This is a genomic window from Rhizobium sullae (genome assembly GCF_025200715.1).
Taxonomy (GTDB): domain Bacteria; phylum Pseudomonadota; class Alphaproteobacteria; order Rhizobiales; family Rhizobiaceae; genus Rhizobium; species Rhizobium sullae.
Genome location: NZ_CP104143.1, coordinates 2,763,504 through 2,876,462, shown reverse-complemented (window position 1 = coordinate 2,876,462; position 112,959 = coordinate 2,763,504). Strand labels below are relative to the sequence as shown.

The 112,959-nt window shown below is 60.5% G+C and carries 114 protein-coding genes, 1 tRNA gene and 1 other RNA gene (2 of these 116 running past the window's edge); 50 read left to right on the top strand and 66 right to left on the bottom strand.

All coding sequences use genetic code 11. The features are described 5' to 3' along the window. From ggt to N2599_RS14580, 7 genes are all read right to left on the bottom strand, one after another. On the bottom strand, window positions 1–1,367 hold the 5' portion of the coding sequence (ggt, locus tag N2599_RS14610; protein ID WP_027508063.1) for a gamma-glutamyltransferase. Its footprint begins 379 nt before the window's first position; 1,367 of the gene's 1,746 nt are visible here — the first part of the coding sequence; the start codon lies at window positions 1,365–1,367; its stop codon lies beyond the left edge, outside the window. A gap of 67 nt (window positions 1,368–1,434) precedes the next feature. Then, a complete protein-coding gene (locus N2599_RS14605; protein ID WP_051336434.1) occupies window positions 1,435–2,445 on the bottom strand; it encodes an alpha/beta hydrolase in 1,011 nt (336 codons plus the stop codon). 65 nt (window positions 2,446–2,510) lie between these two features. Beyond that, a complete protein-coding gene (locus tag N2599_RS14600; protein ID WP_027508064.1) occupies window positions 2,511–3,125 on the bottom strand; it encodes a tetratricopeptide repeat protein in 615 nt (204 codons plus the stop codon). Window positions 3,126–3,236: 111 nt separating this feature from the next. Next, window positions 3,237–3,362 carry a type B 50S ribosomal protein L36 gene (gene ykgO / locus N2599_RS14595; RefSeq protein ID WP_003542835.1) on the bottom strand — a complete coding sequence of 42 codons (126 nt, stop codon included), beginning with the start codon at window positions 3,360–3,362 and terminating at the stop codon, window positions 3,237–3,239. A 157-nt stretch (window positions 3,363–3,519) separates the two neighbouring features. Next, complete coding sequence (locus tag N2599_RS14590) at window positions 3,520–4,584, bottom strand: 5-(carboxyamino)imidazole ribonucleotide synthase (protein WP_027508065.1); 1,065 nt, start codon at window positions 4,582–4,584, stop codon at window positions 3,520–3,522. Beyond that, window positions 4,581–5,075 carry a 5-(carboxyamino)imidazole ribonucleotide mutase gene (gene purE, locus N2599_RS14585; protein ID WP_027508066.1) on the bottom strand — a complete coding sequence of 165 codons (495 nt, stop codon included), beginning with the start codon at window positions 5,073–5,075 and terminating at the stop codon, window positions 4,581–4,583. Before purE ends, N2599_RS14590 begins: the two co-directional genes overlap by 4 nt. Window positions 5,076–5,094: 19 nt before the next feature. Beyond that, complete coding sequence (locus N2599_RS14580; RefSeq protein ID WP_027508067.1) at window positions 5,095–5,298, bottom strand: YdcH family protein; 204 nt, start codon at window positions 5,296–5,298, stop codon at window positions 5,095–5,097. Window positions 5,299–5,526: 228 nt separating this feature from the next. On the opposite strand from N2599_RS14580, the gene N2599_RS14575 reads away from it, so the two are divergent. Continuing rightward, window positions 5,527–5,700, top strand: coding sequence for a YdcH family protein (locus N2599_RS14575; protein ID WP_037140868.1), 174 nt, complete (start codon window positions 5,527–5,529; stop codon window positions 5,698–5,700). A 158-nt stretch (window positions 5,701–5,858) separates the two neighbouring features. Here the strand turns inward: N2599_RS14575 and N2599_RS14570 are convergent, their stop codons facing one another. Both N2599_RS14570 and N2599_RS14565 read right to left on the bottom strand, forming a co-directional pair. Next, window positions 5,859–6,119 (bottom strand): ArsR/SmtB family transcription factor, encoded by a 261-nt coding sequence (locus N2599_RS14570; RefSeq protein WP_027508068.1) that lies wholly within the window; start codon window positions 6,117–6,119, stop codon window positions 5,859–5,861. 83 nt (window positions 6,120–6,202) lie between these two features. Further along, complete coding sequence (locus N2599_RS14565; RefSeq protein ID WP_027508069.1) at window positions 6,203–6,967, bottom strand: sulfite exporter TauE/SafE family protein; 765 nt, start codon at window positions 6,965–6,967, stop codon at window positions 6,203–6,205. Between the two features lie 106 nt (window positions 6,968–7,073). Between N2599_RS14565 and N2599_RS14560 the strand changes: the two genes are divergently transcribed. The 5 genes from N2599_RS14560 to N2599_RS14540 all read left to right on the top strand — a co-directional run bounded on the left by N2599_RS14560 (window position 7,074) and on the right by N2599_RS14540 (window position 12,057). Next, on the top strand, window positions 7,074–7,727 hold the full coding sequence (locus N2599_RS14560) for a thiamine phosphate synthase (RefSeq protein ID WP_027508070.1): 654 nt from the start codon (window positions 7,074–7,076) through the stop codon (window positions 7,725–7,727). 10 nt (window positions 7,728–7,737) lie between these two features. Further along, window positions 7,738–8,817, top strand: a complete 1,080-nt coding sequence (locus N2599_RS14555) for a tetratricopeptide repeat protein (RefSeq protein WP_027508071.1) — start codon at window positions 7,738–7,740, stop codon at window positions 8,815–8,817. Between the two features lie 195 nt (window positions 8,818–9,012). Beyond that, window positions 9,013–9,813 (top strand): inositol monophosphatase family protein, encoded by an 801-nt coding sequence (locus tag N2599_RS14550; RefSeq protein WP_027508073.1) that lies wholly within the window; start codon window positions 9,013–9,015, stop codon window positions 9,811–9,813. Between the two features lie 114 nt (window positions 9,814–9,927). Then, window positions 9,928–11,022 (top strand): hypothetical protein, encoded by a 1,095-nt coding sequence (locus tag N2599_RS14545; RefSeq protein ID WP_027508074.1) that lies wholly within the window; start codon window positions 9,928–9,930, stop codon window positions 11,020–11,022. Between the two features lie 3 nt (window positions 11,023–11,025). Beyond that, window positions 11,026–12,057 (top strand): peptidoglycan -binding protein, encoded by a 1,032-nt coding sequence (locus tag N2599_RS14540; protein ID WP_027508075.1) that lies wholly within the window; start codon window positions 11,026–11,028, stop codon window positions 12,055–12,057. A 247-nt stretch (window positions 12,058–12,304) separates the two neighbouring features. On the opposite strand, the gene N2599_RS14535 is transcribed toward N2599_RS14540, so the two are convergent. Together N2599_RS14535 and N2599_RS14530 are read right to left on the bottom strand one after the other, a co-directional pair. Further along, entirely contained in the window at window positions 12,305–12,493 is a 189-nt protein-coding gene (locus N2599_RS14535; RefSeq protein ID WP_027508076.1) for a YegP family protein, read from the bottom strand. Between the two features lie 66 nt (window positions 12,494–12,559). Beyond that, the gene (locus N2599_RS14530; protein ID WP_027508077.1) at window positions 12,560–13,543 is read right to left on the bottom strand and encodes a Bug family tripartite tricarboxylate transporter substrate binding protein; all 984 of its coding nucleotides are present in this window, start codon (window positions 13,541–13,543) and stop codon (window positions 12,560–12,562) included. 235 nt (window positions 13,544–13,778) lie between these two features. Between N2599_RS14530 and N2599_RS14525 the strand changes: the two genes are divergently transcribed. After that, a complete protein-coding gene (locus N2599_RS14525) occupies window positions 13,779–14,996 on the top strand; it encodes an adenylate/guanylate cyclase domain-containing protein (RefSeq protein ID WP_027508078.1) in 1,218 nt (405 codons plus the stop codon). A gap of 3 nt (window positions 14,997–14,999) precedes the next feature. On the opposite strand, the gene N2599_RS14520 is transcribed toward N2599_RS14525, so the two are convergent. Further along, window positions 15,000–16,871, bottom strand: a complete 1,872-nt coding sequence (locus N2599_RS14520) for an ABC transporter transmembrane domain-containing protein (protein ID WP_375714110.1) — start codon at window positions 16,869–16,871, stop codon at window positions 15,000–15,002. Between the two features lie 123 nt (window positions 16,872–16,994). On the opposite strand from N2599_RS14520, the gene rpmE reads away from it, so the two are divergent. Next, a complete protein-coding gene (rpmE, locus tag N2599_RS14515; RefSeq protein WP_027508080.1) occupies window positions 16,995–17,216 on the top strand; it encodes a 50S ribosomal protein L31 in 222 nt (73 codons plus the stop codon). 224 nt (window positions 17,217–17,440) lie between these two features. Here the strand turns inward: rpmE and rcdA are convergent, their stop codons facing one another. The 3 genes from rcdA to N2599_RS14500 form a co-directional block, all read right to left on the bottom strand. After that, window positions 17,441–17,956 (bottom strand): protease adaptor protein RcdA, encoded by a 516-nt coding sequence (gene rcdA, locus N2599_RS14510; protein WP_027508081.1) that lies wholly within the window; start codon window positions 17,954–17,956, stop codon window positions 17,441–17,443. A gap of 375 nt (window positions 17,957–18,331) precedes the next feature. Further along, the gene (locus tag N2599_RS14505) at window positions 18,332–18,523 is read right to left on the bottom strand and encodes a DUF1192 domain-containing protein (RefSeq protein WP_027508082.1); all 192 of its coding nucleotides are present in this window, start codon (window positions 18,521–18,523) and stop codon (window positions 18,332–18,334) included. Window positions 18,524–18,545: 22 nt separating this feature from the next. After that, window positions 18,546–19,826, bottom strand: coding sequence for an MFS transporter (locus N2599_RS14500; protein ID WP_027508083.1), 1,281 nt, complete (start codon window positions 19,824–19,826; stop codon window positions 18,546–18,548). A gap of 171 nt (window positions 19,827–19,997) precedes the next feature. Here N2599_RS14500 and N2599_RS14495 point away from each other — a divergent pair, with 171 nt between their 5' ends. Next, window positions 19,998–20,162 carry a hypothetical protein gene (locus tag N2599_RS14495; protein WP_086995614.1) on the top strand — a complete coding sequence of 55 codons (165 nt, stop codon included), beginning with the start codon at window positions 19,998–20,000 and terminating at the stop codon, window positions 20,160–20,162. Here N2599_RS14495 and N2599_RS14490 read toward each other — a convergent pair. The 6 genes from N2599_RS14490 to tkt form a co-directional block, all read right to left on the bottom strand. After that, complete coding sequence (locus N2599_RS14490) at window positions 20,159–21,076, bottom strand: PhzF family protein (protein ID WP_027508084.1); 918 nt, start codon at window positions 21,074–21,076, stop codon at window positions 20,159–20,161. The two genes, N2599_RS14495 and N2599_RS14490, sit on opposite strands and share 4 nt — an antisense overlap. 129 nt (window positions 21,077–21,205) lie before the next feature. Beyond that, window positions 21,206–22,231 carry a class I fructose-bisphosphate aldolase gene (locus tag N2599_RS14485; RefSeq protein ID WP_027508085.1) on the bottom strand — a complete coding sequence of 342 codons (1,026 nt, stop codon included), beginning with the start codon at window positions 22,229–22,231 and terminating at the stop codon, window positions 21,206–21,208. Between the two features lie 227 nt (window positions 22,232–22,458). Next, entirely contained in the window at window positions 22,459–23,658 is a 1,200-nt protein-coding gene (locus N2599_RS14480) for a phosphoglycerate kinase (protein WP_027508086.1), read from the bottom strand. Between the two features lie 71 nt (window positions 23,659–23,729). Then, window positions 23,730–25,589, bottom strand: a complete 1,860-nt coding sequence (locus tag N2599_RS14475; protein WP_051336435.1) for a potassium/proton antiporter — start codon at window positions 25,587–25,589, stop codon at window positions 23,730–23,732. Window positions 25,590–25,950: 361 nt separating this feature from the next. Continuing rightward, window positions 25,951–26,961, bottom strand: a complete 1,011-nt coding sequence (gene gap / locus N2599_RS14470; RefSeq protein ID WP_027508087.1) for a type I glyceraldehyde-3-phosphate dehydrogenase — start codon at window positions 26,959–26,961, stop codon at window positions 25,951–25,953. Window positions 26,962–27,022: 61 nt separating this feature from the next. Then, window positions 27,023–28,996 (bottom strand): transketolase, encoded by a 1,974-nt coding sequence (tkt, locus tag N2599_RS14465; RefSeq protein ID WP_027508088.1) that lies wholly within the window; start codon window positions 28,994–28,996, stop codon window positions 27,023–27,025. Window positions 28,997–29,336: 340 nt separating this feature from the next. Here tkt and N2599_RS14460 point away from each other — a divergent pair, with 340 nt between their 5' ends. The 5 genes from N2599_RS14460 to N2599_RS14440 all read left to right on the top strand — a co-directional run bounded on the left by N2599_RS14460 (window position 29,337) and on the right by N2599_RS14440 (window position 32,726). After that, window positions 29,337–29,612, top strand: coding sequence for a DUF4164 domain-containing protein (locus N2599_RS14460; RefSeq protein ID WP_027508089.1), 276 nt, complete (start codon window positions 29,337–29,339; stop codon window positions 29,610–29,612). A gap of 15 nt (window positions 29,613–29,627) precedes the next feature. Next, the gene (locus N2599_RS14455; RefSeq protein ID WP_027508090.1) at window positions 29,628–30,005 is read left to right on the top strand and encodes a cell division protein ZapA; all 378 of its coding nucleotides are present in this window, start codon (window positions 29,628–29,630) and stop codon (window positions 30,003–30,005) included. Window positions 30,006–30,055: 50 nt separating this feature from the next. Next, window positions 30,056–30,214, top strand: a non-coding RNA gene (gene ssrS / locus N2599_RS14450) — 6S RNA. A gap of 256 nt (window positions 30,215–30,470) precedes the next feature. Beyond that, entirely contained in the window at window positions 30,471–31,394 is a 924-nt protein-coding gene (locus N2599_RS14445; RefSeq protein WP_027508091.1) for a LysR substrate-binding domain-containing protein, read from the top strand. 138 nt (window positions 31,395–31,532) lie between these two features. Next, entirely contained in the window at window positions 31,533–32,726 is a 1,194-nt protein-coding gene (locus tag N2599_RS14440; protein WP_027508092.1) for an MFS transporter, read from the top strand. 50 nt (window positions 32,727–32,776) lie between these two features. Here N2599_RS14440 and N2599_RS14435 read toward each other — a convergent pair whose 3' ends face one another. Further along, complete coding sequence (locus N2599_RS14435) at window positions 32,777–33,106, bottom strand: ArsR/SmtB family transcription factor (RefSeq protein ID WP_027508093.1); 330 nt, start codon at window positions 33,104–33,106, stop codon at window positions 32,777–32,779. Between the two features lie 56 nt (window positions 33,107–33,162). Here N2599_RS14435 and N2599_RS14430 point away from each other — a divergent pair, with 56 nt between their 5' ends. The 6 genes from N2599_RS14430 to N2599_RS14405 all read left to right on the top strand — a co-directional run bounded on the left by N2599_RS14430 (window position 33,163) and on the right by N2599_RS14405 (window position 41,557). Further along, entirely contained in the window at window positions 33,163–33,657 is a 495-nt protein-coding gene (locus tag N2599_RS14430) for an SRPBCC domain-containing protein (protein WP_027508094.1), read from the top strand. Then, window positions 33,654–34,028, top strand: coding sequence for a hypothetical protein (locus N2599_RS14425; protein WP_027508095.1), 375 nt, complete (start codon window positions 33,654–33,656; stop codon window positions 34,026–34,028). The genes N2599_RS14430 and N2599_RS14425 overlap by 4 nt, the downstream gene beginning before the upstream one ends. 85 nt (window positions 34,029–34,113) lie before the next feature. Beyond that, the gene (gene gnd / locus N2599_RS14420) at window positions 34,114–35,133 is read left to right on the top strand and encodes a phosphogluconate dehydrogenase (NAD(+)-dependent, decarboxylating) (protein ID WP_027508096.1); all 1,020 of its coding nucleotides are present in this window, start codon (window positions 34,114–34,116) and stop codon (window positions 35,131–35,133) included. Between the two features lie 107 nt (window positions 35,134–35,240). After that, entirely contained in the window at window positions 35,241–37,361 is a 2,121-nt protein-coding gene (locus N2599_RS14415) for a mechanosensitive ion channel family protein (protein WP_051336436.1), read from the top strand. A gap of 216 nt (window positions 37,362–37,577) precedes the next feature. After that, on the top strand, window positions 37,578–40,181 hold the full coding sequence (gene mprF, locus N2599_RS14410) for a bifunctional lysylphosphatidylglycerol flippase/synthetase MprF (RefSeq protein ID WP_027508097.1): 2,604 nt from the start codon (window positions 37,578–37,580) through the stop codon (window positions 40,179–40,181). Beyond that, a complete protein-coding gene (locus N2599_RS14405) occupies window positions 40,178–41,557 on the top strand; it encodes a virulence factor family protein (RefSeq protein WP_027508098.1) in 1,380 nt (459 codons plus the stop codon). Before mprF ends, N2599_RS14405 begins: the two co-directional genes overlap by 4 nt. On the opposite strand, the gene N2599_RS14400 is transcribed toward N2599_RS14405, so the two are convergent. The 7 genes from N2599_RS14400 to ruvC form a co-directional block, all read right to left on the bottom strand. After that, on the bottom strand, window positions 41,554–42,117 hold the full coding sequence (locus tag N2599_RS14400) for a DinB family protein (protein ID WP_027508099.1): 564 nt from the start codon (window positions 42,115–42,117) through the stop codon (window positions 41,554–41,556). The genes N2599_RS14405 and N2599_RS14400 overlap by 4 nt on opposite strands. A 143-nt stretch (window positions 42,118–42,260) precedes the next feature. Further along, window positions 42,261–43,301: a Holliday junction branch migration DNA helicase RuvB gene (ruvB, locus tag N2599_RS14395; RefSeq protein WP_027508100.1), complete on the bottom strand. Its 1,041-nt coding sequence runs from the start codon at window positions 43,299–43,301 to the stop codon at window positions 42,261–42,263. Next, window positions 43,298–43,570 carry a hypothetical protein gene (locus N2599_RS14390; RefSeq protein ID WP_027508101.1) on the bottom strand — a complete coding sequence of 91 codons (273 nt, stop codon included), beginning with the start codon at window positions 43,568–43,570 and terminating at the stop codon, window positions 43,298–43,300. Before N2599_RS14390 ends, ruvB begins: the two co-directional genes overlap by 4 nt. Continuing rightward, window positions 43,567–44,181, bottom strand: coding sequence for a Holliday junction branch migration protein RuvA (ruvA, locus tag N2599_RS14385; protein ID WP_027508102.1), 615 nt, complete (start codon window positions 44,179–44,181; stop codon window positions 43,567–43,569). Before ruvA ends, N2599_RS14390 begins: the two co-directional genes overlap by 4 nt. Window positions 44,182–44,192: 11 nt before the next feature. Continuing rightward, the gene (locus N2599_RS14380; RefSeq protein ID WP_027508103.1) at window positions 44,193–44,606 is read right to left on the bottom strand and encodes a type II toxin-antitoxin system VapC family toxin; all 414 of its coding nucleotides are present in this window, start codon (window positions 44,604–44,606) and stop codon (window positions 44,193–44,195) included. After that, window positions 44,606–44,857 carry an AbrB/MazE/SpoVT family DNA-binding domain-containing protein gene (locus N2599_RS14375; protein WP_027508104.1) on the bottom strand — a complete coding sequence of 84 codons (252 nt, stop codon included), beginning with the start codon at window positions 44,855–44,857 and terminating at the stop codon, window positions 44,606–44,608. Before N2599_RS14375 ends, N2599_RS14380 begins: the two co-directional genes overlap by 1 nt. A gap of 62 nt (window positions 44,858–44,919) precedes the next feature. Continuing rightward, complete coding sequence (gene ruvC, locus N2599_RS14370; RefSeq protein WP_027508105.1) at window positions 44,920–45,432, bottom strand: crossover junction endodeoxyribonuclease RuvC; 513 nt, start codon at window positions 45,430–45,432, stop codon at window positions 44,920–44,922. A 234-nt stretch (window positions 45,433–45,666) separates the two neighbouring features. Between ruvC and N2599_RS14365 the strand changes: the two genes are divergently transcribed. Both N2599_RS14365 and N2599_RS14360 read left to right on the top strand, forming a co-directional pair. Next, window positions 45,667–47,988: a methyl-accepting chemotaxis protein gene (locus N2599_RS14365; RefSeq protein WP_027508106.1), complete on the top strand. Its 2,322-nt coding sequence runs from the start codon at window positions 45,667–45,669 to the stop codon at window positions 47,986–47,988. A gap of 115 nt (window positions 47,989–48,103) precedes the next feature. Next, entirely contained in the window at window positions 48,104–49,105 is a 1,002-nt protein-coding gene (locus tag N2599_RS14360; RefSeq protein WP_027508107.1) for an LLM class flavin-dependent oxidoreductase, read from the top strand. A gap of 57 nt (window positions 49,106–49,162) precedes the next feature. Here N2599_RS14360 and N2599_RS14355 read toward each other — a convergent pair whose 3' ends face one another. Then, complete coding sequence (locus N2599_RS14355) at window positions 49,163–49,909, bottom strand: YebC/PmpR family DNA-binding transcriptional regulator (protein WP_027508108.1); 747 nt, start codon at window positions 49,907–49,909, stop codon at window positions 49,163–49,165. A gap of 175 nt (window positions 49,910–50,084) precedes the next feature. On the opposite strand from N2599_RS14355, the gene N2599_RS14350 reads away from it, so the two are divergent. Beyond that, entirely contained in the window at window positions 50,085–50,588 is a 504-nt protein-coding gene (locus tag N2599_RS14350) for a pyridoxamine 5'-phosphate oxidase family protein (protein WP_027508109.1), read from the top strand. Window positions 50,589–50,628: 40 nt separating this feature from the next. Here N2599_RS14350 and N2599_RS14345 read toward each other — a convergent pair whose 3' ends face one another. The 6 genes from N2599_RS14345 to N2599_RS14320 all read right to left on the bottom strand — a co-directional run bounded on the left by N2599_RS14345 (window position 50,629) and on the right by N2599_RS14320 (window position 56,075). After that, a complete protein-coding gene (locus tag N2599_RS14345; RefSeq protein ID WP_027508110.1) occupies window positions 50,629–51,468 on the bottom strand; it encodes an MBL fold metallo-hydrolase in 840 nt (279 codons plus the stop codon). Window positions 51,469–51,603: 135 nt separating this feature from the next. After that, window positions 51,604–52,428 carry a TIGR00282 family metallophosphoesterase gene (locus tag N2599_RS14340; protein WP_027508111.1) on the bottom strand — a complete coding sequence of 275 codons (825 nt, stop codon included), beginning with the start codon at window positions 52,426–52,428 and terminating at the stop codon, window positions 51,604–51,606. Between the two features lie 3 nt (window positions 52,429–52,431). After that, entirely contained in the window at window positions 52,432–53,028 is a 597-nt protein-coding gene (locus N2599_RS14335; RefSeq protein WP_027508112.1) for a 5-formyltetrahydrofolate cyclo-ligase, read from the bottom strand. A 70-nt stretch (window positions 53,029–53,098) separates the two neighbouring features. Then, on the bottom strand, window positions 53,099–54,007 hold the full coding sequence (locus N2599_RS14330; RefSeq protein WP_027508113.1) for an NAD-dependent epimerase/dehydratase family protein: 909 nt from the start codon (window positions 54,005–54,007) through the stop codon (window positions 53,099–53,101). Beyond that, on the bottom strand, window positions 54,004–54,852 hold the full coding sequence (locus N2599_RS14325; protein ID WP_037140875.1) for a glycosyltransferase: 849 nt from the start codon (window positions 54,850–54,852) through the stop codon (window positions 54,004–54,006). Before N2599_RS14325 ends, N2599_RS14330 begins: the two co-directional genes overlap by 4 nt. A 2-nt stretch (window positions 54,853–54,854) precedes the next feature. Continuing rightward, window positions 54,855–56,075, bottom strand: a complete 1,221-nt coding sequence (locus tag N2599_RS14320; RefSeq protein WP_027508115.1) for an NAD-dependent epimerase/dehydratase family protein — start codon at window positions 56,073–56,075, stop codon at window positions 54,855–54,857. 115 nt (window positions 56,076–56,190) lie between these two features. On the opposite strand from N2599_RS14320, the gene ybgC reads away from it, so the two are divergent. From ybgC to serA, 19 genes are all read left to right on the top strand, one after another. Beyond that, a complete protein-coding gene (gene ybgC / locus N2599_RS14315) occupies window positions 56,191–56,646 on the top strand; it encodes a tol-pal system-associated acyl-CoA thioesterase (RefSeq protein WP_027508116.1) in 456 nt (151 codons plus the stop codon). Window positions 56,647–57,039: 393 nt separating this feature from the next. Continuing rightward, window positions 57,040–57,759 (top strand): protein TolQ, encoded by a 720-nt coding sequence (gene tolQ, locus N2599_RS14310; RefSeq protein WP_027508117.1) that lies wholly within the window; start codon window positions 57,040–57,042, stop codon window positions 57,757–57,759. Between the two features lie 18 nt (window positions 57,760–57,777). Continuing rightward, a complete protein-coding gene (tolR, locus tag N2599_RS14305; protein ID WP_027508118.1) occupies window positions 57,778–58,233 on the top strand; it encodes a protein TolR in 456 nt (151 codons plus the stop codon). An 8-nt stretch (window positions 58,234–58,241) separates the two neighbouring features. Next, complete coding sequence (gene tolA, locus N2599_RS14300) at window positions 58,242–59,369, top strand: cell envelope integrity protein TolA (protein WP_027508119.1); 1,128 nt, start codon at window positions 58,242–58,244, stop codon at window positions 59,367–59,369. A gap of 21 nt (window positions 59,370–59,390) precedes the next feature. Continuing rightward, on the top strand, window positions 59,391–60,701 hold the full coding sequence (tolB, locus tag N2599_RS14295; protein WP_027508120.1) for a Tol-Pal system beta propeller repeat protein TolB: 1,311 nt from the start codon (window positions 59,391–59,393) through the stop codon (window positions 60,699–60,701). A gap of 156 nt (window positions 60,702–60,857) precedes the next feature. Next, window positions 60,858–61,388, top strand: a complete 531-nt coding sequence (gene pal / locus N2599_RS14290) for a peptidoglycan-associated lipoprotein Pal (protein ID WP_027508121.1) — start codon at window positions 60,858–60,860, stop codon at window positions 61,386–61,388. A 160-nt stretch (window positions 61,389–61,548) separates the two neighbouring features. Further along, complete coding sequence (gene ybgF, locus N2599_RS14285) at window positions 61,549–62,565, top strand: tol-pal system protein YbgF (protein WP_027508122.1); 1,017 nt, start codon at window positions 61,549–61,551, stop codon at window positions 62,563–62,565. Between the two features lie 11 nt (window positions 62,566–62,576). Beyond that, a complete protein-coding gene (gene tilS, locus N2599_RS14280; RefSeq protein WP_027508123.1) occupies window positions 62,577–64,043 on the top strand; it encodes a tRNA lysidine(34) synthetase TilS in 1,467 nt (488 codons plus the stop codon). Between the two features lie 98 nt (window positions 64,044–64,141). Beyond that, a complete protein-coding gene (gene ftsH, locus N2599_RS14275; protein WP_027508124.1) occupies window positions 64,142–66,073 on the top strand; it encodes an ATP-dependent zinc metalloprotease FtsH in 1,932 nt (643 codons plus the stop codon). A 244-nt stretch (window positions 66,074–66,317) separates the two neighbouring features. Next, window positions 66,318–67,670, top strand: coding sequence for a phosphoglucosamine mutase (gene glmM / locus N2599_RS14270; protein WP_027508125.1), 1,353 nt, complete (start codon window positions 66,318–66,320; stop codon window positions 67,668–67,670). Between the two features lie 234 nt (window positions 67,671–67,904). Further along, complete coding sequence (locus N2599_RS14265) at window positions 67,905–68,291, top strand: c-type cytochrome (RefSeq protein WP_027508126.1); 387 nt, start codon at window positions 67,905–67,907, stop codon at window positions 68,289–68,291. 131 nt (window positions 68,292–68,422) lie between these two features. Next, entirely contained in the window at window positions 68,423–69,247 is an 825-nt protein-coding gene (locus N2599_RS14260) for a cytochrome c oxidase subunit II (RefSeq protein ID WP_027508127.1), read from the top strand. A gap of 32 nt (window positions 69,248–69,279) precedes the next feature. Beyond that, window positions 69,280–71,055: a cytochrome c oxidase subunit I gene (ctaD, locus tag N2599_RS14255; RefSeq protein ID WP_027508128.1), complete on the top strand. Its 1,776-nt coding sequence runs from the start codon at window positions 69,280–69,282 to the stop codon at window positions 71,053–71,055. Further along, on the top strand, window positions 71,052–71,759 hold the full coding sequence (locus N2599_RS14250) for a cytochrome c oxidase subunit 3 (RefSeq protein ID WP_027508129.1): 708 nt from the start codon (window positions 71,052–71,054) through the stop codon (window positions 71,757–71,759). The genes ctaD and N2599_RS14250 overlap by 4 nt, the downstream gene beginning before the upstream one ends. A 10-nt stretch (window positions 71,760–71,769) precedes the next feature. After that, on the top strand, window positions 71,770–72,492 hold the full coding sequence (locus tag N2599_RS14245) for a heme-copper oxidase subunit III family protein (RefSeq protein WP_027508130.1): 723 nt from the start codon (window positions 71,770–71,772) through the stop codon (window positions 72,490–72,492). Between the two features lie 8 nt (window positions 72,493–72,500). Beyond that, entirely contained in the window at window positions 72,501–72,833 is a 333-nt protein-coding gene (locus N2599_RS14240) for a cytochrome C oxidase subunit IV family protein (protein ID WP_027508131.1), read from the top strand. A gap of 218 nt (window positions 72,834–73,051) precedes the next feature. Further along, on the top strand, window positions 73,052–73,888 hold the full coding sequence (locus N2599_RS14235) for an outer membrane protein (protein ID WP_027508132.1): 837 nt from the start codon (window positions 73,052–73,054) through the stop codon (window positions 73,886–73,888). A gap of 182 nt (window positions 73,889–74,070) precedes the next feature. Next, window positions 74,071–75,249 carry a phosphoserine transaminase gene (locus tag N2599_RS14230; protein WP_027508133.1) on the top strand — a complete coding sequence of 393 codons (1,179 nt, stop codon included), beginning with the start codon at window positions 74,071–74,073 and terminating at the stop codon, window positions 75,247–75,249. A gap of 84 nt (window positions 75,250–75,333) precedes the next feature. After that, a complete protein-coding gene (gene serA, locus N2599_RS14225; protein WP_027508134.1) occupies window positions 75,334–76,929 on the top strand; it encodes a phosphoglycerate dehydrogenase in 1,596 nt (531 codons plus the stop codon). A gap of 85 nt (window positions 76,930–77,014) precedes the next feature. On the opposite strand, the gene N2599_RS14220 is transcribed toward serA, so the two are convergent. Continuing rightward, window positions 77,015–77,515 (bottom strand): YidB family protein, encoded by a 501-nt coding sequence (locus tag N2599_RS14220; RefSeq protein ID WP_037140880.1) that lies wholly within the window; start codon window positions 77,513–77,515, stop codon window positions 77,015–77,017. Between the two features lie 124 nt (window positions 77,516–77,639). Then, window positions 77,640–79,829 (bottom strand): heavy metal translocating P-type ATPase, encoded by a 2,190-nt coding sequence (locus N2599_RS14215; RefSeq protein ID WP_027508135.1) that lies wholly within the window; start codon window positions 79,827–79,829, stop codon window positions 77,640–77,642. 70 nt (window positions 79,830–79,899) lie between these two features. Between N2599_RS14215 and N2599_RS14210 the strand changes: the two genes are divergently transcribed. Further along, a complete protein-coding gene (locus N2599_RS14210; RefSeq protein ID WP_027508136.1) occupies window positions 79,900–80,322 on the top strand; it encodes a MerR family transcriptional regulator in 423 nt (140 codons plus the stop codon). A 45-nt stretch (window positions 80,323–80,367) separates the two neighbouring features. On the opposite strand, the gene N2599_RS14205 is transcribed toward N2599_RS14210, so the two are convergent. Genes N2599_RS14205 through N2599_RS14195 form a run of 3 tightly spaced genes read right to left on the bottom strand, consistent with a single transcriptional unit; the run spans window position 80,368 to window position 82,607 of the window. Next, window positions 80,368–81,039, bottom strand: coding sequence for a phosphoribosyltransferase (locus N2599_RS14205; RefSeq protein WP_027508137.1), 672 nt, complete (start codon window positions 81,037–81,039; stop codon window positions 80,368–80,370). 2 nt (window positions 81,040–81,041) lie between these two features. Beyond that, entirely contained in the window at window positions 81,042–82,373 is a 1,332-nt protein-coding gene (locus tag N2599_RS14200) for an erythromycin esterase family protein (protein ID WP_027508138.1), read from the bottom strand. A gap of 27 nt (window positions 82,374–82,400) precedes the next feature. After that, a complete protein-coding gene (locus tag N2599_RS14195; protein WP_027508139.1) occupies window positions 82,401–82,607 on the bottom strand; it encodes a hypothetical protein in 207 nt (68 codons plus the stop codon). 251 nt (window positions 82,608–82,858) lie between these two features. On the opposite strand from N2599_RS14195, the gene N2599_RS14190 reads away from it, so the two are divergent. From N2599_RS14190 to N2599_RS14175, 4 genes are all read left to right on the top strand, one after another. Further along, entirely contained in the window at window positions 82,859–84,937 is a 2,079-nt protein-coding gene (locus N2599_RS14190; RefSeq protein ID WP_027508140.1) for a putative bifunctional diguanylate cyclase/phosphodiesterase, read from the top strand. 98 nt (window positions 84,938–85,035) lie between these two features. Continuing rightward, window positions 85,036–86,136 (top strand): mechanosensitive ion channel family protein, encoded by a 1,101-nt coding sequence (locus tag N2599_RS14185; RefSeq protein ID WP_051336437.1) that lies wholly within the window; start codon window positions 85,036–85,038, stop codon window positions 86,134–86,136. Window positions 86,137–86,301: 165 nt separating this feature from the next. Then, entirely contained in the window at window positions 86,302–87,501 is a 1,200-nt protein-coding gene (mnmA, locus tag N2599_RS14180) for a tRNA 2-thiouridine(34) synthase MnmA (RefSeq protein WP_027508141.1), read from the top strand. Window positions 87,502–87,632: 131 nt separating this feature from the next. Continuing rightward, window positions 87,633–87,709: transfer RNA gene (locus N2599_RS14175), tRNA-Met, on the top strand. Window positions 87,710–87,935: 226 nt separating this feature from the next. Here N2599_RS14175 and N2599_RS14170 read toward each other — a convergent pair. Further along, entirely contained in the window at window positions 87,936–88,787 is an 852-nt protein-coding gene (locus tag N2599_RS14170; RefSeq protein WP_156915195.1) for a hypothetical protein, read from the bottom strand. A gap of 272 nt (window positions 88,788–89,059) precedes the next feature. Here N2599_RS14170 and N2599_RS14165 point away from each other — a divergent pair, with 272 nt between their 5' ends. Both N2599_RS14165 and N2599_RS14160 read left to right on the top strand, forming a co-directional pair. Further along, on the top strand, window positions 89,060–89,896 hold the full coding sequence (locus N2599_RS14165) for a toll/interleukin-1 receptor domain-containing protein (protein ID WP_084606372.1): 837 nt from the start codon (window positions 89,060–89,062) through the stop codon (window positions 89,894–89,896). A gap of 165 nt (window positions 89,897–90,061) precedes the next feature. Then, window positions 90,062–90,697: a class I SAM-dependent methyltransferase gene (locus tag N2599_RS14160; RefSeq protein ID WP_027508143.1), complete on the top strand. Its 636-nt coding sequence runs from the start codon at window positions 90,062–90,064 to the stop codon at window positions 90,695–90,697. Between the two features lie 63 nt (window positions 90,698–90,760). Here N2599_RS14160 and N2599_RS14155 read toward each other — a convergent pair whose 3' ends face one another. The 24 genes from N2599_RS14155 to N2599_RS14040 all read right to left on the bottom strand — a co-directional run bounded on the left by N2599_RS14155 (window position 90,761) and on the right by N2599_RS14040 (window position 110,693). Continuing rightward, on the bottom strand, window positions 90,761–91,567 hold the full coding sequence (locus N2599_RS14155; protein WP_051336439.1) for a DNA adenine methylase: 807 nt from the start codon (window positions 91,565–91,567) through the stop codon (window positions 90,761–90,763). A 149-nt stretch (window positions 91,568–91,716) separates the two neighbouring features. Then, complete coding sequence (locus N2599_RS14150; protein WP_027508145.1) at window positions 91,717–92,733, bottom strand: phage late control D family protein; 1,017 nt, start codon at window positions 92,731–92,733, stop codon at window positions 91,717–91,719. Window positions 92,734–92,736: 3 nt separating this feature from the next. Further along, window positions 92,737–92,955, bottom strand: coding sequence for a tail protein X (locus tag N2599_RS14145; RefSeq protein WP_027508146.1), 219 nt, complete (start codon window positions 92,953–92,955; stop codon window positions 92,737–92,739). Then, window positions 92,952–93,416: a phage tail protein gene (locus N2599_RS14140; RefSeq protein ID WP_051336440.1), complete on the bottom strand. Its 465-nt coding sequence runs from the start codon at window positions 93,414–93,416 to the stop codon at window positions 92,952–92,954. The genes N2599_RS14145 and N2599_RS14140 overlap by 4 nt, the downstream gene beginning before the upstream one ends. Further along, entirely contained in the window at window positions 93,413–95,536 is a 2,124-nt protein-coding gene (locus N2599_RS14135) for a phage tail tape measure protein (RefSeq protein ID WP_027508147.1), read from the bottom strand. Before N2599_RS14135 ends, N2599_RS14140 begins: the two co-directional genes overlap by 4 nt. 159 nt (window positions 95,537–95,695) lie before the next feature. Beyond that, on the bottom strand, window positions 95,696–96,187 hold the full coding sequence (locus N2599_RS14130; RefSeq protein WP_027508148.1) for a phage tail assembly protein: 492 nt from the start codon (window positions 96,185–96,187) through the stop codon (window positions 95,696–95,698). A gap of 93 nt (window positions 96,188–96,280) precedes the next feature. Further along, entirely contained in the window at window positions 96,281–96,826 is a 546-nt protein-coding gene (locus N2599_RS14125) for a phage major tail tube protein (RefSeq protein ID WP_027508149.1), read from the bottom strand. Window positions 96,827–96,836: 10 nt separating this feature from the next. After that, the gene (locus N2599_RS14120; protein ID WP_027508150.1) at window positions 96,837–98,093 is read right to left on the bottom strand and encodes a phage tail sheath protein; all 1,257 of its coding nucleotides are present in this window, start codon (window positions 98,091–98,093) and stop codon (window positions 96,837–96,839) included. A gap of 147 nt (window positions 98,094–98,240) precedes the next feature. Further along, on the bottom strand, window positions 98,241–98,663 hold the full coding sequence (locus tag N2599_RS14115; protein WP_027508151.1) for a DUF4376 domain-containing protein: 423 nt from the start codon (window positions 98,661–98,663) through the stop codon (window positions 98,241–98,243). Then, window positions 98,660–98,881, bottom strand: coding sequence for a hypothetical protein (locus tag N2599_RS14110; RefSeq protein WP_027508152.1), 222 nt, complete (start codon window positions 98,879–98,881; stop codon window positions 98,660–98,662). The genes N2599_RS14115 and N2599_RS14110 overlap by 4 nt, the downstream gene beginning before the upstream one ends. Before the next feature lie 4 nt (window positions 98,882–98,885). Then, window positions 98,886–99,947, bottom strand: coding sequence for a hypothetical protein (locus tag N2599_RS14105; protein ID WP_051336441.1), 1,062 nt, complete (start codon window positions 99,945–99,947; stop codon window positions 98,886–98,888). A 9-nt stretch (window positions 99,948–99,956) separates the two neighbouring features. Beyond that, entirely contained in the window at window positions 99,957–103,178 is a 3,222-nt protein-coding gene (locus tag N2599_RS14100) for a DUF4815 domain-containing protein (protein WP_037140886.1), read from the bottom strand. Further along, window positions 103,178–104,302 carry a phage tail protein gene (locus N2599_RS14095; protein WP_027508154.1) on the bottom strand — a complete coding sequence of 375 codons (1,125 nt, stop codon included), beginning with the start codon at window positions 104,300–104,302 and terminating at the stop codon, window positions 103,178–103,180. Before N2599_RS14095 ends, N2599_RS14100 begins: the two co-directional genes overlap by 1 nt. Beyond that, on the bottom strand, window positions 104,302–105,177 hold the full coding sequence (locus N2599_RS14090; RefSeq protein ID WP_027508155.1) for a baseplate J/gp47 family protein: 876 nt from the start codon (window positions 105,175–105,177) through the stop codon (window positions 104,302–104,304). Before N2599_RS14090 ends, N2599_RS14095 begins: the two co-directional genes overlap by 1 nt. Continuing rightward, complete coding sequence (locus N2599_RS14085; protein ID WP_027508156.1) at window positions 105,174–105,578, bottom strand: GPW/gp25 family protein; 405 nt, start codon at window positions 105,576–105,578, stop codon at window positions 105,174–105,176. Before N2599_RS14085 ends, N2599_RS14090 begins: the two co-directional genes overlap by 4 nt. A 26-nt stretch (window positions 105,579–105,604) precedes the next feature. Then, window positions 105,605–105,820, bottom strand: coding sequence for a hypothetical protein (locus tag N2599_RS14080; protein WP_027508157.1), 216 nt, complete (start codon window positions 105,818–105,820; stop codon window positions 105,605–105,607). Between the two features lie 9 nt (window positions 105,821–105,829). After that, complete coding sequence (locus tag N2599_RS14075) at window positions 105,830–106,369, bottom strand: phage baseplate assembly protein V (protein WP_027508158.1); 540 nt, start codon at window positions 106,367–106,369, stop codon at window positions 105,830–105,832. Beyond that, window positions 106,362–106,991 (bottom strand): hypothetical protein, encoded by a 630-nt coding sequence (locus N2599_RS14070; RefSeq protein ID WP_051336442.1) that lies wholly within the window; start codon window positions 106,989–106,991, stop codon window positions 106,362–106,364. Before N2599_RS14070 ends, N2599_RS14075 begins: the two co-directional genes overlap by 8 nt. Next, window positions 106,988–107,467: a phage virion morphogenesis protein gene (locus N2599_RS14065; protein WP_027508159.1), complete on the bottom strand. Its 480-nt coding sequence runs from the start codon at window positions 107,465–107,467 to the stop codon at window positions 106,988–106,990. Before N2599_RS14065 ends, N2599_RS14070 begins: the two co-directional genes overlap by 4 nt. Then, entirely contained in the window at window positions 107,464–107,922 is a 459-nt protein-coding gene (locus tag N2599_RS14060; RefSeq protein WP_027508160.1) for a gp436 family protein, read from the bottom strand. Before N2599_RS14060 ends, N2599_RS14065 begins: the two co-directional genes overlap by 4 nt. A gap of 64 nt (window positions 107,923–107,986) precedes the next feature. Beyond that, entirely contained in the window at window positions 107,987–108,238 is a 252-nt protein-coding gene (locus N2599_RS14055) for a hypothetical protein (RefSeq protein WP_027508161.1), read from the bottom strand. 119 nt (window positions 108,239–108,357) lie between these two features. Further along, on the bottom strand, window positions 108,358–109,254 hold the full coding sequence (locus N2599_RS14050; RefSeq protein WP_037140889.1) for a Mu-like prophage major head subunit gpT family protein: 897 nt from the start codon (window positions 109,252–109,254) through the stop codon (window positions 108,358–108,360). Between the two features lie 29 nt (window positions 109,255–109,283). Then, a complete protein-coding gene (locus N2599_RS14045; protein WP_027508163.1) occupies window positions 109,284–109,685 on the bottom strand; it encodes a hypothetical protein in 402 nt (133 codons plus the stop codon). 27 nt (window positions 109,686–109,712) lie between these two features. Then, on the bottom strand, window positions 109,713–110,693 hold the full coding sequence (locus N2599_RS14040; protein WP_051336443.1) for a phage protease: 981 nt from the start codon (window positions 110,691–110,693) through the stop codon (window positions 109,713–109,715). Window positions 110,694–111,015: 322 nt separating this feature from the next. Between N2599_RS14040 and N2599_RS14035 the strand changes: the two genes are divergently transcribed. Then, window positions 111,016–112,959: the 5' portion of a hypothetical protein gene (locus N2599_RS14035; RefSeq protein WP_027508164.1), read on the top strand. It continues 189 nt past the right edge of the window; 1,944 of the gene's 2,133 nt are visible here — the first part of the coding sequence; the start codon lies at window positions 111,016–111,018; its stop codon lies off the right edge, out of view.

The window sequence follows — 112,959 nt, the reverse complement described above, 5'->3', positions numbered from 1 at the left end:
ATGATCGTCGGGCTCATGGAAGAGAGCGGCGTCTTCTTCGGCGCGATGGCGTTGGCCTCGCCCTGGACAAGCCCGTAGAGGTTCGGCACGCCGGGCTTTGAGGTGAAGTCGTCCATCTCGTTGTTGAGCAGGATGCCGGTGCCGGGGGCGACCACTCCGGCGCCGAAGGAACCGTTCAGGGTATAGGTCACGGCGACCGCGTTGCCCTCGTCGTCGATGATCGAATAATGGGTCGTTTCAACGCTTTCCTTGGCGCCGAGCGGCTTCAGGTCGGCGGATTTGCCGGCCTTATAGGGATCGGTCTTCTCACGGATTTCCTTGGCATAGGCTTTGTCCAGAAGCTTCGAAACCGGATTGTCGACGAAGTCCGGATCGCCAAGCGCGGCGTTGCGATCGACATAGGCGTAGCGCATCGCCTCGACCATGGCACGGACTGTCTCGGCCGAGCCGTATCCCATGTAGGAAAGCGGGTAGCCCTCGAGCACGTTCAGGATCTCGCAGATGATGACGCCGCCGGAAGAGGGCGGCGGCGAGGAGACGATGTCATAGCCGCGGTAGTTGCACTCGACCGGCTTCAGTTCGCGCACGGCATATTGCTCGAAATCTTCCTTGGCGAGCACGCCACCTTTCGCCTGGCTTGCCTTGACGATCGCCTCGGCAGGTGCCGCCTTGTAGAAGGCGTCCGTGCCCTTCTCGGAAATGCCGGACAGCACGGCGGCGAGTTCGGGCTGCACAAGCTTTTCCCCGGCGGAGTAAGGCTTGCCGTCCGGCTTCAGGAATATCGTTGCGGCGGCCTCGTCTTTGGCGAGCCGCTTGGCGCTGGAGGCGAGGGTTGCGGCGTCGCCTTGTTCCAGCGTAAAGCCTTCCTTGGCAAAGCGGATCGCAGGCGCCAGCAACTCGGCACGGGATTTGGTGCCGTATCTTTCGCGGGCGGTCTCGAAACCCATGACCGAGCCCGGCACGCCGACGGCGAGATAGCCGTCCAGGCTGGCGCGCGGAACCATATTGCCCTTGGCGTCGAGATACATGGTCTTCGTGGCCGCAAGCGGAGCCCGCTCGCGGAAATCGAGGAAGGTCGTCTTGCCGTCCTTGAGCCGGATCGTCATGAAGCCGCCGCCGCCGATATTGCCCGCCGTCGGATAGACGACCGCCAGCGCGTAGCCGACCGCCACTGCCGCATCCACGGCATTGCCGCCGCCTTTCAGGATTTCGACGCCGACATCGGTCGCCAGATGCTGGGCGGTGACGACCATGCCGTGTTCGGCTTCCACCGGCGCAGGTGAAGCCGCAAAAGCAAGCGCGAGCGGCGAGGCAACGAAAGCAAAAACAGTGAACAGCGAAATGGCTTTAATGCGCAGGCGTTCCATTGTTCCCCTCCAAACTATCAAATTATGCGAAGGGATATGGTTTCGTTTTCACAGCGCGCAAGCCCGCTCAGGCAGCAATTGCGCTGCCGCCTGATAGCCGTTCTTCGGCCTTGCGCGCCGCGGCTTGCAGATCGCGCGGCATTCCAGCGATCTTTTCAAGCGCGGCAATGGCGACATCAGTCGCGAGATAGTCAGGCTTATGGCCGACTCCCCTGATCCTCACCAGTTCCGAGCCGGCAATGTCGCGGGCGAGGGCTTGAGAATGGAGATGCTCTAAGACGATGCCGTCGCTGTCGCCGGTAATGATGACGGTCGGCGCCGTGATGCGCGTATAGAAGGGCGATTGCGCCTTCAGATATTCGAGCAACCTGATGAAATCGGTGGCGTTGGCATGAAAGGTCTTCGGTCGCAACACCAGCGATGGCCCAGTCTTCGCGATGTAATCGGCCGGGCGCGGGTTGGGCCGGAAGACATTAAGCGTGACCTGTTCCAGCCGCCACAGGCCCAATGGCACGACGACGACGCGATTGAAGAGCCAGCCGATCACCGGCGCGGTTGCGATATGGTGGTACCAGTCGATACCTCCCGGCCAAGGATGCGTTGCCGGGGCAAGGAAGAGGAGGCCGGCTGTCTTTTCTGGGTGATGCACGCCAAAGGCCGCGGCGATCGCGCCGCCGAAGGAGTGGCCGACGATAATTGCCTTTTCAATCCCGCGCTTCTCCATGAGTTTCGCGATCGCATCCGCCTGGCCGGAGGGAAAGGCGTTTTCCGGCCCGCCGCGTTCCGAATAGCCATGTCCGGGACGATCGACGAAGAGCATTTCCGCGCGGCCCTCGAGCGGAAGCATGAAGGCCCCGGTCTGGTCGAGCAGATTGCCGCTCGCACCATGGATAAAGACCAGCGGAGGAAGATCGGCGGTGGCGGGGCGGGGGATGTGGACGGCATTCAACTTGTAGCCGCCGATATCTGTCAGTTCGCCGGCATTGGGAAATGCTTGTTCGAACTGGCGGGCTTTGTAAGACGAGTAGCCGACGGCGGCAGCGATGGGGGCGAGAAGGGTGGAAATTTCGGCAAGCATGGCTTTGAACCGGCAACAGTTACGGCACCGATTCTAAGATTGCGCATGCCGGTCCGGCGTCAAGGTCATGTCCGGCTTCCGGCGAGTTTTTCGGACAGGGTATTCGCCTGCTGCTGCGCCGCGCGATTTGCGGGATAGACCTCCAGGAAGCGTTCCCAGGCTTTCAGGGTCAGTTGGTCATTGCCGGACATATTGAGAATCGTCGCCAACCCCGAGAGCGCACCGAAGTGGCGCGGCTCGAGATCGAGCACCTGCTCGATGTCTGACATCGACTTTCGATAGTTGCCCATGGCGTAATTCAGCGTCGCGCGGCGGTTCCAGCTTTCGGCATAGTCAGGTTTCAGCGCGATCGCCTGATCGAGGAAATCGAGGGCCGCAGGACTGCGCTTTTCTTCGATCGCCTTGTCGGCCCACTGCATCAGCAAGTTCACCGTGGCGCTGCCAGAATCATTCCATTCGAGGCGTATTTCCTCGGCAATGCTGCTCGCCTTGTCGGGATCGCGCTCGCGCTTCAGCTGGGCATAGAGATTGTCGAGACGCTGTTTCGGGGAGGCGTTGGCATCCGGCTGCTCGACGATAACCTCCTTCTCCGCGGCGGCGGCAGGGATGGCGGGAGCAAGGAAACCGAGAGCAAGCGGCAGTGCCGCGCAGGTGAAAGCAAAAAAGCGCATGGCGGACAATGTAGCCCGCCAGCGCCGAAGATCAAAGAAAATTTGATGTGATCACCGAAGCGACCCGCCGAAAAAGCCCACTGCGCGCAACGCGCAGGCGCAATCCGGCTCACGCTATGATCAGCCCTGACGAGCCTTGAAGCGCGGGTTCAGCTTGTTGATGATGTACATGCGGCCCTTGCGGCGAACCAGACGGTTGTCACGATGGCGAGCCTTGAGCGACTTGAGCGAATTCTTGATCTTCATTTTTCTGATCCGCGATCTCTGTGGGGGAATTTCACATTCGCCCGTATCTTTTAAACAATCAAAAAGCGCGTCTGTGCGCGCTCTTTAGGTTGGGCGTGCAGATAACCCGGCCTCATGTCTGTGTCAACCGCATGAAGGCTTTTTCTCGGGCAAAAACCTAGGCTTTTCCCGTGAGCACTGTCACATGCCCCATCTTTCGGCCGGGGCGGGATTCGGTCTTGCCATAGAGGTGGACGAGGGTATCTCGCCGTTTCAGCCAATCAGGCAGGCCTAAAATATCGTCACCGACGAGGTTCTGCATCACACAATTGGAGTGGCGGTCCGCATTGCCGAGCGGCAGGCCGCCGACGGCGCGGATGTGCTGCTCGAACTGCGAAACGACGCAGGCTGCCTCGGTCCAGTGGCCGGAATTGTGGACGCGCGGCGCCATCTCGTTAGCGATCAAGCCGCCGTCTGGGAGAACGAAGAACTCGATTCCGATGACGCCGACATAACCGAGCGAGGAGAGAATCGCTTCCGCCGCCTGACGTGCCGCCGCCGCGGTCGCATCCGAGATCGAGGCGGGCACCGTCGAGGAGTGCAGAATGCCATTGCGATGCACGTTTTCCGCCGGATCGAAGGCGACGACGGTGCCGTCCGCCGCGCGGGCGGCGATGATCGAAATCTCGCGCTCGAAGGCGACGAAGCTCTCCAGAATCAGCGGCACGCCGCCAAGGGCGGCAAAGACGCCTTCGGCGCTGTCGGCTGCGGAGCGGAAAACCTTCTGTCCCTTGCCGTCATAGCCGAGACGCCGCGTCTTGAGCACACCCTGGCCGCCGAAGTCTCTCAGCGCTGCTTCAAGCTCGCTTTGGCTGTCGACGGCATGGGAGCGCGCGGTCGGAATGCCGCATCCATTGATGAAGCGCTTTTCGAGGAGGCGGTCCTGCGCCACTTCCAGCGCCCTTGGCGGCGGGTAGACGGGGACGTCTTTCGCAATTGCTTCAGCTGCCGATACGGGCACGTTCTCGAATTCATAGGTGACGACGTCGCAGGCCTTCACCAGTTCTGCCAGCGCTGCGGGATCGTCGTAGGCCGCAACGATCTGGTTGTTGGCGGCCTGCGCGGCGGGACAATCGGCCTGGGGTTCCAGGATGATCGTGCGGAAGTTCAGCCGTGCTGCGGCCATCGCAAGCATGCGGCCGAGTTGGCCGCCGCCGATGATGCCGATCGTCTTTGTCGTCATAGGTTGTCCATAGGATATTCGGCAATCGAGGCACTCTGGCGCTCGCGGTATTCATCGAGCCGCTCGGCGATATCCTCGTCCGAAAGCGCAAGAACGGCGGCCGCCAGCAGCGCCGCGTTGATCGCGCCAGCCTTGCCGATCGCCAGCGTGCCGACCGGAATGCCGCCCGGCATCTGGACGATGGAAAGAAGGCTGTCCTGGCCGGACATCGCCTTCGACTGGACGGGAACGCCGAAAACCGGAAGCGGCGTCAGTGCGGCCGTCATGCCGGGAAGATGGGCGGCACCACCGGCACCGGCAATGATCACCTTGAAGCCCTCGTCACGCGCGTTCTTGGCGAAGCTCACCATGCGGTCCGGCGTCCGATGCGCTGAAATAATGCGCGCTTCATACGGGATTTCCAGCGCCTCCAGCGTGTCGGCGGCGTTTTTCATGGTCTCCCAGTCGGACTGGCTGCCCATGATGATGGCGACGGGAGGTCTGTCTGTCAGCGTCAACGGCATTACCCTTTCAGGCGATGATATCCGGAATGATCTGGTCTTCCAACTTGGTCAGCTTGTCCTTGATGGCGAGCTTCTTCTTTTTCATGCGCTGGATGCGCAACGCGTCGCATCCCATGGCAATCATGGCGTTTATCGCGGCGTCGTAGTCCTCGTGCTCCTGACGCAAACGCGCTGCCATGAGCCTGATTTCCGCCTGTTCCTGATCGGCCATTCGTATTCCCCATAGTCGTCTTCGGACGTTGTCCGGCCTGCCGATGATTTCCGCAAGCTCCTATCACCAAATAGCGGTAACGGCTAGTTAGTGCTGATCATGAATTTGCCACCTACTGACCATGTTTTCGCCTTCGACAAGGATTCGAAAATATGTCACATTCCAAAAGTTGACGCCTAGAACCCCAGCGATGGATGGCTGGGGAAGGCAAGAGGAAGGAAGGGTCAAATGACTGTTCAAGCTCATCTTGAGTCACTCGAAAAAAAGCATGTAGCTCTTGAGGAGGAGTTACATTCGCTGATGGTATCCCCCTCCAGAAAAGACACCGAGATTGCGGATTGCAAGCGCAGAAAGTTGCGCATCAAAGACGAAATCCAACGTCTGAAATCATCCGTTCACTAAGCAATAATGCGGATTGCCGGCGCGCTGATCCTGCAACGCAAAGAGGATAAAATCCAACATTTCAATGGGTTAGTAATAGCCGGCGATTTTTGAAAAATCATGCGCCAGTCCCAAGCAGTGCGGAGTTGGGCTGGCGCATTTCTATTGGGCGATCGGCCTCACGTCCAGAATTGATCAAGCCACAGATTGAGCTTGTCGAATCCGCGGTTGTTGACCGCATAAATACGTTTCGTGCCTTCGGAGGTCACCGACACAAGGTTGCTGTCGAGCAGGGCTTTCAAGTGCTGCGAGACCGCCGGCCGGCTGATTGGGAGGCTCTCGGCGAGTTCGTTGACCGTTCTCGGCGCGCGCCTCAACTGCTCCAGCAGGAACCGCCGGTTCGGGTCTGATATCGCGGCGAAAGGGTCGGTGGTCGACATGGCAAAAAAGCTACGTCAAAGGCAGCTTCCGGGCAAGGAAATTGTGCGCCGCAACCGAGCGGCGTCCGCTGGCGCGCCGGGACTTAGAATCCGAGCCCCTGGTGTATGATCAGAAGTGCTGCGATCAGTGCCATCGCATACATGAACGGATAGAATATCTCCGGCTTCATGCGCTTGACGCACCAGGCGCCAGCAATGGTCGCGAGCGGCGCGAAAGGCAGCAGCGTCGCCGATGTCACGAGGTTCTTCGCGTCGAGTTGGCCGAGTGCGAAATAGGGAATGAGTTTCACCGCGTTCAGGATGGCAAAGAAACGCACGCTGGTGCCGGTGAATTCGCGCGGCGGCAGTTTCAGGGGCAGGGCATAGATCTGAAACGGCGCGCCGCCGGCATGGGCGACGAAACTGCCATAGCCGGAAAGCGTGCCCCAGGCGCTCGCAAGCAGGGGGCGCTGGCCGCGTGGCAGGACGACCTTTCCTGCGCCGGGGCCGAAGTTGTTCCAGAAATAGCGGGCGCAGAAGAGTACGGTGACTGCACCGATGACCACGCGCAGGACGTTGCCGGGCACCAGTGCGGATGTCGCCCAGCCCACCGCGATGCCGAAGAGGGCACCCGGCAGCATGATGTTCAGCGTCGTCCGGTCGCCATGCTTGCGCCAGACGACAAGCGAGATCATGTCCATGAAGATCAGGATCGGCAGCAGGATGGCGGCAGCTTCGACAGGCGAGACAACCAGCGCCAGAATGGGGACGCCGATCAAGGCTAGTGCATCGCCCATGCCGCCTTTGGCGAGGCCGACAAGCAATACGGCGGGCACGGCGGCACAAAAGAATGACAGTTCCGGCAGCATGCTTTTCAAGTCCTCCCCTTGCCAGCCCCCTCTAACGGAATTACTCACACAAAACGAGTGTGGATTTGCCGCCTGCGGCGAAATCCGCTGAAATTGGAAAGAGTTCATGACCGGACCGGAAAACCGCTGCCGCCTTGTCCTGATCGTCCCGGACATCGCGGATGCCGACGAGCAGGCAAACATTCTCGCCAACGCGCTGAAGGGCGGCGACGTTGCCTCGGTGATCGTGCCGCAATACGGGCTCGATGCCGGAGCGTTTCAGAAACATGCCGAGAGACTGGTTCCGCTCATCCAGAATGCAGGTGCAGCGGCCCTGATTGCGGGCGACAGCCGCATTGCCGGACGCGCGAAGGCCGACGGCTTGCATTTGACGGGTTCAGCCGCCGAAATCGCCGAGGCGATCGACAAATATGAGGGCAAGCTGATCATCGGCGGCGGTAAAGCAGCCGACCGCCACACGGCTTTGGAGATCGGCGAGGCGCGGCCGGACTATATCTTCTTCGGCAAACTCGACGGTGACATCAAGCCGGAGGCGCATCCGAAGAACGTTGCGCTCGGCGAATGGTGGGCCTCGATGATCGAAATTCCCTGCGTCGTCATGGGCGGCACCGATCCGGCTTCTGCCCTGGTCGTCGCGCAGTCGGGTGCCGAGTTCGTGGCGCTGCGCCTGGCGGTGTTCGGCGAGCCGGGGCAGGCCGCTTCGATTGTCGCTCAGGTCAACGCACTTCTTGACGAAAAAGCGCCACGGTTTGAGGATTGATATCGCGGCCATGCCGATCTCCTCCGCCAGTTTGCGTCGACCTCTCCTGCTTGCTGCCGTTTTCGCGGCTCTTTTGCCGTATGGCGCTTCGGCGCAGACGGTCGACAACGTCGTGACACGGCCGCTGGGCTCGGAAGCCGAACCGTTCAAGACCAACCGGCCGGCAGAAGGGGCGCAGCCCTCGACCGGCCTCGGTGTGCTGGATCGCATGGGCGCCAAACTGCCCGACCTGCCGGCTGAGAAGGATTACAAAGGGCCGATCGATACAGCTTACGGTGCCTATCAGCGCGGTTATTATCTGACGGCAATGCAGCTGGCGCTGCCGCGCGCGCAGCTCGGAGATCCGGCGGCGCAGACGCTGATTGCGGAAATGCAGTATGCCGGGCTCGGCGTTCGCCGCGATCTGAAGAGCGCAGCCTTCTGGTACGGCAAGGCCGCCGAAGGCGGCGATGCGGCAGCGATGTTCAAATATTCGTTGATCCTGATGGCGGGAGAACTCGTACCGCGAAACAAGGCGAAGGCGGATGATTATATGCACCGGGCGGCCGACGGCGGCAATCCTTCAGCACAATTCAACTGGGCGCAGTTGTTGACGACTGATCATCCCGGTCCCGAAGGATTGAAACTCGCGCTTCCCTACTACGAGAAATCCGCCCGGCAAGGCATCGCCGACGCTCAATATGCCGTAGCGCAAATCTATTCCGTGCTTCCCGATCTGCCGGAGCAGAAAAAGAAGCTGGCACGGGAATGGCTTTCCCGCTCGGCGCGCGCAGGTTTCGACACTGCCCAGCTCGACCTCGGCATCTGGCTCATCAACGGCAACAACGGGCCACGCGACTTCGTGAATGGGTTTCTGTGGATGAAACTCGCCGCCAATCGTGGCAACGTCGCGGCGCAGAACAAGCTCGCACATCTTTATATCAATGCGCTTGGCACCAAGCCGGACCCGGTCGAAGCGGCGAAATGGTATGTGCTTTCCCGCCGGGCAGGGTTGCCCGACCCGGAGCTTGAGGATTTCTATCTCGGTATCGAGGACGTTCAGCAAAAGCAGGCGATCGACCGGGCGAACAAGTTCCGCCGCCTGCCCTAAGGCTCAGAACAGGGCGTCGGCGGAGCCTTCGGTGCCGACGACCTCTTTCAGAGTCCGCAACGCTCTCCCCTTGAAATTTGCCTGATTTTGTGGTCTTGAGGCCGCCAATCTAATAAGAGCGCTGCCTTTTCCGGCGATCAGGGAGCTTTCCCGCCCTGACAGCGCATCCCGTATCAGTTCCAAGGAAATGCTCCAATGGCCCGTTCTGCTCTTCTCAACGTCATGGTTCAGGCTGCCGTCAAGGCAGGAAAATCGCTGGGGCGTGATTTCGGGGAGGTGCAGAACCTGCAGGTTTCGGTGAAGGGGCCTGGCGATTTCGTTTCCAATGCCGACCGGAAGGCTGAAAAGATCGTCAGGGACGAGCTTCTGAAGGCACGCCCGACCTATGGGTTCCTCGGCGATGAGAGCGAAGAGATCAAGGGCACGGACGGGGCACACCGTTGGATCGTCGATCCGCTCGACGGCACGACCAACTTCCTGCACGGCATTCCGATGTTCGCGGTCTCGATCGCGCTTGAACGGAATGGCGAAATCGTCGCGGGCGTCGTCTTCAATCCGGCGATGGACGAGCTCTACACCGCCGAGCGCGGCGGTGGCGCCTTTCTCAACGACCGCCGCCTGCGTGTCGGCGCGCGCCGGGTGCTTTCGGATTCCGTCATCGGCTGCGGCGTGCCGCATCTCGGCCGCGGCAACCACGGCAAGTTCCTTGTCGAGCTCCGGCATGTCATGGGCGAGGTGGCTGGGATCCGGCGTCTCGGTTCGCCGGCGCTCGATCTCGCCTATATCGCCGCCGGCCGCTTCGACGGTTTTTGGGAGACGGGACTTGCGCCCTGGGACATGGCGGCCGGTATCCTGCTGATCCGTGAGGCAGGCGGTTATGCGACCGACTGGAACGGTGGCACGGATATTCTCGATACCGGCGCTATCGTCGCCGGCAATGAATATATTCACAAGGCGCTGATCGAGACCGTCAAGCGTCCCATCCCCGCGAAGTGAGACGCACGGGAAACCGGCTGTTGTAAAGACACGGTTTTCTCTGCCCGCGCACTTCAATTCGGCACAATGTTGATCTAGTCTCCGGCTGCAAGCAATCTGGAGGGCTGCGCAACCATGGAAAATGTGAATGCGGCGGAATTCGGCTCGACCGAAAAACCGAGCAGCAACTATGTTTATAGACTCTCCAGTCCGATGCCGTTCCTCTGGACGATGCTCCTGTTTCTCGTGATTGTCGGCTTCATCGCTTCCATCCTTTTCCGGCAGACGCAGACTGCGTTCATGCACAATCCGGGCCTCAACGGCCTCATCGTCGGCGTGCTTGCGGTCGGCATCATCCTGGTCTTCACCCATGTGTTGGCGCTTCGTCCGGAAGTGCGTTGGTTCAATTCCTTTCGCGCGGCCGGCAGTGCCGACAAGGTAAACCGCAATCCGAGACTGCTTGCGCCCATGCGGGCGCTGATCGGCAACCGTAAGTCAACGGCAACGCTTTCGACCACGGCTCTACGCTCAATTCTCGACTCGATCGCGACCCGGCTCGATGAATCGCGTGATACGTCGCGTTACCTCATCGGCCTTCTCGTCTTCCTCGGTCTCCTCGGTACCTTCTGGGGTCTCATCGGCACGATTGGCTCGATCAGCGGTGTCATTCAGTCGCTGGACGCAGGCTCGAACGGCGGCGGAGACGTGCTGACCACGCTCAAGGAAGGTCTGTCCCTGCCGCTTTCCGGTATGGGCCAAGCCTTCTCGTCCTCGCTACTCGGCCTGTCCGGATCGCTTATTCTCGGTTTCCTCGATCTTCAGGCGGGGCGTGCGCAGAACCGCTTCTACACGGAACTCGAAAACTGGCTGTCCTCGGTGACCGATGTCGGGTCGGATATTGCCGTTCCGACGCTCGACTCGGGTACGTCCTCCGAGGATCTCCGCGCGATGTCGGACTATCTGAAGAAGGTTGCCGAAGAAGGTGGCGCTGGCAGCCAGCGCTCGGTTGCTGCGATGGCAAGCCTTGCCGAGGGTATCCAAGGACTCGTCAAGAACATGCGCAACGAACAGCAGATGCTGCGCGACTGGATCGAAGCGCAGCAGGACGAGGCAAAGGCCATGCGCCGCACCCTTGACCGGCTTGCTGAGCGCATCGGCGCGCAGGAAAAGCAGAGTGCCACCGAGAGAAGCCATCGCGCCAGCCAGACCGAAAAAAGCGAGGGCAAGTAAGCCATGGCGCTCGCCCGAAACCGCCGTCGCCACGGCGAAATGAACTACTGGCCGGGTTTCGTCGACGCATTGTCGACGCTGCTGATTGCCATCATGTTCCTGCTGACGGTTTTCGTCGTCGGCCAGTTCATTCTGAGCCGCGAGATTTCCGGCCGCGACGAAGTGCTGAACCGCCTCAACAGCCAGATCAACGAACTGACGCAGCTGCTCGCGCTTGAGAAGGGCAGCAAGCAAGATCTCGAGGATTCTGTCGCCAACCTGCAAGCCTCCCTCACGACGGCCGAAGGCGAGCGCTCGCGCCTGCAGGCATTGCTTGATGCCGGTTCCGGCGGCAAGGACGCCGCGCAGCAGCGCATCGGCGGCCTGACAAAGGAACTCGACGAACAGAAGCAGCTAAGCGACCGGGCGCTCAGCCAGGTCGAAATTCTCAACCAACAGATAGCAGCCCTGCGCAGCCAGATCGCAGCCGTCGAGGCCGCGCTTCAGGCTTCAGAGCAGAAGGACCAGAGCTCGCAGGCGAAGATCGCCGATCTGGGCAGGCGCCTGAACGTCGCGCTGGCGCAGCGGGTTCAGGAACTCAATCGCTACCGCTCCGATTTCTTCGGCCGCCTGCGCGAGATCCTGTCCGACCGCGAAAACATCCGCATCGTCGGCGACCGTTTCGTCTTCCAGTCAGAGGTTCTGTTCCCTTCCGGCAGTTCCGATCTCAATCCGGAAGGCACGGCGGAGATGACGAAACTTGCCACTGCGCTGCTTGATCTTTCCAGGGAAATACCGCCGGAAATCAACTGGGTGCTCAGGGTCGACGGCCATACCGACAATGTGGCGCTTTCCGGGGCCGGCCGCTTTCGTGACAACTGGGAGCTTTCCTCGGCCCGTGCCATCTCTGTCGTCAAATATCTGATTTCGCAGGGCGTTCCTTCCGACCGTCTCGTGGCGGCAGGTTTCGGCGAATTCCAGCCGATTGCGCCCGGTGAAACACCGGAAGCCCGCGCCACCAACCGCCGCATCGAGCTCAAGTTGACCGAGAAATAATCAGCGCCTATATGCTCGGCGGCCTTTTCTTCGTCGATAGCCACCGAACAGCGTCGCCTAGGGGGCCATGACAGCCTCGATCTTGCCAGGCAGGGCTGGGTCGTTGGCGAAGTCGCCGGCTATGGCGGAGGCAGCATGCACGGCTACAATGCGCTTGAGGGGAATTTTCCTCGGCGGTTGTATCTTTTCGGCCGGGCCGAGGGAAGGGCCGTGTGCGGCGGCGCCGTTCGGCGCCGCCGAAGTCCGGTTAAGCCGTTGCCTTGGTCTGATCGTCGACCGTTGCGTCCGGCACATTCTTCTTGATAGATTCGATTGCGCTAAGCGCGGATGCCTTGGCTTTGTAGCCTTCCGAGCTGAACATGGATTCACCGTTCGACGCCTTGAAGCGGAAACGGAATTCGCCGGCCTTGTCCTTGTACACTTCAAACTTATACATCGATTATCTCCCAATTATCAGGAAGTTGCCCCGGTAACATGGGACAACCTAGTGCAAAAGTTGAGTCTATTCCATCTGGATATTCGCGCCCTTCACGATGGGTCCCCACTTGGCCAGTTCGGCCTTCACATGCGCGCCAAGTTCCTCCGGCGTCGAACCGACGATCGTGGCGCTGAATTCCTTCATGCGTCCGGCAACTGCCGGATCCTTCAAGGCCTTGTTGGCGGACTCGTTAAGCTTCGCCACAACATCCGCGGGTGTATTCGCTGGCGCAAAAAGCGCGTTCCAAGTGTAGGTCTCGTAGCCCGGAACGCCGGACTCAGCGATGGTCGGAATATCCGGGAAGGATGGAGCACGTTTCGCGGTGGTGACCGCCAGCGCCCGCAGCTTGCCGGATTTGATGTGGCTGGAAGACGACGGCAGATTGTCGAACATGATCGATACCTGGTTGCCCAGCAGATCGGTCAGCGCTGGGCCTGCGCCTTTGTACGGGATGTGCTGCATCTTGACGCCGGCCATCGAATTGAACAATTCGCCGGAAAGATGAAGCGGCGTGCCGTTGCCGGAGGAAGCATAGCTCCATTTGTCCGGTTCGGCCTTCAGCAGCGCGACCAGTTCCTGCACGTTCTTGGCGGGCAGTTCCGGATTGACGACGAGCACGTTGGGCACGATGACGAGCAGCGAAACCGGCGCGAAATCCTTTTCCGGGTCGTAAGGTGTGGATTTGAGGATCAGCGGGTTCAGCGCGTGGGTCGCGACCGTTCCCATCAGGATAGTATAGCCGTCCGGTTCAGCGCGAGCCACGTTGCCCGCGCCGAGATTGCCGCCGGCACCGGCGATGTTCTGGACGATCACCTGCTGGCCAAGGTCTTCCGACATCTTCTCGGCGATGATGCGCGCCACGACATCGGTCGATCCGCCTGCAGCAAAGGGAACGACCAGAGTAACCGCGCGCTCCGGAAACGCGTCGGCATGCGCAGTTCCGAGGCTCAAGGCCGCAAACAAGCCGAGGCCGAACGCCATGCGGCGGGTCATATTGAAAAGTGCCATTCGATTCTCCTCCCGGAATTCATCGGTTACGCCGCCCGACTGCATCAAATCGGGCAGAAGGAGGTTAGGGCGGACGCGGATAAAAGCAACCGGAAGCGGCCGCGTGGGAATGCAACTTTAGTCGCTGAGGTAAACTATCCGACTATTGATATTACAATCCGTCCTCCGATAACCATCTATGCGGAAGACCCTATTGAATTTGTGCGCTTGGCGGGACGAGATCGTGGAGTTTGACATGCAGCCCGTATCCAATCCATTTCCGGCAGTCGAGAACGAGGAGGAAGGTCTTTGGCCGGTGCGCCGGCACAAGATCCTCGACTGGCTGATCAATGAAACGCGCAACCAGCGGTTCATCGACAATATCCTGGTGGAGATGTGCGAGCGGTTGCGGACTGCCGGCGTTCCCGTCGCGCGCGCGACAATGCATTTCCGGACGCTGCATCCTCAATGGCTCGGCGCGCGCATCCTCTGGCGTCCCGGAATGCAGGAGGCGAAGATCACGACCTTCGGCTACGGCGTCGAGACAACGTCGCAATTCCTGAACAGCCCGATGAACGAGATATTCAGCGGTGCCGCAGAAGTCCGGCAGAAGCTGGACGGCGAACCCACGTCCTACCCGCTTTACGATGAGTTGCGACAGGATGGCCTGACGGACTACGTCGCCTGGCCAATGGAGCACACACTCGGAAAACGGCATGTCATTACCTTCTCGAGTGACAAACCAGGCGGTTTTGACGAAGAGCATCTAATCTTCCTCAAGGACCTTCTACCAGCGCTCACACTTGTCACGGAGGTCCGGATCAAGAACATTCTCGCACGCACGCTGCTTCAGACCTATGTCGGGCCCCATGCCAGCGAGCAGATTCTTGCCGGTGCCACGACACGTGGCAGCGGTGCAACGGTCGGCGCGGCGATCCTCATCTGCGACTTGCGCGACTTCACTACGATTTCCGATTTATGGCCGCGCGACGATGTGATCGAGCTGCTGAATGATTATTTTGATGCGATGTCGGAGCCGATCGAAAAGCACGGCGGTGAGATCCTGAAATTCATGGGTGATGGTTTGCTCGCCATCTTTCCGCTGACCAATCCCAATGCCTGCAGCAATCTTCTCCACGCAATCAAGGAAGCGCAGGCAGCAATGACCGAGCTCAATGTCTTCAACGCCGAAAGGGGGCATGTGGAGTTGCGCTATGGCGTCGGCGTGCATGTGGGGGATGTCATGTACGGCAACATCGGCTCGCGCAAGCGCCTCGATTTCACCGTGATTGGCCCCGCCGTCAACGTCGCATCGCGGCTGGAGACCCTGACCAAGGAAATCAAACGGCCCGTGCTGCTGTCCAAGGCGTTCGTCGAAATGGCGGGGTGCGAAAGCGATCTGGAAAGCCTCGGATTCTATCCGCTGCGCGGCTTGGACCAGCCTGTGGATGTCTACGCGTTTCCTCAGGCGTAGCGCCTATTTGGCGGCAGCCAGAAACTCTTCCGCACCTGCATCGAACTGCAGCTTCGCCAGCTTGGCATAGATGCCGCCATGGCGGATCAGGCTCTGATGCGTGCCTTCCTCGATGACGCGCCCCTGGTCCATGACGAGGATGCGGTCGGCTTTCAGGACGGTCGCGAGGCGATGGGCGATGACCAGCGTCGTGCGGCCGTGCATCAGGCCGTCGAGCGCCTTTTGCACCAGGGTTTCGCTCTCCGCGTCCAGAGCCGACGTTGCTTCGTCGAGCAGGAGGATAGGAGCATTCTTCAGGATCGCGCGGGCAATCGCGATACGCTGGCGTTGGCCGCCGGAAAGGGTAATGCCGCGCTCGCCGACCTCGGTGTCATAGCCCTTGTCCAGCCTTGCGATGAACTCGTCGGCCTGGGCGGCAATCGCTGCGGCGCGCACATCCTCGCGCGCCGCGCCGGGACGGCCGAAGGCGATATTGTCGTGGATTGAAGCGGCAAAGATGGTGACGTCCTGCGGGACGATTGCCATGCGCTCACGCAGATCATCGGGCGTCACCCCGCGTGCATCGATGCCGTCAATCGCGACGCAGCCCTGCTGCGGATCGTAGAAGCGGAGCAGCAGCGAAAAGACGGTGCTCTTGCCAGCGCCGGACGGGCCGACGATGGCGACGGTTTCACCGGGCGCGATGCTGAAGCTAAGGCCATACAGCGCCGATTTTCCGGGGCGCGACGGATAGGCGAAGTGCACGTTCGAGAATTCGACGCGTCCCCGGGCTGGCGCGGGCAGCGTCTCGGGCTTTTCGGGCGCTGCGATCGGCGAGACTTCGTCCAGCAATTCGGTCAGCCGGTCGGCGGCGCCGGCTGCCTGCGAGAGTTCTCCCCAGACTTCCGACAGAGCGCCGAGAGAGCCGGCGGCGATGACTGAATAGAGCAGGAACTGCCCAAGTGTGCCAGCAGAAAGCGTTCCTGTCAGAACATTCTGTGCGCCGACCCAAAGAACTGCAACGACGCTGCCGAAGATCAGGGTGATCGCAATGCCGGTCAGAAGTGCGCGCGAGCGGATGGCGGAGCGTGCGGCCTCATAGGCGGATTCGACGGCGGCGCCATAACGGTTTGCGGCTGCGTCCTCGCCGCTGAAGGCCTGGACGGTGCGCGTGGCAGCGATCGTTTCGCTGGCGAAGGCGGAAGCTTCGGCGAGCGTATCCTGTGCGGCGCGAGAGCGCTTGCGAACGGATCGCCCGAAGCCGACGAGCGGAAAGACGATCAGCGGGATTGCACCGAGCACAAGGCTTGAGAGCTTCGGCGAGGTCACGATCATCATGCCCATCGCGCCGAGACAGAGAATTGCGTTACGCAGTGCCACAGAGGCGGTCGCGCCGACAGCCGATTTGATCTGCGTCGTGTCGGCCGTCAGGCGCGACACGATCTCGCCGGACTGATTGACATCGAAGAAGGAGGGAGAAAGCCGTGTGACATGCGCAAAGACATCCCGGCGCATATCCGAGACGATGCGTTCGCCGAGCGTGATGACGAAATAGTAGCGAAGGGCGCTTGCGGCCGCGAGCACGACGGCGATGACCATCAGCATCGCAAAGTAGCTATTGATGAAGGCACCGTCAGCCTGCGTGAAGCCGTGGTCGATCATGCGGCGCACGGCAAGCGGAAGCGTGAGCGACGTCACGGCGGCAACGGCAAGCGAAGCCAGTGCGCCTGCGACCATGCCGCGATAGCGCATCACATAGGGTGCCAGCCGTGCGAGCGGCTTCAAGGAACGCGACTTCTTTTCCGCGGTCTGCACTGCGTCTGCCAAATCATCTCCAATCGCCCCAATACCGCTGATCGGCGGCTTGCAGGCCCTTGTTATCCGGGCGGCCTTCATGTATAGGCACCGCATCCGAATGGGAAGCCGTAGCCTTCGTGACTGCGGCTTCATTTATTCAATCGGTTCTCTTGCCGCAATGACTTGCGTCAAATTGGACCCTGGCATCGCAGGAAGATTGTTATGAAGGCTGATATCCATCCCGACTACCACGTCATCAAGGTGGTGATGACCGATGGCACCGAATACGAAACCCGCTCGACGTGGGGTTCGGAAGGCGCTGTCATGAACCTCGAAATCGATTCCAAGTCCCACCCGGCCTGGACCGGCGGCAACCAGCAGCTCATGGACCGCGGCGGCCGTGTGTCCAAGTTCAACAAGCGCTTCGGCGGCCTCGGCCTCTAATCGCTTCTGCGCGGTACAGAATTTGGAAAAGCCCGGGTTTCCGGGCTTTTTTATTGCTTGAATGAGTCTGAGTGAGTGCCGATGCGTGCAAGCTGCAGTTCACGGCATCTCGATGCGACAGCAGCAGCCAATCGGCCTCAATGTGAAGGTCGCGACAGCACGCAACAAAAAACCGGCCGCGCACGACGCAGCCGGTTCACCTTTAGTCTAGCTTATGCAAGCTCTCAGTTGTTGCCGAAAGCCGTTTGCAGCAGGCTCAGCTGTGCTTGGACGCTGTTCTGATTATCCGGAACGATCGGCGCTTCATTCGGGCGATAGATTTCACGGTCGAGTAGGGCAACGCGGTTTTGGAGGCGTAGCGAGCGTTCAACGAGATCGCGGAAGGCTTCCGGCAGGTCGCCCCAGCCCGGAGCGTTGCGGTCCACGTTGAACCCGTCAAGGCGGACCTTGTTCTTTTCAGCGAGGACCTGATCGCGCGACATTTCGCCGTTGTTGACGGCACGCTGCAGGAGAAGCCAAGATGCCATCTGCATCAGGCGTGTCGTGAGGCGCATCGATTCGGCCGCGTAAAGAACGGAAGCCATGCGGGGCAGGACCTTGGAGGCGGCGCGGCCGTTGCCGTCCAGATAGGCAGCAGTTTCCTCGACCAGCGACATGCCTTCTGCGTACAACGTCTTGAACTGCGAGGATGCGGCAGCGCGGCCCGCAAAACTGATGGTATTCAAACCGAGTTCCGACATTCAAATGGTTCCTGTTGCACGCATCTACATATGTTCAGGTAACGCCAGCCCAAACTAAGGTTTCAGCGGCCGGTCTTTATGTCTTTAAGATGGTATCTTTAGCCCAATTGCGCAAGGCGTTTCTTAAGAAAGGGTTAACTTCCACAGATTCGTGGTGAATCGCCACCGGTGCAAAAAGAAGAGCCGCAAAAGCGGCTCTCAAGGTAAAACAGGGAGAAAAATCAGACCAATTCACCGCATGGGAAACTGTCTGAGATCCAGAGAAAATCTGGATGAGAACAGTAATATCTTATAAGGCTTAATATTCTATTAAGACTGTTTCGCATTAAGACTTGTGGCAGCGGTTTTTCGCGCGCTTGCAGCCCTTATCCTTTTCTAAGAGCGAAAAAGGCTTTCTGCCGCCGCGCGGCCCGAAGCCTTCCTTGTCACTTCGGCCTCGATGCGGGCGATCTCCGCCTTCAGCACTTCGACTCGTTCCTTCAATTCGTCCTCGGAAAGCATCGAAAGATCGCTTCCGATTTCGTAAGCCACCTTCTTCTGCGGCCGGTCATCGTCAATGAAGCTCATGAGCAGTCCTCCGTTCGGTTCCTCAGCCGTATTTTACCGCAGGATCGCTGCTTTCGGGAGGCTTGTTTGACACTCGTTCGGCAAGCGACATGCTTTCGGGCGTGAGCATCTGGGAGGTGCCGGTCGGAATGGTCGTATACATCTCACGCTCGCTTGCTGGCACTGCGGCGCGAATGCGGCTGCGGATGATTGCGTAAACGGTGATCAAGACATGCGACAGCCCCGTGACGAGGAAGAGCGCATACGGACTGACGATTGACATCACAGGACCGCCGATCGTCGGTCCGATCACCGTCCCGATGCCGTAGAGCAGCAGCAGTCCGCCCGAAACTTTCACGAAATCCTCGGAGGAGGCGAAGTCGTTCGCATGCGCGACGGCGATCGGATAGAGCGTGTTGGCGACCGCGCCGTAAAGAATGACAAGGCCGATCAGGACAACCGGCGAGGAGGGGTGCAGCAAGACGATCAGCACGCCGGCGACCGCGGCGATCGCCGACATGGCTGCCAGAACATAGCGGCGGTCGATGCGATCGGAAAGGCGCCCGGCGGGAAGCTGCATCAGTGCGCCGGCGAAAATGGTGGCGCTCATCATGATTGCGATACTGGCGTCGGAAAGCCCCGCGCCGGCGCCGAAAACCGCGCCGAGCGTACCGTAGGCACCGTTGGCGATGCCGACCATCAGGATGCCGAGGCAGGAGACGGGCGAATTGCGGTAGAGCGCAGGCAGGTCGAGCTTCACGGCCTTCAGCGGTTGCGGCGAGGCTGCAGTCGAAAGCGTCGTGGGCAGCATCGCGATGCAGTAGAAGATGCCGCAGACCATGAAGAGCAACGGCGTTCGCACGTCTTCCAGCGGGATCATCATCTGCCCGCCAACGACACCGAGAAGCGTGATGCCGATATAGAGCGAAAAGATTGCGCCGCGGCTTTCGTTCGTGGCGCGTTCGTTCAGCCAGCTTTCGATGATCATCGAGGTGCCGGCGGTCGAGAAGCCTGTGACGGCACGCAGCGCGATCCACCACACGGGATCGATGACGATGCCGCTGAACAGGGCGCTGATGGCGATGATCGAGATGAAACCGGAGAAGGCGCGCACATGGCCCACGCGCCGCACCAGTTTAGGGGCGACGAGGCAGCCGACGACAAAGCCTGCGGCCCAAGACGTACCGAGCAGGCCGAGCGTGGTCGTGGCATAACCTTCGAGATTGCCGCGGACGGGAAGCAGGATGCCCTGCAGACCATTGCCCATGAAGAGGAAAAGCGTTCCGAAAAGCAGCGCGGCGACGGACAGCAGATTTCTTCTCATTTCCCCACTCTCGGCGAGTTCGATTTAAAGAGTCATAAGACGAGACGCTGTCCGTCCTGTCCCAATAATGTTGATTGTGCCCCGGAATGCCGTTACGGCATGAAGAAACGCTGTGTTCGCGCGGAATAATGTCGGTCCTGTGACATTCTGAAAATATTGGAAAATAATGCCGTGACAAAGCTGCTGGCGCTGGTGCTCATCCTTGCCATGGTCATACAGATCATCAAGCCGCTGGGGCTGCCCGGTTTGCGGCGCCGGATGGACTTTTGGAAGATTGCGCTGGTCGCGTTCGCGGTTTGGGCGGTTGCCCTCCTTGGCCGCGACCTGATCGCCTAGACGGTGATCTCACCGCGCATGACCGGCACGCAGGCGCCGGAGATCGAGACGTCCGTCACCACGCCATCCTTCTTGACGACATCGACTTCGATGATGCTGCGCCGGCCCATTTCGACACCCTGTTCGATCGTCAAGCGCCGGGTCGTCGTCTGCTCCGGCGCAAGGGAAACGAGATAGGCGGAAAGGGCCGCTGAAGCGCTGCCGGTCGCGGGGTCTTCCGGGACGTTGTCCAGCGGCGCGAACATGCGGGCGCGGATAGTCCAAGGCTCCTCGGGCGAGCGGGCATAGACGAACAGCGAGAAATCGTGATTGCCTTCGGCGTTAGGGCCGGCGGCGTCCTGGAAATGCGTCAGATTCGGGCGTGCGGCGCCAAGCGATGCCGGGCCGTTGAGTTCGGCAACCGCGAAGGAGAGGCCGACGGAGACGAAAACCGGTTGATGGGTTGAGTTGAGGATTGCGTGGCTGTCGATGCCGATGCAGCGCGCAACGGTTTCTTCCGAGACGGCAGCCCCGATATCCAGAGGCCGAGGCGCGCGGATCGTTGCAGCGGTTACCCGGCCCCCGACGCGGCGAAGCGCCACTTCGACCAGTCCGGCCCTTTCTTCGAAACGCAGCGTGTCTCTGACTGGCTTGCCGAAGATTTCCTTCTGCTGGCCGAGAACATAGGCCGTTCCGACATTCGGATGGCCTGCGAAGGGGATCTCCATCGTCGGCGTGAAGATCCGGACGTTCGCCGTGTTGGCGGGGTCCCTGGGCGACAGGACGAAGGTGATTTCGGAATATCTGAATTCCGCTGCGATCTTCTGCATCGTCTCGGTGCCGAGTTCTTCCGCGCCCATGACGACCGCAAGAGGATTGCCTTCGAAACGGTTGGAGGTAAAAACGTCGACAGTCGTATAGGAAAGGATAGTCATCGCGGCTCCGATATTTTGGATGCCGCGATAATCGGTCACGTCTTTCGGTCGCGAAAGCGCAATCTTGTCGTGGTGACAAAAGAAAAGCCCGGCGCGCCGGCCGGGCTTGATGGAGTCTTAAGGTAGGTTTCAAGCCGCCTTTTCGAGTTCCTGTCTCCAGCTGCCCTTGGCGGCAAGGCTGTTCATTTCGGCGCGATGGCTGAAGGCGCGCTGACCGGCGGCAACGTTCTCCGGCTTGCCGCCCCAGGCCTTCAGTGCTGTATCCTGCAGGGCGCGGCCATACGAGAAAGTGACTTTCCAAGGCAGGTCGAACCCGGAATTGATCGCCGAAAGATGAGCTGTCGCCTCTTCGGTAGACTGACCGCCGGAAAGGAAGGCAATACCGGGAACGGCGGACGGAACCGTGCGCTTCAACACCTGGACGGTGCGTTCGGCGACTTCCGCGACGGATGCCTTGCGGGCGTTCTTGCCGTCGATAACCATGTTCGGCTTCAGGATCATGCCTTCGAGGCTGACACGCGCATCAGCGAGTTCTTCAAAGACGGTGCGCAGCGTCCATTCGGTGACCTGGGCGCAGCGATCGATAGTGTGGTCGCCCGGCTTGCCGTCCATCAGGCATTCCGGCTCGACGATCGGCACGATACCAGCTTCCTGGCAGAGCGCGGCGTAGCGGGCGAGCGCGTGGGCGTTCGCCTTCATCGAACCCCAAGTTGGGAGCGACGAAGAGATAGCGATCACTCCGCGCCATTTGGCGAAGCGGGCGCCGGCTTCATAATATTTGGCAAGGCGGCCGGCGAGACCGTCGAGGCCTTCGGTGATCGTTTCGCCCGGATACTTCGCCATCGGCTTGGCGCCGATATCGACCTTGATGCCGGGAATACTGTCTGCAGCCTTGATGATGTCGACGAAGGGCGTGCCGTCGGCCGCCTTCTGATAAAGCGTCTCTTCGTAGAGGATGACGCCCGAGATGTATTTCTTCATGGCCTCTTCGGAGCGGAAGAGCATTTCGCGATAATCGCGGCGGCTGGTTTCAGTCGATTCCAAGCTGATCGTATCGAACCGCTTTCCAATCGTACCGGTCGATTCATCGGCGGCAAGCAGCCCCCGGCCACCCGCTACCATCTTTGCTGCAATGTCTTCCAGGCGTTCGCTCATTTTTCACTCTCTCCAGGACAAGAAAATCGGCAACCAGAATGAATATAGGTCGGCGATAACAGAAGTTTATAGCCAGGAGAATGGAGCGCTAAGTCATTGAAACGATTGAAATCGTTTCAATCGTTTGAAACTTTGAGATTTTTTTCGCCGCGTGAGCAAAAGACCGCGAAAGCCTGAAAGCCTCCGCGTTCTATCCACATGTAAAGATTGCCAAATCAGCCGGGCGGCTACTTGCCGGAAAGGACGGCAATACCCGGCAGGACCTTGCCTTCCATCCATTCGAGGAAGGCGCCGCCTGCCGTCGAAACATAGCTGAAGTCATCAGCGGCGCCGGCATGGTTCAGTGCCGAAACAGTATCGCCGCCGCCTGCGACGGACGTGAGCTTGCCAGCCTTGGTACGCTCGGCGGCATACTTCGCGGCTGCGACTGTCGCCTTGTCGAAAGGCTCGATTTCGAAGGCGCCGAGCGGTCCGTTCCAGACCAGCGTCTGGGCGCGCTCGATCCAGGCCTTGACCACGTCGACCGACTTCGGACCGACGTCGAGTACCATGGCGTCTTCCGGAATGGCGTTGATGTCGACGGTCTCGTTGGCTGCACCCGCTTTGAATTCGCGCGCGACGACGCCGTCTTCCGGCAGGATGATCGCGCAGCCGGCTGTTGCGGCTTCGATCATGATCTGCTTTGCGGTTTCGCCAAGGTCATGCTCGCAGAGCGACTTGCCGACATTGGTGCCGCGGGCGGCGAGGAAGGTATTGGCCATGCCGCCGCCGATCACCAGAGCGTCGACCTTCTTTACGAGGTTCATGAGCAAGTCGATCTTGGTGGAAACCTTGGCGCCGCCGACGATGGCAACGACCGGGCGGACTGGATTGCCGAGGCCCTTTTCGAGCGCTTCGAGTTCCTGCTGCATCGTGCGGCCGGCATAGGCGGGAAGCAGGTGGGCAAGGCCTTCGGTGGAAGCATGGGCGCGATGCGCGGCAGAGAAAGCGTCGTTGACATAGATGTCACCGTTGGCAGCGAGCGCCTTGGTGAATTCCGCGTCGTTCTTTTCCTCACCCTTGTGGAAGCGGGTGTTCTCGAGAAGCAGGATATCGCCGTCCGTCATTCCGGCGACGGCCGAAGCAGCGGCTTCGCCGATCGAGTCCGATGCGGTCGCGACCGGCCTGCCGAGCACCTTGGAAACGTCCGGCGCGATCAGCGAGAGCGAGAGGTCCGGCGAGGGGCCTTCCTTCGGTCGGCCAAAATGCGCAAGCAGAATAACCTTGGCACCCTTCTTCGACAGTTCGAGGATCGTCGGAGCAACGCGTTCGATGCGCGTCGTGTCGGTAACCTTGCCGTCCTTTACGGGCACGTTGAGGTCGACGCGGACGAGAACACGCTTTCCGGCGATGCCGTTGAGGTCGTCGAGAGTCTTGAAAGCTGCCATGGGACTATCCGTTCATTAATTGCCTTGGAAAGTGGCCGACCATAGCAAGGATGCCTCAAGACGCAAGGCGTTCAACCGCGGTTTTCAGGCGCGTTTTCGTCAGGATCCGGCGCGCTGACGGCTATGGCCTCCGGAGTTTTACGGCCCTTGAGGCGGTCGCGGATTCGCTGGACGATGTCGTGCAGATTGATGAAGATCGGCAGCGTGATGGCGGGTTCGACAGCCTCGAGCGACATGCCGACCGAGGTGATATGGTCCTGATCGTCGAGGTCGCGAACGATCAGAATGATCGAGCCAAGACGGACGCGATCGGCATAGTCCGCCTTGCCGCCGAGGCGCTGCTTCATCAGTTCGGCGATGGTCAACCCCCTCTCGGATTCATTCAAAAGGCCCGGGCCGTAGGCAGCATCCAGATCGGCGGCCGGCCGGGCGGGGGAGAGCGCGAAAGCACCGAAAAACTCGGCATCGTCGGCATCCACTGGCGCACGGCTGGCGAAAAGCCGGTCAAGCAGGCGCGAGTAGCTCGGCACGATGAAAAGGTAGACAAGATCGTTCTCGCGTAGCCGCCCGGCATATTGATAGCGCATCGACTTGCCGTCGCGGATGACGAGCGAAGGGGTAGCCCAGCGGGGGATGCGTTCGCCGCGAAGGATCGGGCTGTCCTTAATGACGCGATAGGAGAGCAGTTCGTGGTTTGCCGCACCCGGCAGATCGACCTCCACCTTGTCGACCGCGCCCATGCGCGGGGGGATGATGAGGCCGAGTTTCTTGGCCACCGGCTTGATGGTCCAACCCTGGATCAACAGCGAGACCAGCACGATGATGAAGGCGGTGTTGAAGAATATTTGCCCGTTCTGCAATCCCCCGAGAATCGGCATGATGGCAAGCAGGATCGAGACCGCGCCGCGAAGGCCGACCCAGGCGACGAAGCCGATCTCCTGCTGCGTATAGTCAAAAGGCAGGAGCGAAAGCCAGATGGCGAGCGGACGGGCGACGACGATCAAAAACAACGCCAGCGCAACCGCTGGAAGGATGATTGCCGGAAACTGCGAAGGCGTTGCGAGCAGGCCGAGGACGAGGAACATGATGATCTGCGCGAGCCAGGTCATGCCGTCCTGAAAGCGCTTGATTGATCCTAGCGCCGGAAGCTTGCGGTTTCCCGCATAGATGCCGGCGACGTAAACGGCCAGGAAGCCACTGCCGCCGACGGCGCCCGCGAAAGAAAACACGAGCATCGCAAGGCCGAGCACGAAGATCGGCGTGAGACCGCGATCGGTGTCCAGACGGCCGACGACCTGTGCGATCATCATGCCGCCGAGCAGCCCGAGAATGACGCCAAGGCCCATTTCCTGAATGAACATCGCGAGCATGCCGATATTGATGCCGGCATAGCCTTCACCGCTCGCGAGCAGCTCAACGAGGGCGATGGTGAGGAAGATCGCCATCGGATCGTTGGTGCCGGATTCCACTTCGAGCGTGGAGCGCACCTTGTCGCGAATGTTGATGCCGCCGATACGCAGCAGGAAGAAGACGGCGGCGGCGTCCGTCGAAGCGACGATCGAGCCGAGCAGCAGTCCCTCGAGCCAGCTGAAATTGAGGAGCCACATGGCGGCCACGGCAAAGAGGCCGGCGGTGATCAGCACGCCAATGGAGGCAAGCGTCAGCGAAGGTATGGCCGCGAGCTTGAAGGCGTGGATCGTCGTACCGAAGCCGGAATCAAAGAGAATGACGGCAAGCGCGATCGAGCCGAGGATATAGGCAAGGTAATTGTTGCTGAATTCGATGCCGAGCCCATCCACGCCCGCAAGCAGGCCGATTGCCAGGAAGAGCAGAAGTAGCGGAGCGCCAAAGCGAAAGGCGAGCAGGCTCGAGAAGGCCGCAAGAAGCACAAGCGCCGTCGACACCAGCACGACGATATAGAATGCTTCCACGTCTGTCCCCTTTCATTCCCCGCGCCTCAAGACAGTCCGGGCATCGCAGCTATTCCGCCCTCCATGCTTCATTCCGCCTGCATCAGTAAACGGCAAAATGGGCCGGAAGGGTAGGCCTTGCGGCTTAACCTCGCTTGCCTGCGGCTTCATGCTGCTGAACGGCGCCGGACGGCTGGTCGGTGGGAATGCTACGGGAGAGATTCTCTTTGAAGAATGTAGAGGCAAATCAGGCAAGAGCAGGGCAGGGAAGAAGAGGCCGGCACTTTTGTTTTTTGAATTATCCGTGGATGCTGCTCAATTGCTCAAACAAAAGCGGCCCGGTTTTCCCGAGCCGCCTTCCTAAATCTGCTTTTCGCTAAGCTCAGATAAGCTTTGCAAAGGCAACGGCTGTATCGGCCATGCGGTTGGAGAAGCCCCACTCGTTGTCGTACCAGGTGAGGATACGGACGAAGGTGCCTTCCATGACCTTGGTCTGGTCAATCGCTAAGATCGAGGACTGGCTGTCGTGGTTGAAGTCGCGGGAAACCAGCGGCTCCTCCGTGTAGCCGAGAACGCCCTTCAGCTTGCCGTTGGCGGCAGTCTTGATGGCTTCGTTGATTTCCTGAACGCTGGTTGCCTTCTTGGCAACGAACTTGAAATCGACGACGGAGACGTTCGGGGTCGGGACGCGGATCGACGTGCCGTCGAGCTTACCCTTCAGTTCTGGCAGGACGAGGCCGACGGCCTTGGCTGCACCTGTCGAAGTCGGGATCATCGAGAGTGCTGCAGCGCGGGCGCGGTACAGATCCTTGTGCATCTGGTCGAGCGACGGCTGGTCGTTAGTGTAGGAGTGGATGGTCGTCATGAAGCCGTGGTCGATGCCGACGGCGTCATTCAGCACCTTAACGACCGGAACCAAGCAGTTCGTCGTGCAGGATGCGTTGGAGATGACCATGTGCTCCTTGGTGAGCTGGTCGTGGTTGACGCCGTAGACGACGGTAAGGTCAGCGCCGTCGGCAGGCGCCGAGACGAGGACCCGCTTGGCGCCGGCAGTGAGGTGAGCCGCGGCCTTGTCGCGCGCGGTGAAGATGCCCGTGCACTCCATGGCGATGTCGACGCCGAGTTCCCGGTGCGGCAGGGTCGCCGGATCCTTGATCGCCGTCACCTTGATCGGCTTGCCGTTGCCGACGATGATTGTATCGCCTTCAACCTTCACGGTTGCCGGGAAGCGGCCGTGGATCGAGTCGTAACGCAGCAGGTGGGCATTGGTTTCGACAGGGCCGAGGTCGTTGATGGCGACCACTTCGATGTCTGTGCGGCCGGATTCAACGATAGCACGGAGAACATTGCGGCCGATGCGGCCAAAGCCGTTGATGGCAACCTTTACAGTCATTTGCATTCACTCCCTAGATATGGGGCTTGCGGATGAGTGGAGAGCGCTGGAACGCTCCCCTTTAGAGCTTGGCTTCTGCTGCGGCGACGACGGCTTCCGCCGTGATGCCGAAATGCTTGTAGAGTTCCTTGTACGGGCCGGACGCACCGAAGGTCTTCATGCCGATGAAGGTGCCTTCCGGGCCGATAAAGGCGTCCCAACCTTCGCGGACGGCGGCTTCGACTGCGATCTTGACCGGTGACTTGCCGAGGACCGCATTGCGGTAGGCTTCCGGCTGCTCGAAGAAGAGTTCGGTGCAGGGAACGGAGACGACGCGGGTGGAAATGCCCTTGCCTTCCAGCGTGGCGCGAGCGGCGACGGCGATCTCGACTTCGGAGCCCGATGCAAAGATCGTGACCTTGGCATCGTCGGAGCCGGCGAGCGTGTAGGCGCCTTGGGCCGACAGGTTCTTTTCGCTGTATTCAGCGCGCACAGCCGAGAGGTTCTGGCGGGTGAGCGCCAGGCCTGACGGACGGTTCGGCGTCTTGATGGCGATCTGCCAGCATTCGGCAGTTTCCGTGGCATCGGCCGGGCGGAAGATCATCAGGTTCGGGACGGCGCGCAGTGCGGCGAGCTGTTCGACCGGCTGGTGGGTCGGACCATCTTCGCCGAGGCCGATCGAGTCATGTGTCAGCACGTGTATGACGCGGATGCCCATCAGCGAGGCGAGACGGATTGGCGGGCGGCAATAATCCGAGAAGATCAGGAAGCCGCCGCCGTAGGGGATCAGGCCGCCGTGCAGCGAGATGCCGTTCATGGCGGCCGCCATGCCGTGTTCGCGGATACCATAATGCATGTAGCGGCCGGAGAAGTCTGTCGGGGTGATCGACTTCATCTGGCTGGTCTTGGTGTTGTTTGAAGGCGTCAGGTCGGCAGAGCCGCCTAGCGTTTCCGGCAGGAAGCCGTTGATGACTTCGAGCGCATCTTCCGAAGCCTTGCGGGTCGCGACCGTCGGCTTGGATTCGGCAAGCTTCTTCTTGTATTCGCTGATCGCGGCATCGAAGCCGGGCGGCAGTTCGCCGGCAAAGCGGCGGGTGAACTCGGCCTTCTTGCCGGAAGCGTCGAGGCGACCTTCCCAGGCCCTGATAGTTTCGGCAGAACGGGTGCCCGCCTTGCGCCAGGCGTCCAGAATGTCGGTCGGGACAGTGAAGGCTTCGGCGTCCCAGTTCAGCGCTTCGCGGGTCGCGGCGATTTCGTCGGCGCCGAGCGGGTTGCCGTGCACCTTGTGGGTGCCCTGCTTGTTCGGCGCGCCAAAGCCGATGATCGTCTTGCAGGCAATCATGGTCGGGCGGTCAGATTTCTGCGCGGCTTCGATAGCGGCGGCAATGGCAGACTGGTCATGACCATCGACCTCGATCGTGTTCCAGTGCACGGACTTGAAGCGCGCAACCTGGTCGGTCGAATCCGACAGCGACACTGCGCCATCGATTGTGATCGAATTGTTGTCCCAGAAGACGATGAGCTTGTTGAGCTTCAGGTGGCCGGCAAGCGCGATGGCTTCCTGGCTGACGCCTTCCATGAGGCAGCCGTCGCCTGCGATCACATAGGTATAGTGTTCAAGCAGGTCGGAACCGAATTCCTCGCGCAGTTTGCGTTCGGCGATCGCCATGCCGACCGAATTCGCGATACCTTGGCCGAGCGGGCCGGTCGTCGTTTCGATGCCGGTGGCGTGACCGTATTCCGGATGGCCGGCGGTCTTCGAGCCGAGCTGGCGGAACTGCTTGATGTCCTCGATCGACATGTCCGGATAGCCGGTCAGATAAAGCAGCGAATAGAGCAGCATGGAGCCGTGACCGGCTGACAGCACGAAGCGGTCGCGGTTCGGCCAGTGGGGCTGCTTGGGATCGAAGTTCAGGTATTTCGTAAAGAGAACGGTTGCGACATCCGCCATGCCCATCGGCAGGCCCGGATGGCCCGAATTTGCCTTTTCGACGGCATCCATGGAGAGAAAACGGATCGCATTCGCCATGCGGTCATGTTGTTCGGGAGAGGTCATGGCTTTTCCACGGGGTTCCGGTGTCGGGAGATGGCCTCAAGCCTTGTGTAGGCCATCGATGAAAGCGGGTGAGACATAGCAGTTGGAACGGCCAAGTCAATAAATTGCGGGCCATATCCGGGCGGGGTGCGACGATTTTTGACATTTGATCGGGCGCTTGTACAAAAGACGAATCTTCTATCACGGGTAGGATGTATTTCAGTCATCCACAGAATAGGCCCCATGCCCGGGTACGGCTTTTATTGACGTGCCGTCGGCTAGCTGCATATCCTCTTGAAAACACTGGACCGGCACGGGCTGCCGATTCGAGAGGTCTTGCGCGGGGGAACGGGACAGCGACATGACGCCCACAGGCAAAACCATGGAAGCGGCGCTCAATGATCTGAAACAGGCGATTTCCGGCCTGGAAAACGCCGTGGATATGCGCATCGAACGCCAGCGTGAGCAGGGCGACATCGAGGGCGAGGTTCGCCGTGTGCATGCCGACCGATCCAAGCTGGCGCAGGAACTCGACCAGGCAGAATTCCGTGCCAACCGGCTGGAAGAGGTCAACCGCGAGGTTTCGCGGCGGCTGGTAACAGCAATGGAAACGATCCGGGCGGTTCTGGACCGCTAATGGGAAGACAGTGACATGGCACAGGTGACGGTAACGATCGACGGCAAGGCCTATCGAATGGCCTGCGAGGAGGGACAGGAGGACCACCTGACCGATCTTGCCAACCGCTTCGACCGTTATGTCGGCCATCTCAAGGGCCAATTCGGCGAAATCGGCGATCTAAGGATCACCGTCATGGCCGGGATCATGGTGATGGACGAAATTTCCGAGCTGAGCCGCCGCGTGACCGAGCTGGAGGCCGAACTCGAAACGTTGCGCAGCAATCGCGATACCGTTGCCGCGGCGACCGCGCGGACGGAAGAAAGCCTTGCCGAAGTGCTCGGAGAGGTGACGAGCCGCATTCGCGGCATCACCGACAAGCTCAACGGCCGGGCGCCTGCCGAGCTCAATTAAATTTGCGCAGCATGCTGGCGCAGCCTAATCAACGGCCTTATATATCGTGCTGCGATCTGCGCCTCTCGACAGGAACCACAATCCCTGGGGCCATACTCGATCCAAAGGGAGCTGTCCCTGACCAGGCTCGTGGGCCTGGACACACGGCGCCCACCTACGTTTGTAGGCGCCCAGGATCGTAAACCTCCATCGGTTGCCGCGGATCGCACCTCATTTTTCGATGGCTGGGTTCCGCCCCTCGTCTATTCCGATATCTTTCTGCATATGCGCGTTCAGTGCGGTTGCCGGCTGCAGCTGGGCCGCGGATCTTTGCTGCTGGGCTGGCGCGGCGAGGCTGCTAAACGGAAGCAATGCATTCAGAATTTTTATCGAAAGCCTCATGGTCTATCTCCCATGCGGTCAATTTATGCTTGCTTTACTTCACCGTATAATGAAACTCGATTGCTCTTATCATGAGAGATTTTCATGGCAGATCGTCCGTTGCCGCCGCTTTCGACCTTGCAGGCCTTCTGCGCTATCGCGGAGACAGGAGGCTTTGGACGGGCCGCGGAACGGTTGGGGCTGACACAGACGGCCGTCAGCCATCAGATCGCACAGCTGGAAGGCTGGATGGGCGGCCGGCTCTTCGATCGCGGGCGGCACGGCGCCCGGCTTTCACCTCTTGGTCTTAGGCTTCATCCCGAGATCGCGAGCGCACTTTCTTCGCTCGAGAGCGCTCTGCATCAAGCACGGGAAGCAAGCGCCAGTCCATCGCTGACGATCGCAACGACGCCCGAATTTTCAAGCCAGTGGCTTGCCCCACGTCTCGAGGCCTTCTGCCGACGCTATCCGAAAATTGAAGTCCGCACCGCTGTTGGCTATCAGCGGCCGGATTTTTCAAGTGTCGATTTGGCGATCTGGCTCGGACATGGCGGTCCCGACCTTGTGACGGAGCCGCTGCTGCTCGACGAGGAATTCGTCGTCTCTGCGCCCGCTCTCTCAAGCAGGCTTCCAAGCCGGGGTGCCATTCGCGCCGCGCCGTTGCTGGTCTATCGCGGCATGCGGCACACTGTGCTCGACTGGCAGCGATGGTACGAGCAGGTGACTGTCCGAGATGATCCGAACGTCGAGCCGCTTGCCGGCTTCGACATTGCAAGAGCGGTCGATGAAGCACCGGTCTTCGATTCCTTCGAGGAGATGCTGCGGGCTTGCAGCAGGGGCAAAGGCTTTGCGCTGGTGCGCAGTTCGCTGGTCGCCGAGGATATTGCCGCCGGAAGGCTTGTGCGCTGTTTCGTCGAACGCCAGCCTGCAGCCCTCAACTACGCGATGCTTTATCCCGCCGGAGCTCTGGAAAAGTCGTCAGTGGCGCTCTTCCGCAAATGGCTCATCAGCGAGACAGAGCATTCTTAAGCGGGTACATAACATGAATTCAATTCACAAGTGCTGGGCCGCGCCATCGGATTATCGCCGCGGTGCCGCGCATCCATATTCGGACCCGAACAACAATTTGCCCCAAACTCTTGAGGCTATCATCAATCGGGTCATCTTATGCCACTTGCTCTTTTTGCCTTGACGATCGCGGCCTATGCGATCGGGACTACGGAATTCGTCATCGTCGGCCTGCTGCCGACAGTCGCCAATGATCTCCACATCACTTTGCCGCTGGCGGGCCTCATCGTCAGCATCTATGCGCTTGGTGTGACTTTTGGCGCGCCGATCTTGACGGCGCTCACCGGCCGTATCGCGCGCAAACCGCTGCTGCTCGGCCTCATGGCGCTCTTCATCATTGGCAATGCCATGGCGGCCTTCAGCCCCGGATATGCGCCGCTCCTCGTCGCGCGCGTGCTGTCGGCTTTCGCGCATGGCGTATTCTTCTCCGTCGGCTCGACGATTGCCGCCGATCTCGTGCCGGAAAATCGCCGCGCCTCGGCCATAGCAATGATGTTCATGGGATTGACCGTCGCGATCGTGACGGGCGTGCCGTTCGGCACCTTCATCGGCCAGACATTCGGCTGGCGGGTGACCTTTGCCGCCGTTGCTGGCCTCGGCGTCGTGGCCTTTGCCGGCATTGCGCTCCTGCTTCCCTCCAACCTCACGAAAGGGCCGCCCGCGAGCATCAAGGATCAGGTCCGCGTGCTCGGCAGCGGCCGGTTGCTGATCGTCTTTGCCATGACCGCGCTCGGTTATGGCGGCACGTTCGTCGCCTTCACCTTCCTTGCGTCGATCCTGCAGGAGATCACGGGCTTTTCAGCGTCTGCCGTCAGCCTGATCCTCGTGCTCTACGGCGTCGCGATCGCCGTCGGCAACATCATCGGTGGGCGGATTGCCAATCGTGACCCGGTGAAGGCGCTGACTTGGCTCTTCATCGCGCAGGCGATTGTGCTCGTCCTCTTCAGCTTCACAGCGGTTTCGCCATGGCTGGCGATCCCGACATTAGCGGCTCTCGGCTTCCTCTCCTTTGCAAACGTGCCTGGCCTGCAGCTCTATGTCGTGCAACTGGCGCGGCAGGTCCGTCCGGCCGCCGTCGATGTTGCTTCGGCACTGAATATTGCTGCCTTCAATCTCGGGATTGCGGCAGGCGCCTGGATCGGCGGTTTGGTCGTCGAATCCTCCCTCGGGCTCGGCGCCACACCTTGGGTCGGCGCGATCCTCGTTGCCGCTGGTCTCGTCCTCACCCTTAGGAGCGGCGCGCTCGACCGCCGTTCCGCAACTGCTGTTGATGCCGTGGGCTGCGCTGCGTGATTAATCCGGGGATAGGCGCCCCGGCGCCCGTCTCGTCCTGCAGTTTTCCATCAATGGCGATCTTCGAGATCCCCCTTCAGTTGGTCCAGTATCGACAATGCGTGCCCTGCATAGGCGCTGATCCACCGGTCGTAGATGTGCTTGATCGGCAGGCTGTTGAGGTGGTTCCAGCGTTCGCGGCCTTCCTTCTTCGGGATAATGAGGCCGGCTTCCTCCAGAACTTTTAGATGCTGCATCACTGTGCAGCGGTCCATTTCTGCAAAGACTTCGCAGAGCATGCCAGTCGTGCGAGGGCCGTCCTTCAAAATGTCGAGAATTTCACGGCGCCGATAGTGGGCCAGTGCCTTGAAAACAGGGTCGTTATCCGATTCGCTTGACATGTTATGTTTTTATAACATAATGGTGCCTATCACAATCGAAAAGAGGAGGAAGTGCAATGTCCCTCAGTATTCGCGTCGGCGGACGGATCGGACGTCCGGTCGCAGAAGTTTTCGATGCGGTGGTCAATCCGAAGAAGCTCTCGAGCTATTTCACGACCGTCGGCGGTGCGAGCGCGCCGCTCGTCAAAGGCGCGACCGTGACATGGTGGAAGGATTCTCCGGTCGAGGTGGTCGATCTCGTTCCGGAGCGCCTGATCGTGCTGCGCTGGGATGGCGGCACGGACGAGAACAATGCCCGCTACAAAACGACGGTCGAGATGAAATTCGATCCGCTGGAGGACGGCGGAACGATGGTGACAATTTCCGAGAACGGCTGGCATGAGGACGAGGCCGGCCGGCGCGGCACATATCTCAACTGCGAGGGCTGGGCCAACATGCTCTGCTGCATGAAGGCCTTTGTCGAACACGGCATCAACCTCCGGGAGGGCATGTTCCTCGCCGAAATGCGCGGTGAACCGGCCGAGGCTCCGGACTATGAGGCGCTCAAATGACCGAGCTGCTTTACGGAGGCGTCGATGTCGCCATGAAGGTGCCACCGCATCAGTATCGGCCGGTGCTCAGCTTTTATCGCGACGTCGTAAGGCTGAAGGAAATCGGCAAGGAAGGCGCGCGCGGTTTCGAGCTCGGGCCGATCCGACTCTGGATCGACGAGGCACCGGCCATGAGCCAAGCGGAGCTCTGGCTGGAGCTCTTCACTCCGGATTTCGGTAAGGCGGCCGAGCATTTGGCAAAGGCCGCCGTGCCGCGGTGCGATCCGATCGAGGCGCTTCCCGAAGATTTCCGTGGCGGCTGGATCCTCAATCCGGCAAACATCGTCCATCTCGTCCGCGAGGCCGATGCATGGGAGGCGCCTTCGCCTTAATGTGATAGAGACTTCGCTTGCCTGCTGCACTGTGGGTGCTAGTTTCCGGAATTATTGTATCGATTAGATTCCAGGAGATTTCGAGATGCAGCTTGGCATGGTGGGTTTGGGCCGTATGGGCAATTATATGGTCCAGCGCTTGATGCGCGACGGCCATGAATGCGTCGTCTACGACGCGAAGCCGGAGAGCGTCGCCGATCTCGTTGGAAAAGGTGCGGTCGGCAGCGGCTCGCTTGAGGAGTTCGTCTCGAAGCTTTCCCGACCGCGTGCCATCTGGCTCATGCTACCGGCAGCGATCACCGACAAGGTGATCGCCCAGCTCGTGCCACTGCTGTGTGACGACGACATCATCATCGACGGTGGCAATTCCTACTATCACGACGACATCCGTCGCGGCGCCGAACTGATCACCAAAGGCATCCACTATGTCGACGTCGGCACCAGCGGCGGCGTCTTCGGTCTGGAGCGCGGCTATTGCCTGATGATCGGCGGCGAGAAAGGCATCGTGCAGAACCTCTCACCGATCTTCGCGTCGCTGGCGCCCGGCGCCGGCAGTACGCCGCCTTCGACCAATCGCAAGCCGGAACCCAACAGCACGGCAGAGCTGGGCTATCTGCATTGCGGCCCGCATGGCGCGGGCCACTTCGTCAAGATGGTTCACAATGGCATCGAATACGGCCTCATGGCCGCCTATGCCGAGGGGCTGAACATCCTGAAGCGAGCGAATATCGGGGCGGCTAGCAATGAGGCCGATGCCGAAACCGCGCCGCTCTCCCACCCCGAACATTATCGCTACGATTTCAACCTGCAGGATGTCGCCGAGGTATGGCGGCGCGGCAGCGTCATCACCTCGTGGCTGCTCGACCTGACCTCGGACGCCCTGCACGCCGATCCGGCGCTGACGAAATATGCGGGCCGCGTTTCGGATTCTGGCGAAGGCCGCTGGACGATCATGGCGGCGATCGACGAAAGCGTGCCCACGCCGGTGCTGAGCGCTGCGCTCTATGGCCGGTTCTCTTCGCGCGACAATGACGAGTTTGCTAACAAGGTGCTTTCCGCCATGCGCGCTGGCTTCGGCGGCCATGTGGAAAAGCCTAAGGATTAAAGGATTCTGCAGGATCGATGCGAAGCCCGCGCAGCGCCCGCTGCGCGGGCTTCTCTTTCGTACAGCACGATATATGGTTGAGGCAGCAACAACAGAGGGGCAAGGCGATGGGTCTGAGAATTTGCGCGCACGGGGGCCTACGGTTGCTAATGCCACTGCTTGCCTTCATCGTTATCGCGGGGAGTGCGGGTGCGCAGACGACAGCTCCGGCCGCTCCGGTGCCTGCAGCCCAGCCACCTGCAGAGATCCAGCAGATATTGCAACTGATGCAGACGCCCCAGGTAAAGGAATGGATGGCGGCTCAGACGAACGCCGCACCGCCTGCCGTTTCAGATGACGCCGGACAGATGTCTGTGCTCTCCGACCTCGTCGACCATGCACGCCGCCATGTGGACACGGTGTCCGACGCTGCCATGGATCTGCCTGAGGAGGTGGGCGATGCCTCGGAGATCGTCGAGCGGGAGATCGCGCCGAGCGGCTGGTGGTTGGTGGCGACGAAAGTGCTCGTGCTTTTCCTGGCGGGAGCGGCCGCAGAATTACTGCTGCGTCTCATTGTACCGCGATTGCGAATCCGCCGCGTCGACGGCGAGGTGGTGACCGTTGCTCATCACGCCGCGGCGAACCTCCTCTATCGTATCGTGCCGGCGATCGTCTTTGCCGTGGCGACGCTCGTACCTTTGTTGATGTTCAGCTGGCCACCGGTCACCCGGTCGATGGCGATTGCCATCGCCATCGCCCTCATCGTCGCCCGTTTCACCATCGCATTTGGACGCTTGTTGGTGGCGCTTGTCACACTGCCACGGGCCGACGGCGAACGCGACGTCTCGCGGGCGCAGGCGTTGTTCTGGTTTCGCCGGTGCGCCATCTTCGTGATCTATTTCGCTTTCGGATGGGCTGCGATCCAACTCATGGTGCCGCTCGGCTTTTCGGCCGGAGCCCGCTATTTCATTGCCTATGTCCTCGGCATCGGTCTGTTCCTGATCGCGTCCGAAGCGGTCTGGTCGCGGCCGTCGGAGGAAGGGCAGCGTAGCGCTGGCCTTTCCTGGGGGCTGACGCTCTATTTCGCTTTGCTCTGGGTCCTCTGGGTCACCGGTTTCAACCTCTTGCTCTGGATCGGTATTTACTCGGTATTGCTCCCGCGGGCGCTCGCTGTTGCCACGCTTGCCGTCCGTTCGCTGCACCAGGCGGAGGCAGGGTTCCTGGCGAAACGCCGGATCGCCGCGGCGCTGCTTGATCGAGGCGTCCGCGCGATCATCATCACGGCAGCCGCCGTCTGGTTCGGGCGCATGCTCGGCTTTGCTGCGGACCGGATGGCGATGGGCGAGACGATGCTGGACCGCCTTACTCGGGGAGCAATTGGCGGCATCGTCATTCTGCTTGCGGCCGATCTGCTTTGGCATCTGGCACGCGCTTACATCAACGGCAAGCTGGACGATTCACGTATCGATGGAGCAGTCACCGACGAGGAGAAGGCCAGGCGCGCGCGGCTGCAAACACTACTACCTATCTTTCGCAACATCCTTGCCGTTGTCATCGCCGTCATCGCCGTCTTGATGGTGCTTGCCGGTCTCGGTATTCAGATCGCGCCACTGATCGCCGGTGCCGGCGTTGTCGGTGTTGCCGTGGGTTTCGGAGCGCAGGCGATCGTCAAGGATGTCATCAGCGGCATGTTCTATCTGTGGGACGACGCCTTCCGCGTCGGCGAGTATATCGAGAGCGGCAGCCACAAGGGCGTCGTCGAGTCCTTCAGCCTGCGCTCGGTGAAACTCCGCCATCATCGCGGACCGCTGACGACGGTGCCTTTCGGGGAACTCGGGGCGATCAAGAACCTCAACCGAGACTGGACGATCGACAAGATCAGCCTCAACGTGACCTACGACACCGACCTTGTGAAAGCGAAGAAGGTGATCAAGCAGATCGGTCAGCAATTGCTCGAGAATCCCGAATTCGGGCCGCATATCATCGAGACACTGAAGATGAAGGGCGTGGAGCAGTTCGGCGAATTCGCGATCGAGATCCGGCTGTCTATGATGACCAAGCCGGGCGAGCAATTCGTCATCCGCCGCAACGCCCTGGCGATGATCCGCAATGCCTTCAAGGAGAACGGCATTGAATTCGCGGTGCCTACGGTGCAGGTCTCGGGCGAGGGGCGCGAAACCGAGGCGCGTGCGGCGGCGGCGCGCCAAATAATGCAAAGGCCGGATGCCGCAAGCGAGCCTGCGAGCTGAAAATTCCGAGGCTTGTGCCGGGCAGGCGTCTGCTCTTGCCTTTCGATTGCCGAACCTTACGAAAATGCAATGTTCCGTTGCGTTTGGCGGCGCTAATTCTGCCCCAATTCAAGCCGAGTGACACGCAAACGGCGGCGGTGGGTATCGTCCGGCATCAGCTTGAATGTCGCGTATCCTCCCGGAATGATCCGCCAGGCGGCAAATCGGCAGGTAGAGATGGCGAGTGACGGCAGCTTGGAAGAGGTCGAAGTCGCGGAGAACGGGGGTGCGCGCGGGCTCTTGCGGCGCTATCGGCCTCACCTGGTGGCGATCGCCACTCTTTTTGTTTTCTGCATCGTCGGATATGCGATCGTCCAGCTCACGGATGAGGTGCGCTATGATGACGTCGTCGCTGTGCTCGCCAACACGCGCCCCAGCGCTATTCTGCTTGCGCTTCTCTTTACCGTATTGAGCTTCCTGGCTCTCATCTTTTACGACCTCAATGCCATCGACTATATCGGCAGGAGGTTGCCCGTTCCGCATGTCGCACTGACCGCGTTCAGCGCTTATGCGGTTGGTAACACAGCCGGCTTCGGCGCACTGAGCGGCGGGGCGATCCGCTATCGCGCCTATTCGCGCCTTGGCCTAACACCGGAAGATATCGGCCGTGTCATTGCCTTCGTTACCCTGTCCTTCGGGCTTGGACTCGCAGGGGTCGCATCGATCGCGCTGATGATCATCGCCGATGAAATCGCACCCCTGGTGGGCACGAGCGCATTGCTGCTGCGGCTGGTCGCGGGCGCGATCATCGCCGCTCTCGGCGCGCTCCTCTTGCTCGGACGCGATGGTCGGGCGATCCATATCGGCCCGATCGCAATCCGCCTGCCGGATTCGCGCACGTGGTCGCGCCAGTTCCTCGTGACCGCCTTCGATATCGCGGCTTCGGCCACGGTTCTTTATGTTCTGCTGCCGCAAACGGCGATCGGCTGGCCGGTGTTTCTTGCGGTCTATGCGATTGCCGTCGGGCTCGGGGTGCTGAGCCATGTTCCGGCTGGGCTTGGCGTTTTCGAGACAGTGATCATCGCTGCGCTCGGGAGCGCCGTAAATGTCGATGCGGTTCTCGGTTCGCTGGTCCTCTACCGGCTGATCTATCATGTGCTGCCGCTTCTGATCGCCGTGCTTGCGGTGTCGGCAACCGAATTTCGGCGCTTTGTCGATCATCCGGCGGCTTCCAGCATCCGGCGCATCGGCGGACGGCTGACGCCGCAGCTGCTTTCGGCCCTGACGCTCCTTCTGGGCGCCATGCTGATCTTTTCGAGCGTCACGCCGACGCCGGATCAGAATCTCGAATTCCTCGCCAATTATCTGCCGCTGCCGATCGTCGAGGGCGCGCACTTCCTCTCCAGTTTGATGGGTCTGGCGTTGGTCGTTGCCGCGCGCGGTCTCGGTCAGCGGTTGGATGGCGCCTGGCTGGTGGCGGTCATCGCCGCGGTCGCCGCGCTGGCGCTTTCGCTGCTCAAAGCCGTAGCACTTGTGGAGGCGGTGTTCCTCGCCTTTCTTATTTTCAGCCTGATTGTCGGCCGCCGACTATTCACCCGTCATGCCTCGCTGCTGAACCAGGCGCTAACGGCATCATGGATGACGGCGATTGCCGTGATCTGCGTCGGCGCTGTCGTCATCCTGCTCTTCGTCTACCGCGACGTGGAATACAGCAACGAGCTCTGGTGGCAGTTCGAATTCACTGGCGAGGCGCCGCGCGGGCTGCGCGCCATTCTCGGCCTCACGATCATCTCCTCGGCAATTGCGATCTTCAGCCTGCTGCGCCCCGCCGCCTTCAAGCCGGAGCCCGCGACGGAGGAGGCGCTCCGGCGCGCGGTCGAGATCGTCAGGACGCAGAATGATGCGGACGCCAATCTCGTGCGCATGGGCGACAAGAGCATCATGTTTTCCGAGGAGGGGGATGCTTTCATCATGTATGGCCGACAGGGCCGCTCCTGGATCGCGCTCTTCGATCCCATCGGGGCAGAGCACGCGACGCCGGAACTCGTCTGGCGCTTCGTCGAGGCAGCGCGGGCGGCCGGCTGCCGGGCGGTGTTCTATCAGATTTCTCCAGCACTTCTCTCCCACTGCGCCGATGCGGGGCTGCGTGCCTTCAAGCTCGGCGAGCTGGCCGTCGCCGACCTGACGAACTTTGAAATGAAGGGCGGCAAATGGGCGAACCTGCGGCAGACCGCAGCGCGCGCGCAGCGCGACGGGCTGGAGTTCGAAGTCATCCCGCCCGAGGCGGTGCCCGATATCATCAATGAGCTTGCGGCGGTTTCGAATGCCTGGCTCGAACATCACAACGCCAAGGAGAAAGGCTTCTCGCTCGGCGCCTTCGAACCGGGCTACGCAAGCGCCCAGCCGGCCGGCGTGTTGAAGAAGGATGGCAAGATCGTCGCTTTCGCCAATATTCTGGTCACCGAGACGAAGTCGGAAGGCACGATCGACTTGATGCGCTTTTCGCCGGAGGCGCCCAAGGGTTCGATGGACTTTCTCTTCGTGCGGATCATGGAATATCTGCGTGGCGAGGGCTACACGCACTTCAACCTCGGCATGGCGCCGCTTTCGGGCATGTCCAAGCGCGAGACGGCACCGGTCTGGGATCGCATCGGCAGCACGGTCTTCGAACACGGCGAGCGCTTCTACAATTTCAAAGGCCTTCGCGCATTCAAATCAAAATTTCATCCGCACTGGCAGCCGCGCTATCTTGCGGTCTCCGGAGGGGGCAATCCGATGATTGCGTTGATGGACGCGACCCTTCTCATCGGCGGCGGATTGAAAGGAGTCGTCAGGAAATGATCAGAGGATATCTTCTCGCAGCCGCATGCGTGATTGCGCTGACAGCGCCGGCTGCCGCTGCCGAGGAAACCACGCAGAGTTTCGAAACCGGGCTCATTCCCTCGCCGCACATCTTCCTGCCGGATGGCGACGTCAAGGGCGCGGTGATGCTGATCTCGGATGGCGCCGGCTGGGGCGACAAGGAAAAGGCGGAGGCCGACAGTCTGGTGCAGGAGGGCACTGTCGTCATCGGCGTTGACTTCCCCTCCTATATGGATGCACTGCGCAAGTATGATCTCAGCGAGAATGATGGCTGCATCTATCTGGTTTCCGACATTGAGTCGCTTAGCCAGCAGGTGCAGCGCGCCGCGGGCAACACCGCCTATCATCTGCCGATAATCGCCGGTATCGGCGAGGGCGGCGCATTGGCGCTGGCGATTGCGGCGCAGACGCCGGATGCGACGATCGGCCGAACGCTGGCTGTGGATCCGGTCGCCGGCATTCCTCTGACCCAACAGCTCTGCACGCCGGCCTCGAAGAAGACCGTCGACGGCAGGATGGTCTACGGCCTTGCTAGAGGTGGCCTTCCGAACCCGATCATTGCCGCCTTCACCTCCGCCGCGCCGGAAGACGGACGCATGCATGCCGAGGCACTGAAGAAGGATCATCCGGAAATCGAGATTCGCGATGCCGGGGATGATGCCCAGTCGACGCTTTCAGACATCTTGGAAGACCTGATCGCGGCCTCCGGAAGTACAGACAATCCGCTCGGACTGCCGCTTGCCGTGCTTGATGCCAAGCCGTCCTTGGACACCATGGCCATCATCTATTCCGGCGATGGTGGCTGGCGCGATATCGACAAGGAAGTGGGTGCGGCGCTGCAGAAAGAGGGCATTCCCGTCGTCGGCGTCGACTCGCTTCATTATTTCTGGTCGGAGCGCCAGCCCCAGGAGACGGCTGACGATCTGGCGAAGATCATCGAATTTTATCGCAAGCAGTGGAAGGTGAAGCACGTTCTTCTGATCGGTTACTCTTTCGGAGCCGATGTCGTGCCTGCCACCTACAACAGGCTGAAGGCTGCCGACAAAGCGGCGATCGCCCAGGTGTCGCTGCTCTCGCTGTCGCATGAGGTGGACTACGTGATTTCCGTCATGGGCTGGCTCGGCCAAAAGACCGAGGGTGCTGCCGGCGACCCGGTCGATGATCTGAAGGCCATCGGCCCAAAGCTTGTGCAATGTATCTACGGTAAGGACGACGATGACGAGGTCGCCTGCCCCGCACTGAAGGATAGCGGCGCCGATGTCGTCGAGCTGCCGGGCGATCATCACTTCGACGAGAATTACGATCTGCTGACGAAGACGATCGTCGACCGTCTGAAATCGCAGCTTACCGATTAACGCATCAGCGTCTCTTCGCTCCAACCCAGAGCGGCAATCTCGGCACTGCGAAGCTTCGCGTCGTCGTTGACGATGAACTCGTCAAGCTGCGGCGGCTTCACACTAGTTCCGGCGAGCATCGCATGCGCTTGGCCGCGATGATGCGTCTGGTGCTGGAAAAGGTGGCTCAGCACGTCGTCGGCCCGCTCTTTCTGGACGCGGCCGGCGCGCTGGAGATCGATAACGGCCGCAAGCCTTTCCGGTGTCAGGGCTTCGCAGAATGCCACGAGGCGCTGATCGACCTTGCGCTGCTCGCCAGCAAGCGAGGCGGTCGTATCGAAAGGCTCTTCGACTTCCCAGGCTTTCGGACCAAGAGTGCCGCCCTCGAGCGCATCGACATAGAACCAGTCGACGGTGATGACATGGTTCAGCGTCGACTTGATCGAGGGAAAGAAGCTTACGCGCTCCGCCTCGAACTCCCCGGGACGCAGGGACGCGCAGGCGGCAAGTAAGCGATGGTTCGCAAGCGCATTATTATAGGCAAGCCTGCGAAAGACGCGGCACGGATCGAAACTTGGCATCGCGCATCCTCCTCTTCAGGTTCATTCGAATACAACTTGGGACAGTTCCTCGGATCGCGATTGCCGCCGCCAAATGAGATGAGGTGGCGCAGCGCCCACGACACTGCCGCCGAGAATCTTCAGAAACCCCGTCGGGTGATCACTCAATCGCCTTCCTGAAACAGCCGGAACTGTGCGGCTTCGAGGTCCTTCGGGGGCTGCATACCGAGATGTTTCCAGGCCGTTGCGGTCAGCACGCGGCCGCGCGGCGTGCGCTGGATGAAGCCCTGCTGGATCATGTAAGGTTCGATGATGTCCTCGATGGCGTCGCGCGGTTCGGAGAGGCCAGCGGCGATCGTTTCGATGCCGACCGGGCCGCCGCCGAAATTGACGGCGATCATGTTGAGATAGCGCTTGTCGAGCTGGTCGAGGCCGACGCTGTCGACGAGCAGGCGGGTGAGCGCCTCGTCGGCGATCTCGCGGGTGACGGCTTCGGCCTTGGCGACTTCGGCGAAATCGCGCACGCGGCGAAGCAGCCGGCCGGCGATGCGCGGCGTGCCGCGGGCGCGGCGCGCAATTTCGCGGGCGCCGTCGTCGGTCATCGGCAGGTTCATGAGGCGGGCGCCGCGGCGCACGATCAGTTCCAGTTCTTCCACGGTGTAGAAGCTCAGACGCACCGGAATGCCGAAGCGGTCGCGAAGGGGCGTCGTCAGGAGGCCGAGGCGCGTGGTCGCGGCAACGAGGGTGAATTTCGAGAGATCGATCTTCACCGAGCGGGCGGCCGGGCCTTCGCCGATGATGAGGTCGAGCTGGAAATCCTCCATCGCTGGATAGAGGATTTCCTCGACGGCCGGGCTCAGGCGGTGGATCTCGTCGATGAAGAGTACGTCGCGCTCTTCGAGATTCGTCAGCAGCGCCGCAAGGTCGCCGGCTTTCGCGATGACCGGGCCGGACGTGGAGCGGAAGTTGACTCCGAGCTCCTTCGCCATGATCTGCGCCAGCGTCGTCTTGCCGAGGCCCGGCGGCCCCACGAAGAGGACATGGTCCAGCGCCTCGCCGCGGTTCTTGGCGGCTTCGATGAAGACCTTCAGATTCGCTCGCGCCTCCGCCTGGCCGGTGAACTCGTCCAGCGACTGCGGACGCAGCGTCACATCCAGATCTTCGCCCCGCTTTTCCGGCGATATCAGGCGGGCAGGTTCGGTCATGCGAGAAGTTCCATTCCGGGAATCGCCCTAGCAGCCTTGCGATCAAATGTGATGACTTTCCGGCAACCGTCCCTGAGACCTGCCCACACGACGAGATAATCGGCGAGATTCGTTTCCGGGGGGCTCTGCGCCGCGACCAATATATTCAGTTCATCGGCATGCTCAACGACAACTTCAGCGGAAGCCAGAAGCAAGCGAAGCATCTCAATGATCTGCGGTTGCGGGTAACTCAAACCATCATGGTAAGAAACCGGGTTTTCGCCAATCACCGCGCCAATTCCTTCAATCCCAACCTGATCAGTTTGGCGCTGTCAGCACCTTCGCCTGCCGTTTTCATCGCAGCAGCAACAGCATTGGCGGCCTGGTCACGCGAATAGCCGAGATTCGTCAACGCAGAGACGGCATCGGAGACGGGTGCCGAAGCGACACCTTCGCCAAGTTCCTGCTTGAGACCGATATTGATCGCCTCGCCGGCAAAGGCGGGGGCCTTGTTCTTCAACTCGGTGACGATACGGACCGCGACCTTCGGGCCGACACCCTGCGCGCGGGAGACGGCCGTTCTGTCCTGCAGGGCGATGGCATTGGCAAGTTCGCTCGGCGTCAGGATGGAGAGGATGGCGAGCGCCACCTTCGCGCCGACACCCTGGACGCTTTGCAGCAGGTTGAACCATTCGCGCTCCAACGCTGTCATGAAGCCGAAGAGCTTCAGCTGGTCTTCACGCACGTAAGTCTCGATGAAAAGCGCGCAAGCTTCTCCCTGCGAACCGAGCCTCGACAGCGTGCGGCCGGAGCAATAGGCGACGTAGCAAACGCCGTGGACGTCGACAAGTACATGGTCGTCGCCGATTTCGTCGATGGTGCCTTTGAGCTTGCCGATCATGAAGAGGTCCGTCAGGGATGGGTTTCGGGTGTGATGAGGTCGAGCGATGGGAAATAGGAATGGTACCCTTTGGGATCACGGGTCAGAACCGTGTAGCCGCGGATCGCCGCATGCGCGCCAATTAGAAAATCGGGAAGAATGCTCTCACGCTCGCCGCCTGATTTCCGATAGACGCGGAAGGCGGCGGCGGCCGCAAACGCAGCGGCCCAAGGCAGATTCTCGCGGCGGAATTCATCCTGCGGCAGCAGGCGATCCACTTCGTCCATATTGCGATAGCGCACGGAAAACTCCGAGTAGATGATCGGGTTTATCAGGACCGGACCGCGCTTGAAGACGTCCAAAGCACGCTGGCGTGACCAGCCATGCCAATCGGATGTCGGGATTGCAAGGTCGACGAGAACGTTGGTGTCGATCAACGTTGCCATCAGCGGTCCCGCGTCATCGACATAAGTTCTTCGGCATCGATTGCCTGGTCGCCGGTTCCTTCAAGCCGATCGAGGGATTGCATGAAGCGATCGAGACGACCGCGATCTTCCAATTCCTGCTTTCCATTCTTTGGTGCAAGAATCAACTTTCCACCCTCAACCGAAAAGATCACCTCGCTGTTTAGCTCTATACCTGCAAGCTCACGCAGGTCGCGAGGGATGGTGACTTGGCCCTTTGAGGTAACGCGCATCTGATTGCTCCACTGATGCGGTAAGAATTATCATTACTGATAGAACAAGGCAAGAACGCAGGTCAACCGGCCACTGCCGCCAGGCGCATCCTGCTGCTGCCGCGGTTATGGGCATGGCAGATGGCGATGGCGAGCGCATCGGCGGCGTCGTTGCCTTTGAACTCCACTTTCGGCATCAGGATTTTCAGCATCATGTGGATTTGTTGCTTCTCACCGTGGCCAACACCGATGACGGCCTTCTTGACGGCATTGGGTGCATATTCCGATACCTGCAGCCCGGCGCGCGCCGGCACGAGCATCGCAATGCCGCGGGCTTGGCCGAGCTTCAGGGTCGCAACCGCATCCTTGTTGACGAAAGTCTGCTCAACGGCTGCCTCATCCGGCTTGTAACCATGCACGATTTCGGCGAGTCCGTCGTGCAGCTGGCAGAGGCGGGAGGCGAGGTCCATGTCGCCGTCGGAGGTCACTGTTCCGGAGGCCACGAAGCGCAGCGAATTGCCGAGCGTGTCGATAATTCCCCAGCCGGTGCGGCGCAGACCGGGATCGATGCCGATGATGCGAATCGTATTTTGCATAGTTCACCTTATTGCGGTTGCAAAATAACTGCCACCAATATGTGAACAAAGCAAAAACATTCCCTCTTTTGTAGGAGGCCGTTTACCACGAATTAAATCCGATGCCTGAAATCTAGTCCCTTCAAATGTGAGAGGAGCTGCCTTTTGCAAAAGGTTAAGGCTCCCCGTGTTCTGTTTTCGGTCAAGCTGGCAGGGATTGCGCTGCCGGCAAGCCGCTCCGGAAGGGTTGTTGTCATGGCTCAGAGATTTCAGTCCCTGTCCTTTAAGGTTATCGCGACATTCATCCTGCTCACGGCACTGGCTGTGAGCGCGATCAGCGTTCTCGGTTATTTCACCAGCAGCCGCATCTCGGATGCGCAGGCTCTGAAGGCCAAGGAAAGTGTTCTCATCTTCCGCGGCGACATGCTGCAGGATCAACTGGGGCAGCTTGAGAACCAGGCGAGTTCCATTGCGCGCATAGAGGCGCTGCAGATGTCGATCACCAGCCTGAAGAGCGGCTGGAAGACGATCGAAAAATCGTCGGGCGACGCGCGAGGCGACTTCAAAAAGGTGTTCATCACCAACAATCCAAATCCGGCGGATCAGCGTGAGAGGCTGATGAAGCCGGAAGGGCCGAGCGGCTTCTACTACTCGAACCACGAGAAGACCCAGGGCGAAGTCGCCCGCGACCTAGAGAACACCGCCTTCAGCGACTTGTTGATTGCCGATCTCGACGGCTCGGTTCTCTATTCCTACAAGAAGGACGATAATTTCGCCGAGAATCTGAAGGCCGATCCATGGAAGGCGACAGGTGCGGGTATTGCATTTGCAAAAGCGGTCGAGAACACAGCCAAGGCGACGGACAATTCCGCGCCGACTGCATTCTCGGGTCTGCGAGTCGATTCCTCCAGCGGCAAGTCGGCGATCTTCTATGCAGTGCCGATCATCAAGCTCGGTCAGGCGAAGGGCATCATCCTTTTCAAGGTGCGCAATGATATCATCACCAGCATCCTGGCAAAGGGTATCGTTTCCGGCAGCACGGCTCAGGCTGCCATTATTTCCAGTGACGGTTCTGCGGTCGGGCTCAATGCGGAAGGCCGGCTTGCGACGCTTGACACGGCGCCGTTCACTTTCGTGAAGGACGCGCTTGCAAGCAGCAACGGCATGACAGTCGACGACTTTGCGCGCCCCGACGGCACCGCCCGGGCCTATGTCCGCTCCATCGCCTATCAGGGCGAGCGGTTTCTCGTCGTCGAAAGCGTGCTCGTCAGCGAGCTCAATGCTGGTTCGATCGAGATCGCGACGCTGCTGACCATGATTGGCCTCGCAGCGCTTGTCGTCATGGCGATTGCCACGGGCCTTATCACCAAGTTGCTCTTCTCGCCGCTTGCGCGCCTTGCCTGCAATACCCGCGAGGTGGCAGGCGGCAAGCTGGATGTCGAGATCGGCAGCCAGAACCGTCAGGACGAAATCGGCACGATGGCCAAGGCGCTTGCCCGATTCAGGCAATCACTGATCGAAAGCCGCGAGCTGGAAGCGGCAAGTGCTGCAACCCGCGCCCGCGCCGAACGCGACCGTCAGGAAAACCTTGCTCTTCGCGAAGCGGAAGCGAAAACCTTGCAAGATGTAGTCCAGGCGCTGGATGAGGGTCTGCATCATCTGGCGAACGGCGACCTTGCCTACCAGATCGACACGAGTTTCCCGAACGAGCTTGAAGGCCTGCGCGTCAACTTTAACGATGCGCTCGCCACGCTCAGCGAGACGATGACGGCGATCGGCGGCAACTCCATGGCAGTGCGCTCCGGCTCGGAAGAGATGCGGACCGGCGCCGACGACCTTGCCGGACGCACCGAGCGACAGGCTGCGTCGATCACCGAAACGGCCAATGCGATCGATGCGATCACCCAGTCCGTTCGCGTCCAGATCCAACGCGCTGAACAGGCGGAGCGCATTGCCCGCGACGCGAAAAAGGAGACCACCGGCTCCGGCGAGATCATGCGTGAGACCATTGCGGCGATGGAGGCGATCCAGTCCTCATCGCGGCAGATCAACACGATCATCTCCGTTATCGACGACATCGCATTCCAGACGAACCTGCTGGCACTCAATGCCGGCGTCGAAGCGGCCCGCGCCGGTGAATCCGGCAAGGGCTTTGCGGTCGTTGCGATGGAAGTGCGTGAACTGGCGCAGCGTTCATCGGGCGCTGCCAAGGAGATCGCGAGCCTGCTGCAGAAATCGACCCATGAGGTTGAGACGGGCGTGTCGCTTGTCGAGCGGGCAGGTGTGGCGCTGACGGGCATCGGCAGCCATGTCGAGCACATCAATGGCCAGATTCACGAGATCATGGAATCGACCCGTGAAGAGGCGGATACGCTGCGCCAGATCAACAAGGCCGTTTCCGAACTCGACTCGATGACGCAGCAGAATGCCGCGATGGTGGAGGAAACGACAGCCGCGATCCACCGCCTTGCGGCCGAGGCCGTGGAGATGGACCGCCAGCTCGGCAATTTCACGCTGCCGCACGATCATCATCATCACGGCGCCGAAATTCACATTCTCCGGCGGCACACGGCTTGAAATAGCGAGATCGAGGGTCGGGGAACCGGCCCTTTTTCTTTGTCCGCGGGATTTGGAATGAGCGATTCCAGAACCTACATAGACCTGTCCTTCCAATCACCGGCAGGTTTTCTTTATGGTTCCCTTTTCCATTCTCGATCTTTCGCCCGTTGCCGAAGGCACGACGATCCAGCAATCCTTCAAAGGTTCGGCGCGCATGGCGCAGAAAGCGGAGGAGTGCGGCTACAAGCGCTTCTGGCTGGCGGAGCATCACGGCATGCCGGGTGTCGCGAGTGCCGCGACTGCGGTCGTCATCAGCCATGTCGGCGCCGCGACAAACCACATTCGCATCGGCTCGGGCGGAATCATGCTGCCCAACCATTCACCGCTGGTGATCGCCGAGCAGTTCGGCACATTGGCGGCGCTTTTTCCGGGCCGCGTCGATCTCGGGCTCGGTCGCGCTCCCGGCACAGATATGCGGACGGCGCAGGCGCTCCGCCGCAATCTGGAGGCGGGCGCCCACAATTTCCCGAACGATATCGTCGAGCTGCAGCAGCTACTGGGTGAGCCGGTTGAGAACCAGGCGATCCTTGCCGTTCCAGGCTACAGTTCGCATGTGCCGATCTGGCTGCTTGGCTCCAGTCTTTATAGCGCCCAGCTGGCGGCGATGCTCGGCCTGCCCTATGCCTTCGCCTCGCATTTCGCACCGGATTTGCTGCTCGATGCGATCGACATCTACCGCAGCAAGTTCCAGCCCTCGGCCTCGCTCGACCAGCCTTATGTGATGGCCGGCGTCATGGGCTCCGTCGCGCCGACAGATGAGGAAGCGCAGTATCATTTCACTTCCGCGCAGCAGCAATTCGTCAACCTGCGCCGCAACGTCCGTGGTCCGTTCCCGCGACCGGTCGAGGACATGCAGGGCTTCTGGTCGCCGATGGAGAAACTGAATGTCGAGCACACACTACGCTACGCGGTCGTCGGTTCACCGAAGACGGCAGAGGCGAAGCTCACCGAATTCCTGAAGGAGACCGGGGCGGACGAGGTCATCATCTCCATGCCGATACACGACATCGAGGCGCGGTTGAGATCGGTCGAGCTGTTTGCGGGACTGAGGAATTTCATGAGAGTTGCGGCTTAAGACAAAAGACCCGCCAGCGTTTCCGCAGCCGGGTCTTCAATTCGTTCGTTGGAATGCTCAAGCCGAAAGCTTGGCGAGCACTTCTTCGGAAACCTCGAAGTTCGAATAGACGTTCTGCACGTCGTCGTCGTCGTCCAGGCTGTCGATGAGCTTCATCAGCGACTGGGCCTTTTCCTCGTCCACTGGCACGCTGTTCTGGGCGCGCCAGACGGCCTTGACGGTTTCGGCTTCGCCAAGCGTGCCTTCCAGCGCCTTGGCGACTTCGCCGAGGGATTCGAAGGCGCAGGTGATGGTGTGGCCTTCCTCGTCGGTCTCGACGTCATCGGCGCCGGCTTCGATCGCGGCTTCCATGACCGTGTCGGCATCGCCGGCCGGTAGCTTGTAGGTGATCTCGCCGACGTGATCGAAGGAGAAGGAAACCGAGCCTGTTTCGCCGAGCGCGCCGCCCGCCTTGGTGAAGATTGAGCGGACGTTGGAGGCGGTGCGGTTGCGGTTGTCTGTCAGCGCCTCGACGATGATCGCCGTGCCGCCTGGGCCATAGCCTTCGTAGCGGACTTCGTCGTAGTTCTCGCTATCGGCGCCTGCCGCCTTCTTGATGGCGCGGTCGATATTGTCCTTCGGCATGGACTGTGCCTTGGCGTTCTGGATTGCTAGGCGCAGGCGGGCGTTCATCGTCGGGTCGGGCAGGCCGGCCTTGGCAGCAACGGTGATTTCGCGCGCGAGCTTGGAGAACATTTTCGACCGCACGGCATCCTGACGGCCCTTGCGATGCATGATGTTTTTAAACTGTGAATGGCCAGCCATGGCACCCCTGTTCACGTCTCATTGTTCGGAATGGACGGCCTTATAAGAGCGAAGCGGACCGCATTCAAGGGAAAAGCAGCTTGTTCCTGAGTCCCTGGGTAGGCGAAAAGCCGCGGAACAAAGCGGCAGACGTGACGTTTGAAGGCTTGAAAAGCCCGAAGGGAAGGGGAAGGCCATGGCAAGCTTTAGCGAAGCGCGCGAACATCCGGCACGGCAGCTTTGGGATCAGGTGAACGATGTTTCGGCAGGAATGCTCGGCATCGATGGCGTCGACATGCACATGCAGCCGATGGCTCCGCATGCCGATCCGAAGACAAATACCATATGGTTCTATACAAAATCCGATGCCGACATTGCCCGCGCCGTCAAACCGGGAACGCGTGCGCATTTCTGCGTCATAGGCAAGGATCACGACTACCACGCCAGCCTGGCAGGCAAGATCGAGATCCGGCCGGACCCTTCGAGGATCGAGCAGTATTGGAATTCGGTGGTTGCGGCCTGGTACGAGAACGGCAAGAAGGATCCGAAGCTGACAATGCTTGTCATGCATGTGGACGATGCCGAGATCTGGGTTTCGATCGGCAGCAAGCTGAAGTTCGGCTGGGAGATCGCGAAGGCCAATCTCAGTGACGACAAGATGCCCGACGTGGGCATCAAACGGCATCTGCAATTTGCCTAATGCCGGCAGAGCCTGGAGGTCTCAGGCTTTCTGGTCTCCTCTATAGAGCGCCCTTCATGACATAAATGAGCGGCTTCCTGGGGAGGGATCGCATGGAAACGGTAATCGTGTCGTCAGGCGCATAGCTGATGTCGAAATCCTTACCGAACATCGACACAAAGCGCTCGACCGGCGGGCCGCGGCGGTGCATCGGCAGGATCAGCGACGAGCGCAGGCGCTTGATGACGCGGCTCATGCTGTCGGCGCCCATAGTCAGGCCGCCGTCGACCGGGACCATGACGATATCCAGGCGGCCGATCTCGGTATAGTGGGCATCGGTCAGTTCATAGTGTAGGTGACCGAGATGGCCGATGCAGAGGCCGGCGATCTCGAAGATGAAGATTGAGTTTCCATCTTTCTGAGGCGCGCTGTAGCCGCCGCGGATATCCGTCGTGACGTTGCGGATATAGGCATCGCCGATCATCAGGTCGATGTCTGCCTTTTCGCCGGGCACATCGCTCCAGCCATGCAACACGTGCTTGATCGCCGGATCTGGCGTCAGCGTGTAATGCGTTGTGTGTGCCCGGTTCATCGTCACCACGTCGGGCGTCACGACCGGCCGGTACCAGCCGTTGAAATCCGTTGCGATGACGATGCCGCCCGGCGTTTCGATTTCGAAGGTGGAATGTCCAAGGAAGGTCAGCTTGACATCCTCGCCTTCCGAAACCGCAGGCATGATAGGCGCGTCGCCGGAAAAGCTCACGAATGTGGCCTTGGGGGTTGCCTGGGCGATCGCTTGGCACTGACTGACGGGTTTGGGTTCGGTTTGTGCGGCCGCCGCGCGGGGCAGGGCAAAGGGCACGAGGCATGCGATAGCGAGGACAAGCAATTGCGGCTTCATGCCACCCCTCCGGCGCTTTCACGGTGCGCCGAGGATGCGGCAAGGCACCGCAGCGGTCCAGATGGAGAGCGCTCACAATTGCGTGTTGGGTGGATGGGTGGCGTGCCGTGCCGCTTAATGAGGCGTGCCGTTCGCCTACCGCCAGAATTCCGGAATCGTCTCCGCCAGCCGCGGACCAATCCGCAGCGGCGCGATCTGTTCCGCAAGCCCGGTGGCATCGGATATCTCGACGCCGACGCCGCAGATCGTGGCGGGGCCGGTGGCGGCTTCCATGCGTCCCTTCGGCATCTTGGAGATGAAGCGGTTCAGCGGCTCTTCCTTGTCCATGCCGAGCGAAGAGTCGTAGTCGCCACACATGCCGGCATCCGACATATAGGCCGTGCCGCCGTTCAGTATCTGATGGTCGGCAGTCGGTACATGCGTATGCGTGCCGACGACGAAGGTGGCGCGGCCGTCGACGAAATGGCCGAAGCACTGCTTTTCGCTCGTTGCCTCCGCATGGAAGTCGAAGATGATCGCATCGGCCTGTTCCTTGAGCGGGCAAGCGTCGAGGATCGTCTCGGCCGATTTGAAGGGATCGTCGAGCTCCGGATGCATGAAGACGCGGCCCATGATGTTTGCCACGAGCACGCGTGCTCCGTTTCGCGCATAAAAGAGTCCCGAGCCGCGGCCGGGCGTTCCCTGCGGGTAATTGGCCGGGCGCAGGAACTGATCGTGGCGGCCCGCAAAGGCGACGGCTTCCTTCTGGTCCCAGACGTGGTTGCCGGTGGTGACGACGTCGGCTCCCGCATTGATCGTCTCGAGGAAGATGTCTTCCGTGATGCCGAAACCGCCCGCGGCATTTTCGCCATTGACGATCACGAAGTCGAGTTTTAGGTCGGAAACCAGGCCGGGCAGGCGATCCCATACCGCCGTCCGCCCCGTCTTGCCGACCATGTCACCCAGAAAAAGCAGACGCATTCCTTATCCGATCCAAGAAGCAAAAAAGCGAAGGCCGCTTTCTGTCAGGATGGCATCCAGGCTTATGTCATGCGGCTCGTCGGGCACATGTGCCACTTCCTGGCAGTCGAATGCAATGCCGATCAGCTTCGGACGCACGCCTTTTTGCTGCAGACGGTGGATTGCGCGGTCGTAGTGACCAGCGCCGTAGCCGATGCGGTGGCCGCGATCGTCGAAGGCCGACAGTGGCACGAGCATGATTTCCGGATCGAGAACCGCGGCCTCCGGTCCCGGTCCGGCAGTGCCGAAGCCTGTGGCAACCAGCGGCTCGCCACGCAGGAGCTCACGGAAGACGATCATCTGACGGTCGAGGATGGCCGGAACGCAGAGGCGGGCTCCGCGCGCCTGAAAGCGCGCCATCAGCGGCCGGATATCGGCCTCCGAGCGGATCGGCATGAAGCCCGAAATGATCGTGCCGGGATCGAAAGCCACGGCCTCGCCCGCGTGCTCCGCCATTGCCAAGCTCTTCTCGATACGCGCCTCAAGCGGGATTACGTCGCGCAACGCTAGCCGTTCGGCACGCATCTGGGTTTTGAGTTCCTTGGATATCGTCTGCTGCATGGACCGGACCATAAACGGCTGGCGGGCCATTGCAATCCCGTGACAGCGGCACTGGCTTTGGTGGAGCCGATTAGATCTGGTGAAATTTGCGTTGCTGCAATGCGCCTGTCAGTTGCCGGATCGTTTGCTCGAACAGCGCCTTGCCGCCCAGCAGCCAGCCAAGCGCCTCCAGTTTTTCGGTGCTCATCTGACTGACGGCAGCCTTGTCTGCTGAGGCAGGCAGAGGATTGGGGCAGCCGGTTTCCCGCTGCACGATCGACAAGATATCGCGGGTATCGGCGACGACGTCAGAAACATTGAAGACCTCGCCGGAGATGCGGGCGCTTTCCGTCTCCAGCATCAGCCGCACGGCGCGGCCGAGGTCGCGGCCGTGAACTTCCGTTCCGGCCCGGACGGGCGCCGGCCTGCCGCTGAGGTAATCGTCGATGAGGCCGGACCATTTGTTCGGAAGCAGGTCGCCGTAGACGCCGGTGGCGCGCAGGCTGGCCGCCGCGAAGCCGGGTCCGGCCAGATGGGCGAGCGCTCGCTCGCCGGCGAGCTTCACCTCCCCATAAAGCGTGTCCGGCTCCGGCAGCATGTCCTCTGTCAGGACGGTGCCGGGCGTTGCGTTCTGATAGACGGCACGACTGGAGATGAAGATACAGCGGCGGGTGCCGGCGCGCCTGGCGGTGTCGAAGAGCTTCACCGTGCCGTCAAGGTTCAGGCGGCTGAAGCCTCCCGGATCATCGCCTTCGCCGCCACGATATTGTCCGAGCAGGTGGCTGAAAGCGGCATGCACGAAGAAATAGGCGTCGTCGAAGGCCTCGATGTGTTCCTTGTCGGGATCGAGCGAAAGCGGTGCGAATTCGACCGGCCGCGAGAACAGCCGGGGCAACGGCGCGCGGCGTCCGCCGATGATGACCGAATATCCGGCGGCAAGCAGCTCCTCGACGATATAGCGTCCCACCAAGCCCGTCCCGCCAGATACCAATACCTTCATGCCGTCTCCGGATTCGTCATGGCCGCAATATCCGGCAGGTCATTGCCGGCATGGACGGAGTGCCAGAACTCGATCAGCGGCTTGAGCATCGCCGCCTTCGGATGATCCTTCTCCCATGGCTTTTCATATTGGTAATGCAGGACTGAAATGCTCTTCCAGTCCCAAAGCGCGGGCATGGTGAACCATACATATTGCAGCATGTTGAAATAGACGGGCAGGCCGTGCCAATCCGGGAAGAAGGCCTGCAGGAAGGTCTGATCGGTCCGCGGCCAGAAGGCATCGGGCTGGTCGAGCATGGTGAGCATCCGGCCAAAGGTTTCCTCGGAAGGCCTTGCGATGAAGACGCCGGAATTCATGCGGCGGAAGTCGGCCAGTGTTTCATAGACATTGGGGGCGGCGGAAAATTCGGGGTAGCCGAAGAGCTTGTCGATATTCTTCAACACGATGGCATCAGCGTCGATGAAGACGACGCGCTCATATTCGATCAACTGCCAGAGGCGCAGCTTGCAGAAATTGTCGAGCGGCGAATGAAAATCCGGCTTGCGACCCTTGGTGAAGGGGGCGACGGAATGGAGCTGGCCGCGGGCATGACGCTCGTTGAAGGCATCGGAAAGTGGAAGGTGCGCGACTTCGATGAGGCGGCAGCCGAGATCAGCAAGTGGGGCGAGGGTGCTTCCCTCCACGCCGCCGGTATGCTGCACGACGATATCGGCCGCGGTCTTTGTGAGCCGGAGGGAGCGCGCTAGCGCGGTCGCGCCCATAACATAGTCTGCATTCGTGACGAGGGTGGTGTAGGCGTGGCGGGATGAGGGCGTTTTTTGTGGGTTGACGGAGATCACTTCCATATTCACGACACCGATTTCAGCCGCTTGCCTTCCGGGTCGCGGTTGATCGTGGCGGCGATGTCCTTCGTCCACGCAGAGACGGCGGGAACGCGGGAGCGATCGACGCGGTAGGCAAATTTCCTGGCGACGTCGACGATCTCGCCGAGCAGGCCGGCTTCGAGCGTGATCGGATCGAGCCCCAGATCGCGGAATTTCTCGTTCCTGACGATCAGATCGTTTTCCGGCGCTTCCTTGCGCGGGTTGGGAAGCCAGGCGATCTTTGCACCGCTCATCCTGGCGATCATCTCGGCAAGGTCGCGCACACGGTGTGTCTCGGTCATCTGATTGAAGATCTCGACACGGGAGCCGCGGGCCGGCGGGTTCTTCAGCGCAAGCTCGATGCAGCGGACAGAATCCTGGATATGGATGAAGGCGCGCGTCTGTCCGCCTGTGCCGTGGATGGTGAGCGGATAACCGATTGCCGCTTGGATGAGAAAGCGGTTCAGCACGGTGCCATAGTCACCGTCATAATCGAAACGGTTGATCAGTTGCGGATGGCGGCGTGTCTGTTCGGTGTGCGTGCCCCACACGATGCCCTGATGCAGGTCGGTGATGCGCAGCGCGTCGTTCTTCGCATAGAACTGGAGGAGCAGCTGATCCAGGCACTTGGTCATATGGTAAATCGAGCCGGGATTGGACGGATAGAGGATTTCCTGGCTCGCCATCTCGCCATCTGCCGTTTCGACGCCGACGGTCAGGTAGCCCTCGGGGATCGCCGCGCCGACCGTCGAATAGCCGTAGACGCCCATCGTGCCGAGGTGGATCAAATGGGCGTCAAACTGCAATTCGACGAGTGCATTCAAAAGGTTATGTGTGGCGCTGACGTTGTTGTTGACGGTGTAGTTTTTGTGCCGGTCGCTCTTCATCGAATAGGGCGCGGCGCGCTGTTCGGCGAAATGGACGATGGCATCCGGCCGGTTTTCGGCAAGCCACTTCTTGAGAAGCTCGTAGTCCTTGGCGAGGTCGATCAGATTGAAATGGATGCGCCGCCCGGTTTCGGCATGCCAAATGCGGGTGCGCTCCTGAATGGAATCCATCGGCGTCAGTGATTGCACGCCGAGTTCGGTATCGATCCAGCGCCGCGAGAGATTGTCGAGAATGTGGACGTCGTGCCCCGCGTCCGAGAGATGCAGCGATGTCGGCCAGCCAATGAACCCATCTCCGCCCATCACCGCAATCTTCATCGCATTGCCTCCTGTATGTTCATCCACTATCGGGAATACTTAAGAACTGTGACGATTGTTCAAAGCTAGGGCGTTGCTGCGCCTCGCCAACAGGCATGCGAGTTTGGAGAAAATTATGGCGGATAACGGCTTTTCCATTTCAGGCGAGCTGACGGAGACGGGGCACCAGCTGATCCAGCGCGTCTACTATGAAGACACCGATTTCTCCGGCTTGGTCTATCATGCGCGCTACCTGCATTTCCTCGAGCGCGGCCGTACCGACTATCTGCGCTGCCTGGGCGTCGAGCAGCGTGAGCTGATCACCGCCGACGAAGAAGGGCTTGTCTTCGTCGTTCACCGTATGGAAATCGACTTCAGAAATCCGGCGCGCATGGACGATATTCTCACCATCGTCACGTGCACCGAGAAGGCCGGCGGCGCAAAGATGGTGCTCAGACAAGAAATTCGCCGCGGCGAAACGCCGCTTATCGCCGCCAAAGTGATCATCGCCGTCATCAACGCCAAGGGAAGGCCGCGCCGGTTGCCCGAGGCGTTGGCGAAGCGGATGCAGATCGAGACGCAAGACGGCTAAACGCGCATTCCAGACATGCAGAATTGAGCAAACGCGGGCCTTGCAAAAACATGACTTTCATGTGAAGGAATTCAGCGCTGCAAGGATTGCGCGGCATTCCGTCGCCGGACTTCGGTCTCTTCGTTCCAAGCCGGGAAGAAAAATTCAGCTGGTTAAGCTTTGCCGTCATACTCTGGCACTAACGATCTATTAACCATAATAGTGTCTTACTTGGAAAGTCAGAGATTGTGCGGTGCACGCCTTCCTTTGACCAAATTTGACGGCAAGGAAGGCGGAAGAAGAGCTTTAAGCTTGACCAGGGCTTTGGGCGGCGGTCGCCAGACAATTCTTGCGAGATCACTTTCTGTGCCGCCCGGTCAAGCACCGGGCGTTTGGATTCGGGGATTTTGATAAATGGAACAAGTAGGATTGGCAGCAGCAACGGCCGACGTCAGCCTCTGGTCGTTGTTCATGCAGGCAGGCATCGTCGTCAAGCTGGTCATGCTCGGGCTGATCGCAGCCTCCGTCTGGACTTGGGCGATCGTCATCGACAAATATCTGGCCTATGGCCGCGCCCGGCGCCAGTTCGACAAGTTCGAGCAGGTCTTCTGGTCGGGGCAGTCGCTGGAAGAGCTCTACCGCACGCTTTCCGAACGCAACAATACCGGCCTTGCTTCGATCTTCGTTGCCGCCATGCGCGAGTGGAAGAAGTCCTTCGAACGCGGTGCGCGCTCGCCGATCGGTCTGCAGATGCGTATCGACCGGGCGATGGACGTGACGCTCGCCCGTGAAACGGAATTTCTTTCCGCCCGCCTCGGCTCGCTCGCGACGATCGGTTCGGCCGGTCCGTTCATTGGTCTCTTCGGTACGGTCGTCGGTATCATGACTTCGTTCCAGGCAATCGCCGGCTCGAAGTCGACCAACCTCGCGGTCGTTGCCCCCGGTATTGCCGAAGCGCTTCTCGCCACCGCGATCGGCCTCGTGGCCGCTATTCCGGCGGTTATCGCCTACAACAAGTTCTCCGCGGATGCCGGCAAGCTCTCGGGCCGCATGGAAGGCTTTGCGGACGAGTTCTCCGCCATCCTTTCGCGCCAGATCGATGAGAAGCTGCAGCCGCGTCAGGCCGCACAATAACCGACGGAGTACACGATTATGGGTATGGCTGTTGGAGGCAATAACGGCGGAGGCGGCGGTCGCCGCCGCCGTGGTGGCCGGAGCAAGGGTGTTATTTCCGAGATCAACGTGACGCCGCTCGTCGACGTCATGCTCGTGCTGCTCATCATCTTCATGGTGGCGGCGCCGATGATGACCGTCGGCGTGCCGATCGACCTGCCGGAAACGCAGGCCAAGGCGCTCAATTCCGAAACGCAGCCGATCACCATTTCCGTCAAGAACGACGGCGCGGTGTTCCTGCAGGAAACGCCGATCCCGGCCGAAGAGATCGCCGCCAAGCTCGAGGCGATCGCGACCACGGGCTACAACGAACGCATCTTCGTGCGTGGTGATGCGACGGCGCCTTACGGCGTGATCGCCGATGTCATGGCGCGCATTCAGGGTGCGGGCTTCAAGAATATCGGTCTCGTCACCCAGCAGAAGAAGGACCAGTAGAAAGCAAGATGAAGACCAGTGTCGTCACATCTGCTGTTCTGCACGGACTGGTGCTCGCCGCGGCTCTGGTGACCATTGGTTCGCCGGAGTCGTTCAAGGTCGATGACTTCGAAGCGATGCCGGTCGATCTGGTGCCCGTCGAATCGATCACCCAGATGCAGCAGGGTGACAAGACGGCAAAGCCGAACGACAAGCCGGCGCCGAAGCCGACTTCCAAACCTGCTGATGTTGCGGACGCCGAGAACCTCGGCGACAACAAGATCGACCTGAAGACGCCGCCGATCCCGAATGCGAAGCCGAACAACAACGAGAGCACCGCGGCACCGAAAGCCGTCGAGAAGCCGCTTCCCCAGAATGATCCCGTTCCTAACGAGGTGAAGGAGATCATGAAGGAGGATACGGTCGTCGATGAGCCCAAGGAAGTCGCGTCGATCCCGGAAACCAAGCCGGAGGTTGCACCGACCCCGCCGAAGCCGGAAGAAATGCCTGCCGAACCAGCCGAGCCGCCGAAGCCGGAAGCCGAGGCGCTGCCGGACAACGTTCCGACGCCGCTCGCCAAGCCGCAGGTGAAGCCGCCGGAGCAGAAGCTCGCGGAAAAACCGCCGGAAAAGGCGCAGGACCAGCAGAAGACGGCCGACAAGCAGCCTGACAAGAAGAAAGCCGACAAAGCGCAGGAGAAGGCGAAGGCCTCGTCCTCGAAGCAGAGCGATTTCAATGCCGACGACATTGCAGCGCTATTGAACAAGCAGGATCCGTCGAACGGCGGCGCGAAGCGCTCGACGGAAGTCGCCTCGCTGGGTGCCAAGAAGTCGAACAATACCGGCTCCAAACTCAGCATGAGCGAGATGGATGCGCTGCGCAACGCGATTGCCGGCAACTGGCAGATCATTCCCGGCCTTGCGGACATGGACCAGGTCCGCATCACCGTCCACATGAAGCTGGACGAGAATGGCGAGATCATCGGAGACCCCGAGGTCGAAGCGACCGGCGGCAACGAATCCACGCGCCGGGCACTTGCTGGCGGTGCCTATCGTGCCGTCAAACGGTCTGCTCCGTTCACCAACCTTCCGAAAGACAAATATGACGCGTGGAGCGAAGTCATTGTGAACTTCGACCCCAGTCAGATGGCCCTTTAAATGCTGAAAGGCTTGTTCCTCATGACCAAGTGTTCCCTCTTCCGCGCCTTCGTGGTGGCTCTCGGCATGGCTGCGACGGCGGCTATCGCGACGCCTGCACACGCGCTTGTCGAGATCAACATCAACAAGGGCAACGTCGAGCCGCTGCCGATCGCCATCACCGATTTCCTGCAGGGCGACATCGGCGCACAGGTCTCTCAGGTGATTGCAGCCGACCTGCAGCGCTCCGGCCTCTTCGCGCCAGTTAACAAGAATGCCTTCATCGAGAAGATCTCCAATCCGGATGCAGCTCCGCGCTTCGAGGACTGGAAGGTCATCAACGCGCAGGCGCTCGTGACCGGCCGGGTTACGCAGGAAGGCGATGGCCGCCTTCGCGCCGAGTTCCGTCTCTGGGACACTTTTGCCGGCCAGCAGATGACCGGCCAGCAATTCTACACACAGCCGGAAAACTGGCGCCGTGTCGCCCATATCATCGCGGATGCGATCTATAAGCAGATCACCGGCGAAGAGGGCTATTTCGATACCCGCGTGGTCTTTGTCTCCGAATCCGGCACGAAGCAGCAGCGCAAGCGCCAGCTTGCGATCATGGACCAGGACGGCTTCAATGTGCGCACGCTGACGGATGGCAGCGACCTCGTTCTGACGCCGCGCTTCTCGCCGAACCGGCAGGAAGTGACCTACATGTCTTTCGCCAACCAGCAACCGCGCGTCTACCTGCTGCAGCTCGAAACCGGGCAGCGCGAAGTCGTCGGCAACTTCCCGGGCATGACCTTCTCGCCGCGCTTCTCGCCGGATGGCCAGAAGGTGGTGATGAGCCTTCAGCAGGAAGGCAACGCCAACATCTACACGATGGATCTGCGTTCGCGCACGACGACGCGCCTGACCTCGACGGCAGCGATCGATACCTCGCCGTCCTATTCGCCGGACGGCGGGCGCATCGTTTTCGAAAGCGACCGCGGCGGCAAGCAGCAGATTTACGTGATGAACGCCGACGGCTCCGGCCAGACGCGTATCTCGTTCGGCGACGGCAACTATTCGACGCCTGTCTGGTCGCCGCGCGGCGATCTGATCGCTTTTACCAAGCAATCCGGCGGCAAATTCTCGATCGGCGTAATGAAACCGGACGGTTCGGGCGAGCGCATTCTGACGACGGGCTTCCACAACGAAGGCCCGACCTGGGCGCCGAACGGCCGTGTCCTGATGTTCTTCCGCCAGCCGGCTGGTGCCGGCGGTCCGCAGCTCTATTCCATCGATCTGACAGGCTACAACGAGCAGGCCATCAAGACGCCGACCTACGCGTCCGACCCAGCCTGGTCGCCGCTCCTTGAGTAGTGGATGAGCCGGATTTCGCCTTGTTGTCGCCGCAAAGTGCTGGAATTGGCCGATGCAGGGACAAATCAACAAATCATTAACCATACTTCTTGAACGCCGATTAACCGAGTACGGTTACAGTCCGGCAACCCTGATAAATCGCAAGGAGACCCGGCCATGAGCCGAATTCACACCCCGGCCATGAGCCGTATGCAGAATTTCGCCCGCAATCCCGTCATGATCGCACTCGTTGCTGGTCTGGCGCTTGCTGGCTGCGCCAACAAGAAAAACATGGCCAACAGCGCTGGCGACCTCGGCCTCGGTGCAGGCGCCGCAACGCCGGGTTCGGCTCAGGATTTCACCGTCAACGTCGGCGACCGCATCTTCTTCGACACGGACTCGACCTCGATCCGCGCGGATGCTGCGCAGACGCTCGACCGCCAGGCACAGTGGCTCGGCCGCTACCCGAACTATGCGATTACCGTCGAAGGCCATGCCGACGAGCGCGGCACGCGCGAATACAACCTCGCTCTCGGCGCCCGCCGTGCTGCCGCCACCAAGGATTACCTAGCTTCGCGCGGCGTTCCGGCTCAGCGCATGAAGACGATCTCCTACGGCAAGGAACGTCCGGTCGCCGTCTGCGACGATATTTCCTGCTGGTCGCAAAACCGCCGTGCAGTCACCGTTCTCGGCGGCGCTGGCATGTAACTGCCTGGAATATATTGTGCTTGCAAAGGCGGCTCCTTCGCGGGCCGCCTTTTCTTTTCGACCACACTTTGGCCAGACTCCGTTGCTTTTTGAAGGCAATTGGAAAAACTCCTGTTCGTGCCATCGAGGCGCGAAGAATCACTGGGACAGGACGAAACCTATGAAGAAACTTGTCGTGGCAGGCTTGCTCTGCCTTGCGGCCGTTACCGGAACCGAGCGAGCGGCTTATCCCGCTTCGTTTCTCGGCTTGAACCTTGGCGGCCAGCCTGCGCAGGGCCAGACGCAGACGCCGCCGGCCGTCAACGTGCAGAGCAGCAGCGCGGAAATGCGCGTACAGCAGCTTGAAGAGCAGTTGCGCCAGCTGAACGGCCGCATCGAAGAAATGAGCTTCCAGATCCTGCAGATGCAGGAATCGCTGCGCAAGACGCAGGAAGACAACGAATTCCGTTTCCAGGATCTGGAAAAGAGCGGCGGTGCTGCTGGAGCGAAGGGCGGCACGAAGAAGAGCGAGGCCGATATGCAGCCCCCGGCTTCCGGCCAGGCCAATGCACGTTCCCAGCGCCAGGACGACGTCGCGACGATCATCGAAACACCGCAGGGAGCCGAAACGGCTCCCTCCAACGACGTCCCCGCGAACAGCGGTTTCGGCCAGCCTCCGCAGCAACTGGGTTCGATCCAGTTCGATCAGAACGGCAATCCGGTCGGCGGCAGCGTGAACGAGAACGCGGAAGTCGGCTCAGCGCCGCTTCCGGACCTGAACGCTGGTACGTCGCCGCAGCAGACCGCATCTCTCGGCAGCGAGACCGATCAGTACAAGGCCGCTTACGGTCACGTCCTTTCCGGCGACTACGCGATTGCTGAAGAGCAGTTCACACAGTATATCGCGCAGCATCCGGGAAGCGCCCGGGCTGCCGATGCCAATTTCTGGCTGGGCGAGGCGCTCTATTCCCAAGGCAAGTTCAACGAGGCCGCCAAGACCTTCCTGAATGCCCACAAGAAATACGGTTCCTCCGAGAAAGCGCCCGAAATGCTGCTGAAGCTCGGCATGTCGCTGGCGGCTCTCGATAACAACGACACCGCCTGCGCGACGCTCAAGGAAGTCACCAAGCGTTACCCGAAGGCCTCGCGCGCCGTCATAAGCAAGGTCGCGAGCGAGCAGAAGCGCCTCTCCTGCTGAGGATTTCCGGTTTGTCTCCGGAAACCGTACTTTCGCCCAAGACAGCGGCCCGCCGCTTTCTCTGTTCGCTTGCCAGCCCCACGCGTATTCTCGTCGCGATCTCGGGTGGCAGCGATTCGACCGGCCTGCTTCTTGCCCTTTCCGAAGCGCTGGAGGCCGAACCCAATTCGAAAATCTCCCTCTGCGCCGCGACGATCGACCACGATCTACGTGCAGAATCGGCAGATGAGGCGCGTTACGTCGCAGCCTTATGCAAATCGCTTGATGTGCCGCACGCAACGCGTGTCTGGCGTGGCCCCAAACCAAAAACCGGCATCATGGCTGCCGCCCGCGAAGCGCGCTACGAACTGCTCGCGGATGCCACGGCAGAACTTGAAGCCAATCTCATCGTGACCGCACATACGCTGGACGATCAGCGGGAGACGCGGGCGATGCGCGGCGCGCGCAGCGATAGTCTTTCCATCGGGATCGCCGATGCCGTCCTCTTTGATCGCCGTATCTGGATTGCCCGGCCGTTTCTGTCGTGCCTGCGCGCTGATATCCGGGCATTTCTCTCGGCCCGAGCCGTTCCCTGGTTCGATGATCCAAGCAATGAAGATCTGAAATACGAACGCGTGCGGACGCGCGCGACATTGGCGGGTGAGGGCGCCCCGGAGCCGGAGGCTGGCGAAGCCGATGTCCGCCTGGAGCTTTCACGGCAAGCCGCCCTGTGGCTCGACCGTCATTTTACCCTTCCGTGCGAAGGGCTGGGTTGCGTGACGGAAAAGGGACTTGAGGCTCCCGTCGACGTGCTCCGCTATGCGCTCGGCCGTCTCGCGGCCGTTTTTGGCGGACAGCGCTTTGCGCCGGGCCGCAAACAGATGGACGGCATTCTTGGTTTCGTCAGCACCGGCACGCCCGGACGCATGACCGCAAGCAGAGTGATCTTGGACCTGCGGCGCAATGGCCTTTACCTTGCGCGCGAAAGCCGCGGCATCTTGCCACTGGTCGTAGCGCCCGGGGAGTGCCGTGTGTGGGATGGGCGCTTTGAAGTCAGGAATGAATGTGGAGTGGCCGTTCAGATTGAAGCGGGTGCCACATACGATCCCTCATTCCTGTACTTGCCACAAGAATCCGGTGCGCCCAAGTCCTTGGGCGCGAGAGACTCCTCTTCAAGCTCTAGTGCGTCATTCACCGCGCGGACGCGCGGTGGCGGGATCCCTGTGACAAGCACAGGGATGAGGGAGGAGCAGATAAAACGCCTCCCCAAGGCCGCATTGAAACGCGCGATTGCCGCATCACCGATAGTGCTGCCGACCAGCGGCGTGCCTCTTTCGGCGGAATCGGCGCCATCGATCAGCGTCACGCCGTATTTCGCGCCTTTCGACCGCTTTTTGACACGATTTGATCTCATCTTTGCTGAAAGCCTCGCGGCGGCCTTTGGAACGGACCCCTATCCAAGCCCGCCTTTAGGTCTTATTGACGGAAAAACCATCTGACAGAGCGGATCGCCTTGGCAACGGCACAGCGCAACCCTATGTTAGAAGCCAAATAAGACGGCTGCCATGAGGCGGTTGTTGCAGTGCTGGGAAGTTCAATGAACCCTAACTTACGAAATTTCGCCTTGTGGGCAATCATAGCGCTTCTGCTGATTGCCCTTTTCAGCATGTTCCAGACGACGCCGGCGCAAACCGGCTCGCGAGACATTCCTTATTCGCAGTTCCTGCGTGAGGTCGATGCGGGCCGCGTCAAGGAAGTCGTCGTCACAGGCAATCGTGTCTCGGGAAGCTATGTTGAAAACGGCACCAGTTTCCAGACCTATTCTCCAGTCATCGACGACAACTTGCTCGAACGCCTGCAGTCGAAGAACGTCCTGGTTTCAGCGCGGCCGGAAACCGACGGTTCGTCGGGCTTCCTGAGCTATCTCGGCACGTTGCTGCCGATGCTGCTCATTCTCGGCGTCTGGCTGTTCTTCATGCGGCAGATGCAAGGCGGTTCGCGCGGCGCGATGGGCTTCGGCAAATCGAAGGCCAAGCTGCTCACGGAGGCCCATGGCCGCGTGACGTTCGATGACGTCGCAGGCGTCGACGAAGCCAAGCAGGACTTGGAAGAAATCGTCGAATTCCTCCGCGACCCGCAGAAGTTCCAGCGCCTCGGCGGCAAGATTCCGCGCGGCGTGCTGCTAGTCGGCCCTCCGGGTACCGGTAAGACGCTGCTCGCCCGCTCCGTTGCCGGCGAAGCCAATGTTCCGTTCTTTACCATCTCGGGTTCCGACTTCGTCGAAATGTTCGTCGGTGTCGGCGCAAGCCGCGTCCGCGACATGTTCGAGCAAGCGAAGAAGAATGCGCCCTGCATCATCTTCATCGACGAAATCGACGCTGTCGGCCGCCATCGTGGCGCCGGTCTCGGTGGTGGTAACGACGAGCGCGAGCAGACGCTCAACCAGTTGCTGGTCGAGATGGACGGCTTCGAGGCCAATGAAGGCATCATCCTGATCGCGGCGACTAACCGTCCCGACGTTCTCGACCCGGCGCTCTTGCGTCCCGGCCGCTTCGACCGCCAGGTCGTCGTTCCGAACCCGGATATCGTCGGCCGCGAACGTATCCTGAAGGTTCATGCCCGCAACGTGCCGCTGGCGCCGAATGTCGATCTCAAGGTTCTTGCCCGCGGTACGCCCGGTTTCTCCGGTGCTGACCTCATGAATCTCGTCAACGAAGCGGCGCTGATGGCTGCACGCCGCAACAAGCGCGTCGTCACCATGCAGGAGTTCGAGGACGCCAAGGACAAGATCATGATGGGCGCCGAACGCCGCTCCTCGGCCATGACCGAGGCGGAAAAGAAGCTCACGGCCTATCACGAAGCCGGCCACGCGATCACGGCGCTCAACGTTGCCGTTGCCGACCCGTTGCACAAGGCGACGATCATTCCGCGCGGGCGTTCACTCGGCATGGTTATGCAGCTTCCCGAGGGTGACCGTTACTCGATGAGCTACAAGTGGATGGTCTCGCGCCTCTGCATCATGATGGGCGGCCGTGTGGCGGAAGAGCTGACCTTCGGCAAGGAGAACATCACCTCCGGTGCTTCTTCGGATATCGAACAGGCGACGAAGCTTGCCCGCGCCATGGTCACGCAGTGGGGCTTCTCCGACCAGCTCGGGCAGGTCTCCTACGGCGAGAACCAGCAGGAAGTGTTCCTCGGCCACTCCGTTTCGCAAACGCAGAACGTGTCGGAAGCGACAGCGCAGAAGATCGATAACGAAGTGCGCCGCCTAATCGATGAAGCCTATCAGCAGGCGCGCGATATCCTCACCGAGAAGCACGACGATTTCGTCGCGCTTGCCGAAGGCCTGCTTGAATACGAGACGCTGACCGGAGAGGAAATCAAGGCGCTGCTCCGTGGCGAAAAGCCTGCTCGCGACCTCGGTGACGATACGCCGCCGAGCCGCGGTTCGGCCGTGCCAAAAACCGGCATACGCCCGGCTTCCAAGGGCGACGAGCCGGAAGCAGGGCTCGAGCCTCAGCCGCATTGACGGAAAGCAACTTGAAGAAACAAAGGCCGGATTTTCCAGCAGGAGATCCGGCCTTTTTCCGTCGGTAACGGGATATAATCAATTTTCTTGGTAATTTACGTGATGGCGCCTGCGATTTGTGGCATGCCGCTGTCATAAGCAGGCCGCAATGGGGCTTTGTATTCGGGCGATTCGTCCCTTTGGCTGAATTTACTTAGTGCATTGCGCAGCCTACGTTGGGCGCGTTGAGAATGTAGAGGTCGATATGAAAAGACGTTACTTCGGCACGGACGGGATTCGCGGGCAGTCGAACATCTTCCCGATGACGCCGGATCTGGCGATGCGGGTAGGCATTGCAGTCGGAACGATCTTCCGCCGCGGCAATCACCGCCATCGCGTTGTCATTGGCAAGGATACGCGTCTCTCAGGCTATATGCTGGAAAACGCCATGGTCGCAGGGTTCACAGCGGCCGGTGTCGATGCCTTCGTTCTCGGTCCGATCCCGACGCCTGCCGTCGCCATGCTGACGCGTTCGCTGCGTTGCGATATCGGCGTCATGATTTCCGCCTCGCACAATCCATACGAGGATAACGGCATCAAGCTCTTCGGTCCCGACGGCTACAAGCTTTCCGACGATATCGAAATGCAGATCGAAGACCTGATGGAGAAGGATCTCCACACGCAGCTCGCCAAGTCCGACGACATCGGCCGCGCCAAGCGCATCGACGGCGTGCATGACCGCTACATCGAGCATGCGAAGCGCACGCTGCCGCGCGATGTCACGCTACAAGGCCTGAGGGTTGCGATCGACTGCGCCAACGGTGCCGCCTATAAAGTGGCACCGGCTGTGCTTTGGGAACTCGGCGCCGATGTCGTTACGATCGGCAATGAGCCGAACGGCATCAACATCAATCTCAACTGCGGTTCCACCAGCCCCGTCGCTCTGCAGAAAAAGGTCGACGAAGTGCGGGCCGATATCGGCATCGCGCTCGATGGCGATGCCGACCGGGTCATCATCGTGGATGAAAACGGCGCGATCGTCGACGGCGACCAGCTGATGGCGGTGATCGCAGAAAGCTGGGCGGAGAACCAGCAGCTTCGCGGCAACGGCATCGTTGCGACTGTGATGTCGAACCTCGGCCTGGAACGCTTTCTCGAAGGCAAGGGGATGGGTCTTGCCCGCACCAAGGTCGGCGACCGCTATGTCGTCGAGCACATGCGCCAGCACAATTTCAATGTCGGCGGCGAGCAGTCCGGGCACATCGTACTCTCGGACTACGGCACGACCGGCGATGGTCTTGTTGCCGCGCTGCAGATCCTTGCTGCCGTTAAGCGTACCGGCAAGACCGTCAGTGAAGTCTGCCGCCGCTTCGAGCCGGTGCCGCAGCTTCTGCGCAATGTCCGCATTTCCGGCGGCAAGCCGCTGGAAAACCTGCAGGTGCAGCAGGCGATCGCCGATGCGGAAGCCGAACTTTCCAAGAACGGCCGCCTCGTCATCCGCCCCTCCGGCACCGAACCGCTGATCCGGGTCATGGCAGAAGGCGACGACCGGGCGCAGATCGAGCGCATCGTCAACGACCTGATCGGCACGATCTCGGGCGTCCGTACCGCCGCTTAATTCTACCTTTGATGATCGATCAAAGGCGGTGCATTTGCGTCGGCTTTTTTTGCCCACGTCACCTGCTTCCGCACAATCTGATTGGATGAATTGACTTATCGGCATGGAGGCATAGCTTTTTCTTGATCGCAGAAGTGTCACCCGCCTGCAGCGGCGACAATACGGCAAAGCCATATTGCGATATGGAGATTGCGCCGACCGTCGTTTCAGGCAACCTGGGAGGATTGGGTTGTCATGCGGTATCGCGTTCTTTTAGCCGGCTTATGTGTTGCTATGCTTCCTGCTTTCGGCGTGAATGCCCAAGAGGGTGACGCCACGGCGGGCGAGACGGTCTTCAAGAAATGTGCCATCTGTCATAGCGCCGACACGGACAAGAATAAGGTCGGCCCGTCGCTGAACCGGATCCTTGGCAGGAAGGCGGGGACGCACCCCAGTTTCAGCTATTCTCCGGCAATGAAGAAAGCAGGCGAGGGTGGTCTGGTTTGGGACGAAGCGACACTGCGCGATTACCTGCACGATCCCAAGGGGAAAATAAAGGGAACGAAGATGGTGTTTGTTGGCCTGAAAGACGACAGCGAGATCACCAATCTCATCGCTTATCTGAAGCAGTTTTCCCAATAGCGCAGAAACGCCCGCACAGGACCGCTTTCGCCGTTGTCATTGTCCACACGACTTGTTCGTGAGATAATGCTAAAAATACATCGACGGATTGCGGATTTCACGCAGGTGGGTCGCGGTTCAAGGAGCAGGCAATGGCTATCGTGCTGGTTCTGGTTCTGCTGGTCGTGGGATCCGTCGTGTTCCATCTGCTGAGCCCGTGGTGGTGGACGCCGATCGCGTCCAACTGGAGTTACATCGACGACACCATCATGATCACATTTGCGATCACTGGTCTGGTGTTCGTGGCGGTGGGTTCCTTCATGGCCTATTGCGTGTTCCAGTTCCGGCACAAACCCGGAAACCGGGCCGCCTATGAGCCGGAAAACAGGCGGCTGGAGATATGGCTTGCGGTGGTAACCTCCGTCGGGGTTGCCGCGATGCTCGCGCCCGGGCTCGTCGTGTGGAACCAGTTCATCACCGTGCCCGCTGATGCGCACCAGATCGAGGTCGTCGCTCAGCAGTGGCAGTGGAGTTTCCGGATGCCGGGCGCAGACGGACGAATGGGGAAGGCTGATACCCGCGAGGTCAATCCGGAGAATCCCCTCGGCCTGAACAAGAACGACACTGCCGGCCTGGATGACGTGATCGTCGAGGGAGGCGAATTGCACGTGCCGATCGGCAAGCCAGTCAAGGTCCTGCTTCGCTCGATCGACGTCGTTCACGATTTCTATGTGCCCGAGTTCCGGGCAAAGATGGATATGATCCCCGGCATGGTGACCTATTTCTGGTTTACGCCGACACGGACAGGAACGTTCGATATCCTTTGCGCCGAGCTGTGCGGCGTCGGGCATTCGCAGATGCGCGGAACGGTCATGGTCGATGAGGAGGTCGCCTACCAGTCCTGGCTGGAGGAGCAGACGACATTTACGCAGATGCTGGCATCGGGGGAAGCGCAGCCGGCAGAACAGGCGCAGTAGTCTATCGGAGGAACAGGGAGGACGGACATATCATGGTCGATATTCGATCGGGCGCCGGGGAGGTCATCCCGCCTGCGGAAGTCGAGGATGTGGAACTTTACCATCCGAGGAGCTGGTGGACGAAATATGTCTTCAGCCAGGATGCCAAGATCATTGCCGTCCAATATTCGGTGACGGCGATGTCGATCGGTTTCGTGGCGCTCGTCCTGTCCTGGCTGATGCGCCTGCAGCTTGCCTTTCCCGGTTACTTCGCTTTCATCGACGCGGAGCACTATTATCAGTTCATCACCATGCATGGCATGATCATGGTGATCTATCTTCTCACCGCGTTGTTTCTCGGCGGCTTCGGAAACTACCTCATTCCCCTGATGCTCGGCGCCAGGGACATGGTGTTTCCCTATGCCAACATGCTGAGCTACTGGATTTATCTGCTCGCCGTGCTGGTGCTGGTCGCCGGATTTTTCGCGCCCGGCGGACCAACCGGCGCCGGCTGGACGCTTTATCCGCCGCAAGCCATCCTGTCAGGCACCCCAGGTGGGCAGGACTGGGGCATCATTCTCATGCTGTCGTCACTGATCCTGTTCATCATCGGCTTCACGATGGGCGGCCTGAACTATGTGGTGACCGTGCTGCAGGGAAGGGCGCGCGGCATGACGCTGATGCGCATGCCGCTGACGGTGTGGGGAATCTTCACCGCGACGGTCATGGCGCTGCTCGCCTTTCCAGCACTTTTCGTCGCTGCCGTCATGATGCTGTTCGACCGGCTGCTCGGGACGAGCTTCTTCATGCCCGCCATCGTGGAGATGGGCACGCAGCTGCAGCAGGGTGGCGGAAGCCCTATACTTTTCCAGCACCTCTTCTGGTTCTTCGGTCATCCCGAGGTCTATATCGTGGCGCTTCCCGCCTTCGGGATCGTCTCGGATCTCATCAGCACGCATGCGCGGAAGAACATCTTCGGCTACCGCATGATGGTTTGGGCGATCCTGATCATCGGGGCGCTCAGCTTCATCGTCTGGGCGCATCACATGTATGTCAGCGGCATGAACCCGAATTTCGGCTTCTTCTTCGCCGTCACGACGCTGATCATAGCGGTGCCGACGGCGATCAAGGTCTACAACTGGGTGCTGACGCTCTGGCGCGGCGATATCCACCTGACGCTGCCGATGCTCTTTGCGCTCGCCTTCATCATAACCTTCGTCAACGGCGGCCTGACGGGGCTGTTCCTCGGCAATGTGGTCGTCGACGTACCACTGTCCGATACGATGTTCGTCGTCGCGCATTTCCATATGGTGATGGGCGTAGCGCCGATCCTGGTCATCTTCGGTGCGATCTATCACTGGTATCCGAAAGTGACCGGGCGCATGCTGGATGAGGTGCTAGGGCAAATTCATTTCTGGATCACTTTCGTCGGCACCTATGCGATCTTCTTTCCCATGCATTACCTCGGCCTCGTGGGCGTGCCGCGCCGCTATTACGAGCTCGGCGAAACGGCTTTTGTTCCGGCGTCCGCCGCCCCGCTGAACGTCTTCATCACGGTTGCCGCGCTGATCGTCGGCGCAGCGCAGATCGTCTTCCTTTTCAATCTGATCTGGAGCCTTTTCAGGGGCCGGGAAGCCGGCGGCAATCCGTGGCATGCAACGACGCTGGAATGGCAGACGCCGCAGACCCCGCCTGTGCACGGCAACTGGGGCAAGGAACTGCCGGTGGTCTACCGCTGGGCGTATGATTACAGCGTGCCGGGCAATGACCAGGACTTCCTTCCGCAGAATGATCCAGGCACCGGCAGGACGGCGGGAGCAGCCTCATGAGCGTCATGCTGATCTTCCTGGCTGTGATCGCGGTCATCGTTTTCTGGTGGATGGCTCAACACCGGCTGACCTCCAAGCCGTGGCTGGAAGTGGGGCTGGTGACGGATTCGGCCCGCGAAAAGCGGCTGGCGATCGAGCCCGCCCGTGTCGGCCTCGGCATTTTCCTCGCTGTGGTCGGCGCTCTCTTTACGCTTCTCATCAGCGCCTATTTCATGCGGATGGCGGCAACCGACTGGTGGGCGACGCCCATTCCGCGGCTGCTCTGGGTCAACACCGCCATGCTCGCGCTTAGCAGCGCGGCGCTCGAATGGGCCAAGCTCGAGGCACGCCGCGGCCGTAGCGACACCATGCGGGCCGCGCTTCTGTTGGGGCTTGCGACGGCGGTCCTCTTTCTCACCGGACAGGTCATGGCATGGCGGGAACTTGCCGCGGCAGGGTATGTATTGGCCGACAATCCTGCCAACAGCTTCTTCTACATGCTGACCGGCCTGCACGGCCTGCACATCCTGGGCGGTCTCGCGGTGCTCGGCCGGACGACGGGCAGGGCCTTCGACGGTCATTTCCCTGCCCGCAGGCTGCACCTCAGCCTCGATCTCTGCGCCGTCTACTGGCATTTCATGCTTTTCGTCTGGGTGGTTCTCTTCGCACTCTTTGCCGGCTGGGCGAATGATTTCGTCGATCTCTGCCGCCAGCTGATTTCGTGAGGGATGAAGGATGGCTGAATATACGCAAGCAGAAACCGGCGGAACGCTCCAGCGGCCCGAAGGCATTCGCGGGATCGCGGCGGATCTTTCGTCCGACCAGCGGGCGTTCAAGAACGTCTCGTGGGGGAAAGCCATGATGTGGATATTCCTCCTCAGCGACACCTTCGTCTTCGGCTGCTTCCTCCTTGCCTATATGACCGCGCGCATGTCGACGCCCGTCAACTGGCCCAATCCCAGCGAGGTCTTCGCACTCGAAATCGGCGGACAGGAATTGCCGCTGATCCTGATTGCCATCATGACGTTCATCCTCATCAGCAGCAGCGGTACGATGGCGATGGCCGTCAATTTCGGATACCGCCGCGAGCGCGGCCGCACGGCGGCCCTGATGCTGCTGACAGCGGTTCTCGGCGCGACATTCGTCGGCATGCAGGCGTTTGAATGGACGAAGCTGATCTCGGAGGGCGTAAGGCCCTGGGGGAACCCGTGGGGTGCTGCGCAATTCGGCTCATCGTTCTTCATGATAACCGGATTTCACGGCACCCATGTCACCTTCGGCGTGATCTTCCTTCTCATCATCGCGCGAAAGGTCTGGCGGGGTGATTTCGATACGGAGCGGCGGGGCTTTTTCACCAGCCGCAAGGGCAATTACGAGATCGTCGAGATCATGGGCCTTTACTGGCACTTCGTCGATCTCGTCTGGGTGTTCATTTTCGCATTCTTCTACTTGTGGTGAGGACAGCCATGGCACAGGCGCAAGCGCATTCCGGACAGCAGCACCCGGTCAAGCTCTATCTCCTAGCTTGGGGGCTGCTCTTCGTCCTCAGCACCTTCTCCTACCTCGTCGATTATTTCGGAATCCAGGGCTATGCGCGATGGGTCCTGATCTTGCTCTTCATGGTGCTGAAGGCGGGCCTGATCGTCGCCGTTTTCATGCACATGGCCTGGGAGCGGCTGGCGCTTGTTTACGCGATCCTCCTGCCGCCGGTCCTGGTACTTGTTTTCGTCGCGATGATGGTTTCTGAGTCGAACTACACGATCTTCACGCGGTTGACCTTCTCCAGCGTCGGTCTCTAACATAGCTGCCTGTTGAATTTTAGATAATCAAAGAATTGTTCGGCTACAGCTTGGTCCCCTTAAATTCAATGGGCTCCACAGCCATGTTCTTTGGTAAAATATGTAGTTAATGTTTAGGGTTAAGCAGCTTTTAACGTTTCCGATTCATTATCCATGCAAAGCGTATCAGGTTGGCAGGGAGTCCGCTCTGCCAATGCAACTGGATTCTGGAGTGGATCATGAAAAGAAGCTTGTTCGGCATCTTTGCCGCATTGCTTGTCACATCAAATGCACTTGCGGCCGATCTAGCTCCTATCGAGCCCGTGCCGGAAATGCCGCCGGAAGTCGCGGTGACTGAATCGACCGGCTGGTATCTGCGCGGCGATGTCGGTTACGGCTTCACTGACCTGCGCGGCGCCCGCTACTTCCAGGGCAGCAACGCCAACGAGATCGATTTCGAAAGCGCCGAGCTGCGTGACTCCTGGACGGTCGGCGGCGGTGTCGGTTACCAGGTGAACAACTATTTCCGGACGGATCTGACGCTGGATTATCTGACCAAGGCTGATTTCCGCGGCTCGACGGTCGGCCAGTGCGGCTTTCCGCTCGAAGCCTGCACCTCAAGGGACGTCTCTTCTCTGACGGCTTGGACGCTGATGGCCAATGCTTATGTCGACCTCGGCACCTACGGTGTCTTTACACCTTATGTCGGTGGCGGTATCGGCGGCTCCTACGTCAAATGGAAGAACCTGAGCAATGTTTCCTGCCAGGATGATGGCGGCGGTTGCGATGGCGAAGTAACCCATGGCGGCCGTGGCAGCTGGCGCTTCAGCTATGCGCTCATGGCCGGCGCTTCGATTGACGTGACCTGCAACGTCAAGGCGGATATCGGCTACCGCTTCCTGCATGTGGATGGCGGCAGCATGTTCGGCTACGCGAGCAACGGCGGTCCGGGCCGCGACAAGGGCTTCAACGTTCACGAAGCCCGCGTCGGCGCCCGTTACCTTTTCGGCGGATGCCAGCAGGCGAGCTACGAGCCGCCGCCGGAAATTCCGCTGCAGCAGCCGGTCTACAAGTAAGATTGATACCGCAATCCGAAAGCCGTCCTTTGGGGCGGCTTTTTCATTTTGCCCCATCGCGCCTGCGTCAAAAAATCCTCAGCCTGCGACACTTCCCCGTTGACTATAACGAACGTCATCTATATCCACGGCGGCGGGACACTCCTCCCCAACGAGGAGCTATCTATCTGGAAGGATAGCACATGGCGAAGACCGCGAAGCCGGACGTACGTCCGCAAAATACTCATTTCTCGTCTGGCCCCTGCTCGAAACGCCCCGGTTGGACGCTCGATGCTCTTTCCGACGCGGCTCTCGGCCGTTCGCACCGCGCGAAAGTCGGCAAGACGAAGCTGAAGCAGGCCATCGATCTTACCCGCGAAATCCTGGAAGTGCCGGCGGACTATCGCATCGGCATAGTCCCGGCTTCCGACACCGGCGCCGTCGAAATGGCGCTCTGGTCGCTGCTCGGTGAGCGCGGCGTCGATATGCTCGCCTGGGAAAGCTTCGGCGCAGGTTGGGTCACCGATGTCGTCAAGCAATTGAAACTCAAGGATGTTCGAAGGCTCGAAGCCGGTTACGGCGAGCTTCCAGATCTCTCCACCGTCGATTTCGACCGCGACGTGGTCTTCACCTGGAACGGTACGACTTCTGGCGTCCGAGTTCCGAACGGTGATTTCATCCCGCCCGACCGCAAGGGCTTGACGATCTGCGATGCGACGTCTGCCGCTTTCGCGCAGAACCTCGATTTCGCCAAGCTCGATGTCGTCACTTTCTCCTGGCAGAAAGTTCTCGGCGGCGAGGGCGCACATGGCGTCATCATCCTTTCCCCGCGTGCTGTCGAACGCCTACTGACCTATACGCCGGCCTGGCCGCTGCCGAAAATCTTCCGCATGACCTCGGGCGGCAAACTCTCCGAAGGCATTTTCCAAGGCGAAACCATCAACACGCCGTCCATGCTCTGCGTCGAGGACTACCTCGATGCGCTGCTCTGGGCAAAGCAGATCGGCGGCCTCAGGGCGCTGATGGCGAGAGCCGACGCGAATGCCAAGGTCATCGCCGATTTCGTTGCCGCCAACGATTGGATCGCCAACCTGGCTGCGAAGCCGGAGACGGCGTCGAACACATCGGTCTGCCTGAAGATCGTCGACAAGGAAGTTGCGGCACTCGATGCCGACGGCCAGGCGAATTTCGCCAAGGGCATCGTTTCGCTGCTCGAGAAGGAAGGTGTCGCTTATGACATCGGCCATTATCGCGACGCGCCGTCCGGTCTGCGTATCTGGGCGGGCGCCACGATCGAGACCGCTGACATGCAGAAGCTGATGCCTTGGCTTTCCTGGGCCTTCGAGACGCAGAAGGTGACGCTTTCACAGGTTGCTGCCTGACGTGATCGCATCCGGCTCCGCTTACTGAGCGGAGCCTCGCATTCCCATTTTACCATCGCTGAACACTTTTGAAGGAAGCCCCCAATGGCACCTCGCGTTCTCGTATCCGACGAATTGTCGGAAACCGCCGTCCAGATTTTCCGCGATCGCGGCGTCGAAGTCGATTTCCAGCCGCAGCTCGGCAAGGATAAGGACAAGCTCGCCGAAATCATCGGCAACTATGATGGCCTTGCCATCCGCTCGGCCACGAAGGCGACGGAAAAGCTGATCGCTGCCGCGACCAACCTCAAGGTCATAGGTCGTGCCGGCATCGGGGTCGACAACGTCGACATCCCGGCTGCCTCGCGCCGCGGCATCATCGTCATGAATACCCCCTTCGGCAACTCGATCACGACCGCCGAGCACGCGATCGCCCTAATGTTTGCAGTTGCTCGCCAGCTGCCGCAGGCCGATGCTTCGACGCAGGCCGGTAAGTGGGAGAAGTCGAAATTCATGGGTGTCGAAATCACCGGCAAGACGCTCGGCGTCATCGGCGCCGGCAATATCGGCTCGATCGTCTGTGCCCGCGCCATCGGTCTGAAGATGCACGTCCTCGCCTATGACCCGTTTCTCTCCAAGGAGCGCGCCGAGGAGATGGGCGTTGTCAAGGTCGAGCTGGACGAACTGCTCGCCAAGGCGGATTTCATCACGCTGCACGTGCCGATGACCGACAAGACGCGCGGTATCCTTGGTGCTGAAAACCTCGCCAAGACCAAACCCGGCGTGCGCATCATCAACTGCGCCCGCGGCGGCCTCGTCGACGAGGCAGCACTTGCCGAAGCGATCAAGGCCGGCCATGTCGCGGGTGCGGCCTTCGACGTCTTCGAAGTCGAGCCTGCCAAGGAAAGCCCGCTCTTCGGCCTGCCGAACGTCGTCTGCACGCCGCATCTCGGCGCATCGACCACCGAAGCGCAGGAAAACGTCGCCCTGCAGGTTGCCGAGCAGATGGCGGACTATCTGATCAAGGGAGCGGTTTCCAACGCTATCAACATGCCGTCGATTACGGCTGAAGAGGCACCGATCCTGAAGCCGTTCATCAAGCTCGCCGACGTTCTCGGCGCTTTCGTCGGCCAGGTTACCGATGAACCGATCAAGGAAATCGAGATCCTCTACGACGGCGCCACGGCGAACATGAATACCCGGGCGTTGACGAGCGCGCTGCTGGCCGGTCTGATCCGCACGCAGGTTGCCGACGTCAACATGGTTTCGGCACCGATCATGATCAAGGAAAAGGGCATCGTGCTCTCCGAGGTCAAGCGCGACAAGACCGGTGTCTTCGACGGCTACATCAAGCTCACGGTGACTACAGAGAGCATGACGCGCGCGATCGCCGGCACCGTGTTCTCGGACGGCAAGCCGCGCTTCATCCAGATCAAGGGCATCAATCTCGACGCCGATGTCGGCAGTCATATGGTCTACATTGCAAACACCGACGTTCCCGGGATGATCGGCTTCATCGGCACGACGCTCGGGGAAGCAGGCGTCAACATCGCCAACTTCCAGCTCGGCCGCGACAAGCAGGGTGGTGATGCGATCGCGCTCCTTTACGTCGACGGCCCGATCGGCGACGACGTTCTCGCCAAACTGACAGCTCACCCGGCAATCCGCCAGGCGAAGCATCTGGTCTTTCCGGTCGACTGAAATTTCCTCCCAAGAAAGAATACCGAAGCCCGGCGCAGGGGACTGCGCCGGGCAAAGTTTTTAAATGGCTGGAATCGGACAGCAATCAGATCGAAAAGTTGGCGCTGTTCGGAATCTGACCTTGTGGTGTCAGGTCGTCGACGGCCTTTGGTAGGTCTTTCGAAAGGCGTCTCAGAATCTCGTCCTCGCTCAAGCCCGTCTTCGAGGTGAGTTCCCCGATCACGTCCGGGCCGAGCGCCTGCGAGAGCTGGCGGTCGTCGATCGGCCTGTTCGCGCCGGGCGATACCCATGAATCCGCCGTATCGCCATAGCCATTCTTGGTGAACTGATCGAGCAAGCCGCCAAGGCCGCCGCTCAGGACACCGCCGGCGGAGCCGCCCTTGACGAGGTCACCAAGGCCGCCGAGGAGTCCGCCCAAGCCTTCGCCAGAAGACTGCGAAGATGTTCCGGCAGTTTCCGTGCCAACTGGCTGCGGTTGTGCGCCGTCCTGTGTCATCTCCCGGAGCGTTGCGGCAATCTTGTCGCGGTTCTGGTAGCCGACGACGGCAAGGATGCCGAGCAATGCCGTAAGATTTCTGCGGTCCATGATGTCCTCCCGTTGAGATTTGCCCAGACCTGCATTCGACAAATGCAGCCGGACTCGGGAATGCGCGGACCGCGATATGGTTCCCGTGTCATCGAAAATTCATCACAAGCTGTGGTTGGCTGCGCTATCGTACGGGCCGCAGCAAACGCAGCGCATTCATAGTCACCAGCACAGTGGCGCCCGTGTCGGCGAGGATCGCGGGCCAGAGGCCTGTGAGGCCGATGACGGTCGTGACGAGGAAGACCGCCTTCAGGCCGAGCGCGATGGCAATGTTTTCGAAGATGTTGCGCATTGTCCGCTTGGAAAGCTCGATCATCGCCGCCACGTCGCCGACGCGTCCATGCAGGACCGCCGCATCGGCAGCCTCCAGCGCCACGTCCGTTCCGCCGCCCATGGCGATGCCGACGTCTGCGGCCGCCAGGGCAGGGGCGTCATTGATGCCGTCGCCGACCTTGGCGACGACGAAGCCTTCGCGCTTCAGCTCGCCGACGATACGCTGCTTGTCTCCGGGCATGAGCTCGGCTCGGACATCGATAGCAAGCTGTTCGCCGATCGCCTTTGCCGTGCGCTCGTTGTCGCCGGTCAGCATGACGATCCGGACGCCGGCATCGGTCAGCATCTTGAGACCAACCTTTGCATCTCGGCGCGGCTCGTCGCGCATGGCGATGAGACCAGCTGCTTTTCCGTCGACGAGGAGAACTGACACGCTTTTGCCCTGTTCGTTCAATGCAGCGATGCATTCCTCGTGTTCCGCCGTCAGCGCGCCCGTCGCGCGGGCGGCAGACGGAGAGAGAAGGTCAAGCCTTTCGCCGCCGACGCGTCCGGTCATGCCCTTGCCGGGAATGGCCTCCACGTCGAATGCAGGCGGTACGGGTACCTTGTCGCTCTTTGCCCGATCGAGGATTGCCAATGCGAGAGGATGGCTGGAGTTTCTTTCCAGGACGGCGGTGCGCGAAAGCACCTGGGCCGCCGTCAATTCGAAGGGCACGATGTCGGTCACCTTCGGCTTGCCTTCGGTCAGCGTACCGGTCTTGTCGAGCGCGACGGCGGTAATCTTGCCGAGTGTTTCCAGAACCGCGCCACCCTTCATCAGCAATCCACGCCGGGCGCCTGCCGATAGCGAAGCGGCGATTGCAGCGGGCGTCGAGATCACCAGAGCACAGGGGCAGCCGATCAGCAGGATCGCCAGTCCCTTATAGATCCATTCGTCCCAGGCGCCATCGGCAAGGAGCGGCGGGATGATCGCGACAAATGCCGCAGCCGCGACGACGCCCGGCGTGTAGTAGCGCGAGAAGCGGTCGATGAAACGTTCGGTCGGCGCTTTCGATTCCTGCGCTTCTTCGACGAGTTTGATGACGCGGGCGATCGTGTTGTCGGCGCTTGCGGCGGTTACCTTGACACGGAGCGCCGCATCGCGGTTCACCGTTCCGGCAAAGACCGTGTCATCGGTACCTTTACGCACCGGAACGCTTTCGCCTGTCACCGGCGCCTCGTCGATTGCGCTTTCGCCCGAGATGATGACGCCGTCGGCGGAAATCCGGTCACCCGGGCGCACGAGGATCACGGAACCAACGGCGAGGGTCTCCGCCAGTACTTCGCGCGTCTCGCCGTTTTGCTCCAGCAAGGCATTTTTTGGCACGAGCGTCGTCAGCGATTGAATGCTCGCCCGCGCCTTTCCGGCGGCCACGCCTTCCAGCAGTTCGCCGACCAGAAACAGGAAAACGACGGCCGCGGCCTCCTCTCCGGCGTCGATGACGATGGCGCCGATTGCGGCGATCGTCATCAGCATCTCGATCGAAAACGGCGTTCCGGACAGTGCAGCCGTAATCGCGCGGCGGGCGATCGGCACAAGACCGATCAGCACGGCTGCAATAAAGGCGTAGGAGGCGATCGCCGGAAGCAGATGCCCCACAGCATAAGCCGCGGCAAGAGCCGCACCGGATGCGATCGTCAGCCGTCCTTTCCTGCTTTGCCACCAGAAGCCGCCCATTGGTCCATGGTCACTGCTATGAGGTTCTGTGGCTTCCTTTTCAGGATGCACATGTGTAGGGCTGGTATGGTCTTGCGCTGCGTGGTCGTGATCCGGCGCTTTCCCTGTCATCGGCACCACTGAGTAGCCGAGGCCGGTTACCTTTTTTTCGATCGCCGTCAGATCACTGGTCCCGTCGTGGCTGATGGTCATCGTGCCGGCGGTCACGGAGACGGAGACGTCCTCGACACCGGCAACACGGCGGACTGCCGTGTTGATCTTTGCCGCGCAGGATGCGCAGTCCATTCCGCCAACTTTGTATTTTGCCCGAGCCGCTTCAGCCATTTCGGATTCCTTGTTCTTCAGCAGCATTCTTCCTACATGCTCTAGCGACTAGAGGTGCAAGAGGAAAATCATGAAAAAGATCACGATCGGCGATGCGGCTCGCCAGAGCGGGGTGAAGGTTCCGACGATCCGCTATTACGAAAGCATCGGGCTGCTGGCGGTACCCAGCCGCAGCGAGGGCAACCAGCGCTCCTATGAGCATGCCGATATCCGTCGGCTTGCCTTCATCCGCCATGCCCGCGAACTCGGCTTCGAGGTCGGTTCCATCCGAACCTTGCTGGCGCTGCAGGACGACCCCGATCAATCCTGCGCCTCGGCCGATGCGATCGCCAAAGCCAGGCTCATCGAGGTCGAGCAGCGCATACGCAGCCTGATGGCGTTGAAAGCCGAGCTGGAGATCATGGTTGAAGGCTGCGGCCACGGCCGGGTGGATCAGTGCCGGGTCATAGAAGTCCTTGCCGATCACGGCCAGTGCATGCACCCGCACCATTGAACTGGAATGCGAAGGAAACAAGCAAAGCGAAAGCGGTGAATCGTCTCAGCTTTTCGGGACGTCACCGTATTCGGCCGCCGCCGCAAGCAGCGCGGTGACTTCACTATCGCTGGTCTGGTCGAAATGGTCGTAGTGAAGGCTGACTGCCTGCAGGTCCTCAGGTGCGGACAGGCAGAAGACTTCATCGACTTCCGCTTTCAGCTCCTCGATTACCATCCACGGTGCGACCGGAACTGCAAGCGTGACATGGCCTGCCTCCGCTTGTCGCAGTGCCTTTAATGCGACCTTCACCGATGCGCCCGTGGCGATACCATCGTCGACGAGAATGACGCTCCGGTTCGCAAGGTCAGTCGGAGGGCGATCGCCGAGATAGATTTTCCGGCGCCTCTCTATCTCTTCGAGCTGGCGAGTTGCCTCCTTTTCGAAATAATCGAGCGACGCACCGCAAAAGGCGAAGACATCTTCGTTCATCACGCGTTGCGGATTCTGTCCGTCGACTACGGCGCCGATGGCGTATTCCGGATAGCCGGGCGCCCCGATCTTGCGGACAAGCAGAATATCGAGGGGTGCGTGCAGGCAACGCGCGAGTTCGAACGCGACGGGAACGCCGCCGCGCGGTAGACCGAGCACAACCGGGTCATCGCTTCGTGAGCCGATGGCTTCGGCGAGCTTTCTGCCCGCGTCGGCGCGATTGCGAAAGCGTGGGGTGTTCTGCATGATCACAGTCCGAACGGATAGGTTTCGGGTACGCCTTGCGGACGCACGGCGGCAAGCGGATTTACGGCCTTTGTTTCTTCAAACCAAAGGTAGCAGTCGAACTGCTCCGGAAGCACTGCTTCGAAATAGTGGCTGTAGAATTCGCTGTCCGGCCTGTAAACGACGCCAATGGCGCGCTCCAGCCGCCGTTCCGACAAGATTTCGCGCACTGCCCGATCCCGGGTTCCCCGCAGATCGGTCAGCGATCTCGGTATCGCGGTCTGCCGGAAAACACGCTCGTAAGAGTCCGGACGCGACGGGATGACGATCTTGATCTTCGCCGGTTGATCCCAATCATCGGCGGCGGCTACCGTACCGCGGTCCGTCCCGAAGCCGACGAGAAGGGCCTCGTCGCCATAAGCAATCCGGGCAAGCTCCCCGATGTTGAACTGGCCATCCCAGCCCATGGCGGTCGCAGCGGCGTTGCCGATGTGCGAGTTGTGGGCCCACACGACGACCCTTGCGTCTGGCCGGTGTTCCATCAATCTCTGGAGCGTTTCGAACATGTGCTTGTCGCGCAGATTCCAGGAATCGTTGCTGCTGCGGTACATCGCCCGGTAGTAGTGTTCGGCCGTCGCGACGATACGCGCATTTTGAGCCGCATCGAGAAAGTCCTCGCCGTCAGCGGCGGCATAGTCGAGCTCGCGGGTGAGCAGTTCCTGCAATTGGGCGACGACGGCCGGTTCGCATTCCTCCTGAACGCCGGAAAGGATGGCACGGGCATAAGCCGCGGGCCGCTCCTGCCAGGGCGTCAGGCAGGCGTAACGGCGGCGGGCTTCCATCGCCTCGTCGGGGTCGATGCGCTGGAGATAATCGAGCACCGCCTTGATCGAGCTGTTCAGCGAATAAATATCCACGCCACGGAATTCGACGCGCCGGTTCGGCTCAAGGCTCTCATTATAGCTGCGCAGCCACGAGACGAACTGCTCGAATTCGGCATTGCGCCACATCCAATCCGGAAAACGTATAAAGGACTCGGCATCGTAGATCCGCGCGTTCCGATGGCGCACATGGCGGTCGATACGCTCTGCATCGGGCCAATCGGCTTCGACGGCGATGATGTTGAAGCCGTGATTTTCGATGAGGTTACGGGTTATTGCCGCGCGCGCCCGGTAGAACTCCGCCGTGCCATGCGTTGCCTCGCCGAGGAGAACGACTTTCGAACCGTCGACGTAAGGATCGAAGAAAGCGCCGAATTCAATCATATTGATGGGATCAGGCAGGAGCTGGCATGCATGTCGGATGGCATGCGCGACGCCGTCCGCTTGATTCGGTTTAAGCTCCAGGAGAGTCACTTGAGCCTCCTTTCGAAATATGATCTTCTATTTGTTCGTACGGCCGCGATGGCGGGGATCAATACCGCCCTGCGGTGTTGTATCGTTCGCAACGTCTCCTTCGACGGTATTCTCTCCCCGCAGCGTCTCATCGTCCGGCGGCGTGGAAATGCCGCGCGAGCGACCGATACCAGGATCGTCGGTCAGATCGCGGTCGCTCGGTTTGGTCGTCTTGGGATGCTTGGCCGAGGTCATGATCAGCTCCCTTCATCTTTGCGGCGATTTGCGAAGCGGCTGGTTTTGCCGCGTTGCAGTCTCAGGGTTCTCCCTAGAAAACAAACTGCTCGGCGGATTGTTCCTGAGGCTATGAAATGGCTCCCGATTGCCTAATCAGCATGCGTCCGCCTAAAGTTTAGGCGATCTATGATTCTGATTTTATTTAGTTTTTTCCCCTATAAACAGCTCGATATTTTCATTGAACGCATTCATTGCCCACGGCCGTAACCTTGAAAAAGTCCGCTGAGATCATAGTCCCGAATGACGATTTCCGTTCCCTGTTCAAGACGCATCCGTCACCGATGTGGGTCTATGATCCGGAAACGTTGCACTTCCTGAACGTCAACGATGCTGTGCTGGACCTTTACGGTTTCGCGCCGGATGATTTTGCTGCCATGACGGTGCTCGATATCCGGCCAGCTGCCGAGCGGGCGCGCATGCTGAAGGCTGTCGAAACGCGCACCGACATCGAAAAGGCTGAGCGCTGGACGCATCTCAAGGCCAATGGCGAGACCTTCGAAGTGCTGACCTACGGACGCGAGGTTCGCTTCGACGGAAAGAGCGCCATCCTGGCGATCGTGCAGGACCGCACGGAGGTCAACGCCGCCAAACGCCAGCTGACGGATACGCGCTCGCTACTCGACAGCATTGTCGACAACCTTCCGGTCGGTGTTTTCGTCAAGGACATGGCGCAGGACGGCCGCTATATCCTCTTCAACGAGGCCTGCAGCGTCATTGTCGGCCGCGCGACGGACGAGGTGCTCGGCAGCACCGACCGCATGATCTTTCCGGCGGCGCAAACGGCGATCCTCCGCGAGCAGGACAGCCGTGCCTTCGACGCCGGCGGAACGATCAGCTTCGAAGAAACAATCCATGGGCTTGATGGGGTCAAGCGTATCCTGCGGACGGCGAAAAAGGCGTTGCCGGCTCCCGAAGGCAGTCCGCCGCGCTATCTGCTCGGTATCTCACAGGACGTGACAGAAGAGCGGGCCTTCGAAGCGAAGCTTGCCCACATGGCAATGAACGATTCGCTGACAGGCCTGCCGAACCGGGCGGCCTTCGCCCAGCATATTGAATTGCATGCTGCCGCAGCGACGGAGGCTTCTCCGATCGCGCTTCTTTATCTCGATGTCGACCATTTCAAGCACATCAACGATAGCAAGGGACACGCCGCTGGCGATACCCTTCTGTGCCAGGTTGCGAAGCGCCTTTCCGCGTTGGCGCAGGAGGACGATCTCGTCGCCCGCCTCGGCGGTGACGAATTCGCCCTTGTCCTGAAGCTTGCGGAGGTTGGCCGCGCCGAGCGATTTGCCGAACAGCTTCTCGCGCTGCTTTCCGCGCCTTTCGATCTCGATGGCGTCAACGAGCATGTCACCTGCAGTATCGGGATTGCGCTGGCACCGGAGCATGCCGAGGATGCCGATGTACTGATGCGCCATGCCGATCTTGCGCTCTATGCCGCGAAGGCGAGCGGCCGGTCGACCTATCGCTTCTATGAAGCCGAGATGCGGCTCGAAGCAGAGCGGTGGCACCAGTTGAGCATCGAGCTTCGCGATGCGCTGGAGAAAAATCAATTCGAATTGCACTATCAGCCGATCGTGAGACTGGAAGACGACGGTCTTGCAGGCTTCGAAGCGCTCATCCGCTGGCACCATCCGCTGCGCGGCCTGGTGGCGCCCACGGAGTTCATTTCGATCGCCGAGGAAACGGGGCTGATCGTTCCGATCGGCGAATGGGTGCTGCGCGAAGCTTGCCGTACTGCTGCTTCGTGGCCCGGTCATCTGAGGATCGCGGTCAACCTCTCAGTCAGCCAGTTCCGCCACAATAGCTTTCTGTCGACCGTTGTCGCCGCCCTTGACAGCAGCGGCCTGCCGCCGGAGCGGCTGGAAGTAGAGATCACGGAATCCGTCTTCCTCGCCGATGTCGAGCTGAGCCTGCCATTGCTGCGCGCATTGAAAGAGCTCGGCATTCGTATCGCGATCGATGATTTCGGCACCGGCTATTCCTCCTTCAGCTATCTTCGCGCCTTTGCCTTCGACAAGATCAAGCTTGATCGCAGCTTCGTGGCCGGCATCGAGAACGATGCCGGCAGTCTCGCCATCATCCGCGCAGTCGTCGGCATCGGCTCTGGCTTCAATGCGACAACGCTTGCCGAAGGCGTCGAAACAAAAGAGCAGCTCAAGAGGCTGAAGCAGGAGGGCTTCGGAGAAGCCCAGGGTTATCTGCTCGGTAAGGCCATGCCACCAGCGCGCGCCGAAGAATTGATCTACGGTACGGTCTCAAAGCGGCGCATCGCCATCAACGGTTGAAATTGTTCATCCTTCACAGCCTTGCGTTGCTCCCTGTATGAATTTTTGTATGAATTTTTGCCCTTTTCCATATTGCACAGCACCCTAAGTGCCGCTTCATGTCCGACCTTGTGAATGATATTCGCGCCCAAGGCATCTGGCTGCCCGATTGGGTGGCCAGCATTCTCATCTTTGCTGTCGTAGTGGCGCTCGCGCTTTTTTTCCATCGCGTGGCTTTCCGGCTCCTGAAACGCCTCGTCGCGTCACGCGATCTCTTCTGGCGGTCGCTGGTTTCCCGGCTTGAGGGCATGGCCCGGCCGGCAATTCTGGCTGCGGCGCTCGGCTTTGCCGCCACGGTTTCGCCGCTCACGGAATATCAGGCCTCGACGCTGCGTCACGTGCTGCTGATCGTCTTCATCATCCTGGTTGCGTGGATGGTGAAGACCGCCAAGCATATCTGGATGACGGTCTATCTTCGGCGCTTCAAGCTGGACGCCGAGGACAATCTACTCGCGCGCAAGCATGTCACACAATCGCGGATCATCGAACGGATCGCGGATACGATCATCGTCGTCGTGACGATCGCGGCCTGTATGATGACCTTCGACGCGGTCAAGCAATATGGCGTCAGCCTGCTCGCATCCGCCGGTGCTGCCGGCATCGTCGTCGGCCTGGCATTGCAGCCGGTCCTGAAAAATCTCTTCGCCGGCATCCAGCTTGCGATCACACAACCAATCCGCATCGACGACGCGCTTCTGGTCGAGGGCGAATGGGGCAATGTCGAGGAGATCACCTCGACTTACGTCGTCGTGAAAATATGGGACTGGCGCCGTCTCGTCCTGCCGCTCAGCTATTTCATCGAGAACCCTTTCCAGAACTGGACGCGCGAAAGCGCATCGCTGATCGGCACGGTCATGATCTATCTCGACTACAGCGTGCCGGTCTCCGCGATCCGCGCCAAGGTGGAGGAGACACTGGCCGGCTCCAAGCTCTGGGACCGGAGAGTGATCAACGTCGCCGTCACCGATTTCAGGGAGAGCGTCATGGAAATCCGCATCCTCGCCTCCGCCTCGAATTCCGGGCGAACCTTCGATCTGCGCTGCGAGATCCGCGAAAAGCTGATCGATTTCATCCAGCGCGAATATCCGCAAGCCTTGCCGCAGGTCAGAGCGGTGCTGGAGGGCCGGGAGGAGAGAGGGCGCAAGGCGGCAGCGGAATAGTCCGGCGCGGTCCTGCAAATCCCCGCCTCTTGCGCAAAACCCCAATCCTTTCTATATCCACGGCCACGAAAGCCCGGCGGACGAGCCCGCCGAAAGAGCAGGAAATCCGCCGCATTTGCAGGGCAAACGGCGGAGCAAAACAAGCACTGAATTGGCAGCACCCCCGTGAACACACTGGATTTTGACAAGAAGCCGGAAGATACGCGCGTTGTCGTCGCCATGTCGGGCGGCGTCGACAGTTCCGTCGTCGCCGGTATCTTGAAGCGACAGGGCTACGATGTGCTCGGCATTACGCTGCAGCTTTACGACCACGGCGCGGCCGTTCACCGCGCCGGCTCCTGCTGCGCCGGACAGGACATCGACGATGCGCGCCGGGTCTGCGAAACGCTTGGCATTCCGCATTACGTGCTCGATTACGAGAAGCGCTTCCGCGACACGGTCATCAATCCTTTCATGGAAAGCTATGTCGCCGGTGAAACGCCGATCCCCTGCGTGTCCTGCAATCAGACCGTCAAGTTCGCCGATCTTCTGGCGACCGCCAAGGAACTGGGTGCCGACGCGCTGGCGACAGGCCATTACATCCGTTCGCGGCCGAATCCGGCATCTGGCAATCCCGGCCGCCGCGCGCTTTACCGCCCGGCCGATGCCGATCGCGACCAGAGCTATTTCCTGTTCGCGACCACCCAGGAGCAGATCGACTATCTGCGCTTCCCGCTCGGCGGGCTGCCGAAGGCCGAGACGCGCAGGCTTGCCGAAGAGATGGGTCTAGCCGTTGCCAAGAAGGCGGACAGTCAGGACATCTGCTTCGTGCCGCAGGGCAAGTATTCCGATATCATCACCAAGCTGAAGCCGAACTCGGCACTTGCCGGCGAGATCGTGCATCTCGACGGCCGCGTGCTCGGAAGCCATGACGGCATCCTGCACTACACGATCGGGCAGCGCCGCGGCATCGGCGTTGCGACGGGCGAACCGCTCTACGTCGTCTTTCTCGATGCGCGCTCGCGCCGCGTCATAGTCGGACCGAAGGAGGCGCTCGAGACGCATCGCGTCTATCTTCGTGACGTTAACTGGCTTGGCGACGAGCCGCTTTTGGACGCCGCTGCTGGCGAGGGGTTTGCCTGCTACGCCAAGGTTCGCTCCACCAGGGCACCTGCGCCCGCCGTTCTGCGTGCTGATGCAGATGGCATCCATGTCGACCTGACCGTCGGCGAGGCCGGCGTGGCACCCGGCCAGGCCTGCGCGCTCTACTCGGCGCCGGGCGACGACGCCCGCGTCTATGGCGGGGGCTTCGTCGAGCGTTCCGAGCGCGAGCCGGCGGCCGAGGCCTCGTTGAAGGCCCTGCTTTCCCGCCCTGTCGCCGCCTGAACCCGACGCAAAACGGCATATTGTAAAGCCGCCGTTTTCTTGATGTCACCTGCTTGACACCAAGCCGGACCGCACCTTATAAGCCGCTCATCCCACGAGCCGTCGCTTTGCGAACGGCATCGTTGACCAGTGGCGGAGTAGCTCAGTAGGTCAGAGCAGAGGAATCATAATCCTTGTGTCGGGGGTTCAAATCCCTCCTCCGCTACCATCAAAACAGTGTCCGACCCGGAGACATCGTCCTCATCGATCGTTCCCTTCGACACCTGTTGTAGCCGGTCGCGAAATTCCGGAATTTTGTCACTTCAATCCGGAATTTTTGATTTCCATTAAGGCCATCATTTGGTCATCGGATTCGGCGTGCAGGTGGTCGCTAGCATCGCGTTTTTCCGCGCGTGCTGCCGAGTTCTGGCACGAAAGTGCAGGGCGCGGGCAAATCAGGCGATCATCACCTCGTCTGGACGTTCGGCAGGATCAGTCGTGTAAAATCTCAGCAGCCATGCAAACCCTGCCAAGCTCATCTCCTTGACCACACCTTTCTCGCTCTCTCCGAGTTGCTGTGCGTCCTCCATGGCCTGCACCGTCAGGTTAAGCGCATGCAATAGAGCTGATCGCGCACCATATCGATCGAGGAGTATGAGGCGGCTCGGCAAGCCGGGAGTATTCGTAGTTGCTCTCACGGTATGTACAGCAAGCGCCCGCTGGATGGCTGCCCCAATTGCCGCGAATGTGTCTGCGGGTAGGGCGCTGGGCATCAGCCCAATCAGTTGATGGGTTTCGTCATTGGAAGGATCTACGAATAAGTGCTGCTCGCAAATTCTGGTTCTGATTAGCGTTTCGAGGCGTCGCATGGTGCTTTCGAAACGCCTTTTTGCAAGTTCAGCCAAGCGAGCTTCTTCTTGGGCAAGAAGAATCTGGTTCTGTCGTTCCATAAGGTTGGCACTCTTAACGGCAGCATCTGTCTGTGCGGTAATTAAGGCGTTCTGAGCGATGAATACGTCTCTGGTTTCGCTAAGCTCTTGGCGTTGTGCTTTCAGCTCCAAGCCCTGCAGGAGAACGGTGACAACAAGAACAAGAAATGCTGCTGGTGCAAAGAAACCAGCTAGCACGTCTCCGAGCTCACTTGCTGACATGCATTTGAGGCGACCATACCAGACGGGTCGCTCTGGACCTATCCCTGTATGACAGGACCACACCTCTTGCAAAAGCCCATCAGCAAATCGAAACCAAGCTGCCAGAACTATTGCCGTGATGCCAACGGCGATGAGGAGTGGCATATGCTTGCTCATGTCAGTCTGAAAACGCTCCTCGGTCTAAGCTTCTGGTAGAAGAGCTTTTCCGCCTATCACGAAAAATGTCAATCCAACCGTGTCTATCCTACCCCCTCAAGGTCGGCACAGAAGCGGCCTGGGCGAGAGCAACACAATGCGTATGAAGGACACTCGACAGCATGTGTTGCCGTAGGGGCTAACACGCGCTTAATTTATGTGGCACCTGCGTAGGTACAGCTAAATCGCGGTGTGAATGCTGTTGCGCGACTGCCACTTCGGAAGGACACTCCTTGGCACACGATCCAGATCCGGCATTGACTGACAAACAACCATTTTCCACGCCACGGCCTTACGATGTCGCCTTATCATTCGCTGGCGAAGATCGCGCTGAGGTCGAGAAATTTGCTCAAATATTGAAGAAACGCGATGTCAAAGTCTTTTACGACAATTTCGAGAGATCTACGCTTTGGGGAAAAGATTTATATCAGCATCTGCAACAGATATACCGCGATCAAGCGGAATACTGCATAATTTTCGTCTCTAAACGTTATCTTCAAAAATCGTGGACGAAGCACGAGCTTCAACAGGCACAAGCCCGTTCATTCTCTAGTAGTCGAGAATACATTTTGCCTATTCGGTTGGATGATTCTGATCTTCCCGGCCTCAACCCGACCATCGGTTACATCGATTTTCGCACCGTATCGTTGCTGGATATCGCCGATCTCCTCTTGGAGAAGATGGGCCGACAGGAGCCTCCTGCCTCCCGCGAAAACACTGAAAGCGGTGTTGATCCTGAGCTTGTCGAATATAATGGCCACCTCGTTGCGAAGGGCTGGCCGGAGCGCATTGAACAGGCGCAGCACTTATCAATATCCTTAGTGACTACGCCCTTTGAGCGGATTCGATACGGTTCAGAACGACGCGTGAAAAACGAAAATGGGAGGAAGTTCAGGCTTCCTCCAATCTGTCACGACTGTGGCGTCCTCATAGGTCAGTTCCATGTCCCAGGTTGCGACATGGAGGAATGCCAATCGTGCGGCGGCCAGGCGATCTCTTGCGATTGCAAGCATGATGATATCACCAGGGATCAGCTAGAAAGGTGGTTGGACGATGAACCCTATAAGTGATGAGTCCGCCTCCCGTTATGCACAGTCCTCATTGTAGCCCGCCGCGAAAAATCGCAATTTTGACACCGGAGCACGCGCCTTACTGCGTCCACTGAACGTGCCTCTTGCCCATCGCGCCCGCGATATAATACTCAGTGAGAAAATTCAGATCAGGGATGTGAAACAGTGGGCATATTCGAAAAGTTGAATCTATTTGGAGCGACGGCAAAGAGACGCAACGACCGGTCAATTCGTAAGACCTTGCAAGCCTGGGAGAGGCGGGACTATTCGGAGCAGTCGCCCCAGTTTATCAAGGAACGAATGCTTCAGAAGCACGGAATAGCCGGCGCTCAATGGGTTGAGACCGGTACGTATCTGGGCACGACCACACAGTTTCTGTCCGAGCGCTTTCCCTCGGTGCATTCCATCGAACCTGAGCCGGCGCTTTACCAGCAGGCGTCTGAAAAGTTTGCTGGCCGGAATGTCCGGATACATAAAGGCACAAGCGAAGAAATTCTGCCGGGACTGCTGCCGAAGCTCACAGGAGATATAAATTTCTGGCTCGATGGGCACTACTCGGATGGCATCACTTACCGCGGTGAGCAAGATTGCCCGGTGGTAGATGAGCTCGAATCGATCTCTGCCAACATGAGTAATTTTCGATCAGTTGCCATCCTGATTGATGACGTCCGGTGCTTCCTCCCTGAGAATTGGGAAACCTATCATTACCCCGACATTTCCCGGTTGATTGACTGGGCGAAGCAGAGGGAATTCTATTGGAGAATAGAGCACGATATTTTCATTATGAAGAATCACGTCTGATCTCTCTCACAGGTCGCGCAGGCGCCGGGAGCCGTCTTCTTCTCCCGCACCGCCTGCGCTTTATTACTGCCCCGTTATTATCAGTTCCCTTGCTGGCGTGCCTTCTCCACCAGCGATGGAATATGTCAATTCCGCTTCTGCAAAGCGAAAACGGCTGAAGGCATCGCGGATCTGCGGGACGTCATTGATCGACAGAATGAAGCTGCCTTTAATGCGGCCCAGCCGCTCGGCCATGACTTGAAATTGATCCTGGCTGAAAAGCATCTTTCCATAGTCGCCTTCGCTGCCGAAGTAGGGCGGATCGAGGTAGAACAGCGTGCCCGGCCGATCATAGCGATCGATGAAGGCAAGCCAGTCCAGGTTCTCGATGACGACGCCGGCGAGACGCTCGTGAACGTCTTCCAGGAGCGGCGCAAGCCTGGTCAGATTGAAGCGTGCCCGGCCGGTCGTATCGACGCCGAAATTTTGCCCCGCGACCTTTCCGCCAAAAGCGAGTTTCTGCAGATAGATGAAGCGAGCGGCACGTTCGAGATCGGTGAGCGTGGCGGGGTCACAGCCTTTGAGGCGCTCGAATTCTCGGCGGCTGGTGATCTGGAATTTGAGGGTGTCCATGAACTGCGGATAGTGCCGCTGAAGGATCCGGAATAGGTTCACCACGTCGCCGTTGCGATCGTTGATCACCTCACCGCGCGGCACGCCGGTTCGTCTGAAGAATACCCCGCCCATACCCACGAACGGTTCGGCGTAGAGGACATGCGGCACCGCTGCGATCATCTTGACCAGGCGCGGGGCAAGGGAGCGCTTGCCGCCGATCCACGCGGCTGGAGGCTGGGTGTTGGGGACATCCCGCCACTCTTCGATATTCACCATTTCAAATATCTCACGACTCAGTCACGCATTCCCGGCCCTGCAGGGTACGGGTGTGACGGTTGTGCAAACTTGCTGTCGGACGGGACTGGTCGCCAAACTTAGACCCGTCGTTGGAGCGTTTCGGCGCTCCGGCCGCCCGGCTGGGCAACCTAATCCTTGCTCGTCTTCCTATTCGCCAGCTCGATCGACATGATCCAGCCGCCGCCGTCGTCGAAGGTGAAGCTGTGCTGGATGGAGGCCGCCACCAGATCTGCCGCATCGCGGCTGGCGCCGAAGCCCACCAGCTTGACAGGTGCTCCCGCCATGGCATCGATATCACCGTCGCATTCGACGCTGCCGGTGACGCTGTCACGGGCCTGCTCGGCCGCCTGCGCCTTGCCGGCATACTCGGCCTCGTCCTTGCTTCGTGCGGGATGGAGCGACAGGAAGCGCGAGGCGCTGCCGATCGAGGCGGCTTCAAAGAGCTTTTGAATGCCTTCCAGAGGGTCGAAATAGGCGCTGCCGACCTCGGCATATTTGCTGCGGCCTTCAGTCGAAAGCTCGAAGCTGTGCGAGGGCGCAAAGGAAACGATGATCGTCGGCATAGTGGCGCCACTCGCCGTCCGGCCGGAGTTCCGCGTCGGCACCAGCATCTTGCCACCGGCGAACTTCAGCGTGCCGCCCAGCTCCTCAGCCAGCTCGTTGGCAAAACCGGTGGCCGACTGATTGTAGCGTAGCCGATATGGGATTTTGATCTTCGCGATTTCGGGGTGGACAGCGGCCGTCTTTCCCGATCGGGCGGCGATCGTCTCGAAGATTTCACCGGCCGTCGTTTCTTCGAAATGCTCACTGTCGGCCTCCTTGTCGGCGTCGATGAAGTCGCTGGCGCGCGCCGTGATCGTCATGGAATAGCCGCTCTCGGGATCGCCGCCGAGGCTGTCGGACTGATAGATGAAGCGACCACCGTCACGCAGCGCACCCCAGGCCCAGCCATAGAGAAGCCGGTACCGCGTGCCTTCGGCCGGGCTTTCCGGAAAGGGCGGCGAGACGGAAAATGTGATGGTCAGTTCGTCGGCCTCGGCGCCATCATTGTCCGTGAACTGGACGGCGACTAGGGCTGCTCCCCAGCCCGGCACGAGATCCGTGCCGCTCTGGCCGATCACCTGGACGATAGGTCTCCTCGGCATGTCTTATTCCCACGCCAGGGTGCGCTTGGCGACGGCCTTGCCGCTGAAGCCTTGAGGAATGACGATGATCGTTCCGGTAGGAATAATGCCGGCGGCAAAGTCGCCCAGCTCGCGATTGGCATCGAGCAGCGCCTCGACGGCGCCGAGCTGCTCGGTCTGCAGCGTCTTCGCCGCAATGCGGTCAAGGCGCTCGCCGCCATAGGCCACGGTGTAGGACGTCATAGAAGCGCTCCAAAGCCGGAGATGATGCCGCCGGAGCTGCCGAAGCTATCCGGCATTTTCAGAAGGCCGATATTGACGTCGACGATGCGTCCGACGCCGTCGAACGGGTGAAGCTTCTCCTCGTCCGTCTCCAGCGACTGGATGACGTAAAGGCCAGACACCAGCCCCATGAAGTTTCCCTTCAGCCGAATGACCGGCACGGCGCTTTGGCTCTTGTGATGCGCTTCGAGGACGGCATAGGCATCGAGGCCACCCATGACATGCGGGAAGGTCCGCGCCTCGATCGACAGGCTCTGCTCGCCGAGGCCTGTCGCCTGATAGGCTATGCCGGCCGGGATCGGATGCGCCGGAAACCGCGCCTCGCTGGAAAAGGCAAGGCGCTGCGGATTGAGACCGCCGACGGTGTAGAGAATGGCGCCGCCGATCGAGATCAATGCACCGGTGGGACTGAAGACGCTCATGCGGTTTTCGATCCTGTGTCGGAGAGCGATCGGGCAGTTGCCATGCGCACTGCCCGGTTCTGCTCGCGCTGTGCCCTGAGGCTCGCGAGCCTCGGATTACCGCCGGGGAAGTATTGCGCCACCTTCACGGTGCCGCCGGAAGTGGGCACCAACGACGACTGCTTGTCCTTCGGGGCGGAGGTGGCGGCGGGAGCACTGGCCGGCGGCAGGAAAGTCGGCGCGATCGTCGGTGTCGCCGTGAAATTGAGGCTGTCGCGGATCGCGGCTGCCTTGTCGCGGGCGATGGCGATCGCCTTGTCGCCCTCGGCGCTCAAGGCCTCGTTGTAGCCCTGCATTGAGCTTTCGGCTTGCGGCCGTAAGTCGATACCGAGATGGTCTTTCACGTTGAAGCCCGGCTCGACCGCCCGGCCGAAAAGGAACCGCTGCAAGCCACTGGGACCGGCAGCGGCTCGTTCGTCGCGCGCTTCCAGCGAGGAGCCGCCGTCGAGCGCCGACATCGAGTCCTGCAATTCTTTCAGCCGGCGATTTGTCGCGCCGCGCGTCAGCGCAAGCGACGGTACGACCGCGTCGAACATTTCCGATGGTAGGGCGGAAAGCTGGCCTTTCGCCGTGCCGATCTGTCTGCCAAGTTCAAGAGGTCCAAGCTTTCGAAGCTGAGATCTCCTGTAGTCATCTTCTTGCACGGCGTAATTGGGATTGACGGCCCGGACGGCTGCATCCCGCAGCGGATCGGTGACGCTGTTGTAGGCCGATCCAATCTTGTCGCCGGTGGCCGTCAAAGCAGCGCCGCGCCGGTCAGCCTTCTCTTGAGGCCTGTTCCGGAGGAAATCGTAGTCCGCGTCGACGGTGCCCTGGCTCTGACCGATGATCTGCTTCAGGAACTCATTGTACTTCTCGCGATTGTTGATCAGCGGCGCGAGCGCCGCCTTGGCCTGCATGTCGCCAAATAATTCGCCGATGACGAACTCATCGCCGCCGGAGAGGCTCATGACTTTATCGACCAGGTCCATCAAATAAGGCGTTCCATTCTTGATGGACTTAGCCTTGAGCTTTTCGAGGCTGACGCCCTTTTCATCGAAGTTCTTCACCGTATCGGGCGAAGAAAGCTTGCTGATGATGTTCTGGAGGTTGGTGGCGGCTGTGGTTTGGTCGCCCGCGCCCATTCTCACGATCTGGGCGGCGGCGATCAACTCGGCCCAACCCTGCAGGCCTTGGCGACCGGTCCCGCCGTACATAGTCGCTAGCGCCGGAAAGTTCTTGGCCATGGCATCGACTTCGAAGCTGCCGAGCTTTGAACCCTTCGCCATCATATCGAGCGCGGCAGGCACCTCAGCGTTCTTTACGCCAAGCGCCTGTTGAGCTGCGACGATGGCCGCCGCGATCGTCTCGCCGGTGCTGTCTCCAGCTTTTGCCGCCTTCAGGCTCGGATCGAGGATCGCTTCTTGCTGGTCGACGCCGAAGCCGGCGGCCGCGTAAGCCTTGCGCGCGTCGTTCACCTGGGACTGGTCGATGCCGTAGCGGATCGACAATCCCTCATTGGACTTGCCGATGCGTGCGATTGCCTCCGGCGTGCGCATCTCGGCCGTCACAGCCACCGACGCCACTTCGCGATCGAGCTTGCGGGCCTGCTCGCCGAGGCGCTCCATGCCCCGGACGATGTTGTCGACGGAGGCAAAAGCGAGCAAAGCGCCAAAGGCGCTGCCTGCGCTTCCGGCAAGCCGGCCCATCGTCCCATTCAAGATGCCGGTCGAGCGCTGGATGCCATCGAGCTTCGAGGCGCTGATCTGGTTAAGATTGCGGGAGCTGCGGTGCAGGCTCTCGACATCCCGTTTTGCGCGCTGGCTGGCCTTGCCGAGCGCATCGATCTCCCGCTCGGCTGCGTTGGTGTTGACGGTGTTGAGCTTGCGGGCCTCGCGATCGAGGTTGCGAACCGCCTGCGTCGAGCGATTTGCAGCGCGACCGGCCTTCTCGACGCTGGCGCCAAGGTTATTTGAACCTCCGGCGCGATCGAGCTGCTTGATCGCTTGGTTGATGCCCTTCAGGTCGCGCTCAAGCTCCTTGCCCTCGCGCTTGACATCGTTCTTCAGCCTGGCGCGGATCGAGACGTCGAAATCAGCCATTCTTTGCGCCTCCGAGCATTATGTTCACCAACCCGAAGCTCTCGGCATGGATCTGCCGCGCTTCGTCAAACCAGAGCATCAGTTCGTCCCAAAACATGCTTCGTTCCGGCTGAAGGTGCAGATAGGCGGCCACGCGTGCGGCGTAGCTGCGCCAGTGTCTCAGGTCTCCGACGATGCGCTGTCCGGACGCAGCCGTGGGGGAAAAAAATCATAGGCCGCGTCCGTCACCGCCGTGCCGTCCTCATCGTCCAGGCCGCGCAGGATTTCGGCCGTGAGCCCGGTCATCTCGGCATAGATGTCCATGGCCGTCAGTGTCGTTCCCGAGGTCCGCGCCAGCAGGTCCTGCACTTCGCCAAGCGTCAGGCGACGGACGGTGATTGCGCGGACGTCTTCGCCCTCAAGCGTGAAGGGATAAACCAGCGGGATCGTCTTCGATCGAGCCGAGGGGTTTATGAAAGCGTGGATGATTTGCGCCTTGTCGGCACCGGCATCGGTGGGCTTCGGCTCCGGCTGCACCGGATCGCTGCGATTGTCCAATGCCCCCCACATCTCCGGCGGCGGCAGAGTGATGTGCTCGGTCTTGACGTCGGCTGGATCGTCCTTCGAGTTTGGCGTGGTCACGGGAACCTTGATTGCACCGGAAGTCAGCATTGTTGCTCCTCAGTCATGGAAGTGGCCGGCCGCCCTTTCCGGCGGCCGGCCTTCGCCGCGCGCGCCTATAGCGGCGCGCTCCCTGGTATTCGCTTAGGCGCTGATCAGCCGGTTATGCTCGGCGGTGTAGTTCACGCCGTCGATGATCAGCACGTTGTTCTGCAGGTCGAACTTGTGCACGGTCTTGCCGTTGAAGAGATCGTGGTAGAGCACGATCGACGACCAGCGCAGACGGGTCGCGCCCGTCGCCTTCAGACCCTTGACGCCGCCCGGCGTGTAGCTGTTCAGCAGGCCTTTGAGGAACACGACGCGGCCATTGAGCTTCGGCGCGCCACTCGTCTGCACGCTGCCGTCCGAACCGGCTGGAAAGACGTCGAGCAAGCTCTCGTAATAGGCCACAGTCGTCCAGTCGCCGGGTTCGCGGCCGAAGCGGCTGCGGAGATCCTCATGCGCGCCGTTGACGGTCATCTCGGCGGTAAGCGCCTGGATTTCGGCCGGCAGATCGAGCGCGAAGTAGCCGCCGCCCATGACGTAGTTCGTCATCTCGCGGGAGAGCTCCGGCAGCGTCGTCTCGTCGATGCGCAGGCGCTGGTTGATCTCATTGCAGTACCAGTTGGAGCCGTGAATGATGCGGTCCATCTAAGTCTCCTTAAGCCGTCACGCGGACGTTGTTGAGGCCGAGCTGCGAGAGCGACGCGGCGATCGCGGCCTGGAGCACGTCGAAGGCTTCCGGCTGCGGCTCGCTGTAAATCTGCAGGTCGACCAGGTCGGGCGTCTCGGCAAAGCGCATCTTCACCCGCAACGCGCCGGCTTCCAGGATCGTCGCCGGGTTCATGGAGGCGGACCAGAGCAACTCGTAATCGATGATTGCGCCGAGCGTCTGAAGGTCGCCGAGAAACTGATCGAGCGAGCGATAGATCAGCGACACCATGTGCGGGGTAATGTCCTCGGAAAGATATTGGCGCAACGGCCGGAGCACGGCCTTTTCGACGGCACGGCGGGTGCGGATACGCTTGATCGAGCGCCAGTTCTGAACGGTTGGATCGCTTGCAGTGGTGAAGGGCGCCCAGAGCAGCTTGCCCTCGATGATCGTGCCGACGCCGGCCTGGTTGAGGAAGTTGGCATCCGAGGTGATCTCGCCGTCGATGTAGCCGACCGGGACGGAGGGGCCGAGGATGCCCTGCAGCGGACGGTTCCAGAAGGCCTTGTACGGGCCGCCAGTTTCCTTGTCGCGGCGGATCATGGCGGCGGCAACATGCGGCGACATTGAGCGCGTGACATTGCCGGCGCCGAGATTTACGACCACCTGCGGATAGCAGGCAATGACGTTCAGGGCCGTGGCGAAGTCCTCCGCATAGGCGGCGGCCGCCTCGCGATCCGTGACCGGCGTGTCGACGATCGCCATACAGTCGATGATCTTGCCGGCGACCGTGGACATGGCGGTGGCGACGGCATTCGCCACGCCGCCGATGCGCTGCGAGGTGTAGCCTGGCGCGATGATGGCGCCCGGCTCCAGGCCGAGATGCGCCTTGGCCTCCAGCATCGTCCAGATGCCGGTCTTGGCACCGGCCGAGCCCACGATGTTGTTGATTTCCGCCTCAAGCTTGGCGCCGGGATCGGCTTCGGCCGAGTGTGCCACGCGCGTGAAGGCGATATCGGTGACGATGCCTTCGGAGGCGATCTGATTGACCGTATCGAGCGCGATGCCGGCGCCTAGCTTGGCGACCTGGACCGGATCATCGGTGGAAAGGCGAACGAGTTCTCCGACAGGGAACGCGGCATTGTCGGCGAGTGGCGCGGGAACCACCATGCCAAGCACGGTGCTGTCGCGCGTGTCGATCTTGGCGACAGTGGAACGGAGATCGGAGAAGACGCGGACGCCGACGAAATCGGTGGTGCCAGCCATTACATGGTGTCTCCTGAAGAGAAAGGGTCAAGCGATAAGTTCTTCGCGACCCTACATGCGCCCCTTCAGGCAAAAGGGCTGACAGCTGTCAGCCCTCTTCAAAGCATCTTCGAACGGCCAATAAATGGCTCAGTTCGCGGCAATTGTCTATGCCACTGCGAAAGTAAACGGGTCCGGCCAATAAGCTGGGTTGGCGGCATAGTCGGCCGGGATCGGGCTTGTGTCCTTCAGCGCGCGACCTGCGAAGATATGGCTCTGCTTGTGGCTCATCGCCGCCTTGCCGAAGGCGAACATAGTTTGCGCATCCAACGGGTGAGCGCTGTTGTCGGCCGCGAGCCAGACGAAATCTGCATCCCCGCCATGCCAACGGAAGTCGTCCGGTTGCGCCCCTGCCATGATGGCGGCGAGTGCGGCCGTGCAAGCACCCATGATATTTTCCCGGTCTTCGGGTCGGGACTGATAGTCGACGCCCTGAAAAGTGAAGCCAGCAGCGATGCGTCGATCGCGTTCCGCGTCCACCATGTCCGGCGTCGGCGCGCTTTTTGCGGGGTCAATTTTGATGATACTCATTCGCCAATTCCATCCGTGAGTTCGGCAGCATCTACCGTCCATGCCATGCGATGCGAGCGATCAGTCGGGATTTCTGAGGCATCAACGATCTTATAAGGCTTGCCGGTCGGCACATCCTGGGCCGCGATCTCTTCAACCGTGAGGTCGGTTTCTGGAGCGGGGATGATGACGGACACGCCGCCGTCGTCATTCTGGAAGATAATGCGCTTATCAGTCATCTCATCACCTCAATATAGCAACGCTGTAATATTCGGCGTCGACATAAGCGCCGTTGATGGTGGCAGCCACTCGCACTGCCGTCGTGGATTTTACGCTAGTCGTTTCCTGTCGGTTCAGGCTGAACCAGCAACTCTGGTTCGTGTAGCCGCCGCCAAACAAAACGGCATAATTTGCGTTTGGCATCGCCGGAGACAAATTGACGGTGTAATCACCCGTTCCGTTATCCGTGATCGACGAGACGCCTTTGCTGGCTCGTATCGCCGGGGTGCCAGTCCCGTTGAAATCGACGAAAGCCACAACGGCCTCAAGAGCGTCTACCGCGTCCTTCGTTCGCACCGGCGTCATCGCTGTGGTGTCGTCCGTTCCGGCTTTTGCCTGCGCGTTGCTGGATTTGGTAACAGTCAGCGCCCGATTTGCAGAAAGATCGCCGCCGCCCGTCACAAGCCCTCCTCCGGTAATAGTCACCGCTTTAGCAGCTTTCAGACCGAGTTCTGTTGCGATCTCGGAAAGGGTATCAAAGGCCGCGGCGACGCCACCCTTGATTACGTTGATCGCTGCAGTGACGAAAGCTGTCGTAGCGATCGTCGTATCGCTATCGCCAGGTGCGGCGGTAGGGGCGGTGGGGGTTCCAGTAAAAGTGGGACTTGCAAGCGGCGCTTTATTTGCCGTCGCAGCGTTGATGGCGGCAGTCAGACCGACGATATCGCCGGTGGCGTGCTGGTGCGCACCGAGTGCCGCGATCGCGGAGCTTGGCTGCCATTGGCCGTTGGCCGCCTTCACCAGTACGTAGCCGATCGCGGCCGCCGTCGCTCCGGATACATCCGTCAGATCGTCGAGCACGAATGTCGCCGAGGCATCCATTTTGCCGGCAAGTGCTTCTAGTAGGCCGGTGATCTGCCCAATCGCGTGCTCGTGGAGCGCTGGAGCCTTCCCGTCCAGTGCTTGGGTCAAATTCCATAGCGCCAGATCGACAATCGCCCAAGCCTGCTGCAGCCGATAGAACTCCTCGTCGACATCGGCAGCCGGATCGGGCATCGGAATTGCGAAGTTCGGTGTGTTAGCCATCAATCAACCTCAGAAAATGCCGGCGCCGAAGTCGCCGATGATGAGACGAGCAGCAGGCCCGCCGGTTGCCGATATCCGGAGCCGCACCAGCGTGCCCGTTTGTGCCGTGGCCTCATATTTCTTCTCGGTCCACAGAGGGAAGGCCAACGCATCTGTGTCGACGAGCGGTAGGTTTGCGAATGCGCCGGCGTCTTTTGCGTAAGCCATGGTGATCGTCGCACCACCCGGTAAGAACGTCTTCAGGTACGCCGTGACGCGAACGGCCTCGCCGAGCGTGAAGCCCCGCGTGATATAGGTGAGCGTGGTGGCGATCCTTCCCGCGACCAGCTCGACCGGTGCATAGAGGATCGGCGAGAGCTTTTGGGTGCCGCTCAGCACGGCGCGAAGCTCGACCGTCTCGGTGATGAACTCGGTAAGCTGCAGCACCTGGAACGGCAGCAGCTTATAGACCGTGCCGTTTGGCCGCTCGACCTCAAAGATGACGCTGCAGCCGGCTGTCGGAAGCTCGACGGCCGCGCGCACCTGAAGATCGGAGCAGTTCACCAGATTAAAGCTGCCCAGGTTGACTGTCTTCGTCCTCACCGGATATTTCGCCGCCACGATGCGGAAGGCGAGAGCCTCGTCCTGGTGCGCCGACCAGGTCTCGGCATTCACCGAGGAGAAGCGCGGGCCGGTCACATAGGGATGCGCCGTCACCCGCTTCTGCTGGTCAATGTCGAAGCCGCCGAGCTTGGCGATCGAGATTGAGTGATTGGCATCATCGGTCTTGACGACGAAGGCATGCTTGACGTCGGCCGACGTCGTGAGCGGCAGATTATAGCGCGCCGACTTCCAGCCGATCGCAGCGCCCATCATCGAAACGACGGCCTCGGCCGTGACGTCGTTGGTGGGATAGCCGGTGTCGATTGAGACCTGGTCGACCAGCAGATGATTGGCGGTGTTGCCAATCTGGCAGAGGTGGAAGTCGACGCCGACGATCTGACGAAGCTCGGGCACGGCGAACATCTGCGCCTGCGGATCGACGCTGCGGTTGTCGCTGCCGGACTCCGCGTTGTTCCGCCGCCGGATGCTGCGCGTAAGCTGCGGGCGCGTCCAGTTGTTCACCGTCGTGACGCGGCGCATTACGTCGATCTCGATCGTGCCCTGACCGGTGAAGAGCGCGATCGCGCCTGTCCCGCCCTTGCCGATCGCTTCGACAACCTTACTCCCGGCGGTGACGTTCGCCGGGATATTGAAGGTACTGGCGACCTTGCCGTTCGCATCGGCCGTCTGGACGCCGGCAGGCTTCACGCTGATGTCGTCGAAGGTCAGCGTGTCGAGGATCTCGCCGGCGCCGAAGCCGGAAATCTCGAACGCGATCGCGATCGGCCGAAGGAACTCGATTTGCTCGACGCGCTCGTCGACAAGCTCGGTCACGGACGTCGACGTCTGCAGCGGACCGCCATCTGTGCGGACGCCGCGGTTGAATTCTTGCGTTTGAGCTGAGAGCCAATCCTCCCGGCTTTCAGTCCAGAAATCGGCAGCAGGCGTCAGCTTCAGGGCGCCTGGTAGCGGCGTGAAGTTGCCGTAGGGGTTAATCTTCTCGCAGAAGGTCTTTAGCTCCTGCGCAACGATCACCTCCTCGACCAGGTCGAGCGTCACCGGTCCGTCGAGATCAGCCTGGTAGAATGTCGGCGTGATCGCGAGCTGCAGCATGCCGTTGCTGATCGCGCCGGTCTGTGCCGTGCCGGCATCGCGATAGGTATCGTCGATGAACGGATCGACGAACATGCCTTTCTTGGCGACCGGCTCGCGGCTGTCGATGCCGCTCTTCAGTCGCTCCAATTGGACGAGGCGAACCAGGTCGAGGAGCTGGCGGTTATAGCGGGCCTGCTCGGCAGCGGAGACGAAGCGGACGCCGTCATTCACGCCATCGGCGGAGATCAACGGCAAATTGATCCAGTCATAATAGATCTGGCAAAGCTTCAAAGCATCCTGCGGCGCACCTGGCGGCAGCGGGTTATAGCGCGCCGGCAGTCCCTTGATGTAGAGCGGCGAGCCGTCCTGCTGCAGGCAGAGGCGATCGATGCGCGGCAGCTTCTGCGTATAGGCAACGATGATCTCGCCGCCTGCAACGCCGCCGGCAACCGTGATGCTGGTGACAGTCGACGCCGTCGCGGCGACAAGCGCACGATAGCGGTATGTGACGTCATAGGTCGAACCTGCCGCAGGTTCGGCGCCCGCCGGCGCCCAATCGATGTTGTTGCCAACAAGATTATAGTTTGCCGGCGACGCAAATGTCGTCGCGCCCTGTTTCACCAACGAGACGGAAACAACGCTATCGTCCGGCAGCGCATCCGCCCCATGGGCGATCGCGCCGCGCGTGAGCGTGACGGTTTTTTCCTTCGTCAGCAGAATCGAGTTGATGACGCCGATCGGCGCGAAGGAGACGTCGAACGTGAAGCTCGCGCCGCCCGGATAAATATGCGTCTCGCCTGGGATCGCCAGTTCTTCCCAGGCCTCCGGCTCATTGTGACGCAGAGCTGCAAGCCGGGTGCGCTTGAAGCCATTGATGTTCGCCTCGCCTTGCTCGATCGAGAAAGCCTGGACGCCGGCATTTGCGCCAAGCGCCGTCACGCGGCAACCGGAGACGATATAATTGCCGTTCGGCCGATCGTAGGCCGCTAGCGCCTGCATTGCCGGTTCAAGGATCGATGGGCCGGTCTGATCGAGGATCGTGCCGTCTTGCAGGGTGTAAACCGAATAGAAGGGGCCAGCGCCGTCGTCATCGATGTGCGCCCAGGCGATGGTTGCGATCTCGCGGGCGGCGCCCGGCTCGCCCTCGGCGTCAGAACCGGGAACGAGGCCGAGGAGCGAAGGATCATCTTCGTGCGTCAGCCAGGTCTTCGTCAGTCGGACGCCGATTTCGGTCCGCCCAACCATCGGGATCCCTGCGAGAACAGCGGCTCCAACCGGGAAGACATCGCCGGCGACGTAGATCCTGCCATCCGTCAGACTGACAGTCCCGGCCTCGCCGTCGACGATCGCCTCGGCGCGCTCGATGCGGTTGCCGTCATTGGCGACCAGCCGGCCGAGACGGTCATGCCGCCCGCGAATGATGCGCTGCAGATCGTTGAACTCGGCGTTCTGGACATAGGGACGCTCGCCATAGAAGACCACGCTCTGCTGCTCTGGTTTGCCGGTCGCGCGGTCGTAAGCGAAAGGCAGGCCGCTTTCGTGTTCGTAGGCCATCAAAACCTCATGAGGAATTTAAGCTGCTCGCGAACCGTCGCGCGCAGCGGCAGGGAAACAGGGGTGAATGCGACCGCATGACCGCCGGTCAATTCGCCGGGCTGGAGCCAAAGGCGGCCTGCGGGAACGCCGGCGTCAGGTGCTGCGCCGATCGTCAGCTCGACGCTCTCGGCGGTGATATCGGCGGCATCGCCGAAATCCGTCATCGCCTCGATGTAGACGCGCGTGGCACCCGTCATCGGCTGATAGGACATACCCGCGAAGCCGTAGCAGCCGTTAAACTGCTGGACGCTCGGCCACACCGCACGGCAGCGGCGATGGCCGATGATCTCGCCGTCGCCCCTGCGTAACGTGGCGTAGAGCGCCCGTCCTTCGAACCAGGCCGCCATCAAGGCGCGGCGCTGCGTTGCGGCATTGGCGGCCCAGGAAAAGGTCGCGGTTACCCACGGATATTGCATCATCGACCACTGGAGACCTTCGTCCTCAGGGATTGCGATCCAGTTGCCGATTGCTATTCCCTCGGCCTCGGTCAGGACGTGCTCGATCTCGGTCGTACGGCCGAAAGACCAGAGCGTGCCTTGCTGGGTGACGGCAATACCGCTCGACCAGTCGAACATGCTGCGGTCCGCTCGCGACCGATCTGCCTCGAGTGCGCGGACATCATATTGATAGACACCGCGCCGGAGCTGCGATCGCTTCGGCAGCGACAACAACACGACACCTTCGATGCGCTCAAGATCGGGACGATCAGCGACCGGCAGGATGGAGAAATGGAGCTGTGTCGAATTCCAGTAGGTGCGGCCTGCCCAGGCATCTTCCATCTGTGCGGCATAGTCGAGCCAACCAAGGGCTTTCTCCACCGCCGCCGGCGTCCCTCGCACGCGCTGCCATTTGATGCCTTCGCGGCCAACGATCAGCGTGTAGAGGTTCGGGACATAAGGCGTCAGCTCGCCGAGGCCGTATTCGTAGACGAGGTACGGAAGGAAGGATGGTGGCGGCGAAACCAGCTTCGCCGTTCGGACCACAGCTACCGCGTCGCCAAAGGCATCCCAGCGGCGCGCAAGCGCGCCTTCCATCGCCTTTTCGAACAGGCCGGAGCTGTTGGGCAGCAGGGTTCCCGTCATCAGTAGTCCCGCCCGGCCAGAGCGAGCGTCACAGTGCCGATGGAGATGGCCCGCGACGGCTGGACGACGGTGTCACCGACCGAGACGGCCTCGATCCGGTGGACGCCCTCGATCATCAGCTTCGACACCCACCACGTCTGCACGAGGTCGCGGCCGAGGGTCTGAGCCGTCGCCCATGCCGATCGCAGGCTGGCTTCCGCCCGCGCCAGCGTCTCGATATCGGCGTCCGGAAGCAGCCAGACATTCGCCGAAAGATTGACCACTGTCCGCACTGCCGAGGCGACGACGATCGTATCGTTGACCATGCGCACCGTCTTTGCCTGGACGGCGGCCTGGACGGCTGCGAGAAGCGCCGGTGTTGCGACGCCATCGTGAGCGGTCGAGAAAATCGCAATGTGGATGATCGGGCTGCGGCCGACCGTATAGACGATCGCGTCCTTCACCTCGGTCGAGACCGACATAGCCACGGATTTATAGCGCGGCTCGGTTCCACCAGTGGACCGCCCCTGGATGGCGAGAACCACACGGGCACAGAGGCGGTCGTCCAGTTCGCCGGGAAGACGGATCACATCATAGAAGGCGGCGAGGTGGTCGAGGTCGGAACCGCGCGCAAAGGCGAGAAGGTTCGCCTTGATTGCATCGTTGATACGAGCCCGCATCACCGTATCGCGGTAGCTTTCGGCTTCGGCGATGATGACCGCGAGATCGGTTTCCAGCATTTCGACATCGTAGGCCGGAAGGTTCAGCTCCGGATGTGCAGCTCTGACCGCCTGCCACGTCTGAACAAAGCGGGCCTTGTAGGCGGCGGCGATAGCCGAATAGTCCAGCTCCTCGATGATCGCCGGCGGAGGAAGTGTCGAAAGATCGATCGTCATGCGGCAGCTCCCTTCCAGGCAAGCGGGGTGGCCGGCAGGGTCAGAGCGGCAGCGATATCGAAGTTGCCGAAACGGCCTTCCGGAAAGTAGAGACCGGCATGCCTGAGCCCGAGCGCGCCGCCTTGCGTCATCGAGACGAGCTGCAGCTGCGTCAGCACGTATTCCGGCTCCCATTTGGCCGCCGAAACGACCAGCTCGTTGTAGATCAAGAGCGCGATCGACGGCGTCAGGTCTTCCGAAAGCAAGCTTCGAAGGTCGGAACCGAAGGCGAGCAGCATGACGCGCTCGTTGATCCGGGTGCCCCAGATTTTGCCGAGCGACTGCGCCAGGTGCGCGGCGCCGTGCAACCGCTCACCCGTCTGCGCATTGAAACCGTTCCTGTAGCGGACTGCCCCGGCCATGCCTTCGAATACCCCTCAAATCCGCTTTAAGCGGTCTTTGTAATGCCCTGCGGGCGGATGTGACCGGAGAGCAGCTCGTTGCGTGCCTGGTCCTCGGTCAACTCGATCTCCTTGCGGTCGCCAACGCGCTGGCCCGCGATGAATGGCGGCGCGGCCTCGGTGATGTCATAGGTGACGCGTTCGGCCGTGGCGGTGACGGGGGCAGTGGTTGCGGTGGCGGATGTCTTAGGCGCCTTGGCCATGGATACTCCTCAGTTGGATGGAACGTCTGTGTTGGCACCGCCTCTTTCGACGCCGCCGTGAACGTGGGTGCTGCCGACATTGCTGCCGTTGTGGCGAAGCAGATCGCCCTCGATCTCCACCGGGCCTTCGACCTTGACCGGTCCCTTCAGGAGAATGCCGTCGGCGCCGATTTCCAGGCGTCCCGCGCCGCGCTCGAAGACGGCCGTGTCGGACGAGGCCGAGGGCGCCTGGTGATCCTTGTCGTAGGTGGCGGGCACGGCGATCGACAGGTCGCCGACCGTGCCCGATCGGCTGACAAGGTCCATCTGCTCGCCGATCGCCGGCTCGGAGTGGATGCGAAGACCACCGGCGGCTGCTTCCTGCCAGCGCACCCAAGGCGATAGGATGTTCTCGCCGGAGCTGCTCGTGCCGATCTTCAGTCGCAGGAGGCGCTTTTCTGGATCGACCTCCGCGACCTTGCCGGAAAGACGGCCGGTTGCGATGCGGCGCTCGGCCCGATCGAGCTGGATGCGCAGGCGGCGGAATTCGGTGGCGACGGCATCACGCATCGTCGACCTCCATACCGGGGATCCACGGCGCCATATCGGCGATGTCCTGCTGTGCCGGCCAGTTGATCGCGCCGTTTTCCAGATCGACGGTACCGGCCGGCTGCGGAAAGATGCCGGCGCCAATATCGACGATGAGCTGTGTCCAGCTCACCGTGTAGTAGACGGTGCCCTGGCTTTCGTTCCTTACTGTGAAGAGCGGCTTCAGCTCCGGTGCCGGGCTTTCCGAGGTGATCGGCACCACGCCGGTGCGGCCCCAGGTCGAGGTGCGGAAGTCGGCGAGGATCTTCAGTACCTGGCCGCCGATAGCCATGGCGACTGCTTCCTTCTCGACGCGGCGGTTCGCGATGGGTTTGGCCTCCGCGACGATATAGACTGTCCATTCGACGGCGACGGAATAGGAACCGTCAGCCAGCATGGCCGGGCGGACGCGGCTCCAGCCGACGCCGATGCCGGGCGCATTGACGATCGTCTTTTGAACCAGCTCGGCGATATCGACCTTGCCGGGATGGCGAACGACATTGACGCCCGGCAGAAGGACTTTCAGCGTTTCGACGATCGCGTCGTGAGTGTCTGCTAGAGGGTTCGATGCCAGGAGCTGGGCGAGCGAGGTCGGCTGGATCATTGCAGGAACCCGAATGCGTCGGTGATGACGTCCATAATCTCATCGGCGTTGCTGGAGGAAATGCCGACGAACGGACGCGCCGGGATCTCGACCTTCTTCGCCTTCACGGTCTGGCCACCGATCGAAAAGACGAGCAGCTCGCCGTTCGTCGGAACGATCGTCATGCCTTCCTGGTGGACGTGGGCATATTCCCAGGAGGCACCCCACTCGGCTTCGTCGGCAGACGCCGTCCAGGCGATCGAGCCTAGCAGATGCTCGCCGGTTTTCGTGAGGATCGACGTGCCTTCGATGTTGGGAGCCCAGGGCGTGCCGTCCGGCGCGGTCTTTTCGTCCGTCAGGCGCCGGCGCGTCTGGCTCTCGCCGAGTGCTCCGATCGCGCTCATCAGTTCGCTGCCGTCGAAATCGAAGAGCGGCCGAAGCTTCTTCAAGATGCCGTCGAGATCGGTTGCGTCGACGGTGATCGAGATCCCGCTCATATCCGGCCGAGCCTCGCCCTGGTGAAGACGCGCTCTGGCGCTTCGAGAATGACTTCGTTCTGGCCGACATCACTGCCGTCCTCGACCGGGCCGGCACCGCTGTTGGTGGTGGTGAGCGCGCCCTTGCCGGAAGCGATTGCTTCAAGGCGCTTGATCGCCTGGTCGTAGCGTTCCTTGATGTTATCGGTCGAGCGGCTGAAGGAGAGAGCGATCCGGTAGAAGGCGATGTCGATGCAATAGACCTTGACGACGGCAAGCGAGTTTTCGTCGAGCGCGGCAAGGTCGGCTGCCGAATAGCGGGCGGCGAGGATGGCGCGGATTTCGGTCGAGGCATCGTCCAGCCCGTGACCGATGCGCACGTCGTCGCGAAGGCCCGTCTCTTCGTTCGCCGCAACAAGGAGCAACTCGCTCGGAAAGCGGGCTTCGATATCGGCGATGGTGGCAAATGCGGGCATCGGTGTCTCCAGGTGCGGTGCGGGGCGGCCAGATCGCCGCCCCGCCGGTTGCTTTTCGCTGGGGTTATTGGCTGTCGCTGTGGTTGGCATCCGGCTCGGGTTCTTCGTCGACGCGCATGTCGACCTTCAGGAGCGGATCGGCACGCCAGGCTTCGATCAACTTCTCTCCGGCTTCGCCGAGCTGCTCTTCGGTGAAGGTCGTCTCGGCTTTGTCGAAGCCGTAGCCGGCGCGGCGGCGCGGACCGCCCGGAGCGGTGACGACGATCTTCGGGACGCGTCTCGTCTTTTCGGTGGAACTCGTAGGTGCCTTAGCCATGTTCGTCTCCTTGGCGGTTCTCGGAAAAGCAGCGGTAATGCTGCTTGTCGAAGAACCGCCGGCGACTGGGAGGAGTGCCGCCGGCGTTTGTCCTGCGCGGCCGCGTGGGCCGCGCCTGGTTACTGGAGGAGAGGCGCTTCGATGATCTGGACGAGGTTCGCCATCGTGTTCGAGGTGCCATCGATTTGCGCCGCAAGGATCAACTCGCGTGCAGCGAAGACGTTCGTCGTTGGAACGATCAGGTGGGTGGGCTTGATGCCGAGCTTTCTGCCTTCGTCATCGGTGAAGCTCGCGAGCCGTGTGTAGGCGTCCTGCAGGCTCTGCTTGTCGAGGGTTTCTTTCGAACCAAAGGCCATCTGCCAGAAGCCAAAGCCAGCGGCGACGCGAGCATCGGTGCCGTAGATATATTCGTCGCGCATGAAGACATGATCGGATGTCTTGCTGTCTTCTTTGGCGATGAAATTGTAGTCGCGACGCTTCTGAAAGATGAACGGCTTAAGCGGGCGCGAAAGATCGGCAAGGATCCAAGGCGTGCCGCTTCCACCCTGCATGTTGGACGCCGACTGAACGCTTCCAGGTTTGCCGACAGGGTGATCGGTATCAAAGAAATTCTGGCCGTCGTAGCAGGCGGTTGCGTAGGCACTGTTGATCAGCTCGAAGGTGATTTCGTCTGGATGTTGCGCAGCAGAGTTGCCGAGCATCTCAAACCGGCTGCCGTAGAGGCCGAGCTTGTCGTCTTCGATGTCGTCCTTGAGAACGGTAACCGTAGCTTCAAACTTGCGGTTCCTGATCGAATAGCCCTTGCTTTCGAGCGATTTCAGATGGCGATCGCCAATCCATTCGCGCAGCTTCGGAATATCGCCGAGCCAGCCGTAAACCTCTTCCGACGAGTTCGACGGAACGATCGTGGCGACGCTTGCGTACATCGCGGTTACGCCGGCAAAGCCCTTCTGGAACGATGTCTTGAAACCGCGTTGCGCGGCCGCAAGAAGGTCTGGAGTAATGACACGCGTCATATTGGTAGCCCCTCAGGTGGTTGGAAACGTCAGCCGACTTTGACGAAGACGCCGTCGCTCTCGACGTTGATGATTTTGCCCGCCACGGAGCGGGTATTGGTTCCGCTGGTCTTCGCCACCGTCTGATCGTCGACCAGATAGCAGTCCTTGCCGACGTCGCCGGCGACGATCGCGTCCGCTGCGAGATTGAAGAACTTGAAGGTGCCGCGACGGGTGTTCACCTTCTTTGCGGCGTCTGCGCCGGAATTAACGGCAGTCTCTTCGGCAATGCCGAGCACTGTCAGGCCTACGGCCGTCTTGCCCGGCATTGCGAGGCTATTCTCTGTGACGACGATGGCGCCCTGGAGAATGGTGGTGGCGCCCTTCATCGGGGCGCTCGTGAATTTGCCCTCGATTTCGACGATCGAGCGGGCCTGCGACATTGCCGTCATTGACGTCTCCGGCGGTTGGTTGGTGGATTAGGCGGCGGCCGGAAGGCCGTTGGCCTTGCGGAATTCCTCTTCGGTGACGCCGAGCTGCTTCATGATGTCCCGGTCCTCGGCCGATAGCGTGTAAACGGTTGCGTCCGGCGGCGTCTTCTTGTCCAGGCCGGAAGCCTGCAGGCCGGCGCCGAGCGTTTCGATCAGCTTCGTCACCTGCGCCAGGCCGTCGTCGGTGGCGCAGAGGGCCTCGTAGCTTTCACGCTGGGCCGGCGAAATCTTCTTGGCCGTCAGTGCACCTTCGAGCAGCGTATCGACCTTCTCCTTGCGCTGCGCCGCCTTCAGCATGTTCAGCTCGGTCGTCGTGGCCGAAAGCGTGGCGAGCGTTTGCTCGTGAACCTTCGGGTCGACGCGCTTGCCGAGATCGCCGATCGCTGAAAGACAGGCCGCCTCGCTGGCTTCCGGCGTGAGATTGAGGGCTCGGGCGATTGCCTTCAGCATGGTGGTTTCCTTCTTGACGTTGAGATCGGCCGACGCGACGGCCGGCATGGAAATTCCAGGTGCCGCGACCAGGGCGGCCGAATGCAGCCAGACGGCCTTGCCAGTTTCGTCTGTCTTGAGAGACGGTGAGATGTAGCGGTGGGAGCGAGCGGTGAGCACGTCGAGGCCCGGCTGCAGCCAGTTGACGCGGCCATAAAGACCCTCCGGCCGCGCCTGCAGCTCCTCGATCCAGGCAACTGCCGGCGCAGCCTCGCCAAACATCGCCTTCTTGACGGTGGCGTGGTCGAGATCGAGGGGAACGGCAACCTTGTCGGCATTGAAGCGCTCGACGAGTAGCTCCGGCTCGACAATGAAGGAGCGACCGTCGCGGCTGGTGAAGGCGCCACGCGGCGTGAGCTTGATCCACTCCGGACCAGTCTTGGCATCAGCCGCCTTCGCGTCGGCCGCGAAAACGTCGATCGCCGTGACGGAGGTCATGGCGAGAGCTTCGGCCTCGACGGTTGCCGAGGCGGCGGCCAAACAAGAAATCGGGGGGGTGGTTGCGGTGCAAGTGATCATGAGGCAATACTTGCCAGATCAGGTAGCGGCCTTGGGGCTGACAGCTGTCAGCCGGTTATTTGCCGCCTCAAGCGGCCGCGAACCGCTTTCGTCTCCTAGCATAACGTGCGTGCGTCAAAATCAAAGGCCTTTCAAAGCCCGTGGGCGCGTTTTTCGGGTCAGTTACGGGTATCCGGCCGGCCGACGCCTCTTGTGCGCGCCTGTGGCGATTTCTAAGTTTGGTTGCAGGCGAGAGCGCTGCCGGGTTGGCTGGTTTCACTGCATCGCGCACCGAGAGGGGAAAATGACGGAACAGGAAGGTGAATTGCGAAGACCGGAACCGCGATCCTCTGCCGAGATTTTCGCGGACCTAGTTGCACTTGCACGGGAGGATGGTGCCCTCCACGAAATCTCGGCAATTATCTATCGAGATTGGGTTGTCAGAATTGACGTGCAGGACGGCCGTGTCGTTGACGACCCAGATCATCGATGGTCAACTTCAAAGCTCAATAAGAACGAGCTGATGCTCCTGCTCGGTCTTGTCGTCCAATCACCGGATGAACGGACTCATGCGGTGTACAATGTCGATGATACATTTGCGCCGCGTGCGGATGAGCTGCTGCGTGAGTTTCATGACCGCATTCTGCTAGACTGTGCCCCGGCTTTCGACCCGGGCTCTGAGACATTCATTGAACGTCCAGACGCAATTGGTCTGACGGCGCGCGAGGCAATCTACTACGGGGCGGAAAGTCTATATCTTCATCAGTTCCCAGGTCTGAGTAGGCAGCGCTATAAGGAGGACGCGATATGGCTCCTGCAAAATGCAGGGCTATCGGTTCGTCCGATGATTGACATCGCAAAATTCATCGTGGACCGCGTCAACTCCAATATGACTGCAGTTGGCCACCTACGCGAAGAAGGGCGTGAGTTCACGAAAGGGGAACTCACTAGCAGTCTGCTGATTTCGAAGGCCGAGGTGCGCAAGAAATTTGGTGCAAAGGCTGATGCGTTCTTCGCGAAGTTCGCGACACCCGTCACGGGCGCAAATGCCGGATTTACCGACCCCTTTGCAATAAACGCAGTCGCAATTGCGCCGATCATTGAATTTGGCGAGAACCTTTACGTGCCAAACCAGTATCGTCTCTTTGAGACGATTTATGAAAGCCCATTTTATTGGATGATGGCGGACAAGGCGTATTGCAACACGACCTCGAAGCATCGCGGAGATTTCTTGGAGCATACCGCAGCACACATGTTCGGGCGGGTCTTTGGAAAGGAAAATGTCTTCGAGAACGTCACGATTCGAGATGGGTCGAAGGATATTGCCGGAGAAGTCGATGTGCTGGTTGTCTATGGCGAATTCGTTCTCGTTGTCCAGGCGAAATCCAAACGGGTAACCCTGAAGGCACGGGCCGGCGACACGGATGCGCTGAGGGTAGACTTTGAGGGGGCCATCCAAGCCCCGTATCAGCAGGCACTCGGATGCCTGGAGCTTATTCGCAAGGGTGCAAAATGTATTGCCAAGGACGGTAAGGTACTTGAGTTTCCGACACTGCCGCGTCTTTTTCCGATTGTGATCTTGAGCGATCCATTTCCGGCGTCCACGTTCCTTTCGGGACAGCTGCTTGAACGCGACAAGGACATCGCGCCCGTAATTTGGGATCTCGGCGTACTGGATTGCGTCACGCGCATTCTGCCCACTCCCATCGAGATGCTCTTTTATCTCAAATCCCGGTCAGAGGTTTTTGACAGAGTACATTCAGATAGTGAGTATAACTTCCTCGGCTACCATCTTAGCGCCAAGCTCGCTTTGCCGGATGAAGCCGACTTCATGATGCTGGAGCGGGACTTCGCAACGGCGATCGATGATTACATGATGGCGTCCGACGTTGGAATCAAAGCGCAACGGCCGCTCGGTGTGTTAGAGCGTCTTAAAATCCCAATTATTTCTGAGCTTCTCGATGAGCTTAAGACGGCGGATCCGAGGATAGCGGCAGTGGTAATCGATCTCTACGATTTCTCGAGCGCGGCGCTGGAAGAAATATCCGCAACAATTCTCAAACTTCGAAAAGAGATCACCGCCACCGGCAAGGCGATAAAGGCGTTCTCGATTCCGACAGCGAACGGTGGTCTCACTTATGCGGTGACCGCAAAATGCGATGCGAATGCCGCGCGCGCCGCAGATGCGATCGGCGCTAAGCACAAATACGATACCAGGAGCGATCGCTGGTATGTGATTCTTGATAGC

Bases quoted from the DNA above. Each gene is read 5' to 3' on its own strand.
- N2599_RS14605 (WP_051336434.1), bottom strand. From the start codon at position 2,445: ATGCTTGCCGAAATTTCCACCCTTCTCGCCCCCATCGCTGCCGCCGTC.
- ykgO (WP_003542835.1), bottom strand. From the start codon at position 3,362: ATGAAGATCAAGAATTCGCTCAAGTCGCTCAAGGCTCGCCATCGTGAC.
- N2599_RS14590 (WP_027508065.1), bottom strand. From the start codon at position 4,584: ATGACGACAAAGACGATCGGCATCATCGGCGGCGGCCAACTCGGCCGC.
- N2599_RS14580 (WP_027508067.1), bottom strand. From the start codon at position 5,298: ATGGCCGATCAGGAACAGGCGGAAATCAGGCTCATGGCAGCGCGTTTG.
- N2599_RS14575 (WP_037140868.1), top strand. From the start codon at position 5,527: ATGACTGTTCAAGCTCATCTTGAGTCACTCGAAAAAAAGCATGTAGCT.
- N2599_RS14570 (WP_027508068.1), bottom strand. From the start codon at position 6,119: ATGTCGACCACCGACCCTTTCGCCGCGATATCAGACCCGAACCGGCGG.
- N2599_RS14565 (WP_027508069.1), bottom strand. From the start codon at position 6,967: ATGCTGCCGGAACTGTCATTCTTTTGTGCCGCCGTGCCCGCCGTATTG.
- N2599_RS14560 (WP_027508070.1), top strand. From the start codon at position 7,074: ATGACCGGACCGGAAAACCGCTGCCGCCTTGTCCTGATCGTCCCGGAC.
- N2599_RS14555 (WP_027508071.1), top strand. From the start codon at position 7,738: ATGCCGATCTCCTCCGCCAGTTTGCGTCGACCTCTCCTGCTTGCTGCC.
- N2599_RS14550 (WP_027508073.1), top strand. From the start codon at position 9,013: ATGGCCCGTTCTGCTCTTCTCAACGTCATGGTTCAGGCTGCCGTCAAG.
- N2599_RS14545 (WP_027508074.1), top strand. From the start codon at position 9,928: ATGGAAAATGTGAATGCGGCGGAATTCGGCTCGACCGAAAAACCGAGC.
- N2599_RS14540 (WP_027508075.1), top strand. From the start codon at position 11,026: ATGGCGCTCGCCCGAAACCGCCGTCGCCACGGCGAAATGAACTACTGG.
- N2599_RS14535 (WP_027508076.1), bottom strand. From the start codon at position 12,493: ATGTATAAGTTTGAAGTGTACAAGGACAAGGCCGGCGAATTCCGTTTC.
- N2599_RS14530 (WP_027508077.1), bottom strand. From the start codon at position 13,543: ATGGCACTTTTCAATATGACCCGCCGCATGGCGTTCGGCCTCGGCTTG.
- N2599_RS14525 (WP_027508078.1), top strand. From the start codon at position 13,779: ATGCAGCCCGTATCCAATCCATTTCCGGCAGTCGAGAACGAGGAGGAA.
- N2599_RS14520 (WP_375714110.1), bottom strand. From the start codon at position 16,871: ATGAAGGCCGCCCGGATAACAAGGGCCTGCAAGCCGCCGATCAGCGGT.
- rpmE (WP_027508080.1), top strand. From the start codon at position 16,995: ATGAAGGCTGATATCCATCCCGACTACCACGTCATCAAGGTGGTGATG.
- rcdA (WP_027508081.1), bottom strand. From the start codon at position 17,956: ATGTCGGAACTCGGTTTGAATACCATCAGTTTTGCGGGCCGCGCTGCC.
- N2599_RS14505 (WP_027508082.1), bottom strand. From the start codon at position 18,523: ATGAGCTTCATTGACGATGACCGGCCGCAGAAGAAGGTGGCTTACGAA.
- N2599_RS14500 (WP_027508083.1), bottom strand. From the start codon at position 19,826: ATGAGAAGAAATCTGCTGTCCGTCGCCGCGCTGCTTTTCGGAACGCTT.
- N2599_RS14490 (WP_027508084.1), bottom strand. From the start codon at position 21,076: ATGACTATCCTTTCCTATACGACTGTCGACGTTTTTACCTCCAACCGT.
- N2599_RS14485 (WP_027508085.1), bottom strand. From the start codon at position 22,231: ATGAGCGAACGCCTGGAAGACATTGCAGCAAAGATGGTAGCGGGTGGC.
- N2599_RS14480 (WP_027508086.1), bottom strand. From the start codon at position 23,658: ATGGCAGCTTTCAAGACTCTCGACGACCTCAACGGCATCGCCGGAAAG.
- gap (WP_027508087.1), bottom strand. From the start codon at position 26,961: ATGACTGTAAAGGTTGCCATCAACGGCTTTGGCCGCATCGGCCGCAAT.
- tkt (WP_027508088.1), bottom strand. From the start codon at position 28,996: ATGACCTCTCCCGAACAACATGACCGCATGGCGAATGCGATCCGTTTT.
- N2599_RS14460 (WP_027508089.1), top strand. From the start codon at position 29,337: ATGACGCCCACAGGCAAAACCATGGAAGCGGCGCTCAATGATCTGAAA.
- N2599_RS14455 (WP_027508090.1), top strand. From the start codon at position 29,628: ATGGCACAGGTGACGGTAACGATCGACGGCAAGGCCTATCGAATGGCC.
- N2599_RS14445 (WP_027508091.1), top strand. From the start codon at position 30,471: ATGGCAGATCGTCCGTTGCCGCCGCTTTCGACCTTGCAGGCCTTCTGC.
- N2599_RS14440 (WP_027508092.1), top strand. From the start codon at position 31,533: ATGCCACTTGCTCTTTTTGCCTTGACGATCGCGGCCTATGCGATCGGG.
- N2599_RS14435 (WP_027508093.1), bottom strand. From the start codon at position 33,106: ATGTCAAGCGAATCGGATAACGACCCTGTTTTCAAGGCACTGGCCCAC.
- N2599_RS14430 (WP_027508094.1), top strand. From the start codon at position 33,163: ATGTCCCTCAGTATTCGCGTCGGCGGACGGATCGGACGTCCGGTCGCA.
- N2599_RS14425 (WP_027508095.1), top strand. From the start codon at position 33,654: ATGACCGAGCTGCTTTACGGAGGCGTCGATGTCGCCATGAAGGTGCCA.
- gnd (WP_027508096.1), top strand. From the start codon at position 34,114: ATGCAGCTTGGCATGGTGGGTTTGGGCCGTATGGGCAATTATATGGTC.
- N2599_RS14415 (WP_051336436.1), top strand. From the start codon at position 35,241: ATGGGTCTGAGAATTTGCGCGCACGGGGGCCTACGGTTGCTAATGCCA.
- mprF (WP_027508097.1), top strand. From the start codon at position 37,578: ATGGCGAGTGACGGCAGCTTGGAAGAGGTCGAAGTCGCGGAGAACGGG.
- N2599_RS14405 (WP_027508098.1), top strand. From the start codon at position 40,178: ATGATCAGAGGATATCTTCTCGCAGCCGCATGCGTGATTGCGCTGACA.
- N2599_RS14400 (WP_027508099.1), bottom strand. From the start codon at position 42,117: ATGCCAAGTTTCGATCCGTGCCGCGTCTTTCGCAGGCTTGCCTATAAT.
- ruvB (WP_027508100.1), bottom strand. From the start codon at position 43,301: ATGACCGAACCTGCCCGCCTGATATCGCCGGAAAAGCGGGGCGAAGAT.
- ruvA (WP_027508102.1), bottom strand. From the start codon at position 44,181: ATGATCGGCAAGCTCAAAGGCACCATCGACGAAATCGGCGACGACCAT.
- N2599_RS14380 (WP_027508103.1), bottom strand. From the start codon at position 44,606: ATGGCAACGTTGATCGACACCAACGTTCTCGTCGACCTTGCAATCCCG.
- N2599_RS14375 (WP_027508104.1), bottom strand. From the start codon at position 44,857: ATGCGCGTTACCTCAAAGGGCCAAGTCACCATCCCTCGCGACCTGCGT.
- ruvC (WP_027508105.1), bottom strand. From the start codon at position 45,432: ATGCAAAATACGATTCGCATCATCGGCATCGATCCCGGTCTGCGCCGC.
- N2599_RS14365 (WP_027508106.1), top strand. From the start codon at position 45,667: ATGGCTCAGAGATTTCAGTCCCTGTCCTTTAAGGTTATCGCGACATTC.
- N2599_RS14360 (WP_027508107.1), top strand. From the start codon at position 48,104: ATGGTTCCCTTTTCCATTCTCGATCTTTCGCCCGTTGCCGAAGGCACG.
- N2599_RS14355 (WP_027508108.1), bottom strand. From the start codon at position 49,909: ATGGCTGGCCATTCACAGTTTAAAAACATCATGCATCGCAAGGGCCGT.
- N2599_RS14350 (WP_027508109.1), top strand. From the start codon at position 50,085: ATGGCAAGCTTTAGCGAAGCGCGCGAACATCCGGCACGGCAGCTTTGG.
- N2599_RS14345 (WP_027508110.1), bottom strand. From the start codon at position 51,468: ATGAAGCCGCAATTGCTTGTCCTCGCTATCGCATGCCTCGTGCCCTTT.
- N2599_RS14340 (WP_027508111.1), bottom strand. From the start codon at position 52,428: ATGCGTCTGCTTTTTCTGGGTGACATGGTCGGCAAGACGGGGCGGACG.
- N2599_RS14335 (WP_027508112.1), bottom strand. From the start codon at position 53,028: ATGCAGCAGACGATATCCAAGGAACTCAAAACCCAGATGCGTGCCGAA.
- N2599_RS14330 (WP_027508113.1), bottom strand. From the start codon at position 54,007: ATGAAGGTATTGGTATCTGGCGGGACGGGCTTGGTGGGACGCTATATC.
- N2599_RS14325 (WP_037140875.1), bottom strand. From the start codon at position 54,852: ATGGAAGTGATCTCCGTCAACCCACAAAAAACGCCCTCATCCCGCCAC.
- N2599_RS14320 (WP_027508115.1), bottom strand. From the start codon at position 56,075: ATGAAGATTGCGGTGATGGGCGGAGATGGGTTCATTGGCTGGCCGACA.
- ybgC (WP_027508116.1), top strand. From the start codon at position 56,191: ATGGCGGATAACGGCTTTTCCATTTCAGGCGAGCTGACGGAGACGGGG.
- tolQ (WP_027508117.1), top strand. From the start codon at position 57,040: ATGGAACAAGTAGGATTGGCAGCAGCAACGGCCGACGTCAGCCTCTGG.
- tolR (WP_027508118.1), top strand. From the start codon at position 57,778: ATGGGTATGGCTGTTGGAGGCAATAACGGCGGAGGCGGCGGTCGCCGC.
- tolA (WP_027508119.1), top strand. From the start codon at position 58,242: ATGAAGACCAGTGTCGTCACATCTGCTGTTCTGCACGGACTGGTGCTC.
- tolB (WP_027508120.1), top strand. From the start codon at position 59,391: ATGACCAAGTGTTCCCTCTTCCGCGCCTTCGTGGTGGCTCTCGGCATG.
- pal (WP_027508121.1), top strand. From the start codon at position 60,858: ATGAGCCGAATTCACACCCCGGCCATGAGCCGTATGCAGAATTTCGCC.
- ybgF (WP_027508122.1), top strand. From the start codon at position 61,549: ATGAAGAAACTTGTCGTGGCAGGCTTGCTCTGCCTTGCGGCCGTTACC.
- ftsH (WP_027508124.1), top strand. From the start codon at position 64,142: ATGAACCCTAACTTACGAAATTTCGCCTTGTGGGCAATCATAGCGCTT.
- glmM (WP_027508125.1), top strand. From the start codon at position 66,318: ATGAAAAGACGTTACTTCGGCACGGACGGGATTCGCGGGCAGTCGAAC.
- N2599_RS14265 (WP_027508126.1), top strand. From the start codon at position 67,905: ATGCGGTATCGCGTTCTTTTAGCCGGCTTATGTGTTGCTATGCTTCCT.
- N2599_RS14260 (WP_027508127.1), top strand. From the start codon at position 68,423: ATGGCTATCGTGCTGGTTCTGGTTCTGCTGGTCGTGGGATCCGTCGTG.
- ctaD (WP_027508128.1), top strand. From the start codon at position 69,280: ATGGTCGATATTCGATCGGGCGCCGGGGAGGTCATCCCGCCTGCGGAA.
- N2599_RS14250 (WP_027508129.1), top strand. From the start codon at position 71,052: ATGAGCGTCATGCTGATCTTCCTGGCTGTGATCGCGGTCATCGTTTTC.
- N2599_RS14245 (WP_027508130.1), top strand. From the start codon at position 71,770: ATGGCTGAATATACGCAAGCAGAAACCGGCGGAACGCTCCAGCGGCCC.
- N2599_RS14240 (WP_027508131.1), top strand. From the start codon at position 72,501: ATGGCACAGGCGCAAGCGCATTCCGGACAGCAGCACCCGGTCAAGCTC.
- N2599_RS14235 (WP_027508132.1), top strand. From the start codon at position 73,052: ATGAAAAGAAGCTTGTTCGGCATCTTTGCCGCATTGCTTGTCACATCA.
- N2599_RS14230 (WP_027508133.1), top strand. From the start codon at position 74,071: ATGGCGAAGACCGCGAAGCCGGACGTACGTCCGCAAAATACTCATTTC.
- serA (WP_027508134.1), top strand. From the start codon at position 75,334: ATGGCACCTCGCGTTCTCGTATCCGACGAATTGTCGGAAACCGCCGTC.
- N2599_RS14220 (WP_037140880.1), bottom strand. From the start codon at position 77,515: ATGGACCGCAGAAATCTTACGGCATTGCTCGGCATCCTTGCCGTCGTC.
- N2599_RS14215 (WP_027508135.1), bottom strand. From the start codon at position 79,829: ATGGCTGAAGCGGCTCGGGCAAAATACAAAGTTGGCGGAATGGACTGC.
- N2599_RS14210 (WP_027508136.1), top strand. From the start codon at position 79,900: ATGAAAAAGATCACGATCGGCGATGCGGCTCGCCAGAGCGGGGTGAAG.
- N2599_RS14205 (WP_027508137.1), bottom strand. From the start codon at position 81,039: ATGCAGAACACCCCACGCTTTCGCAATCGCGCCGACGCGGGCAGAAAG.
- N2599_RS14195 (WP_027508139.1), bottom strand. From the start codon at position 82,607: ATGACCTCGGCCAAGCATCCCAAGACGACCAAACCGAGCGACCGCGAT.
- N2599_RS14185 (WP_051336437.1), top strand. From the start codon at position 85,036: ATGTCCGACCTTGTGAATGATATTCGCGCCCAAGGCATCTGGCTGCCC.
- N2599_RS14170 (WP_156915195.1), bottom strand. From the start codon at position 88,787: ATGAGCAAGCATATGCCACTCCTCATCGCCGTTGGCATCACGGCAATA.
- N2599_RS14155 (WP_051336439.1), bottom strand. From the start codon at position 91,567: ATGGTGAATATCGAAGAGTGGCGGGATGTCCCCAACACCCAGCCTCCA.
- N2599_RS14150 (WP_027508145.1), bottom strand. From the start codon at position 92,733: ATGCCGAGGAGACCTATCGTCCAGGTGATCGGCCAGAGCGGCACGGAT.
- N2599_RS14145 (WP_027508146.1), bottom strand. From the start codon at position 92,955: ATGACGTCCTACACCGTGGCCTATGGCGGCGAGCGCCTTGACCGCATT.
- N2599_RS14140 (WP_051336440.1), bottom strand. From the start codon at position 93,416: ATGAGCGTCTTCAGTCCCACCGGTGCATTGATCTCGATCGGCGGCGCC.
- N2599_RS14135 (WP_027508147.1), bottom strand. From the start codon at position 95,536: ATGGCTGATTTCGACGTCTCGATCCGCGCCAGGCTGAAGAACGATGTC.
- N2599_RS14130 (WP_027508148.1), bottom strand. From the start codon at position 96,187: ATGCTGACTTCCGGTGCAATCAAGGTTCCCGTGACCACGCCAAACTCG.
- N2599_RS14125 (WP_027508149.1), bottom strand. From the start codon at position 96,826: ATGGACCGCATCATTCACGGCTCCAACTGGTACTGCAATGAGATCAAC.
- N2599_RS14120 (WP_027508150.1), bottom strand. From the start codon at position 98,093: ATGGCTGGCACCACCGATTTCGTCGGCGTCCGCGTCTTCTCCGATCTC.
- N2599_RS14115 (WP_027508151.1), bottom strand. From the start codon at position 98,663: ATGAGTATCATCAAAATTGACCCCGCAAAAAGCGCGCCGACGCCGGAC.
- N2599_RS14110 (WP_027508152.1), bottom strand. From the start codon at position 98,881: ATGACTGATAAGCGCATTATCTTCCAGAATGACGACGGCGGCGTGTCC.
- N2599_RS14105 (WP_051336441.1), bottom strand. From the start codon at position 99,947: ATGGCTAACACACCGAACTTCGCAATTCCGATGCCCGATCCGGCTGCC.
- N2599_RS14100 (WP_037140886.1), bottom strand. From the start codon at position 103,178: ATGGCCTACGAACACGAAAGCGGCCTGCCTTTCGCTTACGACCGCGCG.
- N2599_RS14095 (WP_027508154.1), bottom strand. From the start codon at position 104,302: ATGACGGGAACCCTGCTGCCCAACAGCTCCGGCCTGTTCGAAAAGGCG.
- N2599_RS14090 (WP_027508155.1), bottom strand. From the start codon at position 105,177: ATGACGATCGATCTTTCGACACTTCCTCCGCCGGCGATCATCGAGGAG.
- N2599_RS14085 (WP_027508156.1), bottom strand. From the start codon at position 105,578: ATGGCCGGGGCAGTCCGCTACAGGAACGGTTTCAATGCGCAGACGGGT.
- N2599_RS14080 (WP_027508157.1), bottom strand. From the start codon at position 105,820: ATGGCCAAGGCGCCTAAGACATCCGCCACCGCAACCACTGCCCCCGTC.
- N2599_RS14075 (WP_027508158.1), bottom strand. From the start codon at position 106,369: ATGCGTGATGCCGTCGCCACCGAATTCCGCCGCCTGCGCATCCAGCTC.
- N2599_RS14070 (WP_051336442.1), bottom strand. From the start codon at position 106,991: ATGATCCAGCCGACCTCGCTCGCCCAGCTCCTGGCATCGAACCCTCTA.
- N2599_RS14065 (WP_027508159.1), bottom strand. From the start codon at position 107,467: ATGAGCGGGATCTCGATCACCGTCGACGCAACCGATCTCGACGGCATC.
- N2599_RS14060 (WP_027508160.1), bottom strand. From the start codon at position 107,922: ATGCCCGCATTTGCCACCATCGCCGATATCGAAGCCCGCTTTCCGAGC.
- N2599_RS14055 (WP_027508161.1), bottom strand. From the start codon at position 108,238: ATGGCTAAGGCACCTACGAGTTCCACCGAAAAGACGAGACGCGTCCCG.
- N2599_RS14050 (WP_037140889.1), bottom strand. From the start codon at position 109,254: ATGACGCGTGTCATTACTCCAGACCTTCTTGCGGCCGCGCAACGCGGT.
- N2599_RS14045 (WP_027508163.1), bottom strand. From the start codon at position 109,685: ATGACGGCAATGTCGCAGGCCCGCTCGATCGTCGAAATCGAGGGCAAA.